A 113879-nucleotide genomic window follows, 5' to 3' on the forward strand; every position below is an offset into this window, starting at 1 on the left:
CTCGCCGTCGTGCCGCTCTTCGCCGGCTTCGACGTCGACCGCGAGAAGGGCCGCATCTTCTCGTACGACGTCACCGGCGGCCGTTCCGAGGAGCACGGCTACGCGGCCACCGGCTCCGGGTCGGTCTTCGCCCGCAGTTCGATGAAGAAGCTCTACCGCCAGGACCTGACGGAGCAGGAGGCCCTCACCCTGGTCGTCCAGGCGTTGTACGACGCCGCGGACGACGATTCGGCGACCGGCGGTCCCGATGTGGCCCGGCGGATCTACCCGATCGTCACCGTCATCACCGACGAGGGCTTCCGGAAGCTGGACGAGGCGGAATCCTCCGAGATCGCCCGCTCCATCCTGGAACACCGGCTGGAGCAGCCCGACGGCCCGCGTGCCGCGCTGCTCTGACCCCCGTTCCGCTGCTTCTTCGATGCTCTTGTCACTGACAGAAAGGGACGGATAACCGGTGTCGACGCCGTTCTATGTCTCACCTCAGCAGGCCATGGCCGACCGGGCGGAATACGCCCGGAAGGGCATTGCCCGTGGTCGCAGCCTGGTTGTGCTGCAGTATGCCGACGGCATTGTGTTCGTCGGCGAGAACCCGTCCCGTGCGCTGCACAAGTTCAGCGAGATCTACGACCGGATCGGTTTCGCCGCCGCCGGCAAGTACAACGAATACGAGAATCTCCGCATCGGCGGTGTGCGCTATGCCGATCTGCGCGGATACACCTACGACCGTGACGATGTGACGGCCCGTGGGCTGGCCAACGTCTACGCGCAGACGCTGGGCACCATCTTCTCCAGTGCGGCCGAGAAGCCGTACGAGGTGGAGCTGGTGGTCGCGGAGGTGGGCGCCGAGCCCGAGGGCGACCAGATCTACCGGCTGCCGCACGACGGGTCGATCGTCGACGAGCACGGCTCGGTCGCGGTCGGCGGCAACGCCGAGCAGATCAGCACCTTCCTGGACCAGCGGCACCGCGACGGGATGACGCTCGCCGAGGCGCTGAAGCTGGCGGTGCAGGCGCTGTCGCGCGATCCCAACGGCAGCGAGCGGGAGATCCCCGCGGAGCGGCTGGAGGTCGCGGTCCTGGACCGTACGCGGCCGCAGCAGCGGAAGTTCAAGCGGATCGTCGGCAGGCAGCTGGCGCGGCTGCTGGAGGCGGACGGCGGCTCCGCGCCGACGGACGCTCCCTCCGACACCGAAGAGGGCGAGGGCGGCGAGTCCGCCGCCGCGACGGACGCCCCCAAGTCCACCGACTCCGGCGGGGACGTGGAGTAGCCCTTCGCGGGGCGGTCCACCGCATGACCGTGCCCCGGTCCGCCGTTCCCGGCGGGCCGGGGCACGGTCATGCGGGCGGGGGCGCCGAGGAGCCGCGGGCCACCAGGTGCACGGGGAGGCTGCCGGGCTCGGCCGGCCGGTCGTCCAGGACCGCCAGCAGGGCGGCCATGCCGCGCTCCCCGACCTGCTCGGCGGGCAGCTGCACGGTGGTGAGCTCCGGCTCGACGGCCGTGGCCAGGGCCAGATCGTCGAACCCGGTGACGGACAGGTCGTCGGGCACCCGGAGGCCGAGCCTGCGGGCGGCCTTGCAGGCACCCGCGGCGAGGATGTCGTCGTCACAGACGAGGGCGGTGGGCCGGGGGCCCGGGGCGGCGAGCGTGCGCTCCGCCGCGATGCGGCCCGCGTGGACGTCGAGCGCCGCCGCGACGGTCCGTACGGAGGTGCCGGGCACCGCCCGCAGCGCGTCGTGGAGTGCCCGGCCGCGCACCGCGAAGGTCCAGGAGTCGACCGCCGACGCCAGATGGACGAAGCGGCGGTGGCCGAGGGCGAGCAGATGGTCCGCCACCTGCCGCATTCCGTCGGCGATGTCCAGGTTGACGCGGGCCGCGACACCGCTGTCCGCCGGGTCGCTGTCGAGCATGACCAGCGGCAGGCCCGCGCCGCGCAGCTCGTCGAGCGCGCCGGCGGCCATGGAGGAGGCGATCACGCCGTCCAGGGAGGCGCTCGCCGAGGCGAAGGGGTCCCGGGCCGGACCGGTGCCGTCGGGGGACGGGTAGAGGACGACGCCGAAGCCGTGCTCGGCGGCGACCCCGGCGGCGCCGGTGTAGACGCGCGCGAAGAACTCGTTGGTGAGCGCGGGGACGACCAGCAGCGCGGTCCTGGTGCGGCCCAGCCGCAGGTTGCGGGCGGCGAGATTGGGCCGGTAGCCGAGTTCGTGGGCGGTACGGCGTACGCGTTCGGCGGTGGCCTCGGAGACCCTGCCGCGCCATTTGCCGCCGAGCACGAGGGAGACGGTGGCCTGCGAGACGCCTGCGGCCCGCGCGACATCGCGGCTGGTGGGCCGGGTCGGGGCGGGCTGTGGTGCGCTGGTCACTCGGGCCTCCGGGCCGGTCGGGGCAGGCGCCGTGAGGTGGACCTGCGGACTGGGCACATGGTACGTATGAACCTCGACGTTATACGTAAAACCTCGGGGTCGTCGGACCGCTCGGGGGAGAGGGGCGACCGACATGGCCGCGGGATATCTGGACATCCTCCGGGCGCGGCATGCCGCCCGGCTGCTGGCGGGGACCCTGGTGGGACGACTGCCGAACGGCACCGCCCCGGTCGCGATCGTGCTGTTCACCCGCGCCGAGGGCGGCACCTACACCCTGGCAGGCGCGCTCGCGGCCGTGTACGGGCTGGCCACCGCGGTCGGGCAGCCGCTGCTGGGCCGCGCCGTGGACCTGTACGGCCAGCCGCGCGTCCAGCTCCCGGCCGCCGTGGCGTCGGCGCTGGGCATGTCCCTGCTGGCCCTGGTGGGCCTGGGATCGCTGCCGCTGGCCTACGGGGCGGTGGCGGTGGCCGGAGTCTTCACGCCGCCGCTGGAGGGCGGCCTGCGGGCCCTGTGGCCGAGCGTCCTGGGCCGTGAGGACCGGGTGCACCGGGCGTACGCCATGGACGCCGTCGCCCAGGAGGTGATGTTCACCGTGGGCCCGCTGCTGGTGACGGTGCTGGTCTCCCTCTGGTCACCCGCCGCAGCCCTGCTCGTCATCAACGCGATAGGGGTCCTGGGGGCGCTCTCCGTCGTCCTCTCCGAGCCCTCCCGGACCTGGCGCTCCGCACCCCGCGAGGCGCACTGGCTGGGCGCGCTGCGCTCACGGGGGCTGCTGGCGCTGCTGGGGTCGTTCTTCTTCGTCGGACTCGCGCTGGGCTCGATCACGGTGGCCGGCGTGGCCTACGCCGACGACCACGGCCGGGAGTCGGTGTACGGCTGGCTGATGGCCGCGCTGGGGCTGGGCGCGCTGATCGGCGGTGCCGTCTACGGGGCGCGGCAGTGGGCCGGGGCGCCGGAGCGCCGGCTGCGGGTCATCGTCGCGCTGCTGGCACTGGGCTATCTGCCGCTGATGCTGACCCCCGGAGTGGTCGCCATGACCGCACTGGCGGCAGTGGCCGGGGTCTTTCTGGCGCCCGCGATCGCGTGCTCCTTCATCGTGGTCGACCGGCATGCTCCGCGGGGCACCGTGACCGAGGCGTTCTCCTGGCTGGTGACGACGTTCGGGGTCGGCGCGGCGGCGGGAACGGCCGTGGCGGGCCCGGCCGTGGAGCTGGGCGGCACGTCGTGGAGTTTCGCCGTCGCGGGGGCCGGTGGGGTGGCGGCGCTGCTCGTCCTGCTGGCGACGGGAAGGGTACTGGCAGTTCCCGGGCGTACGGCCGTCGCCGTACAGGGATCGGAAAATGATCGAAACGGTGCTGTCGAACCCGGTTTCAGCTCAGGCCATCAGGCGTAATGTTCAGTCATGGACCGCCGCATTTTCGGGCTGGAGAACGAGTACGGCGTCACGTGCACGTTCAGGGGACAGCGCCGACTGTCCCCTGATGAAGTGGCGCGCTACCTCTTCCGCCGTGTTGTGTCATGGGGCCGCAGCAGCAATGTCTTTCTGCGGAACGGCGCCCGCCTCTACCTCGACGTGGGATCGCATCCGGAATATGCAACCCCCGAATGCGACAACCTGACCGAACTGGTCACCCACGACAAGGCCGGCGAGCGCATTCTCGAAGGCCTGCTCGTCGACGCCGAACGCCGCCTGCACGAGGAGGGAATCGCGGGCGACGTCTATCTCTTCAAGAACAACACCGACTCGGCGGGAAACTCCTACGGATGCCATGAGAACTACCTCGTGGCCCGGCACGGAGAATTCTCCCGGCTCGCGGACATCCTCATTCCCTTCCTCGTCACGAGGCAATTGATCTGCGGTGCGGGCAAGGTGCTGCAGACCCCCCGGGGCGCGGTCTACTGCGTCAGCCAGCGTGCCGAGCACATCTGGGAGGGCGTCAGTTCCGCGACCACGCGCTCCCGCCCGATCATCAATACACGTGACGAACCGCACGCGGACGCGGAGCGGTACCGCCGCCTCCACGTCATCGTCGGCGACTCCAACATGTCCGAGACGACCATGCTGCTCAAGGTCGGCGCGACCGATCTGGTGCTCCGCATGATCGAAGCGGGCACGGTGATGCGGGATCTGACGCTGGAGAACCCGATCCGGGCGATCCGGGAGGTCAGCCACGACACCACGGGGCAGCGCAAGGTGCGCCTGGCCAGTGGCCGTGAGGCGTCCGCCATCGAGGTGCAGCGCGAGTACTACGAGAAGGCCGTCGACTTCGTCGACCGCCGTGGCATCCGCACCGGAACCGTCGCACAGGTCCTGGAGCTCTGGGGCCGTACGCTCGACGCGATCGAGGCCGAGGACCTCGACCGGATCGAGACCGAGATCGACTGGGTGATGAAGTACAAGCTCATCGAGCGGTACCGGGCCAAGCACAACATGACCATGTCGCATCCGCGGGTCGCCCAGATAGACCTCGCGTACCACGACATCCACCGGCGTCGCGGCCTGTACTACCTGCTGGAGCGCAAGGGACAGGCCGCCCGCATCTGCAACGACCTGAAGATCTTCGAGGGCAAGTCCGTGCCCCCGCAGACGACCAGGGCGCGGCTGCGCGGCGACTTCATCCGCAGGGCGCAGGAGCAGCGGCGGGACTTCACCGTCGACTGGGTCCACCTCAAGCTCAACGACCAGGCGCAGCGCACCGTGTTGTGCAAGGACCCGTTCCGTTCGGTGGACGACCGTGTGGAGAAACTGATCGCGGGTATGTGAGCCGGCACAGGACGATCCCGGCCGAAGACGCGACGCGGGCCCCGTACGTTCCTCGTACGGGGCCCTGCGTACGCCCTAGAGTGTCGGGGACTCAACCAACTGTGCCGTCTGAGATCTGAGGAACAAGTGCGCCGACTTGCCGGCCTTCTCGTCGTCCCCCTGTTGCTGCTGACAGCGGCTTGCGGCGGCGAAAAGGGCTCCAATTCCGTTTCCGCTTCCGCCACGTCGAAGGACGGGTTCCCCGCGATCACCGCGGGCGCGAAATTCGGTGAGAAGCCGACCCTGGCCAAGGGCACCGGGAACCCGCCCAAGGAGCTGAAGACCCGAGTCGTCAGCCAGGGAGACGGCGCCACGCTCAAGAACGGCGACGCGATCCAGGTCAACTACCTCGGCCAGTCCTGGGACTCCGACAAGCCCTTCGACAACAGCTTCGACCGCAAGCAGCCGCTCGACCTGACCCTCGGCGCCGGCATGGTCATCCAGGGCTGGGACAAGGGCCTCGTCGGCCAGAAGGTCGGCAGCAGGGTCCAGCTGGTCGTTCCGCCGGACCTCGGTTACGGCGCCCAGGGCCAGGGCGACATCAAGCCCAACGCCACGCTCGTCTTCGTCGTCGACGTCCTGAAGGCGACGCAGATCCCGGCCTCCGCCAAGGGCACCGAGGTCGCCCAGGACAACATCGACCTGCCGAAGGTCGGCACCAACACGGACGGCAAGGCCCCCAAGGTCACCGTCCCGACCAAGACCGACCCGCCGACGAAGCTCGTCTCCAACTACATCCTGGAGTCCAAGGGCGAGGTCGTGAAGGACACCGACAGCGTCGTCGTGAACTACGTCGGACTGACGTGGAAGGACGGCAAGACCTTCGACAGCACCTACGCCGCGGGCAAGACGCAGACCTTCCCGCTCGCCCAGGTGACCCTGAAGGGGCTGAAGAACGGTCTGGTCGGCAAGAAGATCGGCAGCCGGGTGCTGCTCGTCATCCCGCCGGACCAGGGCTTCGGTGACAAGGCGCAGCAGACCATCCCCGCCAAGTCCACGCTGGTCTTCGCCGTGGACCTCCTGGCAAAGATGTAAGACTGTCCCGGTTGCCCAGTTCATCATCAAGAGGAGCAAGTCAGTGAGCATCGAGAAGCCCGAGATCGACTTCCCGGGTGGCGAGCCGCCGGCCGAGCTGGAGATCAAGGACATCTGGGAAGGCGATGGCGCGGTCGCCAAGGCGGGCGCCACCGTCTCCGTCCACTACGTGGGCGTGGCCTTCTCCAGCGGCGAGGAGTTCGACGCATCCTGGAACCGAGGCACCCCGCTGCAGTTCCAGCTCGGTGCCGGCCAGGTCATCGCCGGCTGGGACCAGGGTGTGCAGGGCATGAAGGTCGGCGGCCGTCGCCAGCTGACCATTCCCGCGCACCTCGGGTACGGCGACCGCGGCGCCGGTGGCGGCCGCATCGCGCCCGGCGAGACGCTGATCTTCGTCTGCGACCTGGTCGCCGTCTGATCCGCACCCGTGCGATACGAGGGCCCGTGCCGCGAGGCACGGGCCCTCGCTTTTGTCCCGACACCGCGTAGCGGTACGGTCGACGGTTGTAGAGCGAAACAGAAAGGGCGTCGATGGCGATTGCCAAGGCCGAGCGGCTGATGAACCTGGCGCTGTGTCTGCTGGGGACCCGCCGTCCGCTCAGCAAGCGCGAGCTGCGCGGTTCCATCGAGGCCTATCTGGAAGCGGGCTCCGACGACGCCTTCAACCGGATGTTCGAGCGCGACAAGGACGACTTGCGCGAGCTCGGCCTGATCATCGAGACCGTGGAGAACCTGGACGGCGACACGGGATATCTCGCCCGCCGCGACAGCAACCGGCTGCCCCCGATCACGCTGGACGCCGAGGAGGCCGCCGCACTCGGACTGGCCGCCAAGGTCTGGCAGCAGGCGCGGCTGGCGGGCGCGGCCAGCGGCGCGCTGCAGAAGCTGCGGGCCGCCGGCATGCCGGAGGCCGAGGACGCGTACGAGGTGCACAGCGCCCTCGAACCGCGCATCCCCGTCCATGAGGCGGCGTTCGAGCCGCTGATGCTGGCCTGCCGCGACCGCCGCCCGGTGACCTTCGACTACCGCAAGGGCAACGCCGCCAAGCCCGAACAGCGCCAGGTCGAGCCGTGGACCCTGGAGTGCTGGCGCGGACACTGGTATCTGGCCGGCTGGGACCGGGACCGCGGCGCCGAGCGGGTGTTCCGGCTCTCCCGGATCACCGGCCGGGTCCGCTCCCGGGCCGGGGCGTTCACCACCGAGGTGCCCGACGTCGTGACCGTGCGCGAGACCGTCGAGAGCTGGGCGGGGGAGACGGCCACCAGGACCGCGCTGATCAGGCTGCGCACCGGGGCCGGCTACCCGCTGCGCTCGCGCGCCGTGTCGGTCCGGGAACTCGGGAACGGGTGGGACGAGTTGGAGATTCCGTACGGACACGGCCTGGACGCCTGGCTCGTCGAATTCGGTCCGGACGTCGTCGTACAGGAACCCGCCGACCTGCGGGCCGATGTGGTGGACCGGCTGCGCGCCGTGGCCAAGGACTGAGGGGGAGTACCGTATTCATGGCGACGAACGCGATCGACCAGACCCGCCGGATGCTCTCCCTGGTGACGTATCTGCGTGAGCGCCCCGGCGCCCATGTCCAGGACGTCGCGCGCGCCTTCGGGATCACCGAGGACGAACTGATCTCGGACCTCGACGTGCTGCCCATGTGCGGTACGAGCTTCCGCGGCGGGGACCTGCTGGACATCGACACCGACGGCGACCGCATCTGGTGGCACAACCCGGACGATGTCGCCGAGCCGCTGCGGCTCGCGGCCGACGAGGCGACGGCCCTCCTGGTCGCCGCCCGTGCCGTGGCCACGCTGCCGGGACTGCGCGAGAGCGACCGGCAGGCGCTGCTGCGGGCCACCGCGAAGCTGGAGACCGCGGCCGGTGAGGTGGGGGCGGCGAGCTCGCGGCTCTCGGTCACCTTCGAGTCCGAGGGCGGTGTCTTCGCCGATGTCGACCGGGCGATCTCCGAGCGGCGCAGGCTCTGGCTGCGCTACTACTCGCCCGCGCGCGACGAGCTCACCGAGCGCGAGGTGGACCCGATCCGGCTGTTCGCCGTGGGGCACACCTACATGGAGGCCTGGTGCAGGTCGTCCGAGGACCGGCGTACGTTCCGGCTCGACCGGGTCGCCGAGATCCGGCTGCTGGACGAGCCCGCCGCGCCGCCCGAGCTGGAGCTGCGGGATCTGTCCGAGGGGCTCGTCCAGCCGGCCGCCGAGGACCCGGAAGTCGTCGTCGAGGTGGGTCCCGGCGGACGCTGGGTCGCCGAGTACTACCCGCACGACAGCGCGCAGGAGCTGCCCGACGGCGGGCTGCGGATCGCCCTGCGCACCCCCGACCCGGCCTCGCTGCGCAGGCTCGCGCTGCGACTGGGCGGCGAAGGCCGCATCGTCTCCCCGCCGGAGCTGGCGCAGAGCGCACAGCAGGCGGCCCGTGCGGCGCTCGCCGCGTACGACGAACCGGTCCGAGCGGAAACCTGAGGGAGATATGAGCAATATGTCTGTGGTGTCAGGTGTTCCGACCGTGGTGGTGCCCGAGTCCGTGCGGTTCAAGGCCGCTTGCCCGGACTGCCGCGAGCGGTTCGAGCTGGCCGCGGCCGCCATTCGCCTCGTGGTGGGGGCGAGCCGCCGGACGACGTTCTACTCCTTCACCTGCCCGCAGTGCCGTGCGGCCGTCCGCAAGCCCGCGGGGGAGCGGATAGTCGAGCTCCTCAGCCGGGGCGGGGTGCGGACGCTGCGCCTCCACACCACCAGCCTCTAGAAAACGCCCACGCAGTCGGACACCTAGACACATCGAGGCTCTGCGCATGTTCTGGCCCATGCTCGCCATCGCCCTGGGATTTCTAGGGATCGCCGTTCTCGGCGTGCTGGCCGTCAAGGTCTTCATCGAGGCCCAGCGGCTCGGGCATCAGGTGACGCGGACCACCCAGCGCATCAACCGGGCTGCGGAGGACCTCGAAAAGGCGGCGACGGACCTTGCCGCGACCGGCGAGGCACTGCGCTAGACGTTGACGCCCCATCTGCCCGTACACGGCTGTGAGCAGGGCAGATGGATCAGGGCGGGCGCGGCCTCCTGTTTCGCGGGTTCGGAGGGTACGCTGCTGAAGGCGGCCCTGAGAGCGAGGCATGGGCCGTAATCGCAAGGATGCCTGGGTATTGCCCTGCGTTTACTCCTGCGGGATACGATCGCTGACGGTAAGAAGATCGGACGTCTGTCCGAGGTTCCATCCGCCCCACCCCTGCTGCCTCGGTGAGAAGGTACACGCATATGTTCGGAAGGCTCGGCGCTCCCGAGATCATCCTGATCCTCGTCGTCATTGTTCTGCTGTTCGGCGCGAAGAAGCTTCCTGACATGGCTCGCTCGCTCGGCAAGTCGGCCCGCATCCTCAAGAGCGAGGCCAAGGCCATGAAGTCCGAGGGCAGCCCGTCGGCGACCCCGGCCGAGCCGGCCGCCAACGACGCCGCCCAGGACCAGGCCGCCCCGCGCACCATCAAGGCCGCCCCCGGCGACGTGAGCAGTTCGCGTCCGGTCGCGGAGCCGACCGACTCGACCAAGCGCTGACAAGAAACGGGCCGACGCAGGCGCCGCGATCGGTGACGGCCTGCTGCACGAGATGAGGACGTGGGTTGCTCAAGTCTGCCCGCAAGCAGGAGACGGACCCAGAGGGCCGCATGCCCCTGGTGGAGCACCTGCGTGAGCTGCGTAACCGGTTGGCCAAGGGGCTGCTCGGGATCGTCGTCGTCACGATCGTGGCTGCGTTCTACTACAAGGGGATCATCGATTTCTTCACCAACCCGGTGCTGAAGTCGGTCGGTTGCGCGTCGAGCTTCGCCGAGCTCGCCAAGCAGGAGGACGGTACCTGCGCGCGTATCGTCCTGAACGGTCTGCTCACCCCGTTCACCCTCGCCCTCAAGGTCTCCTTGATGGCCGGTGTCGTCTTTTCCTCGCCGATCTGGCTCTATCAGTTGTGGGCCTTCGTCGCCCCGGGCCTGCACAAGCACGAGAAGAAGTACTCGCTCGCCTTCGTCGGCGCGGGATTCCCGCTCTTCCTCGCCGGTGGCTTCTTCGCGTACAAGACGCTGCCCACGATGGCGCGGGTGCTTCTGGAGTTCTCGCCGGCCGACCTGGACAACCAGCTGCCGCTGGACGAGCTGCTCGATCTGATCACCCGCATGGTGGTCGTCTTCGGGCTCTCGTTCGAACTGCCGCTGCTGCTCGTCATGCTGAACTTCGGCGGGGTCATCACCGGCAAGCGGATGCTCGGCTGGTGGCGGGGCATGATCATGGGCATCACGGTCTTCGCGGCGGTGGCCACGCCCAGCACTGACCCGGTCAGCATGCTGGGGCTCGCCGGACCGATCTGGGTGCTCTACTTCGTGGCCACGGCGATCTCGCTCCTCAACGACCGCCGCAGGGCACAGATCACGGCAGCCGGGCCCGCCGACGACGAGGCCTCGGAGCTGGACCTCACTCCCGAGGACATCGGTGAGATCGAATCGGTCTCGTCCCGCCGGTCATTGCCCACCCAGGCGAGCTCGGACCATGACCGGGTCAACGGTTACGACGACATCACCTGACCTTGTAGGGTCCCGGGGTGACCAGCGAGATCACCCTCTTCGTCAATCCCACCGCAGGACGCGGCCGGGGCGCGCATGCCGCGCAGCCGGCCGCTTCCGCGTTGCGGGACGCAGGATTCTCCGTGCGTACGGTTCTCGGTGAGGATGCCGACGACGCCCTGCGGCGGGCCCGTGCGGCCGTCGCGGCCGGGACCGGTGCCCTGATAGCCGTCGGCGGGGACGGCATGATGTCCCTCGCCCTGCAGGCGGTCGCGGGAACGATGACTCCGCTCGGGGTCGTGGCCGTCGGCACCGGTAACGACTTCGCCCGCGCGCTCGGGCTGCCGATACGGGACCCCGCCGCCGCCGGACGGCTGGCCGCCGAGGCGCTCAAGGGCGGTGCCGTCCGCGAGATCGACCTGGGCCGGGTCGGTGAGCGGTGGTTCGGGTCGGTGCTCGCCTCCGGCTTCGACTCCCGGGTCAACGACCGCGGGAACCGGATGCGGTGGGTCGGCGGACGGTTCAAGTACGATCTCGCGATCCTCGCCGAACTCGCCGCGTTCAAGCCCATTCCGTACCGCGTCAGGCTGGACGGTGGACCGGTCCGGGAGATCGAGGCGACGCTCATCGCCGTCGGCAACGGATCGACGTACGGCGGCGGCATGCGGATCTGCGCCGACGCCGTCATGGACGACGGGCTCTTCGACGTGACCGTCGTCGGGGACTGCAGCCGCGCCACCCTGCTGAAGGTCTTCCCCCGCGTCTACAAGGGAACGCACCTCGGCCACCCCAAGGTCACCGTGCACCGGGTCTCCTCGATCGAGCTGGCCGCAGCCGGTGTCACGGCGTACGCGGACGGTGAACAACTCGGGTCGCTGCCACTGACCGCGGACTGTGTGCCGGGCGCGGTGAGAGTGCTCGCACCCGCTGCTCCCACCGGGATTTAAAGATCGAGCCTGCTGTCAGAGGTGGCGGGTAGGCTCGTAAGCAAGATGACAGAGGACCTCTCACCAGCTGAGCGATACCAGGCTTCTCGGATCCGCGCCGCCGAGCAGGCCACCGCACTCGCGCCCTTCCGCGAGCTGTACGAATTCGATCTGGACCCCTACCAGATCGAGGCCTGCGAGGCCCTGGAGGCCGGCAAGGGGGTGCTGGTCGCGGCTCCGACCGGCTCGGGCAAGACGATCGTCGGCGAATTCGCCGTGCACCTCGCCCTCGCACAGGGCCGCAAGTGCTTCTACACCACCCCCATCAAGGCCCTGTCCAACCAGAAGTTCGCCGATCTGGTCAAGCGCTACGGACCGGACAAGGTCGGCCTGCTGACCGGCGACAACAGCGTCAACGCCGATGCCCCGGTGGTCGTCATGACCACAGAGGTGCTGCGGAACATGCTGTACGCGGGCTCGCAGGCGCTGCGGGGCCTCGGCCACGTGGTGATGGACGAGGTGCATTACCTCTCCGACCGCTTCCGGGGTGCCGTGTGGGAGGAAGTGATCATTCACCTCCCTGACTCCGTGACCCTCGTGTCACTGTCGGCGACCGTGTCGAACGCCGAGGAGTTCGGCGACTGGCTGGACACCGTCCGCGGTGACACCCAGGTGATCGTCTCCGAGCACCGCCCCGTGCCGCTCTGGCAGCATGTGCTGGCCGGCCGCCGGATGTACGACCTCTTCGAGGAGGAGACCGACCACGGCGGCCGCGGTGCCGGACGCCGCGAGGTCAACCCCGACCTCGTCCGGCTCGCCCGGATGGAGAACCAGCGCGGGTACAACCCGCGTGAGCGCCGCCGGGGCAAGATGGTCCGCGAGGCGGATCGTGAGCGCGAGCGGCGTCAGCGCAGCCGGATCTGGACCCCGGCCAGGCCCGAGGTCATCGACCGGCTGGATGCCGAAGGGCTGCTTCCCGCCATCACGTTCATCTTCAGCCGGGCCGGCTGCGAGGCCGCCGTGCAGCAGTGCCTGCACGCCGGACTGCGGCTCAATGACGAGGACAAGCGACGCCTGGTCCGCGAGATCGTCGAGGAGCGGACCGCGGCCATTCCCGGCGAGGACCTCCATGTCCTGGGCTATTACGAATGGCTCGAAGGGCTGGAGCGGGGCATCGCCGCGCACCACGCGGGCATGCTCCCGACGTTCAAGGAAGTCGTCGAGGAGCTGTTCGTACGCGGGCTCGTCAAGGCCGTCTTCGCCACGGAGACCCTCGCCCTCGGTATCAACATGCCCGCGCGCTCGGTGGTGTTGGAGAAGCTCGTCAAGTGGAACGGCGAGCAGCACGCCGACATCACTCCCGGCGAGTACACCCAGCTGACCGGGCGGGCCGGGCGGCGCGGCATCGATGTCGAGGGCCACGCGGTGGTGCTGTGGCAGCGCGGCATGGATCCGGGGGCACTGGCCGGACTCGCGGGCACGCGTACGTACCCGCTGAGGTCCAGCTTCCGGCCCTCCTACAACATGGCCGTCAACCTGGTGCAGCAGTTCGGACGGCACCGTTCGCGCGAGCTGCTGGAGACCTCCTTCGCGCAGTTCCAGGCGGACCGGTCGGTGGTCGGTATCTCCCGGCAGGTCCAGAAGAACGAAGAGGGGCTGGAGGGCTACCGGGAGGGCATGACCTGCCACCTCGGTGACTTCGAGGAGTACGCGCGGCTGCGCCGCGACCTCAAGGACCGGGAGACCGAGCTCGCCAAGCAGGGCGCGACGCAGCGGCGGGCCGAGGCCGCGGCGTCCCTGGAGAAGCTCAAGCCCGGCGATGTCATCCATGTGCCCACCGGCAAGTTCGCCGGGCTGGCACTGGTCCTCGATCCCGGACTGCCCGCCGGGCGGACCAACGGGCACGGCCACCGCGGGCTCGAATACCACGACGGGCCGCGGCCGCTGGTGCTCACTGCCGAGCGGCAGGTCAAGCGGCTCGCCTCGATCGACTTCCCGGTTCCGGTGGAGGCGCTGGAGCGGATGCGGGTGCCGAAGTCGTTCAACCCGCGCTCCCCGCAGTCGCGCCGCGACCTGGCCTCCGCGCTGCGGACCAAGGCCGGGCACATAGTGCCCGAGCGGCACCGCAAGGGGCGGTCCGCCGCGGCCGACGACCGGGAGATCGCCCGCTACCGGGCGGAGTTGCGCGCGCACCCCTGCCACGGGTGCGCCGAGCGCGAGGACCACGCGCGTTGGGCCGAGCGGTATCACCGGTTGCAGCGCGACACGAGGCAGTTGGAGCGGCGGATCGAGGGGCGGACGAACACGATCGCCCGCACCTTCGACCGGATCGTCGCGCTGCTCACCGAGCTCGACTATCTGCGGGGCAATGAGGTCACCGAGCACGGGCGCCGCCTGGCGCGGCTCTACGGCGAGCTCGATCTGCTGGCGAGCGAATGCCTGCGGGCGGGTGTGTGGGAGGGGCTGAACCCTGCCGAACTCGCGGCGTGCGTCTCGGCGTTGGTGTACGAGGCGCGGCAGGCCGATGACGCGGTGGCGCCGAAGCTGCCATCGGGGCCCGCGAAGACCGCGATGGGCGAAATGGTCCGGATCTGGGGCCGGCTCGACGCCCTGGAAGAGGACTTCAAGATCAACCAGGCGGAGGGTGTCGGGCAGCGCGAACCCGATCTGGGCTTTGCCTGGGCGGTCTACATGTGGGCGTCGGGGCGGACGCTGGACGAGGTGCTGGGCGAGGCGGAGATGCCGGCCGGGGATTTCGTGCGGTGGTGCAAGCAGGTGATCGACGTGCTGGGGCAGATTGCGGCTGCGGCGCCGCGGGACGGGAGTTCTGTGGCGCGGAATGCGCACAAGGCGGTGGATGCGGTGTTGCGGGGGGTTGTGGCGTACAGCTCTGTGGGGTGAGGGTTCCGCGGGGTGCGGGTTCCGGGGCGGGGTGCGGGTGTGGAGTGCGGTGGGGTGGGGTGTTGCGGTGCGGGGTGCGCCTGCGGCGGGCCTGTTCCCCTACCCGCCCCTTCCCGTAACCGGGGGCTCCGCCCCCGGACCCCCGCTCCTCAAACGCCGGAGGGGCTGAAGGTGCCCGCCGGACGGGCTGAAGATGCGCGCCGGGCGGGCTGGTTGTAGTCGGCCCGTCCGGCGGCCTTCCGGTGTTACGCGGCCGGGTGGGCTGCTTCTCGTTTGGCTACTTCCTCGCGGACTATCGGGATGACGTGCCGGCCGAAGTCGATGGCGTCGTCCAGCAGGTCGTAGCCGCGGGCCGAGAGGATTTCCACGCCGAGGTCGTAATAGTCCAGCAACGCCTGTGCCACTGTCTCCGGCGTTCCGACCAGGGCCGTCGAATTGCCGGCGCCGCCTGTCTCCGCCGCGGTCGGTGTCCACAGGGCGCGGTCGTGGTGCTCGCTCTCGGCGGCCACCGCGAGGAGTCGTCGGGAGCCGGCGTTCTCCGGGTTGGTCAGCGGGTGACGGCGGCTCAGTGGCGCGCCGGCCTCGCGGGCCTTGATCCGGGCCAGGGTGCGGTGGGCCTTCTCCCAGGCCAGATCCTCGGTGGGCGCGATGATCGGGCGGAAGGCGACCTGGATCCTCGGCACGTCCGTGCGGCCCGCAGCCTTCGCGGCCTCCTTCACCGAGGCGATCTGCTCCGCGGTCTGTGCCAGCGGCTCGCCCCACAGGCAGTAGATGTCGGCCTCGGCGCCCCCTGCCGCGTACGCCGCAGGCGAGGAACCCCCGAACGAGACCTGCGGATGCGGTTGTTGCACGGGGAAGGTGTCGCTGACGAAGTCGTTGAAGCGGTAGTGCGTGCCCTCGTGGTCGAAGGGCTCGTGCGACGTCCAGGCCTTCTTGATGATCTGGATGGCCTCACGGGTGCGTGCGTACCGCTCGTCCTTGGTCAGGAAGTCGCCCTCGCGCTGCTGCTCGTGGTCATTGCCTCCGGTGATGAAGTGCACGGCGAGGCGGCCGTCGCTGATCCGGTCCAGGGTCGCGAAGGTCTTGGCCGCGAACGTCGGGTACGAGACGTTGGGGCGGTGCGCCACCAGGATCTGGAGCTTCTCGGTGCGGGCCGCCACGTAGGCGGCGGCCGGAGACGGATCGGGGGAGCCGGAGCCGTAGGCGAACAGGACCCGGTCCCAGCCGTGGTCCTCGTGCGCGCGGGCCAGCTTGAGCGTGTACTCCTTGTCGAAGGACGCCCCGGAGCGGGGTGTCACTTCGGAACCTTCGTTCGTTGCTGCGATGCCGAGAAACTCGACGGGCATGGCGAAGCCTCATCTCGTGCTGCGGAAAACCGGTGGTGTGAAGTGCTGACGCGGGAACGGTCAGCGGCAACACGAGGCGGACCACACTCGACCGAAGTCGATGTGGTCACGGGTGACCAGCCGCAGCTGAGGGCGCATCTGCCCAGTGGAACAGGTGTGTTGGTGACCAGTCAACCGTTTCCGGGGGCAATGGCCGGGACCCGACCCGGCGTCAGGACGCCGGGGCCAGCAGGGCCGCGATCCGGCCCAGGCGTTCGTCGGTGTCCGCCGGGCCGATCAGCATCACGCCGAACGGCCGGCCGTCCACCTCACCGGCGGGGGCCGCCACCGCGCACAGACCGAGCAGGTTGGTGGAGCTGGTGAAACGGCCGAGGCGGGCATTGGCGCCCACCGGGTCCGCGGCCACCTCGGCGAACGTGGGATGCCCCGGCGCGGTGGGCAGCAGGAGCGCGTCCGCGTCGCCGAGTGCGGCCGTCGCATCGGCACGGAGCCCGGCCAGCCGGGCCTGATCGGCGAAGAGCCGGTGCGCCGGGATGTCGCGGGCCGCGGTGATGATCCGGGCGACCGTGGGATCGAGGTCGGGCGCGGTGGGCGCGCCGTCGATGAACGCACCGACCGCCGTGTAGCGCTCGGCGACGAACGCGCCGCCGTACAGCAGCGCACCGGCCTCGATGAACGGTGTCGGATCGATCGGCCGGAGCAGCGCCCCCGCCGCACGGAGCCTGGCGGCCGTCGACTCGTACGCCGCCGCCCAGCCCGGGTCGAGCTCGCCGAGCTGCCCGGTGGGCGGGACCGCGATCCGCCAGGGGCCCGGAACACGGGAGCGGTCGGGCCGCAGGGCCCGGGTGGCCATCAGGGCCATCGCCTGTTCGGCCTCGGGGAGCGTACGGGCGAAGACGGTCACGCAGTCCAGGCTCGCGCAGGCAGGGACCACCCCGTCCGTCGGGACGAGACCGCGGGTCGGCTTCAGCCCGAAGACGCCGTTGAACGCGGCGGGAACACGGCCGGAGCCCGCCGTGTCCGTACCCAGCGCGAGATCCACGATGCCCAGGGCCACGGCGACCGCCGAACCGGAGCTGGAGCCGCCGCCGACCCGGTCCGGATCCCGCGCCGAGGCCACCGCGCCGTACGGGGAACGGGTGCCGGTCAGGCCGGTGGCGAACTGGTCCAGATTGGTCGTGCCGATCACCAGGGCTCCGGCGGCCCGCAGCCGGGCCACCGCCGGGGCGTCGGAGTCCGGCTCGTACGCGTACGAGGGACAGCCCGCGGTGGTGGGGAGGCCGGCCACGTCGATGTTGCCCTTGACGGCCAGCAGACGGCCTGCGAGGGGGAGGAACTCGCCTGCGGCCAGGCGTGTTTCGAGCTGCTCGGCCTCCGCCTCCATGTCTTCCCGGGGCCGCAGACCGATCCAGAGCTCGGGGCGCTCCACCGCTTCGGCAAGGGCGTGGGCGGCCCGGACGCGGGTGAGGGCGGGGGAGGTCGTCGGCGCCATGGTCGCTCCTCAGGTCCGGTGCGCCGGGGCCGGGGGCGTCCGTGGCGGGCCCGGCTCGTTCGGGGGAGCGGACAGGCCCGCGCGGCAGGCCAGTTGGAGGGCGAGGCGGACATCCGGCTCGTTCAGATCGGCTCCCGTCAGCTGGACGATCTTGCGGATGCGGGCCCCCACCGCGTTCCGGTGCAGATGGAGCGCGTCGGCGGCGCGGGCGGGCGAGTTGTTGTGGTCCAGGTATCCCTGCAGCGTGCGCAGCAGTGGCTCGGCGCGTTCCGGGCCCAACGCCAGTACCGGGGCGAGGAGTTCGCTGACCGCCTCGCGTGCCGTGTCGGAGGCGTACCACTCCAGCAGCATCCGGTCGAGGCCCACCGCGTCATGCGCCGCCACCACCGGCCCGGCACCGCGCGGCACCGCGGCACGGGCCTCGCGGGCGGAGGTGCGGATGCCCAGCGGGCCCCGGTGCGGCGAGCCCACGCCGCAGCGCAGACCGGCCTCCGGGCGCAGTCCGGCCAGCCGGTCCACCACCCGGCGGGCACGGGCCAGGGTGGCGCGCCGCCCGTCCGACCCCGGGTCGGCGGGCCAGGTGCTGAGCAGGACCAGGGCGTCGTCGACCAGCGCGGCGTTCCACTGGACGGTGTCGGCGACCTGCGGCGCGGGGGCGGACGGGGCGGCGGTGCCGGGGAGCGGCGCCGCCCCGTCCCAGGTGCGCAGCAGGGTCAGCGCCTGGGACATGACCGCGTCCAGGGCCTTCGGCCGGTTCGAGGCGTCGAGGCCGCCCGCCTCCACCCGCAGTGCGATGTGCCAGCCGTCCACGGGCAGCGCGAGCGCCCGGCCCCGGGCGGCCAGCCGGGCGGCCTGGTCCTGCGGGGCCACGAGCAGCTCGGCGAGCAGTCGGCCCCGGGAGCGCACGGGAACGTCGCCGTGCCCGCCGCCCGCCGCGGCGAGGGCCGCCAGCGCGAGGACGGAGCGCACCGCCGCCCCCGCGTGACCGGGGCGGGCGGGGGCGGCGAGCCGGATCTCACCGTCCGGGCCCGCGGCGGTCGCACCCTCCTCGCCCGGACCCGCGGCGCGCAGCTCCACCGGTACGCCCAGGGCGCGGCCCGCCGCCGCGGCCACCCGGTCCGGGTCACCCGCGACGGCCGTCACCTCCCGCGCCGCCGCCGCGACCCGGGCCAGCGCGTCCGCCGCGGACCCGGCCACCGCCCGCTCCACGGCCACCACCAGAGCCGCGAGGTCCCCGTCGGCGTACAGCACCGCGACCCGGCCCCGCTCGGCGAGCGCCCGCGCCGTGGCCGTCACCTCGGCGGGCAGCCCACGCGGTGCCTCGGTCACGCCCGTCAGGACCAGCGCGGCGGCCCCCGCCGCGGCCGCGTCCCGCACCGCCACATCCAGCAGATGCCCCGGCACCGCGGCCAGCAGCACGGCGACCGTCCCGGCGGGGATGGCCGCGAGCCGGTCCGGACGCGGCTCCAGACGCACCCCCGTGACCTCCACCGCGTCGAGCGGGCCCACCAGCGGGCGGACCGCGTCGAGTCCGGGGGAGGAGAGGAGTTCCAGGATGTTCGCCATCCCTCCAGTGTGCTGCAAGCCGGTGTGCTGCGCGCACACCCGGCCGCGGAATCACGGGCCGATGGCCCATGGGGAGCGCGATCCGTCTTCGTACGCTGGGATTCATGCACGTGGACGCCGAAGCACTCGCCGACTTCGCGCGGGGCTGTGCCGTCCTCGGATCGGGGGGCGGCGGACCCGCCGATGTGACCCTTCCCGTCGCCGGACAGGCGATCGAGGAGTGCGGTCCGGTGCCCGTCGTCGACCCGGCCGTACTCCCCGCCCAAGCGCTCGTCATGCCCGTGGGGCTCGTGGGGTCGCCCGCCGTCGCCGCCGAACGGATCGGCGGCCGGGACGAACCCGCCCGGCTGCGCACCCGTTTCGAGGCCTTGCACGGTGCCCCGGTCGCCGCGGTCATGAGCAGCGAGATCGGCGGCCTCAACGGCTGCGTCGCCGTCGCCTGGGCGGCCCGGCTGGGGCTGCCGCTGCTCGACGCCGACTCGATGGGCCGGGCCTTTCCCCGCATGGACCAGAACGTTCTCGAACTGGCCGGACTGCGCCCGGGACCGGCCGTGCTCGCCGACGAGCACGGGCACACCGTCGTGGTCGACGACGTCGACGGCGCACACCTCGAACAGTTCGCCCGCGCCGCCGTCGTCGCCTTCGGCGGGCGCGCCGCGTCCACCGACTACCCCCTCACCGCCGGGCAGGCGGCCCGGCACGCCGTCGCCGGATCGGTCACCCGCGCACTGGCCCTCGGCCGCGGCGAGGGTCCGGCGCCGCTGCTGACCGGCAAGGTCTCGTCCGTCCGGAGGTACGCCACCGAGGGCGCCGACGGCGACGACGCCACCGGTGTCCTGCTGGAGGGCGGCGGCCCCGACGCGGGCCGGCTGGTGCTCGTCGAGGCCCGCAGCGAGTTCGTCGCGGCCCTGGAGGACGGCACCCCGCTGGCCGTCGTACCGGACGTCATCGCCCTGGTCGATGTGAGGACCGGCTGGGCCGTCCCGGTCGAGGAGGTCCGCTACGGGCTGCGCGTCCACCTCGTCACGCTCCCCTCGGACCCCGCCTGGTACACGCCCGAGGGCCTGCGGCTGGCGGGCCCGTCCGCCTTCGGCCTCGCCGGTCTTCCGGACGCCGCGGGCGAACGCCGGTTCCCGGGAGGCACGCCATGATCCTCGGAGTGGACGTCGGGCCCACCAACACGGATGCCGTGCTCCTCGACGGCGACCGGGCGGTGCGGGCCGTCAAGGTGCCCTCGGTGACCGGTGACGCCGTCGGATCGCTCGCCGCCGCCGTCCGCGCGCTCCCCGCCGAGCTGCGCGGCCGGGCCACCCAGCTCGCCGTGGGCCTGCGGGTCGCCGCCCGCGCGGTCAGGGAGCGGGACGGGCTCGCCCGGGTCGGAGTGCTGCGGGTCGGGGGCGCCGCCGCCGACGCCGTGCGGCCGCTCTTCGGCTGGCCCGGGGCGCTGCGCGACGCCGTGTGCGCGGGCACCGCGAACGTCCGGGGCGGCGGTGGTCTGGCACCCCGTGACACCACCCCGCTCGACCGGGACGCCGTCGCCCGGTTCGGCGCCTCGCTGGCCGGGCGCGCCGAGGCCTTCGCCGTCACCGCCGTGTTCTCGCCCGTCGACGGCGGCCAGGAGCGGGAGGCCGCCGAGATCCTGCGCGCCGAGACGGGCCCCGAGACGACCGTCCTGCTCTCCAGCGACGTCGGCACCCTCGACCTGCTGGCCCGCGAGAACGCCACGGTGCTCGACGCCGCCCTGTCCGTGCTCGTGGCCCGGGTCGCCGACGAGCTGACCGCCACCCTGCCCCGCCTCGGCCTCGCCCCCGGCGCCGCCGTCCTCGTCACCCGCAGCGACGGCACGCTGATGAGCCTGGAGTACCTGCGCCGCCAGCCCGGCCTCAGCCTGGGCAGCGGACCCGCCTGCACCATTCGCGGCGCCGGACTCCTGGCCGGGCTCCGGGACGCCGTGGTCGCCGACATCGGTGAACGCCGCGCCCAGGTCGGAGCGCTGACCGGCGGCTACCCGCAGGAGGCCGGACCCGGCGAACGCATCGGCGGCGTCCCGGTCAGCCTGCGCTTCCCCGACCTGATCACCGTGCGCGCCGAAGCCCACCGCGAACTCGCCGAGGCCGCCGACCGGATGCGCCCCGCCGCCGGGCCCCTCCCGCTGATCCTGGTCGGCGGCGGTGCCGGCGGCGTACCCGCCGGAGCGCTGGCCGGGTTCGACGTCGTACGGCCCGAACACGGCGGCGTGGCCGGGGCGTTCGGCGCCGCGGCCAGCCCGGTCGGCGGCCACTGCGACCGCATCGTCCGCCGGGGCCCCGGCCGGCGGCTCGACGGCCGGGGCCCCGGCCGGCGGCTCGACGTCGTACGCGACGAAGTACGGGACCTGGCCCGAGCCGGTGCCGTACGGGCAGGGGCCGATCCCAGGCGCGTACGCACCCACGCGGAGCCGGACCTCCCGGTGCCGTATCTGCCCGGTGCGGTGCTCCTGCGGGCCCGCGCCGTCGGGCCTCCCCTTCCGCTCTGAACCCCGCTCGACGCCCCTTCCCCTCCCCTCCGGAGCAGCCCGGTGCCGTGCTGCTGCGCCCTCCTGCCCGCCCGCTCACCCGAGGACCCGTCCCCATGACCCAGCAGTTCGATGTGCATCAAGAGCCATCCGCACGGACGCAAGCGCAGAACCAGGCGCAGAACCAGGCACAGACTCGGCAGCAGGACGAGGACTACCCGCTGGAGCGGGTGCCGCGCGCGGCCCGCTACTCCTGGTTCAACGTCGCGGTGCAGCGCTTCGGCCAGCTCTCCGACCTGACGCAGTTCCTGCTGGGCGCCGCGCTCGGCGCCGGACTCTCCTTCTGGGGCGCCTTCTGGGCGTTCACGCTCGGCTCCGTGATCCTGGAGATCGTCTGCATATTCGTCGGCATCGCCGGCATGCGGGAGGGCCTGTCCACCTCGATGCTCGTCCGCTGGACCGGCTTCGGCCGTTACGGCTCCACCCTCATCGGACTCGTCATCGCGGTCAGCCTGTTCGGCTGGTTCGGTGTGCAGACGGCGGTGTTCGCGGCCGGGCTGCACTCCATCGTGCCCGCGCTGCCGGTCTGGGCCTGGTGCCTGATCTGCGGGCTCGGAGTCACCGCGCTCGTACTGCGCGGCTTCCGCGCCATGGGCTGGACCGCGTTCGTCACCGTGCCCGCCTTCCTCGGCCTCGCGGGCTGGGCGATGATGGTCGAGTTCTCCCGGCACAATGTCGGTGACCTGGTGGCCTCGGCGCCGTTCGGCGCCCACATGTCCATCGCCACCGGTGCGACCGTAGTCGCCGGCTCGTACATCGTCGGCGCGGTCACCACCCCCGACATGACCCGCTTCAACCGCAACACCGGCGATGTCGTCAAGCAAACGGTGGTGGGTATCAGCCTCGGCGAGTACGTCCTGGGTCTGGGCGGCGTGCTGCTCGCCTACGCGGTGAAGTCCTCCGACCTGATCGCCATCATCACGTCCTCCTCCGGTGTCATCGGCGTCGTCGTCCTGGTCTCCGCCACCGTGAAGATCAACAACTGGAACCTGTACTCCTCGTCGCTCGGCCTGATCGGCGCGTTCGAGGCGCTCTTCAAGGTCCGGCTCAACCGGGTCGGCACGACCGTCACGATCGGTGTGCTCGGCAGCCTCGCCGCGGCCGCCGGAATCCTGGACCGGTTCACCGACTTCCTCACCGTGCTCGGTGTCCTCACCCCGCCCGTCGCCGGAATCATGGTCGCCGAGTACTTCGTGGTGAAGAAGTGGCGGCCGCAGCTGGACGCCTCGCGCGCGGCCGGCCGGCTGCCCGAGACCGAACCCAGCTGGGTGCCCGCCACGATCGCCCTGTGGGCCGCCGCCTCCCTGTTCGGCTGGCTCGGCGACCGCTACCAGTGGTGGGGTATCCCGGCGCTCGACTCCCTGCTGCTGGCCGGTCTCGGCTATGTCGTCCTCGGCAAGCTCGGCCTGGTGCGCGGGGCCCGTGAGCTGCCGTTCGAACAGCCCGTACGTCCCGCGGCGGCGATCGAGGCGGAATCGGGCACGGCCCGGTCGTCGAAGGCCGCCGCCTGACATCCCCGTCCTTACGAAGCCCGCCATGAAACCCCCTACGAAAGACAGACACACCATGCGCATCGGAATCGACGTCGGAGGCACCAACACCGACGCCGCCCTTCTGGGGGACGACGACCGGATCGTCGCGACCGCGAAGACCCCCACCACCTCCGACATCACCTCCGGCGTGACCGCGGCGATCCGGGCACTCGATCCGCCGATGGAAGCCGTCACCGCCGTGATGATCGGCACGACCCACTTCCTCAACGCGCTGATCGAGGGCGCCCGGCTCGCACCCGTCGCTGCGGTACGCCTCGGCCTGCCCGCCACGGCGGCGCTGCCGCCGATGACCGACTGGCCGGAGCGCCAGCGGGCGGCCGTCGGCGGGCACGGCTATCTCTGCCACGGCGGCCGGGAGTTCGACGGACGGCCGCTGTCTCCGCTCGACCCCGAGGAACTGAAGCGCACCGCCGCCGACATCGCCGCGCGCGGACTGACCTCGGTGGCCGTCTCGTCGGTGTTCTCCCCGGTCGCCGAGGAGGACGAGCGCCGGGCCGCCGAGATCCTCGGCGCCGAACTGGGCCCCGGCGTGCACTTCTCGCTCTCGCACGAACTCGGCCGGGTCGGACTGCTGGCCCGCGAGAACGCCACGATCATCAACGCGGCCCTGCGGGACCTGGCGACCGCGATCGTGGAGTCGTTCGCCAAATCGCTCGCCGAGGTGTCGTTGACCGCCCCGTTCTTCCTGTCGCAGAACGACGGCACGCTGATGGACGTGGACTTCGCCCGCGCCTACCCGGTGGCCACCTTCGCGTCGGGGCCCACCAACTCGATGCGCGGAGCCGCCTTCCTGTCCGGACTCGGTGACTGCGCGGTCGTCGACGTCGGCGGCACCACCGCGGACGTCGGCATCCTGGCCGGTGGCTTCCCGCGCGAGGCCGCGGGGGAGAGCGAGGCCGCGGGCATCCGTACCAACTTCCGTATCCCCGACGTCCTCTCGCTCGGCATCGGCGGCGGCTCCCTGGTGTCGCCGGACGGCGAGACCGGCCCCCGCTCGGTCGGATTCCGGCTCACCGAGGAGGCGCTGGTCTTCGGTGGTACGACCCTGACGGCGACCGACCTCGCGGTGGCCGCGGGCCGCGCCGACATCGGCGACCGCTCGCGGGTCGCCCATCTGGACCCGGAGTTCACCACCCGCGCGCTCGACCGGATCGCCGAGCGGCTGGCGGAGACCGTCGACCGGATGCGTACCTCGGCGGGGCCGCTGCCGGTCGTCGCGGTGGGCGGCGGCAGCGTGCTGGTGCCCGCGGCCCTGCCCGGCTTCGACGATGTGCGCCGCCCCGGCCACTTCGACGTCGCCAACGCGGTGGGCGCCGCCATCGCCCAGGTCGGCGGAGAGGTGGACCGGGTCTTCCAGGTCCCGGAGGGGCGCCGGGACTCGGTGCTCGCCGAGGCCCGCGAGGAGGCCGTGGGCCGGGCCGAGAGCGCGGGCGCCCGGCCCGGCACGGTCCGCATCGTCGACGTGGAGGAGGTCCCGCTGGCCTATCTGCCGGGCGGTGCGACCCGGATCCGGGTCAAGGCGGTCGGCGATCTCGACCTGAACGGCATCGGCAGCACCCGCGCCCCGGCCGGGGCGCGCGACACCCATGGAGCAGCGTCACATGCGTGAGATCAACCTCGACAACCTGGACGACATCGCGCGCGGCGCGGGCATTCTCGGCACCGGCGGGGGCGGCGACCCGTACATAGGCAAGCTGCTGGCCCGCGAGGCCATCCGCAAGCACGGCCCGGTCCGGCTCGTCGCCTTCGACGAGGTGCCGGCCGACGCGACCGTGGTACCCGTCTCGGGGATGGGTGCGCCGACCGTGCTGCTGGAACGCGTCCCCGCCGGCGGCGAGGAAGTGGCCGCCCTGCGCGCCCTGGAGAAGCACATCGGCCGGGCCGCCACCCACATCGCACCGATCGAGGTCGGCGGCGTCAACTCCATGCTGCCCATCGCCTGCGCCGCCGAGGCGGGGCTGCCGCTGGTCGACGGCGACGCCATGGGCCGCGCCTTTCCCGAGGCGCAGATGGTGCTGCCCGGTCTGATCGGGGTGGCCAACACCCCGATGGCGCTCGCCGACGACAAGGGCAACAGCATCATCGTCGACGCCGTCTCCAACCACGCCGCCGAGCGCATCGCGCGGGCGGTCTGCGTGGAGCTCGGCTGTCAGATCTCCAGCGCCGACACCGTGATGCGGGGCGACCAGCTCGCCGACGGGCTCGTCCCCGCCACGCTGACGCTCGCCGAACGGCTCGGCTCCGCCGTGCGCGAGGCGCGCGCCGCGCACACCGACCCGGTGCGCGCGGCCCGCACCATGCTGTCCGGCAGGCATCTGCTGACCGGCAAGGTGATCGACGTGAGCCGCCGCACCCAGGGCGGCTTCGCCCGGGGCAGCGCCCGGATCGAGGGCATCGGCGACGACACGGGACGGGTGCTGGAACTCGGCTTCCAGAACGAGCATCTGCTGGCCACCCGCGACGGCGAGACGGTCGCCACCACGCCCGACCTCATCTGCGTGCTGGACACCGACACCGGCGACCCGGTGACCACGGAGGGCCTGCGCTACGGCCTGCGCGTCAGCGTCCTCGCGGCCCCCTGCGACCCGCGCTGGACCACCCCGGGCGGCCTGGCGCTCGCCGGTCCGCGGTACTTCGGGTACGACGTGGACTATCTGCCGTTCCGGCGGAGCTGACCCACGGGCCGGAACACACCGGCGCCCGGCCGGTCCGCTCCCGCGGGCCGACCGGGCAGTCCCTTTCGCCGAGTGGTCCCGGCCGAGCGATCCCTTTCGGGCGGTCCCTTCCTCAGACCGCGCGCTTGCCGCTCTTCATGGACACGGCGGCGCAGGCCAGTCCCAGCAGCACGGTCAGACCGCCGATGATGACGTTGTTGAGGACGATGCCGAGGTCGGGGCTGCTGCCGACGATCCACGTCGAGATGATCGTCCAGGCCCCCATGGCGCAGATGGCCCAGCTCAGGCCGTACATGCGCTCCGGCATGACGGTGAACCCGAGGCCCAGCGCGGCGATCGCGATACCCATGATCAGGTTGTGCGTCGCGAGGGTGGGCTGACTTGCCGTGAAGTGCAGCACCCACGGCGAGATGGCGCAGTAGAGACCGACGAGGAACACCGGTGCGTCCACCAGGGCCACATCGCGGCCACCGAGCATGCGGGCATAGCGATCACGCATTTCGGAAACATCGGGGTGACTGGCCATGTCACGGCCGGTGTGCGAGAGGTTTGACATGGGGTTCGTCTCCTTCGCTCCTGCAGGCCAACCCGCCACTTCTGTGCGATAAGCAGCCTGCTATGCCATTCTGCGCTTATACCGCCCTTATGTGTAGATTCAGGACTCGCGAAAATCCGAGGGAAGCGCACGAGGCGCCGCAGGGGCCACGTGAGACTCCGCGGGAACCGCGCACGGCGAGGCTCCGTCCAGCCGCCGCGCCAGGGACACCAGGCCGGGCGTCCGCAGCACCCGGTCCCCGTACCCCGGCAGCGGCACGTGCAGCGGCTCCGTCCAGCGCGCCGGGATCGCGCCGAAGCCGTACATCGCGCCCGCCAGACCGCCGGTCACGGCGGCGACCGTGTCGGTGTCCCCGCCCACGTCGACCGCCGCCGCCAGGGCGTTCTCGTACGTATCCGTGGTGCGCAGCGCCCACAGCGCGGTGCCCAGGCACGGCCAGACCGCACCGTTGAACTCCGTCGCCGCCTCCGGGTGCCAGTCCGGCGCGAGGACGGTGGCCCAGCGCTCCCGGTGGTCCTCGTGCACGCCGTCCAGCGCGCCCGGGACGGCGGAGAGCGGATCGTCGCCGTCCAGTGCCACCCGGATCAGCTCGTGGAGCACGGCGGTGCCTTCCCAGGCGGCCCGGTCGCCATGGGTCAGCGCGGCGATCCGGCGGGCGGCGTCCATGGTCGCCGTCCGGCCCTCCGCGGCGAAGTGCACGGCGGACGTGGCCGCCCGCATCAGCGAACCGTTGCCCGCCGCACGCCCGTCGACCTGGAAGTGCAGCGCCGCCGCGAGATCCCACGCGTCCCCGCTCGTCAGGACGGTCTCGGTCTGCAGCCCGATGTCCTTCGGATCGCCGGCCGCCCACCGGCAGAACCGGCCGAACATGTCGGGGAGGTCGAGGCCGCCCCGCTCCAGCAGGGATTCCGCGACCAGGACGGCCATCTGTGTGTCGTCCGTGGCCTCACCCGGATCCCAGCCGCCGCCCCCGCACATCGTGCCGACGCCGTCCGGGAAGCGGGCCGTGTACACCCCGGCGGGGCCGAACTCGAACGGCGCGCCCAGCGCGTCACCCACCGCCGAACCGACGACGGCGCCCGCCACCCGGTCCTGCCGTTCCACGTGGTCCGGAGGATTCATCCGGTCAGCGTACGGACGACGCCCGCCTCCCGTACACCGTGGGGGTGCGCCCCGGCTCAGGAGACGTCGACCACCACCGAGTGCCAGCCGGTCGCGCCGTCGGGCACGGTGCCGGTCCGCCGGCCGGTCTGGGTGGCGCCGGTGCCGTCCGTCGCCCGGACTTCGAGGGTGTGGCGGCCCGACGTGGCCGGCCACTTCCAGACCCACTGGCGCCAGGTGTCCTTGCTGTCCTGGGCCGCCAGCCGGGCCGGGTGCCACGGACCGCCGTCCACCCGGACCTCCACCCGCGAGATGCCGCGGTGCTGCGCCCAGGCGACCCCGGCCACCGGCACGGTGCCGGGTTTCGGGGACGCGAGGGCGCGGGGGGTGTCGATCCGGGACTGGGTCTTGACCGGTGCCTGCTGGGCCCAGCTCTGCCTGACCCAGTAGGCGTCGTACGCGTCGAACGTCGTCAGCTCGATGTCCTCGATCCATTTGCAGGCCGACACGTATCCGTACAGACCGGGGACGACCATCCGGACCGGGAAGCCGTGCGCGAAGGGCAGCGGCTCGCCGTTCATGCCGAAGGCCAGCATCGCGTCGCGCCCGTCCATGACCGTCTCGACCGGTGTGCCGATCGTCATGCCGTCGACGGATCGCGCCACGAGCTGGTCGGCGGGCCCGCCCGCCGACGGCGGCCGCACCCCGGCCTCGCGCAGCAGATCGGCCAGCCGTACCCCGATCCACCTGGCATTGCCCACGTACGGGCCGCCGACCTCGTTGGAGACGCAGGCCAGCGTGATGTCCCGCTCGATGGTCTTCCGGCGCAGCAGGTCGTGGAGGCCGACCGTGACGGGCCGGGCGACACCCTCGCCGTGGATGCTCAGCCGCCACCCGGCCGCGTCGAGACGGGGCACGACCAGGGCCGTGTCCACCCGGTAGAAGTCCTTGGCCGGGGTGATGAAGGGGCTCAGCCCCCGGATTCGCAGATCGGCGCCGGCCGGGACCGCCGGGGCGGCGGAATCGGGTACGGGCAGGACCAGGTCATGACGTGAGGCGGTGGCCCCGGCCTGGACGGAGGAGGTGAGCCGCCGCCCCAGGAGTCCCGCGGCGGCCGAGACCGCCGTCGCCACGGTCGCCGTGATGACGAAGCCGCGGCGGTCGTAGGCGCCGTACGCCTCCTCCGTCGCGCGCGGCGGACGGGGAGCCGTCGCCAGCCGTCCGGCCAGGAGGAAGAGCACCCAGGCGCCCACCGCGGCGCCCACCACCGAGGGCAGCGCGTCGGGCGCGCTGCCCTCCGGCCGCCCCACCGCTGCCACTGCCCCGACCACGCCGAAGACCAGGACGGCCGCCGATCCGGTACGGCGGTGGTGCAGCGCCAGTACTCCGACCGCCACGGCGAAGACCGCCAGCAGCACCACGATGCCCAGCTGCAGCACCAGCTTGTCGCCGGTACCGAAATGCCGTACGGCGAACTCCTTCAGGGCCGGGGGAGAGCGGTCGATGACCGCCCCGCCCACGGCCGTGACCGGCCCCGCCTCGGGACGCACGAGGGCCGAGACCAGCTGTGCGACGGCCAGGGCGCAGAACCCGGCGATCAGTCCGCCGAGCGCGGCGAGGGCGGTGCGGGCTCCGCGCGTCCCCTCGGCCCGTGAGGTTCCGTGGCGTTGCGCATCGGCTTCTTTCACGCGGGCTGCCTCCCAGGCGGCGCCTCGGCTCTCCGGCGGCGCTCCGGAGGCGGTAGCGGTACAAAACGGTCAGTGGGTGAGATCCTTCCACGCGGTCGGGAATTCGCGATACATCGTGGTTGACGCGTCTGGGTGAACGCGATATGTTCGCTCGCGAGTATTCGACGGCGAGGGATGGGTGGTGTGGACGGTGGCCAAGCGGCGCAAGCTCGGCAATCCGCTGGCGCTGACGGTCATGGTGCTGCTCGCCGAGCGCTCCATGCACCCGTACGAGATCGCCCAGACGCTTCGGCGACGCGGCAAGGAACACAGCGTCAAGATCAATTTCGGCTCGCTCTACACCGTCGTCCAGAACCTGGAGAAGCACGGGTACGTGGAGGTGGCCGGCGTCCAGCGACAGGGCAACCGCCCCGAGCGCACGCTCTACGGCATCACAGAGGCCGGGCGTGCGGAGATGCTGGACTGGCTCTCCGATCTGCTCGCCGTCCCCGCCGCCGAATACCCGGTCTTCGAGACGGCGCTGTCGCTGCTGCCGGTGCTGCCGCCGCAGGGCGTGGCGGAGCTGATGGAGACCCGGGGGGCGGCGCTGGCGATCCAGGCGGCGGCCCTGCGGGGTGTCCTCGGTCAGCTGGGGGAGAAACTGCCCCGCGTCTTCGTCATCGAGACCGAATACCAACTGCACATGGTCGACGCACAGTTGGAGTGGATCAGGAACTTCCGCACCGAACTCACCGACGAGACGATCAGCGGGATCGAGGAGTGGAAGTCCTTCCACGAGACCGGTGAAGTCCCGAGGGACTGGCAGGACCTGGACGAACAGGAGATCGTCCTGGACCCGGGGCGGAACGGCTAGGGCCTTTCGTTTGCATCAGGCCGGATCCGAACGAAAGGCCCTGGACGCAGGAACCAGACAGGGAAAGACCCCGGCGGGAGCTGTTGGAGCAGCGACCGCCGGGGTCTCGAACCCCGAACCGGTCACGCCGTGGAGGCGAGCCGGGCGATCGAGGTGCGGCACACCAAGGATAGCCCGGCGCTCTTCACGCGGATCGGCTCGGCATGCCCGAGTGCTCGGTACACCCGAGCACCCCGCCGACCACAGGAGAGCTCTGTCATGAGCACCCGCGCGCCCGCAGTAGCGGCGCGAAATCTGATCAAGACCTATCCAGGCGATGTCACCGCCCTGGGCGGCATGGACCTCACCATCGAGGCCGGCACGGTCTTCGGACTGCTCGGCCCCAACGGCGCCGGCAAGTCCACCACCGTCAAGATCCTGACCACCCTGGCCCGCCCCGACTCCGGCACCGCGACCGTCGCCGGACACGACGTGCTGCGCCACCCCGACCGGGTCCGCCGCGCCATCGGCGTCGTCGCCCAGAAGTCCGGCGCCGACCCGGTCGCCACCGGCCGGGAGAACCTCCTGCTCCAGGGCAGGCTGTACGGGATGCGGGGCGCGGCCGTCCGGCGTCGCGCCGATGGGCTGCTGGACCGCTTCGACCTCGCCGACGCGGGGAACCGCCAGGTCAAGGGGTACTCCGGGGGGATGCAGCGGCGCCTCGACGTGGCGCTCGGCCTGGTCCACCGTCCCGAGGTGCTCTTTCTCGACGAACCCACCACCGGACTCGACCCCGAGGCCCGTACGGCGATGTGGGACGAGATCGCCCGGCTGGCCGGCGACGAGGGGCTGACCATCGTCCTGACCACGCACTACCTGGAGGAGGCCGACCGGCTCGCCGAGCGGATCGCGATCGTCGACCGCGGCCGGATCGTCGTCGAGGGCACCCCCGACGAACTCAAGGGTGAACTCCGGGGCGACGCCGTCCACATGGAGCTGCGCACCGAGGGCGACACCGGGGTGACCACCGCCGCGCTGACCGGACTGCCCGGTGTGCACGAGGTGCTGGTCGACGGCCGCCGGGTGAGCGTACGCGCCGAGGACGGCGCCGCGGCCGTCCCCGTCCTGCTCGCCGCCCTGGAGCGGGCCGGCGCGGCGGTCGCCGCCGCCACCGTGGCCCGCCCCTCCCTCGACGACGTCTATCTCCGCTACGCGGGACGCCGCTTCGCCGAGGCCGAAGCCGCGGATGCCGGGAACACCCCCGCCCCGACCCCCGCCGGAGGCACCCGGTGAGCAGTCAAGCACTCGCCCAGACCTGGTACATGACTCAGCGTCAGCTCATGGCGATCATCCGGCAGCCGGTCTTTCTGGTGATCTCCCTGATCCAGCCGGTGATCTGGCTGTTCCTGTTCGGCAACCTCTTCAAGAAGGTCGTCGAGCTCGGCGGCTTCGGCACCACGTCGTATCTCGACTACCTGATCCCGGGCATCGTGGTGATGAGCGCGCTCGGATCGAGCATGTGGGCCGGGATGGGCACCCTGGAGGAGATCGAGCGGGGCACGCTCAACCGTTTCCTGACGACACCGGTCAGCCGCAACGCGCTGATGAACGCCAATGTCGTGCAGAACGGCATCAGCACCGCCGTACAGTCCGTCATCATCGTGCTGCTCGGCCGGGTCGCCGGGGCCACCTACCCGGGCGGCGTGGGCGGACTGCTGATCCTGGTCGTCGCCTCAGTGCTGCTCGGAACGGTCTTCGGCGCGCTCTCCAACGCCCTGGGCATGCTGGTCCGCCGCCGAGAGTCGATCATCGGCATCAACACCTTTCTGCTGCTGCCGCTGACTTTCCTCTCCTCCTCCTTCATGGCCCCGAGCCAGATGCCGTCCTGGATGCGGCACATCGCCGACTTCAACCCGGTCAACTGGGCGATGGTGGCGGGCCGTTCGGCGCTGAGTGGCGCCCCGGACCAGGGTGTGGTGCTCAGCCGCGGGGGAGCCCTTCTGGTCCTCGCGGTGGTGGCGGTCGGGCTGTCGACCCGTACGTTCCGCTCGTACCAGAAGTCCGTCTGACGGGCGCACCTACGACAGCGGCGTACCGCCGACCCGGTCCGGGGCCGAATCCCCGGGCCGGGTCCTCGACTTCAGTACCGCCCTCAGCGCGAGGAAGAGCAGCAGCCCGAACGGCGAGAGCAGGATCGTCAGCACCAGCAACGGCCCCATCACCAGCGGGGAGACGCCCAGTCGGCGCCCTTCCAGGAACATCCACTGGCCCAGCAGCAGATCCCAGGCGATCACCTGCGCCCAGATTGCCCCCGCCCCGTTCGCCAGCGCCATCAGATCGCGGAAGGTGTCGATGTCGGGGCTGCGCACCGCGTCCCAGAGCTCGGGGAAGACGGGTACGGCCATGATCAGGTAGAGCGCCAGCACGGGCAGAACGGTGAGCGGCGAGGCGGCGATGCGCGCCGTGGGGCGCCAGCCGGGCGCCAGGATCATCAGCAGCCAGAACGGGGCTGCCAGGAAGAACGAGATCTCGAAGAGGGCACCGGTCATGGCGCGAGCTCCTTCCGGGCGGAAGCGGAAGCGGAAGCGGAAACGGAACCGGAAGCGGTGCCGGAGTCCGCGTCGGAGCAGGAGCAGGAGCAGGAGCAGGAGCAGGAGCCGGAATCCGGGCCGGTCCGCCGTCGTACGGGAGCCGGCCTCAGCGCCCCGAAGGCGCCGGTGGCGCTCGCGACCGCGATCAGGGCGGCGGCACCGAGCGTCGCACCGTCCGGGTGGATCAGCGGCTGGCCGCGCAGCGCCTGCCAGGTGACCAGCGCGACGACCGCCGCGTATGCCGCCGAGGCCACCAGCACCAGCCGCAGCCGGACCCGCGGGTCGCGCAGCCGCGGGAAGCGCGGGGCCAGGGAGCCCAGTGCGAGCAGGAAGAGCGGCAGCAGTTGGAGCGCGTGCATCCCGATGAAGTGCGGGATGCGCAGATCGCCGCCGGTCGTGGACCAGCCGGTGAGGGGCATCGACGGGCCGCCGTCCGGTACGCCGACGGAGTGCGCGCCGATCACATCGGCGGTGTCCAGGTTCCCGGCCGCCCGCTGCTCGGGGGTGGGCCGGGTCATCAGGAAACCGAATCCGGCGCCCACCAGGGCGAGCAGCACGCCGGAGCGGATCGCCCAGGCGGAGGCGCGGTCGGCGATACGGGCGCGCAGCAGCAGGATCGCGATGACCAGCGTGCTGGTCCACAGGATGACGACGGTGACGGCCATCGCGCTGAACAGCGTCTCGTCGAACGGGGTGGCGTGGTTGAAGTGGCTCCGCTTCCCGCGGACCACCTGCCCGGTGATGATCGCCATCTCGACCAGGCTGGACAGCGCGACCACGGTCCCGGCCCACCAGCCGACCCGTCGGCCACGGGTGACCAGCGTCAGCATCCAGGCGAGGGCGAGTGCGTACACGGCGAACGAGGCTGCGAATTTGAACGGTTTGAACCATATCGCCGCGCCCACCAGGACCCGGTCGTCGACTATGAGGCCGATGGCCGAGACGATCGTCATGACGGCCATCGCCGCGGCGAAGAGGACTAACGGCCGAGCCAGGAACGCCAGGAAGACATGAGAGCCCCTCAGGGATTATGGATAGCAGCACTTTCCGCTATCCGATAGCGGAACTATCTATGATGGGTCGGGGGGTTGGCAAGGGCGGAAGGAAGAACACGCGGTGCGCATCGGCGAGTTGAGCAACAGGTCCGGAGTCCCGGTACCGACGATCAAGTTCTACGTACGTGAAGGGCTGCTGCCCGCAGGGCAGTTGACCAGCCCGAACCAGGCGAGTTACGACTCGGACCATGAGCGCAGGCTGCGGCTGATCCGCGCCCTGCTGGATGTCGGAGGGCTCTCGCTGGCCGCCATCGGCGATGTGCTGCGGGTGGTCGAGGATCCGGCGCAGCCGGTGCACAAGGTGCTGGGCGCCGCGGCGAAGCGCCTCGCTCCGGTGCACGGGGACGGGCCGGGGCCCGAGCTGGAGGACGCCCGCGAAGAGGTGGCGGAGCTGCTGGCGCGGCGCGGCTGGCGGGCCGAGGCGCACGGCCCGGCGGGCGAGTCCCTGGCCGAGGTGATCGTCGCGCTGCGGCGGGCCGGGCACGGGGGGTTCGTCGAGCTGCTCGACGACTACGCGGCCGCCGCCGAACCGGTCGCGCGGGCCGACCTCGACTACGTGGGACGGCGGGTGGCGCGCGAGGACCTGGTGGAGAGCGTGGTGGTGGGCACGGTGCTGGGGGAGGCGATGTTCGGCGCGCTGCGACGGCTCGCGCACGCGGACGCGTCCGCGCGTGCGTACGAGGGGGGCGACGGGGGCGGTGCGGGCGGCGACGACGCGGGCGGTCCGGATGGCGACGGGGCGCAGGTGCGGGGCGCCGGTGGGTGACCCGGTGCCCCGAACGCGGGTACGCCCCGGCCGGCGGCCGGGGCGTACGGGTGCGATCCGGTGTTACGCGGCGCTCTCCTGCTCGCGCTCCACCTGTGCGTTCCACTCGCGCTTGACCGAGCGCCAGGCGTCGTCGTTCTGGCCGAGCCGCCAGTAGCCGGAGATGGACAGCCGGGGGAGCGGGATCCCGCGGTCCAGGCGCAGATGGCGGCGGATCTCCTTCACGAAGCCCGCCTCGCCGTGGATGAACGCCTGGACCTCGCCCGCGGGGAACTCCAGCTCCTTCACGGCGGCGGTCAGCGCCTCGCCGACCGGGCGCTCCCCGCGGTGCAGCCAGGTCACCTCGACGCCGTCGGGCGTCACGATCTTCTGCTCCTCCGCCGCGTCCGCCACCTCGACGAACGCGTGCACCACCGCGCCCGCCGGCATCTGCTCCAGGGCCGCCGCGATGGCCGGCAACGCGCTCTCGTCGCCCGCCAGGAGGTGCCAGTCCGCCGAGGCGTCCGGGCCGTAACCGCCTCCCGGGCCCTGGAAGGTCACCTGCTCGCCCGGCACCGCCCGCATCGCCCAGGGCCCGGCGAGGCCCTCGTCGCCGTGGACCACGAAGTCGATCGCCAGCTCCCGGGCGACCGGGTCCCAGGAACGTACCGTGTACGTACGGGTCGTGGGCCACAGCTCCCGCGGCTGCTCCTCGCGGATCCGGGCCATGTCGAAGGGGTGCGCGTAGTCGGCGCCCTCGGGGGCGAAGCAGAGCTTGACGTAGTGGTCGGTGAACCCGGAGAGCCCGAAGCCGGCGAGGCCCTCGCCGCCGAGCACCACGCGCACCATGTGCGGGGTGATCTGCTCGGTACGCACCACCTGGGCCCCCTGCGCCTTGGGTGCCTGCCGTGCCGGTCGTTCTGCCACGAGGTTCTCCCTGCTCCGATGTGCTTAGGCTTACCTAAGCTAGCACCTCAGTCGCGCAGAGTGGAGAGCAGGCGCTGGAGCGCACCGCCCAGCCCCCACCGCTTCGCGAGGGCTTCGAGGGCGGCGGGATCGCGCGGCCCGGCGGGCAGCAGGGGGTCGAATTCCGGCAGGGGTACGTCACCGGCGACCCGGACCACCTTCGGCGCGACGGCCACGTAGTCCCGCGCCTCGTCGAGCCGCCTGCGCTGCGACGGTGTCAGCTTGGACTTCGGGTCGTCGACGGCGGCCATGATCCCGGCCAGGTCGCCGAAGGCGTCCAGCAGCTTCGCCGCGGTCTTCTCGCCGATGCCGGGGACGCCCGGCAGCCCGTCGCTCGGGTCGCCGCGCAGCAGGGCCAGATCGACGTATCCGGAGCCGTCCACCCCGTACTTCTCCCGCAGCCACGCCTCGTCCGTCAGCTGGAGCGAGCCGACGCCCTTCAGCGGGTAGAGCACCCGTACCCCGCGGGCGTCGTCGACCAGCTGGTAGAGGTCCCGGTCGCCGGTGACGATGTCCACGGGGCCGGCGGCCAGGCCGCTGAGCGTGCCGATCACATCGTCCGCCTCGTAGCCCGCGACGCCGACCCGGGCGATGCCGAGCGCGTCGAGCACGTCCTCGATGACCGGCACCTGAGGGGCCAGGGTGTCCGGGGTCTCCTCCTCGTCGGGCAGTCCCTCGGCGGTCTCCACCGCGACCCGGTGCGCCTTGTACGAGGGGATCAGCTCGACCCGCCAGTGGGGCCGCCAGTCCGCGTCCATGCAGGCGACCAGGTCGTCCGGCCGGTGGTCCTGCACCAGGCGTCCGATGAAGTCGAGCAGGCCGCGCACGGCGTTCACCGGTGTCCCGTCCGGCGCGCGCACCGAATCGGGGACCCCGAAGTAGGCGCGGTAGTAGAGGGAGGCGGTGTCGAGGAGCATCAGGCGTCGCGTCACACCCCGATGATGCCGCACACCGCTGACACCGGCCGTCGCGGACACCGTCCGTCAGGGGTGCGGAGGGCCGGGGGACGGGTGGCGGCAACCATCCGTTCATATGTGACCTGTATCACTCTTGTGTTTGGGTTGTGTAAGCGGGGGCAGGCGCGCAGCCGGAGCGGATCACGTACCGGTTTCAACCAGTGCACGTGCCATGCGGACCGAATCCGCGCCGCTCCACGGTCTGCCGGAGGGGGTGGCAGACCGTTTTTCGGTTCAACCCGCGAGGTGTATGTGTCAAGGCTGCAAGCTGAACGCTTGTACAAAGTGTTTGGCAGACGACCCGATCAAGCCGTGCAGAAGCTCGAAAGCGGTACCGACCGCGACGAGCTGCGCGCCGACGGAACGACCGCAGCGGTGATCGACGCCTCGTTCACCGTCGAACCGGGACAGATCTTCGTCGTGATGGGTCTGTCCGGGTCCGGAAAGTCGACGTTGCTGCGCATGCTCAACGGCCTTCTGGAGCCCACAGCCGGACGCGTGCTCTTCGACGGCCAGGACCTGACCGCCCTGAGCCCCGCCGAACTGCGCCATGTCCGCTCCTCCAAGATCAGCATGGTGTTCCAGCACTTCGCGCTCTTCCCCCACCGCAGTGTGCTGGAGAACGCCGGATACGGCCTGGAAGTCCAGGGTGTGCCGCGTGCCGAGCGCGAGAAGCGCGCCGCCGAGGCGCTGGAGCTGACCGGCCTCGCCGGCTGGGAGAAGTCCTGGCCCGACGAGCTGTCCGGCGGCATGCAGCAGCGTGTCGGCCTGGCCCGCGCCCTGGCCACCGACGCCGACCTGCTGCTGATGGACGAGTCCTTCAGCGCACTCGACCCGCTGATCCGCCGCGACATGCAGGACCAGCTGCTCGAACTGCAGAAGCGGCTGAAGAAGACCATCGTCTTCATCACCCACGACCTCAACGAGGCCATGCGCCTCGGCGACCGCATCGCCGTGATGCGCGACGGGAAGATCGTCCAGCTCGGCACCGCCGAGGACATCCTCGTCACCCCGGCCAACGACTACGTCGCCTCCTTCACCCAGGATGTCGACCGGACCCGGGTGCTGACCGCGGGCGCCATCATGGCCGAACCGCACACCGTCATGGGCACCAGCACGGACGACGGCAAGGAACTGCGCACCGCGGCCGATGTGCTCGCGGCCGCCCCGGCCACCGTCACCGAGTCCACGCCGATCATCGAACTCTTCACGCCCTGCTCGCAGAGCGGAGTGGCGGTCGCCGTGACCGACGCCGGGGGCAAGCTCGTCGGTGTCGTACCCCGCGCACGGCTGCTCGCCGTGCTCGGTGAGCCGATGACCCCCACCGAGGTCCCGCAGGACGTCGAGCCCGGCGCGGCCGGCACGAAGAAGGTGGCCAGTGTTTAGGCTCCCTCTCGGCGACTGGGTCGACTCCGCCGTCGACTGGCTGCAGACCCATCTGGCCTGGCTGTTCGACGCGATCAGCTCGATCGTCAGCAATATGTTCGACGGCATAGCCGCCGTACTCTCCGCCCCCGCCCCGCTGCTCTTCGCGGGCATCGTCGCGGTCATCGCCTGGTGGCTGCGCGGCCTGCTCGCCGGTGTGCTCGCCTTCGTCGGCTTCGCCGTCATCGACTCCGTCGAGCTGTGGGACGAGGCGATGGACACCCTCACCCTGGTGCTCGTCGCCACCATCATCGCGCTGGTGCTGGCCGTACCGCTGGGCATCTGGGCGTCCCGCTCCAAGACGGTCAGCGCGGTGACCCGGCCGGTCCTGGACTTCATGCAGACCATGCCCGCCATGGTCTATCTGATCCCCGGCGTCATCTTCTTCGGCGTCGGCGTGGTGCCCGGCATCATCGCCACCATCATCTTCTCGCTGCCCCCGGGCGTCCGGATGACCGAGCTCGGCATCCGCCAGGTCGACGGCGAGCTCGTCGAGGCGGCCGAGGCGTTCGGCACCACCAGGCGCAACACGCTGCTGCGGGTCCAGCTGCCGCTCGCGCTGCCCACGATCATGGCGGGCATCAACCAGGTCATCATGCTGGGTCTGTCCATGGTGGTCATCGCCGGCATGGTCGGCGGCGGCGGCCTCGGCGGCGCCGTCTACCGCGCCATCGGCAACGTGGACGTCGGTCTCGGCTTCGAGGCGGGCATCTCCATCGTCATCGTGGCGATGTACCTGGACCGGATGACCGGCGCGCTCGGCCGCGAGGTCTCCCCGCTCGCCCGCCGCGCGCTCGCCAGGGCGCAGGCCATGGCCGGCGGATTCAAGATCTGGAACCACCGCCCGCAGCCCGTCGTCGCGGTCTCCGGCGTCGTCGTCCTCGCGCTCGTCGCCGGTGCCCTCGGCATCTTCGGCTCCTCCGGGTCGGACAAGGCCAGGAGCACCGCCGACGGTTCGGACATCGGCGCGGGCAAGAAGATCAGCATGGGTTACATCCCGTGGGACGAGGGCATCGCCTCCACCTTCCTCTGGAAGGAGATGCTGGAGCGGCGCGGCTTCGAGGTCGACGTCAAGCAGTACGAGGCCGGCGCGCTCTACACCGGTATGGCCAACGGCCAGATCGACTTCGAGACCGACTCCTGGCTCCCGGTCACCCACGCCAGCTACTGGAAGACGTACAAGGACCGCCTGGAGGACATGGGCTCCTGGTACGGCCCCACCTCGCTGGAGCTGGCCGTCCCCTCGTACATGAAGGACGTCCAGTCGCTGGACGACCTCAAGGGCAAGGGCTCGCAGTTCAAGGGCCGGATCGTCGGCATCGAGCCGAGCGCCGGCGAGATGGGCCTGCTCAAGGACAAGATCCTGCCGGGCTACGGCCTGGACAAGGAGTACAAGGTCGTCGACGGCTCCACGCCGTCGATGCTGGCCGAGCTGAAGCGCTCGTACGCCAAGAAGGAACCGATCGTCGTTCCGCTCTGGTCGCCGCACTGGGCGTACAACCAGTTCGAGCTCACCAAGCTCAAGGACCCCAAGAACCTCTGGGGCAAGGGCGACGGCATCCACACCCTGGCCCGCAAGGGCTTCTCCGCCGACAACCCCGAGGTCGGCAGCTGGCTCAAGAACTTCAAGATGAGCGAGGAGCAGCTCACCAGCCTTGAGGCGCAGATCCAGAAGTCCGGCTCCGGCAAGGAGCAGGAGGCGGTCCGCACCTGGCTGAAGGCCAATCCGGGCGTCGCCGACAAGTGGACCCCGGTCGCCAAGGGCGGCACGGCCAAGGGCGCGAACGGCAAGGACGAGCGCGACCGCGCCGTCGAGATGGCCTGGTTCCCCTGGGAGGAGGACATCGCCGCCACGTATCTGTGGAAGGCCGTCCTGGAGGAGCGTGGCTACAAGATCAACCTCAAGCAGTTCGAGGTCGGTCCGATGTACACCGCGATGTCGCGCGGCCAGATCGATGTGCAGTTCGACGGCTGGCTGCCGTACACCCAGAAGAACTACTGGGAGAAGTACGGCTCGAAGCTGAGCGACCTCGGATCGTGGTACGGCCCGACATCGATCGAGGTCGCGGTGCCCTCCTACGTGAAGGACGTCAAGTCCCTCGCCGACCTCAAGGGCAAGGGCTCGCGGTTCAAGGGCCGGATCGTCGGCATCGAGCCCGGCACCGCCACGATGGAGAACCTCAAGAAGAACGTCCTGCCGGCCTACGGCCTGGACAAGGAGTACGAGGTCGTCGACTCCTCGACGCCCGGCATGCTCGCCGAGCTGAAGCGCGCGTACGCCAAGAAGGAGCCCATCGCGGTGCTGCTCTGGACCCCGCACTGGGCGTACAGCGAGTACGGCATGACCAAGCTGAAGGACCCCGAGAAGGCCTTCGGCGACGGCGACCGGCTGCACACCATCGCGGCCAAGGACTTCCCGAAGAACTACCCGCAGCTGACGAAGTGGTTCAAGAACTTCAAGCTGAGCGAGGACCAGCTCGCCGGACTGGAGAATCAGATCCAGAAGCACGGCGCGGGGCACGAGGAAGAGGCCGTGAAGGCCTGGATGGAGACGAATCCGGGCATCGTGGACAAGATGGCTCCGCAGTAGGGCCTTCCGCAGGCCCTGAGGCACCTGGAAGGGTGGGCACCGCCGACGGCGGGCCCGCCCTTTCCGGGTTCCCGGACGTTCACCATCCGGCCGACCTTGCGCAACCGTATGCGTAATGTGCTGGCAGCCGGAAGGATGACGAGTCGGGAGGGAGCCGGACATGGACGAGAAGGAAGCACTCCGCGTGGGCGCCGCGGTCCGCCGAAGGCGCAGAACCCTGGGGCTCACACTGGCCGCGGTCGCCGACCGCAGTGGTCTGTCCGTGCCGTTCCTCAGCCAGATCGAGAACGAGCGGGCCCGGCCCAGCGCCCGGTCCCTGGACCGGGTCGCCGAAGCCCTGGAGACCACCACGGCCCGGCTGCGCGCCGCCGCGGACTCGGCACGCGCCGTCGCCGTGGTGCGCGCGGGCGAGGGCGACGGGGTACGCCGGGTGGTGCGCGGACGCCATCAGCTCAGCGCCCTGGAGTTCACCGGGGAACTGGACCTCGGGCGCGAGTTCCAGCACCGCAACGACGAGGTGATGTACGTGGCGCAGGGCGCCGCCGAGGTGGAGGCCGAGGGACAGGCGTACCGGCTGGAGCAGGGCGACACCCTCTTCCTGTCCGGCGGGGTGCGGCACCGCTGGCGGGCCACGGTGCCCGGTACGCGGCTGCTGGTCGTCGCGGTCGCCGAGCACATCGACGCCACCTACGACCCGCGCCGCTGAGAGGGGCCCGTCGTGCGAGTCGTCTCCCTGGTCCCCTCGCTCACCGAGGCGGTCGCGGTCACCGCGCCCGGACTGCTGGTCGGGGTCACCGACTGGTGCACCCACCCGGCCGGCCTGGCCGCCGCCCGGATCGGCGGGACCAAGAATCCCGACGTGGCCGCGGTGCTCGCGCTCCGGCCCGATCTCGTCGTCGCCAACGAGGAGGAGAACCGCGAGGCCGACCTCGCGGCGCTCCGGGCCGCCGGGACCGAGGTGCTGGTCACCGGGATCCGCACCCTCGGCCAGGCCTTCGAGGAGCTCGAACGCGTCCTGGCCGCCTGCGGCCGGCCCAGGCCGCGCTGGCTGGACGAGGCCGAGGCCGCCTGGGCCGCGCTCCCGCCGCCCCGCGCCCCGCGCCGTGCGGTGGTGCCCGTCTGGCGCAGGCCCTGGATGGTGCTGGGCCGCGACACCTTCGCCGGGGACCTGCTGGCCAGGCTCGGCGTCGAGAACGTCTATGCGGACCACGCCGAGCGCTACCCCCGTATCCCGCTCGACGCGCTCAACGCGGCGGGCGCCGACCTGGTGGTGCTGCCCGACGAGCCGTACCGCTTCACCGCGGACGACGGGCCCGAGGCCTTCCCCGCCCTGCCCGCCGCGCTCGTCGACGGGCGGTTCCTCACGTGGTACGGGCCGTCACTGGTGCGGGCGCCTGAGGTGCTGCGAGCAGCGCTCCGCTGAACAGCCCGCGCAGCGTCCGGACCCCGGCCACCGCCCATGCCGCCACCAGCAGCACGTACAGCGCGACGGCCAGCCAGGTGTACGCCGTGAGACCGGTGTGCCGGGCCAGGCCCGCGGCACCCGTGACACACGTACCGACCGGGAAGGTGAAGCCCCACCACGTCATGCCGAAGGTCATGCCGTTCCGTGCGGCCCGCACCACCAGTGCCACGGCCAGCGCCAGCCACAGCAGCGCGAAACCCATCACCGGCACCCCGTACAGCACGGCGAACACCCCGAACCCCGAGGCGTACGGCGCCCCGATCGCACCCGGCGCCACATCGGCGAGCTGATTGACCGCGGTCGTCGACTGCCCCAGCGGGCCGAGGACCAGGAACAGCGTGGGCGTCAGCGCGAGCGGCAGCGGCCCCTGGTGGACGAGCCGGGCGAAGATCAACGGCAGCATCACCAGCGTGGCCAGCAGACTCAGACCGAACATCGCGTAGCAGGCCAGCAGCAGCGCCTCCCGCCACTGACCGGCCGGCAGCTCCGGCACCAGCAGCGGACCGAGGGCCGCGGAGACCATCGGGGCCACCAGCGGCAGCAGCCACACCGGCGACGCGGTGCCGGGTTCGATCCGGTGGCGTACGACCATCAGATACGGGATCGCGACCGCGGCGGCCAGCCCGATCAGCGTGCCCGCGGTGTACAGCACCACGTCCAGGGCGAGCGCGGCCCCGTGTCCGATGACATCCCGGCCGACCACCATCGACGAGCCGCCGACGGCCAGCAGAGCCATCGAGAGGCAGCCGTAGAACGGGGCCACGGCCGGGTCGAGCAGATGGCTGCGGGCCTGGTCGCGATGGGCGATCCAGTGCCCGGTGCGGGCCACGAGCACCGCGGCGAGCGCGACCGCCGCCAGCGCCCACACCACCGTGCAGGCGGCCCGCAACCCGGGGACGTGCACGGGCAGCGCGACACCCGCGCTCGCGACGATCGAGGTGCCCATGACGGCCGCGTACCAGTTGGGGCCGAGATACCGCAGGGAAGGCAGCCGCACGGCGGCCGGAATCGGGGCTGGGGGCTGCTGCGTCTGCGGAAAGATGGCCATGCCACGATTTTCTCGGCGAGGGACGGACCCCACCAGGGAGTCCGCGTCTATGAGGTCATAAGGTGGCTTTATGGCCGGTGAAGCGCATGTCCCTCTCTCCCACCGGGTTCCCGACCTCGGAGCGCTGGAACTCCTGCTCGCCGTCGCCCGGCACGGCAGCCTGGGGCGCGCCGCCCGGGACGTCGGCGTCACCCAGCCCGCCGCCAGCAGCCGCATCCGCTCCATGGAACGGCAGCTCGGCGTGGCCCTGCTGGACCGTTCACCGCGCGGCTCCCGGCTCACCGACGCGGGCGCGCTGGTCACCGACTGGGCACGCAGGATCGTCGAGGCGGCCGAGGCGTTCGACGCGGGCGCGCAGGCGCTGCGCGACCGGCGGGACTCCAGGCTGCGGGTCGCCGCCTCCATGACCATCGCCGAATACCTGCTGCCCGGCTGGCTGATAGCGCTCCGCGCCGAACGGCCGGACACGGCGGTCTCGCTGCTCGCCGGGAACTCGGCGGCGGTCGCGGGCCGGCTGCTGGTCGGCGACGCCGACCTCGGTTTCGTGGAGGGCCTGTCCGTACCGGAAGGGCTCGACGGCACGGTCATCGCCCACGACCGCCTCGTCGTCGTGGTCGCCCCTTCCCACGCCTGGGCCCGCCGCCTCACGCCCCTCACCCCGCAGGAACTCGCCGCCACCCCGCTGATCCTGCGCGAACACGGCTCCGGCACCCGCCAGGTCCTGGACGCGGCCCTCGCCGTGCACGGCGGCCTCGCCCAGCCGCTGCTCGAACTCTCCTCCACGACCGCGGTGAAGGGAGCGGCGGAGAGCGGCGCCGGACCGTGCGTCCTGAGCGAACTGGCGCTCGGCGAGGAGCTGTCCTCGCGGCGCCTGGTCAAGGTCCCGGTCGCCGGAGTGCGCCTGCGACGCCAGCTGCGCGCGGTCTGGCCCTCCGGCCACCGCCCGACCGGGCCGGCCCGCGACCTCCTGTCACTGACGGCGCGGGACGGCTGAGGGCTGTGCCGCCATCCGCTCCGGGCCTTCCAGCGCGCCCAGGGCGTGGCGGCGCTGCGCTGGCTGCGGGGGAGACTCGGGCACGGCGCTCCTTGAGGGAGTCCTGTCAGACACCGGGCACCAATGGTGATGAATCAGACCTTTGCGACCTCCGTGCGCTCCCGCTCAGGCCAGGAAGCCGCGCAACAGCGCGGCCGTACCGGCGCAGTGCTCGCGCATCACCGCACGCGCGGCCTCCCCGTCACCGTCGAGGACCGCCTCGACCAGGCTGGTGTGCTGGTGCTGCGAATGCTCCAGGTTCCGTACGAGCAGGGGTATGCAGTCCAGCAGGTCGTTCAGGGCGGCCCGGACGGCCGCGTACTGCGTGGTGAGCGACGCGGACCCGGAGAGCTCGGCCAGGGTCAGATGGAACAGGGTGTCGCGCCTGCGGTAGTCCTGCAGCGGGGCCTCATGGGTCGCCGTCAGGGCGGCGCGCAGCCGGTCCGCGCCCTCGCCGTCGAGTCCCTGCACGGCGCACAGCTCGGCCGCCCCGGCCTCCAGCACCTCGCGGAAGCGCAGCACGTCCTCGATGTCGACGGACGCGATCCTCCGGCGCAGCTCGTCCTCGCCGGGACTGCCGGTGCGCCGCAGCACGAACGTGCCGCCGTACCGGCCGCGCCTGCTCTCCACCAGGCCCTGGTCCTGCAGGACCTTCAGCACCTCGCGCAGGGTGACCCGGCTGATCCCCAGCAGCTCGGAGAGGTCGCGCTCGGCCGGCAGCCGCCCGCCGCCCGGCACCAGCCCGAGCCTGATCACCTGGAGGATCTGCTCCAGCGCCTCCTCGAAGCCGTTCCCCGCCCGGACCGGCCGCAGTACGGGCATCAGGCGGTCGATGAACTCGCTTTCCCCGGCCATGCCCCGCTCCCCTTCCCGGTCTTGGTCGACCATCAATGGTTGACCCTCACACCTTAAGTCTTCCGGCAATTGACGGGTCCGGGGCGGTGACCGAACCCTAAAGTGGGGGGATGAGCAACGCGACACCCCCCGGCTGGTACCCGGACGCCGCGTCACCGGGCACCGACCGCTGGTGGGACGGCACGGCGTGGACCGCGCACACCCGTCCGGCCGCCCAGGTGTCCCAGGGGTTCGGCCCGCCCGAGCCGGTCGCCGCCGCATCCGGCGACGGCACCGCCGGGGGCGGGGGCGGCACCCGGATCGTCGCGCTCGCCGTGGCCGGGCTGGTCGTCGTCGGCGCGGCCGTCACCGGAGCCGTACTGCTGGGCAGGGACGACAGCGGTACGCGGCCCGAGGCCGGAGCGAGCAGCTCCGCTCCGCCGGCCACCGCCGCGACGGACACCCCGTCGCCCGGTGACTCACCGGCCGAGGACGACCCGAAGGTCCTCGTCGACCAGCTCAACGGCATCACCCTGCCGATCCCCGACGGCTGGGAGAAACCCGACAGGACCGTCGAGCCGGTCGTCACCATGCGCACCGTCGACTCCTACGACTGCCCCGGCAACTCCTCCGACTTCTGCTACCACGCCACGGTGACCAGCCGCATCGCGAGCGCCACGGACATCACCTCCGCCGAGGAGCTCGCCAAGCAGGACATCGCCACCGCCGCCGACAGCGCCTACGAGAAGAACATCGTCGGCGCGCGGATCCACGGCGGCATCACGTCCCACAAGCAGCTCGACTCCACGTCCGTGAGCGTCGCCGGACGCGCCGGCTACCAGGTCCGCTGGCGCGTCGACACGGCCAAGGGGCCCGGCGGTTATGTGCAGTCGCTCGTCTTTCCGTCCACGATCGGCAGCGAATCGCTGATCATCGTCCGCTACGCCTTCGACGCGGGCCCCGACGGACCGCCGCTCTCGCTCATGGACACCATCACCAAGGGGATCCGGCGGATCGGCGACAGCGCGACGAGCGGTGGCGTGGGCAGCTCGATCGCACCCTGACACGGGCCGCCCGGTCGGAGGTCACCCGACAGGCTCTCAGAGGAACGTACGGCCCTCGCCCCGGTACGTCGGCACGGCCGCGGTCACCCGGTCGCCCTCGATCAGCTGCAACTCGTCGAAGCGCTCGCACAGTTCACCGGCCTTCGCGTGCCGGAACCACACCTTGTCGCCGATCAGCAGATCGTCGGCCGGGGCGCCGAGCAGCGGGGTCTGCACCTCGCCGGGTCCCTCCTGCGGGTCGTAGCGCAGTCCCTCCGGCAGATACGGGACGGGTAGCCGGTCCGGGCCCGCGGGGCCGGACGCCGGGTAGCCGCCACCGAGGACCGTCACCACGCCCACACCCGGCCGGCGCACCACGGGATGGGCGAACAGCGCCGCCGGACGGGCCGTGAACGACGTGTAGTTGTCGAACAGCCGGGGCACGTAGAGCCCCGACCCGGCCGCGATCTCGGTCACCGCGCGCTCGGCCGCGGTGTGCTGCACACTGCCCGTGCCGCCGCCGTTCACGAACTCCAGGTCCGGCGCCACCGCCCGTACCGCGCGCACCACCTCGGCCCGCCGGACGGCCAGTTCCCTGCGGCCCGCGGCCTGCATCAGCCGGACCGCCCGGGAGCGCAGCGGCCGGCCCGCGACCGAATCCCCGACCCCGGCGATATGGCCCTCGTACGCCATCAGACCCACCAGCCGGAAACCCGGCCGCCGGGCCACCGAGCGTGCCAGCTCCGCCAGTTGGGCGGGGGAGCGCAGCGGCGACCGCAGGGCGCCGACCCTGACCCGGCCGCCGAGCAGCCGGAGCGAGGTGTCCAGCTCCAGACAGACCCGGATCTCCTCGCGGCCCCCCGCCCGCGCCGCGTCGATCAGCTCCAACTGCGCGTGGTCGTCGACCATCACCGTCACCGCCGCGGCCAGCTTCGGATCGGCGGCCAGCTCCGCGAAGGCGGCCCGGTCGGCCGACGGATAGGCCAGCAGCACGTCCGCGAACCCGGCCCGCGCCAGCCACAGCGACTCCGCCAGCGTGAACGACATGATCCCGGCGAAACCGGGCCGCGCCAGCACCCGCTCCAGCAGGGCCCGGCAGCGCACCGATTTGCTCGCCACCCGGATCGGCTTCCCGGCCGCCCGGCGGACGAGATCGTCGGCATTGGCGTCGAACGCGTCGAGATCGACGATGGCGATCGGGGCGTCCAGGTGGGCGGTGGCCCGGTTGTACCGGGTCCGGTCAGCGGCACGGGCAGTCATGGCGGCAGCTTGCCAGACGTCCGTACCGCTGGGTAGGGGGATGATCCGCGCAGATCGTCCGGGGCCGGACGGCCCGCTCCCGCCAGGGGCGTTCCACCCCGTAGAGTGACGGCACGCGGCAACCAACGGGCCTGCCTGTGACGTCGATCCGCGCACGGTACGGAATGGGACCAGGGGGGCGGATGAGTACCGAGGCGCAGCACGCTCCTGTCCCGCCCCGCCCCACGCCACCGGCGCCCCCGGCGCAGGACCCCCCTCCGGCTTCCGTGGGCGCACCCGATCCGCCCCGCCCGAGCACACCGCCGCCCGCGGCGGCCGCCCCGCCCGTGGAGACCACGGCCCGGCTCCGGCCCGTGCCCCCGGCCCCCGCCGCGCCCGCCCCCACCCCCACCCCACCCGCCACCGCCCCGCCGCGCCCCGAACAGCCGCCCGCGGCGACCCGCCGCCGGCCCGTCGGCGCCGTGGACCTCACCCCGCGCCCGGGAGCGGCCCCGCCACCGGCCGGGCCGGCCCACGTCCCGCACCCGTACCGGCCGCCGCAGCCGTACCGGGGTCCCCACCCCGAGACGCCCGCCGAGACCACCACCCGGCTGCGCCCGATCCGTACCCGTCACCCCGCCAGGACCGCGACCGCCGCGGCCTGTGTCGTGCTCGGGCTCGGGCTGATCGGCGGCGCGGCCACCGGCGCCTGGCTCACCAGTGACTCCTCGGCCGACGCCGCCGCCCACAGCGCCTACACCGTGGGACGCTCCGCCTGGCACAGCGTCCCCGTGGACACCCTCTTCCCCCGCACGCTGACCGGTGACGGAGCGGGCCCCGGCGGCGCCGACCGGATCTGGACCCGGATCGCCGTCGCCCCGGACGGCGGCTGCCGGGCGGCCCTGGACCCGCTGCTGGCCAGGACCCTCGGCCCGGTCGGCTGCGAGCGCCTGCTCCGTGCCACCTACACCGACGCCACCACCAGCAGCGTCACCACGGTCGGGGTGATCTTCACCGAGGGCGACCCGGCGGCGATGAAGGCGCTGAGCACCCGCTTCACCGGCCAGCACCTCGGCCGGCGCACCGACCTGATGCCCCGCACCTATCCCGCCAAGGGCACGGTCGCCGCCGGGTTCGGCGACCGGCAGCGCGCCAGCTGGACCGTCCACGTACTGACCGAGGTGCCCGTCGTCGTCTTCGCCGTGTCCGGCTTCGCCGACGGACGGACCGTCACCGACCCGCAGCCCGTCGACCGGGCCATGGCCGCGGACGTTACGACGGCCGCCGCCCAGGCCGGGCTCGGCCACGAGGCCAAGGGCATTGCCGACCGGATCGAGCGCGGACTGCGCCGGACCGTCACCGACCTCACGGAGAAGCCGGAATGAGCCGCCGCAGCCGCCGTCACCGTGTCCTGGGCGCGGTCTGCGCCGCCACCGCGTTCACGCTCCTGCCCGCGGCACCGGCCGGGGCCGACGCCATCCGGGACCAGCAGTGGGGCCTCCAGACGCTCCACACCGACAAGGCGTGGCGGACCACCAAGGGCAGGGGAGTCACCGTCGCCGTCGTCGACACCGGGGTCGACGGCAGCCTTCCCGATCTGGCCGGCCAGGTACTGCCCGGCAAGGACATGATCGGCTTCGGAGCCCGCCGCGGTGACCGCTCCTGGGCCCGGCACGGCACCGCGATGGCGGGCATCATCGCTGGTCACGGCCATGGGGCGGGGCGCGGCGACGGCGTGCTCGGCATCGCGCCCGAGGTGAAGATCCTTCCGGTGCGGGTGATCCTCGAAGCCTCCGACCCGGCCCGCGCCAAGGCCCGGGAGTCACGCGGCACGGCCCTCGCCGACGGCATCCGCTGGGCCGCCGACCACGGCGCCGATGTCATCAACCTCTCGCTCGGCGACGACAGCAAGTCCGCGCACCCCGAGCCCGGCGAGGACGCCGCCATCCAGTACGCGCTGAAGAAGGGGGCCGTCGTCGTGGCCTCCGCGGGCAACGGCGGCGAGAAGGGCGACCACATCTCGTACCCCGCCGCCTACCCCGGCGTGATCGCGGTCGCCGCCGTCGACCGGTACGGCACCCACGCCGCGTTCTCCACCCGCCGCTGGTACGCCACCGTCAGTGCCCCCGGGGTCGACATCGTCGTCGCAGCGCCCGACCACCAGTACTACGTCGAGTGGGGCACCTCCGCCGCCTCCGCGTTCGTCTCGGGCGCGGTCGCGCTGGTCCGCGCCGCGCACCCCGGACTGACGCCCGCCCAGATCAAGAAGCTCCTCATGGACACGGCCCGCAGCGCCCCGGCGGCCGGCCGCGACGACGCCCGGGGGTACGGCATCGTCGACCCCGCCGCGGCGATCGAGGCCGGAGCCGCGCTCCGCCCCGCCGGTCTGCGCGCCGAATCCGCCGAGACCGGCTACCGGAAGCGGTACTTCGGCGCCGGCCCCACCCTCGAGCGCCACGAAAGCAGCCCGGCGGGCTGGCTCGCCGCAGGCGCGGGCGGCCTCGGAGCGGTGCTGCTCGCCCTGGCCGTGGTGCTCTGGCGCGGCAGGGGCCGCGGTCCGGCCGCCGTACGGGGCTGAACGCGGCCCCAGGGGCTCTTGTCAGGATCAGGCCGGATCAGGGAGCGGGGTCCGGTCCCTGATCCGGCCTGACCCGAGCGAAAGGCGCCGGCTCACCGCGCGGCGCCGAGCACAGCCACCGCGGCCCTCGCCACCGACTCGACCAGCGCGATCCCCGACTCCTTCGTCCCGTGCCCGTCCGAGAGCACCGCCAGCAGACAGGTGCGCGCGCCGGTCCGGACCCGCCCGATGCTGTTGATGTCCCACAGCCCGGTCGTCGTCCGTGGCATCCACCCGTTCTTCAGGGCGCAGTCGCTGCCCGCCGCCGACACCCCCCACCGCTGACCGGCCTCGACCCGCTCCATCAGCCCCCGCAGATACGCACGCGAGTCCTCGCCCAGCTCCGAATCCGTGCTGAACACCGCACGCAGCAGCGTCAGCCGGTCCGCCGCCGTGGTCCGGGTCAGCCCCCAGGCGTGCGCCGCCGTCGTCCCGGTCAGGCCCAGGCGCGCATTGGCCGCGTCGAGCGCCGCCGGACCGCCGATGGCCCGCAGCAGCGCGGTGGCGGAGGCGTTGTCGCTCCGCTCGATCACGGCGGTGGCACGGTCGCGCTCGACGGCGGTGAGCGCGCGCCGCTCGTCCTGGGCGAGGAGCAGCAGTGCCGCGACCATGTCGACCTTGACGACGCTGGCGGTGTCGAACGCACCGTCCCCGTAGACCGCCCGAGCCCCGTTCCCGGTGTCCAGCACGGCGACCGACACCCTCGCGCCACCCGCGCCGGCCGGCAGCGGCTCCACCGCCGCGGCCAGTGCCGTGTCGAGATCCACCGGCGGCTCCTCGCTCTTCGTCACCCGTCGTCGCCCGTCGTCGCCGGGACCGACGATACGGACCCGGCCGCGGAGACCGGCCGATGCCGACCTGTCGGCAGGGCGGGGAAGCCCAGGCACTAGGCTCGCCCTGTGGCGCAGAAGAACATTCCGGACCCCGGATACTCCGACGACGACGGCACGGCCGACCCGGCACTGACCGAGGCACTGGCCGCCTGGGCCGAGGACCGCAAGGCCGTCGGCCCGGTACTCGAAGCCCTCAAGGGCACCCGGCTCCTGGTCCCGGTCGTCGCGGTACTGGGGGAGGTGGAGGAGGACGAGAACGGGCTGCGTCGCGAGAAGACCAGCGACATGGCCGTCCCCACCCTCCAGGCGGGGGACCGCCGCGCCCTGCCCGCCTTCACCTCGACCGCCTCGCTGGCCCTCTGGGATCCGCAGGCACGCCCCGTCGCCGTCCCCCTGCACCAGGCGCTGCAGGCCGCCGCGCACGAGAAGGCGGACACGGTCGTCCTCGATCTCGCAGGCCCGGTCGCGTTCGAGCTGACCGGCTCCGCACTGCTCGCCCTCGCCGAGGGCCGCACCAGCGCCGATCCGCTGGACGACCCCGCCGTCAGCTCGGCGGTGCGGACCGCGGTCGCTGCCGAGCCCGCGGTGCTCCGGGCCCACCTCGGCCCCGGCCGGGCCGACGGCACCCTCGCCCTGGTCCTCGCACCCGGCGCGGACCCCGCCGAAGCGGCCCGCCGGGTCGCGGAGCTGCTGGCGGCCGACGAGGTCCTGCGCGCCCGCCTGGTAAGCGGCCTCGACCTGGCACTGCTGCCGGCCGACGCCGCCGCGCCCGGTGAGCCCCTGTTCACGCGCTGAACGCCGGGAGCCCCCTGCCCGGGACGGGGCGCTGTTGGTTAATTCGGGGGCTCGCGTGGCGTCGGCCTTCAAGGCCCGGTTGTGCTCTTGAAGGCCGACGTTGTTGTGTGGGGTGGATGTCGATGCAGCCGATGGAGCCGGGGGAGATTCCGGCGGAGACGGTGCGGGTGGCGCGGGCCGCGTTCCGAAGGGAAGTCTGGCGATCCGGGTGCGGGATGAGCTGGGTGCGCTGTTTCACGACGAGGAGTTCGTCGATCTGTTCCCGTCGCGGGGCAAGCCTGCCTGGTCACCGGGCCGGTTGGCGCTCGTGCTGGTGTTGCAGTTCGTGGAGGGGCTCACCGACCGGCAGGCGGCGGAGGCGGTGCGGGCGCGGATCGACTTCAAGTACGCGCTCGGGCTGGATCTCGATGATCCTGGGTTCGACTTCTCGGTGCTCTCGGAGTTCCGGGACCGCCTGGTCGAGGCGGAGGCCGCGCGGCGGGTGCTGGACGGCATCCTGGCCGCGGCTGGGGAAAGCGCGGGCGCCGCCATCAACCTCGCCCGCATCGATGCCCACCTCACCGGCACGCCCCGATCCCGCACCCGCATGAGCTACTTCGCAGCACTTCGCCCCGCCGAGCTCATGCTCGACGGGGCGAAGTAGGACCAGCCCCCGAATTAACCAACAGCGTCCGGGACGGGGCGGGGGGCTCTCACGCTCGTGGGAACGGAACAGGCGGGTGGGGCTCAGCCGAAGACCGGGCCGGTGTACTTCTCGCCGGGGCCCTGTCCGGGCTCGTCCGGTACCAGCGAGGCCTCGCGGAACGCGAGCTGCAGCGACTTCAGGCCGTCCCGCAGCGGGGCCGCGTGGAAGGAGCTGATCTCGGTGGCGCTGCCGTCCAGCAGACCGGCCAGTGCGTGCACCAGCTTGCGGGCCTCGTCGAGGTCCTTGTGCTCGTCGCCGTCCTCGGTCAGGCCGAGCTTCACGGCGGCGGCGCTCATCAGATTGACCGCGACCGTCACGATCACCTCGACCGCGGGCACCTCCGCGATGTCGCGGGCCATGTCGTCGAAGCCGGGGGAATCACTGGTGGGGGTCGCGTCACTCATGCGCCATACGATAGGCCCACGCCGATGCCGCCCCGCCCGCGGGAGCGGCGCGGAGACAGCCGGTTAGCGTACGCCCGGGGGAGCTGCTAACCTTGTGTAACGACCGGCTGGGCAGCTATGTGCCCGGCCCACAAGTGGAGGCTCCGATCTCCCACCTGGCTGTCCTTTCAGGACGGCGGGTCATCCGGTCAGGCGGTGGCCATCGTTCCGTACGGACGATGGGACCGCCCGATGCGCCCCGCGGTTGACCGCGGTGGTTCCGGTTGTTCCAGGAGCCCCGCCTGTGTCCCGTCCGGGGCATTTTTATTGCACTGGTGCGGTTGGTCTCACGAAACAGACGTTACGTGGCTGTCCGCCAGGCGGCCGCGTGGTGCTACCGAGGAGGATCCATCAGCGCCGAGCCCCGCATCAACGACCGGATTCGCGTTCCCGAGGTGCGACTTGTCGGTCCCAGCGGCGAGCAGGTCGGGATTGTTCCGCTTGCCAAGGCCCTGGAACTCGCACAGGAGTACGACCTCGACCTGGTCGAGGTGGCGGCGACCGCCCGTCCGCCCGTGTGCAAGCTCATGGACTACGGGAAGTTCAAGTACGAGTCGGCCATGAAGGCCCGTGAGGCGCGCAAGAACCAGGCGCACACGGTCATCAAGGAGATGAAGCTCCGGCCGAAGATCGACCCGCACGACTATGACACCAAGAAGGGTCACGTCGTCCGGTTCCTCAAGCAGGGCGACAAGGTCAAGATCACGATCATGTTCCGTGGTCGTGAGCAGTCCCGCCCGGAGCTGGGCTTCCGACTGCTCCAGCGTCTGGCTTCGGACGTGGAGGAACTCGGCTTCATCGAGTCCAACCCGAAGCAGGACGGCCGGAACATGATCATGGTTCTGGGCCCGCACAAGAAGAAGACCGAAGCCATGGCCGAGGCCCGCGAGGCCCAGGCCGCCCGCAAGGCGGAGCGTCAGGGTTCCACCCCCGACGCCGAGGCCGCGGACGAGGCTGCCGAAGCGCAGCCCGAGGCTCCGGCCGAGACACCTTCCGAGGCGTGACCTCAGGGGGCCGCCATCCAGGCGGCCCCGGGTCTCCCCGGAATTCCCACCAAGATCTGACGCCCCTGCTGCCCGGTGCCCGCACCGCGAGGGGCGCCACTGACGAGGAGAGAACGGCGCGATGCCGAAGAACAAGACGCACAGCGGTGCCAGCAAGCGCTTCAAGATCACCGGCTCCGGCAAGGTGCTCCGTGAGCGCGCAGGCAAGCGCCACCTTCTTGAGCACAAGTCGTCCAAGAAGACCCGCTCGCTGACCGGCACGGTCGTAGTGGCTCCGTCCGACGCCAAGAAGATCAAGAAGCTTCTCGGCAAGTGAGTCCGCGGCCCGCGGTGAACCCGTGGGCGGCGCACTCGACTCAGACCGGGACCAATTCGTTTCCGGGCCGTGTGAGTCCAACCACGGCCCCGCTACAAGGAGTTAAAAAGTGGCACGCGTCAAGCGGGCAGTAAACGCTCACAAGAAGCGCCGGGCAATCCTCGAGCAGGCCAGCGGTTACCGGGGCCAGCGCTCCCGCCTGTACCGCAAGGCGAAGGAGCAGGTCACCCACTCCCTCGTCTACAACTACAACGACCGCAAGAAGCGCAAGGGCGACTTCCGTCAGCTGTGGATCCAGCGCATCAACGCCGCTGCCCGCCAGAACGGCATGACGTACAACCGCCTCATCCAGGGTCTGAAGGCCGCCAACATCGAGGTGGACCGCAAGATCCTGGCCGAGCTCGCGGTCAACGACAGCAACGCGTTCGCCGCCCTCGTCGAGGTTGCCCAGAAGGCCCTCCCGAGCGACGTCAACGCCCCGAAGGCCGCCTGATCCAGGTCGCACTTCCTGTCTTCTGAGCCGGACCCGCAGGCGCTCGCCGTCTGCGGGTCCGGTGCGTTGCACGACATGTTCCGTACGTCCGTCACCTCCGTACGCAGAGAGGCTCGCCGCCGACCATGGGCACCCCCGAACTGATCTCCCCGCGATCGCCGCGCGTCACCGCCGCCCGACGGCTGGCCAAGCGCAACTTCCGCGGCAAGGAGCGCAGGTTCATCGCCGAGGGGCCGCAGGCCGTGCGCGAGGCCGCCGAGCACCGCGGCAGCGACGGCGAGCCGACACTGATCGAGCTGTTCGCCACTGTCGAGGCGGCCGAGCGGTACGCCGACATCGTCGCCGCCGCCCACGCGGCCGGCGCCCGGGTGCACCTCGCCGACGGCGAAGTGCTCGCCGACGTGTCGCAGACCGTCACCCCGCAGGGCCTGATCGGCGTCTGCCGCTTCCTCGACACCCCGTTCGACGCGATCCTCGCCGCGAAGCCGAAGCTCGTCGCCGTCCTCGCCCACGTACGCGACCCCGGCAACGCCGGTACGGTGCTGCGCTGTGCCGACGCGGCGGGCGCCGACGCCGTCGTGCTCACCGATGCCTCGGTGGACCTCTACAACCCCAAGTCGGTCCGGGCCTCGGTCGGTTCGCTCTTCCATCTCCCGGTCGCCGTCGGCGTCCCGGTCGAGCAGGCCGTGCGGGGGCTGCGGGCGGCGGGCGTACGGATCCTCGCCGCCGACGGCGCGGGCGACGACGACCTCGACGACGAGCTCGACGCGGGCACCATGGGCGGTCCGACCGCCTGGGTCTTCGGCAACGAGGCCTGGGGCCTGCCGGAGGAGACCCGGGCGCTGGCCGACGCCGTCGTACGCGTTCCCATCCACGGCAAGGCGGAGAGCCTCAACCTCGCGACGGCGGCGGCCGTCTGCCTGTACGCCTCCGCGAGGGCCCAGCGCCCGAGGTGACCGCGGCTCCGCGCCACCGCAGGGTGTCGCTCCGTCACCGACGACTAGTAGGGTGGCGAACTCGGGGGCCCACTGCACCGGTTCGAGAGGTGGGGTACGGGATATGGCTGTCGGCATGAGCAGGCCGCGCGAGACACATGCGGCCGTCGTGCGCGCCCGTGAACCCTCCGGCACGGCCGGTGGACCGGACGGGAGCGGGAAGCTCGTAGCCGTCGACATGAGTGTCGATCCCGACGACCTGCCCGACGGACTGGTCGTCGCCGACGAGACCGGCCGGGTCATCTGCTTCAACTCCGCCGCCGCCCGGATCACCGCGGTGCCCCGGGCCGCCGCCCTCGGCCGCTCCCTGGAGCACGCGCTGCCGCTGGAGGACCTCAAGGGCCGCCGCTGGTGGACCCTGACCGATCCCTACGGCGGCCTCGCCACCCGGGTCGGCCAGCCCGAGCGCAATCTGCTGCTGCCCGGCGGCCGGGAGGTCCTGGTCTCCGCCCGTTACGTGCGCGAGCACCCGACCGGCCCCGTGCGCCGCGTGGTGATCTCGCTGCGCGGCACCGAGGCCCGCCGCCGCAACGAGCGCAGCCACGCCGAGCTGATCGCGACGGTCGCCCATGAGCTGCGCTCCCCGCTGACCTCCGTCAAGGGCTTCACCGCGACCCTCCTCGCCAAATGGGAGCGGTTCACCGACGACCAGAAGCGCCTGATGCTGGAGACGGTCGACGCCGACGCGGGCCGCGTCACCAGGCTCATCGCCGAGCTGCTCGACATCTCCCGGATCGACTCAGGACGCCTGGAGCTGCGGCGCCAGCCCGTGGACCTCTCCGCCGCCGTCGAACGTCACATCCAGGCCCTCACCGCGAGCGGCCAGACCCCCGACCGCTTCCTCGTCCGCACCTGCCAGCCGCTGCCCGCGGTCTGGGCCGACCCGGACAAGGTCGACCAGGTGCTGGGCAACCTGCTGGAAAACGCGGTGCGCCACGGCGAGGGAACCGTCACCATTGAAGTCGCACCCGCACCCGCGAAGAGCGACGAGAAGGGAACGGCCGTCACCGTGAGCGACGAGGGCCCCGGCATCCCCGAGGAGTCGATGGGCCGTGTCTTCACCCGCTTCTGGCGGGGAAGCAAGCGCGGCGGTACGGGCCTGGGCCTCTACATCGTCAAGGGCATCGTCGAGGCGCACGGCGGCACGATCACGGTCGGCCGCGGTCCCGGCGGCGGCGCGGAGTTCCGATTTATTCTGCCCGTGAGCGCGCCGGCCTACCTGGTCTGAGCGGCCCACGGGCCTCCCACACATCCTGTGGCCCTTAGACTCGACCTTTGGCACCTTTGCGTCCTCCAGTCGTCGATCGGGGCCATGGGGGTCCGGGGCATTCCCCGGTAAGCGCAGTATCAGCCAATCGGAAGCACGGGAAGAGATGTCGGCACCGAACAAGTCGTACGACCCAGTCGAGGTCGAGGCACTGAAACCGGAAGAGATCGAGCGCATGCGGGACGAGGCGTTCGCCGCCTTCGCCGCCGCCGGTGACCTCGACGCGCTCGCCCAGGCGAAGACCGCGCACACCGGTGGTACCTCGCCGCTGTCGCTCGCCAACCGCGAGATCGGCGCACTGCCGCCGCAGGCCAAGGCCGAGGCCGGCAAGCGCGTGGGCCAGGCCCGCGGCGCCGTCTCCAAGGCCCTCGCCGCCCGTCAGGCGGAGCTGGAGGCCGAGCGGGACGCCCGCGTGCTGGTCGAGGAGGCGGTGGACGTCACGCTGCCCTACGACCGCACCCCGGCAGGTGCCCGCCACCCGCTGACGACCATCATGGAGCGCGTCGCGGACGTCTTCGTCGCCATGGGCTACGAGGTCGCCGAGGGCCCCGAGGTCGAGGCGGAGTGGTTCAACTTCGACGCCCTGAACTTCGTGCCCGACCACCCGGCCCGGCAGATGCAGGACACCTTCTTCGTCCAGGGCGCCGACGGTGCCAGGAACGACGAGTCCGGTGTCGTGCTGCGTACCCACACCTCGCCGGTCCAGGCCCGCTCCCTGCTCGACCGCGAGCCGCCGGTCTACGTCGTCTGCCCCGGCCGCGTCTACCGCACCGACGAGCTCGACGCCACGCACACCCCGGTCTTCCACCAGATCGAGCTGCTGGCCGTCGACGAGGGCCTCACCATGGCCGACCTCAAGGGCACCCTCGACCACATGGTCCAGGCGCTCTTCGGCCCGGACATGAAGACCCGGCTGCGGCCGAACTTCTTTCCGTTCACCGAGCCGTCCGCCGAGATGGACATGGTCTGCTACGTCTGCCGCGGCGCGTCCGTCGGCAACCCGGACCGCCCCTGCCGCACCTGCGGCAGCGAGGGCTGGATCGAGCTCGGCGGCTGCGGCATGGTCAACCCCAAGGTGCTCATCGCCTGCGGCGTCGACCCCCAGAAGTACAGCGGATTCGCCTTCGGGTTCGGCATCGAACGGATGCTGATGTTCCGCCACAACGTAGAAGACATGCGAGACATGGTCGAGGGTGACGTCCGGTTCACCCGGCCGTTCGGGATGGAGATCTGATGCGCGTCCCGCTTTCCTGGCTGCGGGAGTACGTCGACCTGCCGGCGACGGAGACCGGCCGTGACGTACAGGCCAAGCTCGTCGACGTGGGTCTGGAGGTCGAGACCGTCGAGCAGATCGGCGCCGGCCTCAAGGGTCCGCTGGTCGTCGGACAGGTACTGACCATCGAGGAGCTGGAGGGCTTCAAGAAGCCCATCCGCTTCTGCACGGTCGACGTCGGCGACGCCAACGGCACCGGCGAGCCGCAGGAGATCGTCTGCGGCGCCCGCAACTTCGCCGTCGGCGACAAGGTCGTCGTGGTCCTCCCGGGCGCCGTGCTGCCCGGTGACTTCGCGATCGCCGCACGCAAGACGTACGGCAGGACCTCGCACGGCATGATCTGCTCCACCGACGAGCTCGGCATGGGCGACGACGGCACGCACGGCATCATCGTGCTGCCGCCGGAGCACGAGGCCGGTACCGACGCGATCGAGCTGCTCCAGCTCGTCGACGAGGTCCTCGACATCGCCGTCACGCCCGACCGCGGCTACTGCCTCTCCATGCGCGGCGTCGCCCGCGAGACCGCCATCGCGTACGGCCTGCCGCTGCGCGACCCGGCGCTCCTGGACGTGCCCGCGCCGAACGCGTACGGCTACCCGGTCAAGGTCGCCGACCCGTTCGGCTGCGACCGCTTCACCGCGCGCACCGTCGTCGGTCTGCAGCCCGAGGCCCGGTCCCCGATCTGGATGCAGCGCCGGCTCCAGAAGGCCGGGATGCGGCCGATCTCGCTCGCCGTCGACGTCACCAACTACGTGATGCTCGAACTGGGCCAGCCGCTGCATGCCTACGACCGGACCCGGATCGACGGTCCGATCGGGGTGCGCCGCGCCGAGCAGGGCGAGAAGCTCACCACGCTCGACGGCACGGTCCGCGTCCTGGACGCCGCCGACCTCGTCATCACCGACAACCGCGGGCCGATCGGCCTGGCGGGCGTCATGGGTGGTGCCAACACGGAGATCGCGGACGCCGCCGAAGGCACGCACACCACCGAGGTCGTCATCGAGGCGGCGCACTTCGACGCGACCTCGATCGCCCGGACCGCGCGCCGCCACAAGCTGTCCTCCGAGGCCTCCAAGCGCTTCGAGCGCGGCGTCGACCCGCAGGCCGCGGCAGCCGCCGCGCAGCGCACCGTCGACCTGCTGGTGCTGCTCGCCGGCGGCACCGCCGAGGCCGGGGTCACCGAGGTCAGCGCACCGTCCGCGCCCCGCACCATCGTGATGCCCGCGAACCACCCCGACCGGGTGGCCGGTGTCGCGTACGGCCGCGAGACCGTCGTACGCCGCCTCCAGGAGGTCGGCTGCGACGTCTACGGGCAGGACGAGCTGATCGTCACCGTGCCGTCCTGGCGCCCCGACCTCGGCGAGCCGAACGACCTCGCCGAAGAGGTCATCCGGCTGGAGGGTTACGAGAACCTCCCGTCCACGCTCCCGACCCCGCCGTCCGGCCGCGGGCTCACCGACCACCAGCGGCTGTACCGCAGGGTCGGCCGGGCGCTCGCCGGAGCCGGCTACGTCGAGGCGCTGAACTACCCGTTCATCGGCGACGCCGTCCTCGACCAGCTCGGGCTCGACGCGGACGACGCCCGCCGCCGTACCGTCAAGCTCGTCAACCCGATCTCCGACGAGGAGCCGGCGCTGCGCACCACGCTGCTGCCGGGCCTGCTCGGCGCACTGCGGCGCAACGACGGCCGCGGCAGCCACGACCTCGCGCTCTTCGAGACCGGCCTGGTCTTCAGGCCGACCGGCACCGAGACCGAGCCCGTCCGGCTGCCCGTCGACCGCCGTCCCACCGACGAGGAGATCGCCGGGCTCGACGCCTCGCTGCCGCGTCAGCCGCGCCGCGCCGCGGTCGTCCTCGCGGGCGCCCGCGAGCAGGCCGGCTGGTGGGGCAAGGGCCGCCCGGCCGACTGGGCGGACTCCGTCGAGGCCGCCCGCACGATCGCCCGTGAGGCCGGCGTCGAGGTGACCGTCCGCAGCGACCGGCACGCGCCGTGGCACCCGGGCCGGTGCGCCGCGCTGTACGTCACGGTGAACGGCGAGGAGACCCTCTTCGGGCACGCCGGTGAGCTGCACCCGCGGGTCGTCAAGGACCTTCACCTGCCCGAGCGCACCTGTGCCATGGAGGTCGAGCTCGACGTCCTGGAGCAGGCCGTCGACGGTGCGCTCCAGGCGCCCCGGATCTCCACCTTCCCGGTGGCGACCCAGGACGTCGCGCTGATCGTCGCGGAGAACGTCCCGGCCGCCGATGTGGAGCGGGCGCTGCGCGAGGGCGCGGGCGAACTGCTCGAATCGGTGCGGCTGTTCGACGTCTTCACCGGTGAGCAGATCGGTGCGGGCCGCAAGTCCCTGGCGTACGCACTGCGCTTCCGCGCGGCGGACCGCACGCTGACCGTCGACGAGGCCTCGGCCGCGCGCGACGCGGCGGTGGCCCTCGCCGCGGAGCGGACGGGCGCGGTGCTGCGGGGCGCGTAGCGTTTCGCGGGAACACGGCGAGGAGGGGCGCATCCGGTGACCGGGTGCGCCCCTCCCGCATGCTCGCCGAGCGGCGAGGACCGCACCCGGGCCCCGGCACGGCCCGGGGGAACCCGGCTCCGAGCCGACCCCGCAGCCACCCTCCGATCCGTGGGCAGTGGGTCGTGCGATCCGGCGCCGTCCACGCTGCCACGGAGTGTCGGGCAGGTCGGCAGAGCGGACGGCGCAGGTGCGGGTCGTCGTGCTGTACGAGGGGGAGCAGACGACCCGTCCGCCTCTTGCGAGACGACTGATTCAACCGATCCGCGCGCCGACGCAACAGGGTGCGCAGCGGGACGGTTCGGGCATTGCGTTCACACCCCGTGTGAATCGTGCTCCACTGGTGCGACACGCCTCGGCGTGCCGAACCACCGGAGGGGCGCATGGGGGCAACGGAGCCCAACATTCTGCTGGCTGCCCTGATCGAGGAGGCGGGTGTCTCCCGGGCGGGCCTTGCCGCGCACATCAACCGGGCCGGCCGCTCCCGCGGGCTGCGCCTGCGGTACGAACACACCGCGGTGGCCCGCTGGTTGAAGGGGCAGCGTCCGCGCGGCCAGGTGCCCGACCTGATCTGTGAAGTGCTCGGCGACCGGCTGAGCAGGCCCCTCTCGCTGGACGACATCGGCATGGCCACCCCGGGCACCGGCTCGCCCGTGCCCGCCTCCTCGCTCACCGGCTTCGTCGAGCGGGCCACCGCGCTGTGGCGCTCCGACGAAGGGCAGCGTCCGCACACCCTCGTCCCGGCCGCCGTCACCGGCACCGCGGCGGTGATGCCCGTCTGGGAGTGGGAGAACCCGCCGGAGGACGCCGATGTCTCGCGCGGTGGACCGACCCGCGTCTGCATGGCCGACATAGTGACCCTGCGCGCGGCCCGTACCCACTACGAACTGATGTACCGCCGGGCAGGCGGGATCGCGACCCGATCCCGCATCGTCGGCTTCCTCAACGCCGAGACCGCCCCGTTGCTGCGCGGCGGCTACAGCGACGCGATGGGCCGCCGGCTGCACCGGGCGGCGGGCGGTCTGGTGGCGGTCGCGGGGATCTGCGCCTACGACTCCGACGCGCACGGGCTCGCCCAGCGCTACTTCCACCAGGCGCTGCGGCTGGCCAAGGCGAGCGGGGACAGGGGGTTCGGCGGCTATGTGATCGCCCTGCTGGTCAACCAGTCGCTCCTCCTCGCCGACTACCGGCAGTCCGTGGCTTTCGCCCAGGCGGCGCTGCGGGCCGCCGGAGGCCACATCAGCCCCGCGCTCGCCGCCGACCTGTACGCGATGCAGGCCAAGGCGTACGCCCGACTGGCCGACGCGGGCGGCGCCCGGGAGTGCATCCGGCGCGCCGAGTCGGAGGCCGAGCGCATCAGGCCGGGCCATGAACCGGACGAGACGGGGTACGTCCAGCCGGGCCTGGTCGATGTGCAGGTGGCCGAGGCCCTGCTCGGCATCGGCGATCTGCCGGCGGCCAGGGAACACGCGGTGAAGGCCGTACGGATCCCGGCGCACGACCGGGGCCGGGTGCACCGGCTGGCCATGCTGACCCATGTCGAGCTGCGCCAGGGCGAGGCGGACCGGGCGGCGGCCACGGCCGCGGAGATGGCGGAGCGGGCCAGGGGCATGGAGTCGCGGCGGCTGCGCGACCGGCTGCGTGCCGTGCGCGAGGACCTGGTCGCGAGCGGCTGCGCCGACGCGGGGCGGGCCGCCGAACTGATCGACGGAGCGTTGCGCGTACCGCTGTGAGTGCGTACCCGAGAGGACCGGTGCGTTCCGTTCCGCTCCCGCTCCTGCTGCGATGTTGCCACCTACTTGTCGGAAGGTGGCAGAAACGTGCAATGGGTGAATCTGAACGAACAAACTGTGTACGAGAACCGCTGGTTCCGGGTCAATCTGGCGGACGTGGTCATCCCCGACGGCCGTCATCTCGACCACTACCTCATCCGGCTCCGCCCCGTCGCGGCGGCCACCGCCGTCAACGAGGCCGATGAGGTGCTCCTGCTCTGGCGGCACCGTTTCATCACGGACAGCTGGGGCTGGGAGCTCGCCGCGGGTGTCGTCGAGGACGGCGAGGACATCGCGGCCGCCGCCGCCCGGGAGATGGAGGAGGAGACCGGCTGGCGCCCCGGGCCGCTGCACCCGCTGCTGACCGTGGAGCCGTCGAACGGCCTCACCGACGCCCGGCACCACCTCTACTGGTCCGAGGAGGCCGCCTGGACCGGCGCGCCCAGCGACGCCTTCGAGTCCTCACGCCGCGAGTGGATACCGCTCAAGCTGGTGCCCGAGATGATCGCCCGCGGCGAGGTCCCGGCCGCCGGCATGGCCGCCGGGCTGATGATGCTCCGCCACTTACGGCTGGGGTGAGGCACCGCGAACCGCGAACGGGGCCGGTCCTGGGATCGCCCGGACCGGCCCCGTACGGGCACGAAGGAAGGATCAGGAGTACGGGTAGAAGCCCGAGCCGGTCTTGCGGCCGAGCCGGCCCGCGTCCACCATGCGCTGGAGCAGCGGGGGAGCGGCGTACAGCGGCTCCTTGAACTCCGCGTACATCGAGTCGGCGACCGAGGCCACCGTGTCGAGACCGATCAGATCGGAGAGCTTGAGCGGGCCCATGGGGTGGGCGCAGCCGAGCTCCATGCCGTTGTCGATGTCCTCACGGCTGGCGATCCCCGACTCGAACATCCGGATCGCGGAGAGCAGATACGGAATCAGCAGCGCGTTGACGACGAAGCCGGAGCGGTCCTGGGCGCGGATCGGGTGCTTGCCGAGGACGTCCTGCACCAGGGCCTCGGCGCGCTTCACCGTCTCGTCGGACGTCGTCAGCGCGGGGATCAGCTCGACGAGCTTCTGCACCGGCGCCGGGTTGAAGAAGTGGATGCCGATGACCTGGTCCGGGCGGGAGGTCGCCACGGCCAGCTTCACCAGCGGGATGGAGGAGGTGTTCGAGGCGAGGATCGCGTCCTGCCGGGTCACCACCTGGTCGAGCACCTGGAAGATCTCGGTCTTGACCTGCTCGTTCTCCACGACGGCCTCGATGACGAGATCGCGGTCGGCGAATTCGCCCAGGTCCGTGGTGAAGCTCAGCCGGGCGAGTGTCTCGTCGCGCTCCTCGGGAGTGATCTTGCCGCGCTCGGCGGCCTTCGAGAGGGAGTTGTGCAGCCGGGTGCGGCCGATCTCCAACGCCTCGCCGGTGGTCTCGGCCACCATGACCTCGAGACCGCTGCGGGCGCACACCTCCGCGATGCCCGCGCCCATCTGGCCACAGCCCACCACTCCGACGCGTGCAATGTCGGCCATAGAGTCCGTCACCTCGTGCCTTTCGCTGTTCTGCGTGTCGCAGGTTCCCGTCTGATTCCGGTGCCCGCCCCGACCCCCCGACGTTACTCCGCGACCTACGGGTCATCGTGGGCCGGGGCGGGCATGCTCTGCGTTACGCCCGGATACCCGGGGTGACGATGTGGACAGAGAGACGGCAGGTGCAGCGAAATGCGGCAAATGGCCCGAAGAGGCTTTGTGGCGGGTGCGGCCGGGGTGGTTGCGGGGGTGGTGAGCACCGTCACCGCGGCCGGTGACGCGGCCGCGGTTCCGCCCCGGCGGACCGGTGCCGGGCGCCCCGGCGCACCGGCGCGCCCGGGTGCTCACCATGTGGCACGGCGCGAACTGCGCGGCATCTGGGTCGCCACCGTCGCCAACGTCGACTGGCCCTCGGCGCCCGGCCTGACGCCGGCCGCGCAGCGGGCCGAGCTGATCGCGTACCTCGACGAGGCCGTGGCCCGGCGGCTGAACACCGTGATCCTCCAGGTCCGGCCGACCGCCGACGCGCTGTGGCCCTCGCCCTACGAACCGTGGTCCCAGTACCTCACCGGCGTCCAGGGCAAGGACCCCGGCTGGGACCCGCTGGGCACCGCGGTGAGCGAGGCGCACCGTCGCGGTCTGGAGCTGCACGCCTGGTTCAACCCGTACCGGGTCGCCAACCACACCGACCCGTCCCGGCTGGCTGCCACCCACCCGGCCCGACTGCACCCCGACTGGGTCCTGCCGTACGGCGGGAAGCTCTACTACAACCCCGGGATCCCCGAGGTCCGCCGCTTCGTCCAGGACGCGATGCTGGACGCGGTCCGCCGCTACGACATCGACGCCGTGCACTGGGACGACTACTTCTACCCGTACCCGGTGGCCGGGCAGGTCTTCGACGACGACGCCACGTACGCCAAGTACGGCGCGGGTTTCCCGGACAAGGCCGCCTGGCGGCGCGACAACACCGACAAGCTGGTCCGCGAGACCGCCGAGCGGATCAAGAAGATCAAGAAGAACGTCCAGTTCGGGATCAGCCCGTTCGGGGTGTGGCGCAACGCCGCGACCGACCCGCTCGGCTCCGACACCAAGGCGGGGGTGCAGACCTACGACGATCTGTACGCCGACACCCGCGGCTGGGTCAGGAAGGGCTGGATCGACTACATCTGCCCGCAGGTCTACTGGAACATCGGCTTCGCCGCCGCCGACTACGCCGAGCTCGTGCCCTGGTGGAGCGAGGCCGTGCGCGGCACCGGCGTCAACCTGTTCGTGGGGGAGGCGCTCTACAAGGCCGGTGACCCCGCCCAGCCCGCCGCCTGGCAGGACCCGGCCGAACTCTCCCGGCACCTCGACTTCGCAGCCGGGTACGACCAGGTGCGCGGTCACGTCTACTTCTCCGGGAAGGACGTGGTCACGGACCGGATCGGGGCCATGGACCGGGTGGTGGGCGACCACTACCGCAACCGGGTGCGCCCACCCCGCTGACACGAAGTGCGCCCACCCCGCCGGGACAAGAATGCGGAGTGGGCGCGAGAGGTGTCGGGGGCGGGCTGCCGGGAACCGGCCGGCCCGCCCGCGGCCCGGAGGCGAAGAGCAGTGCCGTCCGCCGGAGGCCGCTACGGAGTCGGGGGCTGTTTCCGGATACAGGTGTGCTCTACGACGCTGTCGGGACCGGGTGCAATCAGGTGTTCGTGTCCGTCGTCGGAGCGCACGCGGTACGGGGGAGCGCCCCCGGCCCCGAGCACTTCGACGATCTCTGCGACCTTGTCGTGCTGGCCCACGGTCCTGCCGTGCGTCACCAGCCGGTCGCCCGTGTGTGCCTCCATCGGGACTGACCTCCTCACGGATGGCGGTCCATGTCGACAAGTCTATGACCGAAAGGCGACTTCGCCCGGTGGAGCGGGCGGGTCCTTCACCGCGGACGCCGGGCCCGCCCCGCCCGCTGGGTGGCCGCGATGCAGACGAGCACCGCGAGTGCCGCCACCGGCGCCGCGGCCGAGACCGTCTCGCCGAGCAGGAAGAACGACCAGACCAGGGTCAGCAACGGCTGCGCGAGCTGGAGCTGGCTGGCTCTCGGCACCCCTATCTCCGCCATCCCGCGGTACCAGACGTACAGGCCGAGGCAGGTCGAGCCGGCCGCCACCCAGACCAGACCGATCACCCCGTGCGCGGTCAGCCGCACCGGCTCGGCCGGCAACGCGACCGCCGCTCCCGCCACCGCGAGCGGCAGACAGAGCACCAGCGCCCAGCCGACCACCTGCCAGCCCGGCATGACCCGGGCCAGCCTGCCGCCCTCGGTGTACCCCGCCGCGCACACCAGCAGCGCGCCGAACAGATACAGATCGCCGCCGGACAGCTCACCCCCGCTCTGCTGCACGGTGAACACGATCACCACGGCGGCACCGGCCAGCGACGCGACCCAGAAGGCGCGGGGCGGTCGCGCTCCTGTACGCAGCGAGGAGAACACCGCGGTGGTCAGCGGCAGCAGCCCCACGACCACGGCCGCGTGCGAGGTCGTCGAGGTCTGCAGCGCCAGCGTGGTCAGCAGCGGGAAGCCGATCACCACACCCGCGGCGACGACGGCGAGCCCGGCCCGGTGTCGTCGGTCCGGCAGCGCGACGCGTCCCAGCAGCAGCGCACTGCCTGCGATCACCGCGGCGAGCAGGGTACGCAGCGCCACCAGGGACCAGGGGCCGAAGCTCTCCAGGCCCCAGGCCGTGGAAGGAAAGGTCAGCGAGAAGGCGAGGACACCGAGCCCGGCGAGAACGGCGCCGCCGCGGTTCCCCTCATGGCCTGTGACGCGGCCCGTCCCGCTCCCGGCCGCACTGTCGGCCCCGCGGTCGGGATCGATGCCGACGGAGGAACCAACCGCTATCGTGCCATTATTGGTAGCGCTATCCTTGGCTCTCATGCAAGAGCGTAGCAGTGTCGCCGACCTCGCCGGATCGCTCCGGAGTGAGGTGAACCGCTACTTGCCCGGTGGGAAGCTGCCGTCGAGTCGAGCCCTGGTGGAGCGCTTCCGGGTCAGCCCCGTCACCGTCTCCCGGGCCATCTCCCAGCTCGTCGCCGAGGGGCTGGTGGTCACCAGGCCCGGCTCCGGCGCCTTCCGGGCACAGCCCCGCACCGATGTGCCCCCGCCGGGCGACACCTCCTGGCAGGAGGTCTCCCTCAGCGGCGACGGCGGCCCCGAGGTGGTGCCGCGCACCGTCGACGCCTCCGGAGTCCTGGTCACGCTCGCCGCGCCGCCGCCCGGTGTCATCGAGCTGAACGGCGGCTACCTCCACCCCTCGCTCCAGCCGGAGCGGGCACTCGCCGCCGCCCTCGCGCGGGCCGGCCGCCGCCCCGGCGCCTGGGGCCGGCCACCCACCGACGGCCTGACCGAACTGCGCTCCTGGTTCGCCCGGGAGATCGGGCCCGCGTTCACCGCCGCCGACGTGCTGATCACCGCGGGCGGCCAGAGCGCCCTGGCCACCGCACTGCGCGCCCTCGCCCCGCCCGGCGCCCCGTTGCTGGTCGAGTCACCCACCTACCCCGGCATGCTGGCGGTCGCCCGCGCCGCCGGACTGCGGCCCGTGCCGGTGCCCATGGATGCCGACGGCGTACGGCCGGAGCTGCTCGACGCGGCGTTCCGCGCGACCGGTGCCCGCGTCTTCGTCTGCCAGCCGCTCTTCCAGAACCCGACCGGCGCGGTCCTCGCCCCGGAACGGCGCGCCGAGGTCGTCCGGATCGCCCGTGCGGCGGGCGCCTTCGTCATCGAGGACGACTTCGCGCGCCGGCTGGTCCACGACGACGCCGGGCCGCTGCCCGCACCCCTGGCCGCCGACGATCCGGACGGAGTGGTCGTCCACGTCTGCTCCCTCACCAAGATCGCCTCGCCGAGCCTGCGGGTGGGGGCGCTCGCCGCCCGCGGGCCGGTACTGGGCCGGCTGCGGGCCATCCAGGTCGTCGACAGCTTCTTCGTCCCCCGGCCGCTCCAGGAGGCCGCGCTCGAACTCGTGGGGTCCCCGGCCTGGGGCCGCCATCTGCGGTCGGTGTCGACCGGGCTGAGGAACCGCCGCATCGCCATGACGACGGCCCTGAGCCTGGAACTGCCCGCCCTCACGGTCCCGCACATCCCCGCCGGCGGCGGCAGTCTGTGGTTGCGCCTGCCCGAGGCGGAGGCCGGTACGGACGAGTCCGCGGTGGTCTCGGCGGCCCTGCGCGCGGGTGTCGCCGTCGCACCCGGCCGCCCGTACTTCTGCGCGGAACCCCCGGCCCCGCAGATCCGGTTGAGTTACTCCGCGGTCGCCGGGCCGGCCGAGATCGCCGAGGGGATCCGCCGGCTGCGCACCGCCTGCGACGAAGTCCTGACCGGTTCCGGGGGCGGCCTCCGGCCCTGACCCGGGCTGCCCGAGCGGTCCCTGAGAAGGCCACTTCAGGCCAATCGGGGGCAGGTGCCGCGGGATCCGCCCCGGGCCGGGACGGGACGGAAGGACTCGTGAAGGCCCTCTTGACCGGAAGGGTGTTCGGATCCACGATCACCGCCATGACTTCCAGAGTCTCGTTGGTCGCGGCGGCACGCAGCTCCGCCGTGCTCGCCGAGCGCTTCGACGACGACCGGCCGCTGGACCACACCGGTCTGTACGAGGTCCGGCTCGCCGCGCCCGCCCTCATGTCTCTGGGCGCCGCCGAGCTGCGCTACTGCTCGCCGACCCCGCGCAGCCGTGCGACCGGCGACGCACTCGGCTTCGCCCCGCTCGTCCAACCCGCCCTGCGCGACTGCGACATGGGCCGCTGGCGCGGCTGCACCCTCGCCGACGTCACCGCATGCGAACCCGCGGCGGTCGACGCCTGGCTCGCGGACCCGCGCTCCGCCCCGCACGGCGGTGAACCGCTGCTCGCGTTCATCTCGCGGATAGGGGGCTGGCTGGACACCCGCCCCGCATGCGAGGGCGCCATCGTCGCCGTCGCCGAACCGGCGGTCGTCCGGGCCGCGCTCGTCTACGCGCTCAAGGCCCCGCCGTCGACGTACTGGAGCGTGGACGTCGGGCCGCTCTCCACGGTCACGCTCACCGGTGTGCCGGGCCGCTGGAGTCTCCGGCTCGAAGCGGGAGTCCGCTGAAGTTTCTGGAGAACTTCCCGGCGAATTTCCGGGGGTACGGGGAACCGGGCGCGGCGGTCGCCGTACCTGTCGGCGGTTCCGTGGTCTGCCTGCGGGGCGGTCGGCCGGACGGCGTCCCCGTCCGGCCCCGGGAGCGGACGGCCCTGGTCAGCGTCCGGTGAGCGAACAACGACGACCGCTCGACGCAGCCCGGCCCCGTCGGCCGGGGGCCGTGCGGGCCTCGCCGCCCCGGTCGCCGCGTACTGGCCGGAATTCGCCGCGGCGGGCCCGGCACCGGCGTACGACGACCGGCACCGGGTCCGCCGGGGCGTCCGGCGGACCCGGCGGCTCGGTCAGCCGTCCTCCCGCGAGCCGGTGAGGAGGGTGAGGGCCTCGGCGATGCCCGTCTCGGCGGTCGCCTTGTCGATGCCGAGATCCGTCAGCACACCCGTACCGTCCTCCTGCTCCAGCAGCGCGAGCAGGATGTGCTCGGTTCCGATGTAGTTGTGGCCCATCCGAAGAGCCTCCCGGAACGTCAGCTCCAGCGCCTTGCGGGCCCCGGCGTCGTACGGGACGATCTCCGGCAGCTCGCCGGTCACGGCCGGTGGCAGTGCCTCGGTCGCGGCCCGGCGGACGTCCTCCAGCGTGATGCCCTGGGCCTTGACGAACGCCGCGGCCAGCCCTTCGGGCTCGCTGAGCAGCCCCAGCACCAGGTGCGCGGTGCCCACCTCGTCGTTGTGTGCCGTGCGGGCCTCGTTCTGCGCGGCCATCACGACGTTCCTGGCCCGCGGGGTGAAGCGGCTGAACCCCTGGCTGGGGTCGAGATCCGACACCTCGCCGGGGTCCTTGGCCACGAACCGCTTCTGGGCCGCCTGCCTGGTCACCCCCATGCTCTTGCCGATCTCGGTCCAGGAGGCGCCCGAGCGCCGGGCCTGGTCCACGAAGTGGCCGATCAGGTGGTCGGCGATGTCACCGAGGTGGTCCGCGGCGATCACCGCGTCGGAGAGCTGGTCGAGGGCGTCGGTGTGCACCTTTTTGATGGCCTCGATCAGATCGTCGAGGCGCACGGGATGGGTCGGGCGTACGGGATTCACCATGTGTCAACCGTAGGTTGACAGTCCCCGGGGTGTCAACCATCGGTTGACAGTGAGGTCAGTGGCGCGACGCATTGCAGAAGACGCATGCCTCCCAGTACGCCGGCGCGCACAGCACGCGGTGCCGTACGCACGAGGCCATGGCGGCCTCCTCCGGACCGGGGAAGGGGAAAATGCCGCTCCGCGGCTCGGTGCCGGCGGGGTCGAACGCCTCGACCATCTCCCGGTACTGCCGCAGATATCCCTCGGCGAACGGTGGTTCGTAGCCCAGCTCGTCCCACCGGTGCCTGCGCAGGGCCAGATCGAGCACCCGCAGCACGAAGCCCTTCGCCGCGGCCTGCTCGCCCGGGGAGCTGCCCCAGTCGACTTCCTCCAGGTCGAATCCGACCACCCCGCGCCCCACGGCGCCCTGGTCCTGCAGGGTCAGCAGGGTGGCGAAGCGGTACTCCCAGACGCTCTCGGCGAGATCGGACACGGCCAGCATGAGCACATCGACGAAGACGTCCGTGCCCCCGTTGGACATGGACAGACTGCGGCCCCCGCCGTGGAAGAAGTTTCCCATCCCGGCACCGTATCGGCGGAGCGGGGGCTGGTCGGCCGCCGGTACGACGGAGCGCGCCGCCCGGCGGGACTGCCGGGCGGCGCGCTCGTTCCAGAGGCTGTGTGTGCGGGTCAGACGGTGCCGCTGTCCGCGATGGTGATCTTCGCCTGCGGGCGGCCGCTCTGGGAGCCGAGGGACTCGATCTTCTTGACCAGCTTCATGCTGTCCTCGTCGTCGACCTCGCCGAAGACCACGTGCTTGCCGTCCAGCCACGACGTCACGATCGTCGTGATGAAGAACTGCGAGCCGTTGGAGTGGGGGCCGCTGTTGGCCATGGACAGCTGGCCCGGCTTGGTGTGCGCGAGCTTGAAGTTCTCGTCCGGGAACTTGGCGCCGTAGATGCTCTGGCCGCCCGTGCCGTCGCCCCGGGTGAAGTCGCCGCCCTGCAGCATGAAGTCGGGGATGATCCGGTGGAAGGACGACCCCTTGTAACCGAAGCCCTTCTCGCCCGTCGCCAGCTGGCGGAAGTTCTCCGCCGTCTTGGGAACGATGTCGTCGAACAGCTTGAACGTGATCCGCCCGGCGGGCTCGTCGTTGATGGTGATGTCGAAGTAAACCTTGCTCGTCATGGAACCATCCTGACATCGACTCGTTCGGCATCGACGGGCGGGCACGGGTGGCACGCGCGCTCGGGCGGCGTCCGCCCCCTCGCGTCCGCCCCCTCGCGTGCGCTCCCGCGCGCGTGCGACGACCCGTTCCCGTCCGGGCTTCCTGGTCAGGCGGAGCTCGGCTTCCGCCGCGATCACCGGGTTCCCGAACGGCGCGATCACCGGGTTCCGGAACAGTCGGCCCCTGCCGCGGCGCCGGGCCCGTGGCGCCGGGGTCAGCTCGTGCGCTGGAGGTGGGCGCCGATCTGCAGGAACGCCGGGACGAGCGGGGCCGCGGGGGCGACCGGAGACATCACCTGGGATCCGTAATGGACGATGACGGTCTCCAACTGGGGCGAGATGAAGAGGCGTTGGCCGTGAATGCCGCTGGCCATGAAGGAGCCGTAGGGGTCGTTCAGGATCCACCAGAAGTCGTGGTAGGAGAGGTTGGCGGGGGCGCTGGGCGGCGCGGCGGGAAAGCGGACGCGCTTGGGGTAGCCCTCCGGCGCTTCGGTGATGGCGGCGGTCACGGCGTTCGGAATGATCTGCCGGTCCGCGACGGCACCGCCGCAGCGGATCATCTCGCCGAGCCGGGCCACGTCGCGGGCGGTGGCGCTGAATCCGCCGCAGGCGGCTTCGGCGCCCTCGCTGTCCAGGACGTAGTATCCTCGTCGGCGCCGAGCCGGGACCAGATCATGTCGCTCAGCAGGGCCGAGGTGGTGGTGCCGGTGACGCGGCGGAGGATTTCGGCGAGCGCTTCGACGTTGCCGTTCTCGTAGCGGAACCCGGTCCCCGGTGCGGCGGTCGCGCGTGCGGTGGTGAGGTGTTCGCGGATGCTGGTGGGGCCGCTGTAGCCGTAGGGGCGCAGGGGTGGTGCGACGACCGCGAAGTAGCGCTGGGCCTCGACGGGCTTGTCGAAGGGGCGCCCCGCGTAGGAGACATGGGTTCCCATGTGCAGCAGGTGGTCGACGGTGCTGTCCCCGAAGGCGGTGCCGGCGAGTTCGGGGATGTACGAGGAGGCTGTCGCGTCACGGTCGAGGGTTCCCCGGTGGGCCAGGGTGGCCGCCAGGAGGCCTACGTACGACTTGGCCGCCGAGGCGTTGAAGTGGGCGTCGTGGGGCCGCAGCCCGTGCGGGTAGTTCTCGTAGACGACGGTGCCGCGGTGCATCACCAGGAGGGCGTCGGTCTCGGCGGCCGCGAAGAGGTCCTGGAGGGTCAGGGTGCGGCCGTCGGGCGCGGTGATCGTGAGCTGTTCGATGCCGGCGGTGCCGGTCGGCAGGCTGCGGGCGGGGTCCGGTCCGCGCCACACCCGCCGGCTGGGCAGCAGTTCCCGGCCCGACGTGGTGTAGCGGCGCACCCATGCCGGGTCGGTGTAGCCGCGGGACCAGTGGAGATGCGCCAGCGGTGCCTCGGTCATGCGCGCTCCTCGAAATTGAGTGACGTTCCGAATTGAGTGACGTTCCGATCGCTACCATACACACCGTCTGATTTCATGACTGTCGCGTTCTGATTCGTCACTTTCTCCAGCGATCGACTCGTGATGCATCGCCTCACTTGCCATAGAAGCATTGACCGGAAGTGGCCAGCGCGTTACGTTGCCGAATCAACAGCCCATTACTGGACGCTGTGTTCAACGCTTTGCCGTCGCACCCCGACTGGGCGTGCCCGGACGGGAGCGGCGCCGCCACCCGCGTCAGCTCGATGCCGCGCCTCCCGCCGCAGAGCATTCGCCCCCTGCTTCTCCCGAACCGCAGGAGTCTCCCTATGTCCTCGCAGCCATCACCGCCGCTGGCTCTCGACGCGCCCGGCGACCTCGCGGCGCCGGCGTTCGACCGGCGCCGCGCCTGGCTCGTCACCGCGCTGATCGTCACGTTCATGATCGTCAATTTCGCGGACAAGTCGGTGCTCGGACTGGCGGCCGACCCGATCATGGACGAGCTGGACATCAGCCACAGCACCTACGGCCTGATCTCCAGCTCCTACTCGATCCTGTTCAGCCTCTCCGGGCTGGTCGTCGGCTTCTTCGCCGCACGCATCTCCAGCCGGGTCCTGCTGTTCGTGATGTGCGTGGTGTGGGGCCTGGCCCAGCTGCCCGTCCTGATCGTCTCGGCCGTGCCGGCGCTGGTCGCCGGCCGGGTGCTGCTCGGTGCGGCGGAGGGGCCGGCCACGCCGATGTCGATGCACGCCCTGTACAAGTGGTTTCCGGTCGGCCGACGCGGCCTGCCCTCGGCCCTGCAGATCAGTGGTGCCGCGCTCGGCACCCTCATAGCGGCGCCCGTGGTGACCTGGCTGATCACCCGGTTCGGGTGGCGTTCGGCCTTCGCCGCGCTGGCCGTGACGAGCCTGGTGTGGAGCGCGGTGTGGTGGTTCGTCGGGCGCGACGGGCCCTATGACCGGCCTTCCGCGCGCGTACCGGCCGGGACCGGCGGGCCCGCGCGCGTCCCGTATCGCCGCCTACTGCTCTCCGGCACGGTGATCGGGAGCGTGGCCAGCGCCTTCGGGGCGTCGTGGGCGATGGCCCTCAGCCAGGCGTGGCTGCCGTCGTACCTCAGGAACGAGCTCACCATGAGCCCGGGGACGGCGGCGGCGGTGCTCAGTGCCGTGTCCGCCTTGAGTTTCGTACTGCTGCTGGCACTGTCCCCGATGGTCGACCGGCTGACCCGGCGCGGCGTGTCGCTGCGCCTTTCCAGCGGTGTGCCGCAGGGCCTGGCGGTGGCGTGTGCGGGGGCGGCGATGGCGGTGTTCCCCTTCGTCGGCCCGCTGCCGGTGCGGCTCGTCCTGATCGCGGTCGCCTTCGCGGTGCACTCCATCGCCTTCCCGCTGCACTACATGACGGCCGCGGCGGTCGTGCCCGCCTCCCAGCGCGGCGCGCTCTTCGGGATCGTGGCTGCGACGGGGACGCTTCCGGGGCTGCTGGCCCCCTCTCTGACCGGCCGCCTGCTGGACACGGCGCCCTCGGTGAGTGCGGGCTACGCGCAGTCGTTCGCGCTGGCCGCGGGCGTCATGATCACCTGCGGTGCGGTGGCCGTCTGCTGTATCCGCCCGGCCCGGGACGCCGCGCGGCTCAGTGCGTCCTCGGTCAGCCCCGGTCAGGTGCGGTGAAGCCGCTGGCCCAGTACCGGCCGTGCAGGGCCAGGTCCAGGAGCATGCGGACGGCCTCTTCGGCGGGCATCGGCGGGGTGTCCTGCTCGGCCCACCAGCGCAGTACGGCGATCTGTTCGCCCACCCAGACGCGGGCCAGCAGGTCGGCGTCGATGCGCGGCTGGACGCTGTTGCGTTCGGCGCGGGCCTTGAACTCCTGCGCCGTCGCGGCGGCGCAGGAGTCCATGAACATCTGCAGGGGCTTGCCGTCCCCCTCGCCGCGCAGGACGACCCGGTACACGTCCCGTTCGTCGCTCACGTGCCGCAACATCTCCAGCAGCGGTTTGCCGGTGAATCCGACGGCGCTGCCGGACACCGCCGGCTCCAGACGCTGCGTGAGCTGCTCCAGCAGGTCGGTGGTCACGCGCGCGAACAGGTCGTCCTTGCCCTTGAAGTGCGCGTAGAACGTGGCGCGCGCGACATCGGCCCGCTCGGTGATGTCTTCGACGGTGAGCGCGCTGAAGCCGCGCTCCAGCACCAGCTCCACCAGTGCGCCGCCCAGCGCCCTGCGGGTGCGCCTGGTGCGCCTGTCCTCGGCCATGCGGCCCCCTTCGCCCTGTCGTGGTTCGCGCACAGTCTAGATGGCTCTTGACAGCCCACAAGATACAAAACATTCTGTCCGTAAACGTTCTTGTTGTATTCAATCGATCAGACTGTAAGGCTGGAGATCGTTGATGAACCTCGGCACCTACCTCGCCCGCAGCGCCCGTTACTGGCCCGACGCGACCGCTCTGGTCTGCGGCGAGCGTTCCTGGACGTACGCGGAGCTGGACGGCGCGACCGACCGGCTCGCCTCGGCCCTGATCGCCCGCGGGCTGCGCCCCGGTGACGCGGTCGCCTCCCTGGCCTGGAACCGCGGGGAGCTGGTCGAGGTCGAATTCGCCCTCTACAAGGCCGGACTGGTACGCGCACCGGTCAACGCCCGTCTGGGGCGCGGCGAGATCGAGCACATCCTGCGCTACGCGCCGGTGCGCGCCCTCCTGTTCGACGCGGCGCACCGCGAGGACGCGCTGGCCGCCGTCGAGGCGTCGGGCACCGGCTGTCTTCCCGTGCTCCTCGATGACGAGCCGGCCGCCGCGTCGGGCGCGACACCGGATGCCGCCGCGGTCCTCGGCTACCGGGCCCTGCTCGGCGAGGCGGGAGCGGAGACGGGAGCCGGCCCGGTCGCCACCGACGTGGACGAGGACGCTCCGTGCGTCCTGAACTTCACCTCCGGATCCACCGGAGCGCTCAAGGCCGCCGTCCAGACCTTCGGCAACCGCCTCGCGAACATGCGCAAACTGCTGATGAGCGACGAGTCCCGGCCCCGGCCGGGCACCCGCTACCTCGCCTGCGGCCCCATCACCCACGCCACCGGCATGACCCTGCTGGCCAATGTGTTCGCCGGGGCGACCACCCATGTGCTGCCGGCCTGGAGCGCCGAGGCGTTCGTGGAGACGGTGGAGAGGGAACGCATCACCGCGACGTTCCTCGTCCCCGCCATGGTCAACATGGTGCTGGCCCACCCGGACGCGACCGGGCGGGATCTGTCCAGCCTGACCGGCGTGCGCGTGGGAGGCGCGCCCATCTCGCCCCAACGCCTGCGGGACGCCGTGCGGTTCTTCGGCCCGGTCGTGGCGCAGGGCTACGGCCTGGGCGAGACGACCAGCGTGGTGGCGGGCCTGAGCAGCCAGGAGATCGCCCACGCCGTCGCGGACGACCCCGAACTGCTCCAGTCCTGCGGACGGGCGATGTACGACACCGAGATCCTGATCGTCGACGAGGCCGGCCGACCGCTGCCGCCCCGCGAGGTCGGTGAACTCATCGTCCGCGGCCCCGACTGCGTACGCGAGTACTGGCAGGAGCCCGAACTGTCGGCGCAGACGTTCCGCGACGGCTGGGTCCACACCGGCGACCTCGCCTGGATGCGCGAGGACGGCTACCTGTTCCTCGTCGACCGCAAGAAAGACATGATCATCTCCGGTGGGTTCAACATCTACTCCACCGAGGTCGAGGCCGCCCTCTACGAACACCCCGGTGTCCAGGAGGTCTGCGTCATCGGCGTGCCCGACGAGACGTGGGGCGAAGCGGTCAAGGCCGTCATCGTGCCCCGCCCCGGCCACGCGCCGAGCGCCGACGAGATCACCGCGTTCTGCGCCGAGCGCCTCGACCGCTTCAAGAAGCCCAAGAGCATCGACTTCGTCGGAGAACTGCCCCACAACCGGAACGGAAAGCTCGACCGCAAGGCCGTGCGTGAACCGTTCTGGGCCGGCGCCGACCGCCGCGTGAACTGACCCCGCCCCCCGACCGCCGCGTGAACTGACCCCGCCCCCCGACCGCAAGGACCACCACGACATGACCTTCTCCCTGCGCCCCAGCTACGACGACCCCCAGGTCTCCGGCCTCGTCGACCGACTCCGCACCTACCTCGACGGCGAACTCGCCGACTACGAACGCGACCGCGGCATCACCCACGAGAGCCGCCTCGCCCGCTCCGACCTCGAACCCGTCTGGCAGCGCAGCCGCGAACTCGGCTTCTACGGCATCCATCTGCCCGAGCAGTACGGCGGTCAGAACCTCTCCTACACCGCCCTGGCCGCCCTGAAGGAGGAAGTGGGCGCCTGCGGACGCGTGCTGGGGCACAGCGTGCTCGGCGACATGGGCGGCCCGCTCCGTGCCGGTGACATCCTCGACCACGCCACCGAGTACCAACTGGAGACGTACCTGCTGCCCCTGGTGCGCGGCGAGCGCGCCTGCTGCTTCTCGCTGACCGAGACCGATGCCGGCTCCGACGTCCGGTCCATGCGCACCACCGCCGTCCGCGACGGCGACGGCTACCGCCTGAGCGGCCACAAGGTCTTCAGCTCCGCGGGCCCCTTCGCCGACTTCGCCATCGTCGTGGCCCGGATGGCGGGGACCGGCGAACAGGAGGGCGAGAAGCCGGCCTTCTCCGCCTTCCTCGTCGACCTCGACAGCCCCGGCTGCCGGGTGGCCGACGGCGCCACGCCCATGTCCGGCGAGCACATCGAGAGCGACATCGTGCTGGACGACTGCCACGTCCCCGCCCGGAACCTCCTCGGCGAGGAGGGAAAGGGCATGCGGATCGCGCTCGGCCGCGTCACCACCAACCGGCTCCTGCACTGCCCCACCGTCATCGGCGCCACCCGCCGCGCCCTCGGCCTCACCCTGGAGCGCACCCGCACCCGAAAGGTTGCCGGCGGACAGCCCCTGCTGGCCCTGCAGTCCATCCAGCACAAGGTCGCCGACATGGCCACCGATCTGTACGCGGCCCGCTCGATGACCTACGCCGCGCTCGCCGCCCTCGACCAGGGCAAGGACGTACGCACCGAGGCGTTCATGAGCAAGCTGTTCGTCGCCGAGTCCGCCTTCCGCATCCTCGACCAGGCCGTCCAGATCCACGGCAAGGAAGGTCTCACCCAGGGCAACGAGATCGAGTTCCTGTTCCGCAAGATCCGCATGTTCCGCATCCTGACCGGCACCTCCGAGATCCAGCGCAACGGCATCGCGCACGGCCTCGCCTTCATGGCCTGACCGGCCCTCCCGCCGCACGTCGCCCCTCGCCCCGCAAGACAGGTGCACCCGATGACACCCCCCGCCCACTCCGCAGCCCCCGCCTGGTCGTCGCTGACGGGCAAACGCATCCTCGACCTCTCCCGCCTCCTGCCCGGCCCGTACGCCACGTCCCTGCTCGCCGACCTCGGCGCCGACGTCATCAAGGTCGAATCCCCCCACGCCGGCGACCCCCTGCGGATCGCCCCCGACCTGTTCGACGCGCTCAACCGCAACAAGCGATCGATCGCCCTCGACCTGCGTGACGAGGACGACCGGAACACCTTCCTGGACCTGGTCCGCACCGCCGACGCCGTAGTGGAGAGCTTCCGTCCCGGCGTCCTCGACGGGATGGGCCTGGGCTACGCCACGCTCCACGAGGCCAATCCGCGCCTGGTGCTGTGCTCGCTCAGCGGCTACGGGCAGAGCGGACCGTACGCACAGAAACCCGGCCACGAGCTCAACTTCCTCGGCCTGTCCGGCTTCTTCGCCGTCCCCGGACGACTGGACGGCCACATCACACGCCCCGGCGTCCGGATCGGCGACATGGCCGGAGCCATGCACGCGGCCCTCGCCCTGACCGCCGCCCTCGGCGCCGAGACCGAGGGCCAGCACATCGACGTATCCCTCAGCGAGTCCATCACCGCCTGGTGCTCCCTCTTCGCGCTGCCGCTGCGCGATGTCCCCGACCCCCTCGAAGCGGGTCTGGTCCAGGGCGACAACGACACCTTCACCACCGCCGACGGACGCCGGCTCTCCCTCGCGGCTCGGGCATGGGTTTCGCGCCGCACCAGATCCCCGCGTTCCTGGAGCAGGGCTGGTACGAGCGCTTCATCCGGCCCACGAAGTTCCCCGCCGACGAACGGCGCGTCCGTCGTACCGCGGCCGCCCACCTCGTCTGCCGGTCCGCCCAGTGCACCCTCCGTGAAGCCACACTCGTACTGGGCATCCCGCCGGGCTCGGTCCGTGACGAGGTCAACGACGACGCCTTCTGGAAAGGGGCCAAGGACGCCCCGACCGACTTCCGCTTCGCCGTGGTCGGGCTGGGCACACATCTACGCGAGATCGCCGACTACCTTCCCGACTACCAGCGGCGCCGCGACATCCTGAGCAACTGGGCACTCCCCGAGGAGACTTGGAGGGAGCTGGCCGACCCGCCTCCCTGAAATCTCTGGGAAACGTCCCGTCCCCGACGACCGGAAACGCCAGATCGCCTCCATCTTCATCTGGCAGCGCGTCACCGCCGGGAGCACCTCTTCGCTCCCCGCCCTCTCGAACAGGCCCAGCCCGAGCTGATCCGCCGCGCATGGGCCGCACGGCGCCCCACTACCAGGGGCTGGCTCGGACATGGAGGTGAGCCCAGTCGGCGCCGGCCGCACTGGTTCTGACTGGCATGTCACGGCTCAGTGATCTCCGGGCCACCCCCGACGCTCACCCGGGCCAACTCAAGCGCTCACGGGCCAACCCGAAAACTCAGTCTCAGCCGATGTGACCGAGCGCTTCAGTTGGCGGATGAGCACGCTAGTTGGCGGAGCTGAGCGCTTGAGTTGGCGGACGGGGTTGTGCCGAGCCACGATAGTTGGCACCGCCCTCGCTCATCCATGCCAAGATTCGAGGGTGGATATGACCGACGTCACGCGTGCGATCGCGGCTGCGACTTCGGTCGCCGCATCGCTCGACCTGCCAGCCAACGATGCAATCGTTCTCCACAACTCGAACAAGCTGGCACTGCGGCTGACGCCATGCGACGTCTTTGCCCGGGTCGCCCCTGTGGGACAAGAGGTTGCACAGTTCGAAGTCGATCTCGCTCAGCGGCTCACCGAGGCCGGATGCCCGGTGTGTCCCTTGGAGCCTCGGGCGGACCCGCGTGTGTACACGCGCGATGGCTTCGCAGTGACGCTGTGGACCTACTACGAGCCCGTGACACCTCACACCTCACCGGTCGACTACGCCAAGGCGCTGGAGCAGCTGCACGCCGGCATGCGCAAGGTCGATGTGCCGAGCCCGAGGTTCACGGACCGGATCACGGAGGCGGAAGAAGTTGTCGCCGACCCGGATCGCTCGCCGGAGCTCACCGACGCGGACCGCGTGTTCCTCAGCGGCAGGCTGGCAAGCCTGCGACGAGCGATCGACGACCGCGGCGCCGTGGAGCAGCTGCTCCACGGCGAGCCGCATCCGGGCAATGTGCTCAGCACGAAGAACGGCCCGTTGTTCATCGACCTTGAGACGTGCTGCCGTGGACCCGTCGAGTTCGATCTCGCCCATGTTCCCGAGGCGGTCTGCGAGCACTACCCAGGCGTTGACCAAGGGCTGCTGGACGAGTGCCGGCAGCTCGTTATCGCGATGGTCGCCGCGTGGCGTTGGGAGCTTGGCGACCAGTTTCCGAATGGGAGGCGATTCGGAGAGGAATTCCTGCGCTTGCTGCGCGAGGGTCCTCCTTGGCCGACACTCGACACAGTGACCAGGCGACTGGATGGTCTGTAGAAATCGCCGAAGGTCACGTGAAAGCGGCAAGGAACCAAGCGACGAGACGGTCGCCGTTGCAACCCCATGCGTGCCGGCCTCGCTGCCGCGCTGAACCATGGCGCCGGTGCCAACAAACGTGGCAATGCATTACAGATGCCAAGAATCTTGGCCAGGCAGTGCCAACTGGCCTGGCCAGGCTGTTGGGAGCCCCAGGTCACACAGCCCGATCAGTGCCAACTGTCGTGGCCTGGCACAGGGGTGCGGCCTGCGACGCTTACCTGCAGGGGGTGTTCACGAGTGCCGATGGCCTGGGCAGTTGTCGGTCGGTGGGCGCCGACCCACCAGGCCGCGGGCGGACGCTAGGGTCGTGAACGTGTTGAGCTCATCGGTGAGCGGGGACTTGGTCGTCGTCGGCGCCGGCATTGTCGGCGCATCGGTGGCCTATCACGCCGCCCGCGCGGGCGCCGCGGTGACGTTGGTCGACGCCGGGCGGCCAGGTGCCGGCGTGACGGCGGACTCGTTCGCCTGGGTCGGAGCGTCTGGCGTGCGTAAAGGTCCGGCCGCCGGGCTGCGGGCCACCGCAACGGCGGCGTACCACCGACTCGGGGCCGAGTTGCCGGGACTCCCGGTTACCTGGTCCGGCTCGCTGAGCTGGACCAGGGAGGACAGTGCGCCGGACGCCGGGCTCGGGCAGACGATCGTGGACGCGGCCACCGTGGCGACGCTCGAGCCCACCCTTCGGCAGCCTCCGGAGTGGGCTGTCTGGGCGCCGGGTGACGGCGCTGTTGACTCGGTGGGCGTGACCGAGCGGCTGGTCGCGGCCGCTCGCACCCATGGGGCTCGGGTACATCTGGACACGCCGGTTACCGCGGTCCGCCGGGATACAGCGGGCCGGATTGCCGGGGTTGAGACGGCAGCAGGACCCCTCTCCGGTGCGACGGTGGTGCTGGCGGCCGGAGTTGCCACGGCCGCGCTGGGCGCATCGCTCGGCGTGCGCGTCCCGGTCGAACCGTCGCCGTCGCCGCTGTTCCGGCTCCGCGCCCCGGCCGGTCTGGTCCGCACCGTGGTCAACACCGAGGACTTCGATCTTCGGCAGGTCGCCCCGGACCGGCTGATCGCCGCCGCGGACTCGCCCGAACGGACCCTTGCAGCCGTCCGGTCCACTTTCCATGGCGCCGGGAGCGTCGAGCTGCTCAGCACCCGACTCGGAGCGCGCCCAATGCCGGCCGACGGTGAGCCGATCGTCGGCCCGGTCGCCGAGGTCCCCGGCCTCTACTTGGCAGTGATGCACTCGGCGGTCACGCTCGCCCCGGCCGTGGGCCGCCTGGTCGCACGGGAGTTGATCGACGGAACCGTTGAGTCGGCTCTGTCAGGTTGCCGCCCGGATCGCTTCTGATGGCACGGCCCCGTTGCAGCCTGCCCCGCTGCTGCTCTCGGAGCAGGACCGCCTGACGTCGAGGTCGTGGTCCCGCTCAAGGTCGATTCGGGCGGGGTATGTCGAGCGGGCGCGGATCGTGCTGGAGTGTGCGCAACCAGGCGCGGGAACGATCTCGGTGGCGGCCGCGGTGGGCTCGACGCGGCCGACGGTGATCAAGTGGCGGGAGCTGTTCCGGGCGCACGGGCCGGCAGGGCTGGCCGAACTGGGACCTGCGGGCCGGTCGGCGCTTGATCGTGTCCTGAAGGGCCTTTGACGTCGGCATCGATCGACCGGGCCTTCCTGGCACCGTCCACTCGCTGACAGGGTCGGAGCAGTCCCGGCCGTCGGAACCGTGCAGACCGAGAACTGCTCGGTCCCGGCTGTAACGCCGCACATGCCACGGCCTCACTTCGCTCCGCCAACTCGCGCGCACATCCCCCAACTGAAGCCCCGACCCACAGCCGACCGCCGAACCACCCGCCAAAGCTTTGCATAAAAGTGCATAGCTGCGTATAGTCATGCCATCGACGAGGAGGTTTCGATGGTGGTACGCGCAGCAGTGGCAGGGGCGAGTGGATACGCCGGCGGGGAGCTGCTCCGTCTCCTGCTGGTTCACCCCGAGGTCGAGATCGGGGCGCTCACGGCCAACTCCAACGCCGGGCAGAAGCTCGGCGCGCTGCAGCCGCACCTGCGCCCGCTCGCCGACCGGGTGCTCCAGCCGACCACCGCCGAGGTCCTCGCCGGGCACGACGTCGTCTTCCTCGCCCTCCCGCACGGACAGTCCGCCGCCGTGGCCGAGCAGCTCGGTGACGAGGTGCTGATCGTCGACATGGGCGCCGACTTCCGGCTCAAGGACGCCGCGGACTGGGAGAAGTTCTACGGTTCGCCGCACGCCGGCACCTGGCCCTACGGTCTGCCCGAACTGCCGGGCGGACGTTCGGCGCTGGCCGGCTCCAAGCGTATCGCGGTGCCCGGCTGCTACCCGACCGCCGTCTCCCTCGCGCTCTTCCCGGCGTACGCGGCCCAGCTGGCCGAGCCCGAGGCCGTGATCGTTGCCGCGTCCGGCACCTCCGGGGCGGGCAAGGCGGTCAAGCCGCATCTGCTCGGCTCCGAGGTGATGGGCAACATGTCCCCGTACGGCGTCGGCGGCGCCCACCGGCACACCCCCGAGATGATCCAGAACCTCAGCGCGGCGGCCGGTGAGCCGGTCACGGTGTCCTTCACGCCGACCCTGGCGCCGATGCCCCGCGGCATTCTCGCCACCTGCAGTGCGAAGGCGAAGCCCGGGGTGAGCGCCGCGTCCGTCCGTGACGTGTACGAGAAGGCGTTCGCCGACGAACCCTTCGTCGACCTGCTCCCCGAGGGGCAGTGGCCCGCCACGGCGGCCGTCTACGGTTCCAACGCCGTACAGATCCAGGTCGCCCACGACGAGGCGGCGGGCCGGATCATCGTGATCAGCGCCATCGACAACCTCGCCAAGGGCACCGCCGGCGGCGCCCTGCAGAGCATGAACATCGCCCTCGGACTTCCCGAGGACACAGGTCTTTCCACGATCGGAGTCGCACCGTGAGCGTCACGGCAGCACAGGGGTTCTCCGCGGCGGGCATCGCCGCGGGAATCAAGGAGAGCGGTAACCCGGACCTGGCCCTCGTGGTCAACCACGGTCCGCGTCGCGCCGCCGCGGGCGTCTTCACCTCCAACCGCGTCAAGGCCGCCCCCGTCCTCTGGTCGGAGCAGGTACTGAAGGGCGGCGAGGTCACCGCCGTCGTGCTGAACTCCGGCGGTGCCAACGCCTGCACCGGGCCGAAGGGCTTCCAGGACACCCACGCCACCGCCGAGAAGGCCGCCGAGGTGCTCACCGGCCACAACGCGGGTGAGATCGCGGTCGCGTCGACCGGGCTGATCGGCACGCTGCTCCCGATGGACAAGCTGCTGCCCGGCATCGAGCAGGCCGCCGCCGCCCTCAGCGAGCACGGCGGCGAGAAGGCCGCCATCGCGATCAAGACCACCGACACCGTCGACAAGACCGCCGTCGCGGGCGGCGAGGGCTGGACCGTCGGCGGCATGGCCAAGGGCGCGGGCATGCTCGCCCCGGGCCTCGCCACCATGCTGGTCGTCCTCACCACCGACGCCGACGTCGACGCCGCCGGACTCGACTCCGCGCTGCGCGCCGCCACCCGCACCACCTTCGACCGGGTCGACTCCGACGGCTGCATGTCGACCAACGACACCGTGCTGCTGCTGGCCTCCGGGGCGAGCGGAATCGCGCCGGAGCAGGCGGAGTTCGCCGAGGCCGTGCGGACCGTCTGCGCCGACCTCGCCCGGCAGCTCATCGGTGACGCCGAGGGTGCCTCCAAGGACATCCGGATCGAGGTCGTCAACGCGGCGACCGAGGACGACGCCGTAGAGGTGGGCCGCTCCATCGCCCGTAACAACCTCCTCAAGTGCGCCATCCACGGCGAGGACCCCAACTGGGGCCGGGTCCTCGCCGCGATCGGTACGACGAAGGCCGCCTTCGAGCCCGACCAGCTGAACGTGGCCATCAACGACGTCTGGGTCTGCAAGAACGGCGGCGTCGGCGAGGACCGCGACCTGGTCGACATGCGCTACCGGGAGGTCAAGATCACCGCCGACCTCGCCGCCGGCACCGAGTCCGCCGTCATCTGGGCCAACGACCTCACCGCGGACTACGTCCACGAGAACAGCGCGTACAGCTCGTGAGCGCGGCGCGGAAGCACACCGCACTCCCGAAGGCGCAGATCCTCATCGAGGCGCTGCCCTGGCTGACCCGGCACAACGGCAAGACCGTCGTCATCAAGTTCGGCGGCAACGCCATGATCGACGACGAGCTGAAGGCGGCCTTCGCCCAGGACGTGGTCTTCCTGCGCCAGGCCGGCCTCAAGCCCGTCGTCGTGCACGGCGGCGGCCCGCAGATCAGCGCCCAGCTCGACAAGCAGGGCCTGGTCAGCGAGTTCAAGGCAGGTCTGCGCGTCACCACGCCCGAGGCGATGGACGTCGTACGGATGGTGCTCGCCGGACAGGTCCAGCGGGATCTCGTCGGCCTGCTCAACCAGCACGGACCGCTCGCCGTCGGCATGACCGGCGAGGACGCCCACACGATCACCGCCACCCAGCACCGGCCGACCATCGACGGCGAACTCGTCGACATCGGCCGGGTCGGCGAGATCACCGCCATCGACACCGGGGCGGTCCAGGCCCTGCTGGACGACGGCCGGATCCCGGTCATCTCCTCCATCGCACGCTCCGCCGACGACAACCACGTCTACAACGTCAACGCCGACACCGCGGCCGCGGCGCTCGCCGCCGCGCTGAACGCCGAGACGCTGATGGTCCTCACCGACGTCGAGGGCCTCTACGAGGACTGGCCCAACAGCGACGACGTGATCAGCCGTCTCACCGCGGCCGAGCTGGAGAAGCTGCTGCCGGAACTCTCCAGCGGCATGGTGCCGAAGATGCAGGGCTGCCTGCACGCCGTGCGCAACGGGGTCGAGACCGCCCGCGTGATCGACGGCCGGGTCCAGCACTCGATCCTGCTGGAGATCTTCACCGACGAAGGAATCGGCACGATGGTCGTGCCCGACGCACAGCCCGACGCGCAGGGGGAGTCATGAGCAACCAGGAGCTCGCACAGCGCTGGAGCCACGCGCTGATGGACAACTACGGGACCCCGCAGCTGTCCCTGGTCCGCGGCGAGGGCGCCCATGTGTGGGACGCCGACGGCACCGAGTACCTCGACTTCGTCGGCGGGATCGCGGTGAACGCGCTGGGGCACGCCCACCCCGCCGTCGTCGAGGCCGTCTCCACCCAGATCGCCTCCCTCGGCCATGTCTCCAACCTCTTCATCGCCGAACCGCCTGTCGCCCTCGCCGAACGGCTGCTCCAGCTCTTCGGCCGGACCGGACGCGTCTACTTCGCCAACTCGGGCGCCGAGGCCAACGAGGCCGCCTTCAAGATCGGCCGGCTGACCGGGCGGACCCACATGGTCGCCACCGACGGCGGCTTCCACGGCCGGACCATGGGCGCGCTCGCACTCACCGGCCAGCCCAAGAAGCGCGAGCCGTTCCTTCCGCTGCCCGGCGACGTCACACACGTCCCGTACGGCGACGCGGACGCCCTGCGGGCCGCCGTCACCACCGACACCGCGCTGTTGATCATCGAGCCCGTCCAGGGCGAGAACGGTGTGGTCGTACCGCCCGCCGGATACCTGGAGGCCGCCCGGAAGATCACCCGGGCCACCGGCACCCTGCTCGTCCTCGACGAGGTGCAGACCGGCATCGGCCGCTGCGGCCAGTGGTTCGAGCACCAGGCCCACCAGGGCATCGAGCCCGACGTCGTCACCCTCGCCAAGGGCCTCGGCGGCGGACTGCCGATCGGCGCGACCGTGGCCTTCGGCCCGGCGGCCGAGCTGCTGCATCCGGGCCAGCACGGCACGACGTTCGGCGGCAACCCGATCGCCTGCGCCGCCGGTCTCGCTGTCCTGGACACCCTGGCCGCCGACGGCGTCCTGGACCGGGTCAAGCGGCTCGGCGAGAAGATCCGGGACGGCGTGGAGGGCCTCGGTCACCCGCTGGTCTCCCATGTCCGCGGCTCCGGACTGCTGCTGGGTATCGTGCTCACCGAGCCCCTCGCGCCTCAGGTGCAACAGGCGGCTCAGGGAGCCGGAATCCTGGTGAACGCACCCGCCCCCGATGTCCTGCGGCTCATGCCGCCGCTGATCATCGGCGACGCGGAAGTGGACGCGTTGCTCCGGGCACTGCCCGGCGCTCTCGACGCGGCACAAGGGGACGGACGATCCGGAGAATGAGGCGACGACGATGACCGAGGCGCAGGAAACCGAGTACGGCGGGCCGTCCGTGCCGCAGACCCGCACCGCACGCCACCGCCGGATCGTGGACATCCTGAACCGGCAGCCGGTGCGCTCGCAGAGCCAGTTGGCGAAGCTTCTCGCCGACGACGGGCTGAGCGTCACCCAGGCGACGCTCTCCCGCGATCTGGACGAGCTGGGCGCGGTGAAGATCCGCAACACCGGCGGCGAGCTGATCTACGCGGTGCCGAGCGAGGGCGGATTCCGCACCCCGCAGGCACCCTTGGGCGGGTCGGCGAAGGAGGAGCGGATGCGGCGGCTCTCCGCCGAACTGCTCATCTCCGCGGAGGCATCGGCCAACCTCGTGGTGCTGCGCACTCCTCCGGGCGCGGCCCAGTTCCTCGCCTCGGCCATCGACCAGGCCGAACTGCACGACATCCTCGGCACCATCGCGGGCGACGACACCCTGATGCTGATCAGCCGTGACCCGGCGGGCGGTCAGGCGCTCGCCGACCATCTGCTGCGACTGGCCCAGAACGAGCGCTGAGCGGACCGGTGTTGCCGGGTACCGTCAGTAGCGCGTGATCGCGGTCGGGCCCGACCGGGTCCCGATCGCGATGTGCGGACGGCGGGCCGGGTCCACCCAGTCGAGGATCCGGTCCATCGCGGCCGCCGGTACGGAGACACAACCGGCGGTCGCGCCACGCCCGTTGACGTGGAGGAAGATCCCGGCGCCACGACCCCGTACCGGCCGTGCGTAGTTGAACCCGATGACGAGCGCGCGGGCGTACTGGGTCGGATACGCGATCAGGTGCTCCGCCTCGCCCGCCCGGCAGTCCTTGGGCCGCGGTTCCACCCAGCGGTTGTAGGCCCGCGCCGCGGTGTCCTGACACCACCACGACCGGTTGCCGACCCGTCGGTACGGATGGACGGTGCCGGCCGGTGCGGGCTCGATCCCGAAGGCGTACGGCAGGTCGTACAGGCCGGTGGGCGTGGTGTTCGTGCCCTGCTTGCGCGTCGCCCCCTCGGCCAGCCCCTTCGCGCCGAAGCGGGCCGGTGCGGACCCGCCCTTCACCCAGGTGCCCCGGCGCAGATTCCACCAGGTGACGGTGCCCGTGGTGGAGCCCCTTGCCGGGGCCTCGGCCGTGATCAGCTGGTTGCCGCCGCCGGTGTCGGCCATCCGATGCGGCAGCGGCGGCGCGGCGGCGGGCCGGGCCGCGACCGAGCCCGCCAGTGCGAGCAGTACCGAAAGGGTCACCAGGGATCTGCGCATGTCCGGACGGTAGACCCGCCGGCCGGGTGCCACCCGCGGTTCTGCTCCGTACGGCTCAATGCCGGTCCGCCGGGTCGCCGTCCGGCCGGGGCATCGCCGGCAGCGGGAGCGGCAGCCCCGGAAGCCCGTCGATACTCGTCGCGATGTGCTCCTTCTTCTCGAAGTAGGCACTGAGCGAGGTGTCGTCCTCGCGGGCGAAGCGCCGGGCGTGCAGCGACCGGTCCTCGTCGTACGACATGAACGGCACCCCGTAGCCGCAGGTGTCCCGGATCAGCTCGGCCCGCACCACGACGACGGCGCGCAGCCCGTGGAGGTCGGGGTCCACGTCCGGGAAGTGGGCGAGCAGCGCGCCGAACCGCGGATCGTCACGGAAGACCGGCTCACCGCGGCCGTGCACCCGCACGATGTTCGGCGGCCCCTGGAAGGCGCACCACATCAGCGTGATCCGGCCGTTCTCGCGGAGGTGGGCGACGGTCTCGGCATTGCTGCCGGCGAAGTCCAGGTAGGCCACGGTCAGCTCGTCGATGACGGCGAACGAACCGCTGACGCCCTTGGGAGAGAGGTTGACCGTGCCCTCGCCGGCCAGGGGCGCCGTCGCCGTGAAGAAGATGTGCTGCTCTTCGATGAAGGTCCTGATCCGTCCTTCGATGCGTTCATATGTTTTCCCCATGGCGACCATTGTCGGCGCCGACTCCGGTGATGGCGAGGTGATTCCAGCTTGCGGGACGTCCATTCCGGGGTGCGGGGCGGCAGTCGCGCCTTTGACAAAACATGCAGAGGTCTGCATAGATATGCCTACCGGTGATCGTGCCGTGAGGAGAGACCCGTGACCGGGCGGAAGCCCGGGAAGCGTGACCTCGCCCGACCCCCAGTAGTTACGTCTCCGCCTCCCCGGCCCTCCACGCGGGGAGGCGGTCGCACACCCACCACCCTGTTCTTCCGAGGAGCACGCAGTGAGCAACGGCAACGGCAACAGCGATGTACGCCTCTGGGGCGCCCGCTTCGCCGACGGTCCGGCCGAGGCGCTGGCCAAGCTGTCCGCCTCCGTCCACTTCGACTGGCGGCTCGCGCCGTACGACATCGCCGGTTCCCGCGCCCACGCGCGCGTCCTGAACAAGGCGGGCCTGCTCACCGAGGACGAGCTGAGCCGCATGATCGCCGGTCTCGACCAGCTCGAAGCCGATGTCGCCGACGGCTCCTTCACCGGCACCATCGCCGACGAGGACGTCCACACCGCGCTGGAGCGCGGACTGCTGGAGCGCCTCGGCCCCGACCTCGGCGGCAAGCTCCGGGCCGGCCGGTCCCGCAACGACCAGATCGCCACGCTCTTCCGGATGTACCTGCGCGACCACGCCCGGATCATCGGCGGTCTGATCGCCGAACTGCAGGGCGCGCTGGTCGGCCTCGCCGAGGCGCACCCGGACGTCGCGATGCCCGGCCGTACGCATCTGCAGCACGCCCAGCCGGTGCTCTTCGCCCACCACGTCCTGGCCCATGTGCAGCCCCTGTCCAGGGACGCCGAGCGGCTGCGCCAGTGGGACGGGCGGACCGCCGTCTCGCCGTACGGCTCCGGCGCCCTGGCCGGGTCGTCCCTCGGACTCGACCCGGAGGCGGTCGCCGCGGACCTCGGCTTCGAGCACGGGTCCGTCGCCAACTCCATCGACGGAACGGCCTCCCGCGACTTCGTCGCCGAGTTCGCCTTCATCACCGCGATGATCGGCGTGAACCTCTCCCGGATCGCGGAGGAGGTCATCATCTGGAACACGAAGGAGTTCTCCTTCGTCACCCTGCACGACGCCTTCTCCACCGGCTCCTCGATCATGCCGCAGAAGAAGAACCCGGACATCGCCGAGCTGGCCCGCGGCAAGTCCGGCCGGCTGATCGGCAACCTGACCGGCCTGATGGCCACGCTGAAGGCCCTCCCCCTCGCGTACAACCGCGACCTCCAGGAGGACAAGGAGCCGGTCTTCGACTCCTGCGACCAGCTGGAGGTCCTGCTGCCCGCCTTCACCGGCATGATGGCCACCCTCACCGTCAACCGCGAGCGCATGGAGGAGCTGGCCCCGGCCGGCTTCTCGCTCGCCACCGACATCGCCGAGTGGCTGGTCAAGCAGGGCGTGCCCTTCCGCGTCGCCCACGAGGTCGCCGGTGAGTGCGTCAAGGAGTGCGAGCAGCACGGCATCGAGCTCGACGAGCTGACCGACGAGCAGTTCGCCAAGATCTCCGAGCACCTCACCCCCGAGGTCCGCACGGTCCTCGACGTCACCGGTGCGCTCGCCTCCCGCAGCGGCCGCGGCGGCACGGCCCCGTCGGCCGTGGCCGTCCAGCTCGCCGAGGTGAAGGCCGACCTCGCCGTCCAGCAGGCCTGGGCCACCGCGAAGAACTGACCGCGACGAGAGCGGTATCGGGGCGGGGAGCGGTCGTACGCTCCCCGCCTTCCGGTTTCCGTGAGCTGGGTTACGTTGACGGGGGAGCACACCCGATCGACGAGGAGCCCAACGATGCCTTTCGCCCGGCTGGCCACAGCGACGACGCCGACCGCCCACATCGGACTCGGCCTGGCGGCGGTCGGCAGGCCCGGCTACATCAATCTCCACCGCGACCGCGATCTGCCCGCCGACCGCGGCGTCGAGGCGATGCGCGAACGCACCCACGAGCTGCTCGACGCCGCCTACGCACAGGGCGTCCGCTACGTCGACGCGGCCCGCTCCTACGGCCGTTCGGAGGAGTTCCTGGCCGACTGGCTGACGGCACACCCCGAGGCGGACGATGTCGTCATCGGCAGCAAATGGGGCTACACCTACACCGCCGACTGGAGCATCGAAGCCGAGGCGCACGAGGTCAAGGACCACGGCCTCGCCACGTTCCTGCGCCAGCGGGCCGAGACCGACGCACTGCTCGGCGACCGCCTCGACCTCTACCAGATCCACTCGGTCACCGCCGACAGCCCGGCCCTCACGGACAAGGAGCTGCACGCACGGCTGGCCGCGCTCGCCGAGGAGGGCGTCAGCGTCGGCCTCTCGACCAGCGGACCCGCCCAGGCCGACGCGATCCGGGCCGCCCTCACCGTCACCGTGGACGGCGAGCCGCTCTTCCGTACGGTCCAGGCCACCTACAACGCCCTGGAGACCTCCGCCGGGGCGGCGCTCGCCGAGGCCAGTGCCGCCGGCCTCACCGTGATCGTCAAGGAAGCCATGGCCAACGGACGGCTCGCCGGAACGGAAGCCCCCGCCGTGGTCCAGGAGATCGCCGCCGATGCCGGTGTCGGCAGCGACGCGGTCGCCCTGGCACTCGTGCTGCACCAGCCCTGGGCCGGGGTGGTGCTCTCCGGCGCGGCGACCGTCGACCAGCTCGCCGGAAACCTGCACGCGGCCGTCGTCGACCTCGACGAGGAGGGGCGCGCCCGGCTCGACGCGCTGGTGGAGGAGCCCGAGGCGTACTGGCGCCACCGCGCCGGGCTGCGCTGGAGCTGACCGGACACCACCGGGAGCGGCGCGCGCCGTCCGTCACATCGTCGGGGTTCCGTCCGTCAGTGCTGTGACGGAACACGACGGAGGAATGTGACTGTGGACGGACACGATTTCCTGGCAGAGCGCTTCGAGGGGAACCGGAACCAGCTGAAGGCCGTGGCCTACCGGATGCTCGGCTCGACGAGCGAGGCGGAGGACGCCGTCCAGGAGGCCTGGATCCGGCTCAGCCGTTCCGACGACCGGGCGATCGAGAACCTGGGCGGCTGGCTGACGACGGTCGTCGGGCGGGTGTGCCTGGACATGCTCCGCTCCCGCCGCTCCCGCCGCGAGGAACCCCTCGACACCGGGGTGCCCGAGGGGCATGCCCCTGGCCCGGACCTCGGCGAACGGCCGGAGGCCGACCCCGAGCAGCGGGCGCTGATGGCCGACTCGGTGGGTCTCGCGATGCTCGTCGTGCTCGAAACGCTCGACCCCGCCGAGCGGCTCGCCTTCGTGCTGCACGACATGTTCGCCGTGCCCTTCGACGAGATCGCCGTCGTCGTGGACCGCACCCCGGCCGCGACCCGGCAGCTCGCCAGCCGGGCTCGGCGCCGGGTGCAGGGCGTGGAACCGGTCCCGGACCCCGGTCTCGCCCGCAAGCGCGAGGTCGTCGCCGCCTTCCTGGCCGCCGCCCGGGACGGCGACTTCGAGGCCCTGGTGGCCGTGCTCGATCCGGACGTGGTGGTGCGGTCCGACGTCGGCGCCGGGGGTGCCGGTGCCCCGGCCCTGGTGCGGGGCGCCGAGGCCGTGGCCCGTCGGGCGATGATGTTCGCGCCGTTCGCGCGGTCGTCGCAGCAGGCACTGGTCGCCGGGGAACCGGCCGTCATCGCGACGCGCGAGGGCCGGCAGTTCTCGGTCATGGTCTTCACGGTCGTCCGGGGGAAGGTCGCCGAGATGTTCGTGATCGACGACCCGGCCCGACTGCCCGGCCTCGATCTGACGGTCCTCAACGACTGACGGGCCCGTCCCGCGGGCCGCCGTCCGCCCACGCCGCGAGCGCCGCGAAATCGGACGGCAGCAGACCGATCCCGGGGTCGATCCACCGGAGCAGCGCCTCGCCGGCCCCCTGGCCGAGGACCCACTCCCGGTCCTGCCCGGTGATCTCGTCGTCGACCCAGGCGAACGGCCGGCCGGCCGCGTACTCCACGACGTACCGCGTCTTCCAGTACGTGCCGTCCGGCGCGTTGCCGTGCATCGACGGCCAGTCGATGTACGGCAACGGGGGCAGCCCCAGACGCGGCCCGATCCAGACGTTCGCCTCGTCCTTCCAGGTCGTCGCCCAGACCAGCTCGTACCGGTCGGCCAGGGCCCGCAGCGCCGTCCCGTGCTCCGGGTTGAGCAGGACGGGCAGGGGTGGCCCGTAGTCCCACCCCGTCGGCCGCGTCAGATGCTTCGCATAGCCATCCGGTGGCCGGAGGTGCGCGAGCGCCGTGTAGGGATTGAGCGGACCGTCGATGTCGATCAGCAGCAGCGGCTTCATGGCGCCATGGTCCTCCCTCCCGCCGGGGAGGACACAGCCTTCCGGTGAGACGCTGATGTCTCATATGGTCTATGGTTGTCTCATGAGTCTCGACCGTGAGCAGGTGCTGCGCAGCGCTGCCGCTCTGCTGACCCGTAAATCGACCGCCACCATGGACGAGGTCGCCAGAGCCGCAGGCATCGGGCGTGCCACCCTGCACCGGCACTTCGCCGGACGGGACGCCCTGGTCAGAGCGTTGGAGAACCTGGGCATCCAGGAGGTCGAAGCGGCTCTGGACGCCGCCGCGCTCGACGAGGGGGCCGCGCAGGACGCACTGCGCCGTTTCGTCGCGGCCGTCGAGCCGAGCGCCGGACTGCTCTCCTTCCTCGTCACCGAGAACCAGCTCTTCGAGGGCGAAGAGCTGAACGAGGGCTGGAGCCGCCTCGACGCCCGGGTCTCCGCCTTCTTCAGGCGCGGCCAGGAGCGCGGCGAATTCCGGATCGACCTCACCCCCGCCTGGCTGACCGAGGCCCTCTACGGCCTCATCTCCTCCGCCGCCTGGGCCGTCCAGGACGGCCGGGTCGCGAGCCAGGACTTCCAATACATGATCGTCGAGTTGCTGCTCGGCGGCGCACGCCGGAGCGTGGAGCAATGAGCCGTATCGAACAGCAGGTGGAGACCTCGGACGAACTGCACCGTCCGGGGCGGTGGATCGCCCTGGCCGTGCTCGTCCTCGCCGTGCTGCTCGTGGCGATCGACGCCACCGTCCTCGGCCTGGCGACCCCCTTCCTCACCGAGGACCTCGAACCGACCGGCACCCAGCTCCTGTGGATCGGCGACGTCTACTCCTTCGTCATCGCCGGACTCCTGGTCTCGATGGGCAGCCTCGGCGACCGCATCGGCCGCAAGAAACTGCTGCTGTGCGGTGCGACGGCGTTCGGCGCGGTCTCGGTGCTCAACGCCTACGCGCACACCCCCGAGATGATGATCCTGGCGCGGGCGCTGCTCGGTGTCGCGGGTGCCACCCTCATGCCGTCCACGCTCGCCCTGATCCGCAACCTCTTCCACGACCCGCGCGAGCGCAGCCTCGCCATCGGGATCTGGGGAGCGATGGCCTCCGCCGGAGCGGCCGTCGGCCCCGTGGTCGGCGGACTCCTGCTGGAGCACTTCTGGTGGGGCTCGGTCTTCCTGATCAACCTGCCCGTCATGGCGATCCTCGTGGTCGTCGGCGCCAGGATGATCCCCGAGTCCAGGAACCCGGCCCCGGGCCCCTGGGACCTGGTGAGCGTCGTGCTCTCCTTCATCGGCATGATCGGCGTCGTGTACGCCGTCAAGGAACTGGCGGCGCACGGCCCGAGCTGGGGGACCGTCCTCGCCGGCGGCGGTGGCGTGGCCGCGCTCTGCTGGTTCGTACGCAGGCAACTCACGCTCCCCGCACCCCTGCTGGACATGCGGCTCTTCCACCACCGGGGCTTCTCGGGCGCGGTCCTCGCCGACCTGCTGACCATCCTCGGCCTGTCCGGGCTGGTCTTCTTCCTCTCCCAGTTCCTTCAACTGGTGCAGGGCCGCGGGCCGCTGGAGGCCGGTCTCGCGGAACTGCCCGCGGCCGTCGGCGCCGTCGCCGCGGGTCTGCTCGCCGGCCGGGCGGCCCGTCGCTTCTCGGTGCGCTCGGTGGTGACCGGCGGTCTCGGGGCGATCGGCCTGGCGCTCGCAGCGGTCACCCTGATCCACAAGGAGACCGCCTACCCGCTGATCGGGGCGGTGCTGCTCATCGTGGGCGTGGGCGCGGGCTTCGCCTTCACCGTCACCTCCGACGTGATCCTCTCCAGCGTCCCGAAGGAGCAGGCGGGATCCGCCGGCGCGGTCTCCGAGACGGCGTACGAACTCGGCGCGGCCCTCGGCATCGCCCTGCTCGGCTCCATCGTGACCGGCGTGTACCAGAAGTTCGAATCGCCCGCGGGGACCCCGTCGGCCAATGCCGCCGCTGCGCACGAATCGCTGGGCGGCGCGGTCGAGGCCGCCCACGGTCTGCCGGCCCCGCAGGGACAGGCACTGGTCGCCGCGGCGCAGGACTCGTTCGTCGAAGGGCTGCGGCTCGCCGCGGGTGTCGGCGCGGCGGTCCTGCTGGCGACGGCCGTCGCCGCCTGGTTCCTGCTGCGCGGTCAGAAGCTGGAGGACGGCATCGTGCACCAGTAGCCGCCCGGGTCGTCCGGATATGCGGAAGGGCCCGTACCACCGGGAAACCGGGGTACGGGCCCTTCCGCATGTCCTGCCGTCGGCGCTTCGCGCCTCAGCTCACGCGGCCTTGGCCTTCGTGGCGTACATGTCGACGTACTCCTGACCGGACAGCCGCATCACCTCGGCCATCACGGAGTCGGTCACCGCCCGCAGCACATAGCGGTCGCGGTCCATGCCCTCGTAGCGGGAGAACTCCATCGGCTCACCGAAGCGGACCGTCACCTTGCCGGGACGGGGCAGGCCGGCCCCGCCGGGCTGCAGCTTGTCCGTGCCGATCATCGCGAACGGCACCACCGGCGCGCCCGTCATCAGCGTCAGCCGGGCGATGCCCGTGCGGCCCCGGTACAGACGGCCGTCGGGGGAGCGGGTGCCCTCGGGGTAGATGGCGAAGGCCTTGCCCTCCTCCAGCACCCGACGGCCCGTCATCAGCGCCGCGACACCGCCGCGTCCGCCGTCCCGGTCCACCGGGATCATGCCGCAGCCGGTGAAGAACCAGGCCATCGCCCGGCCCTTGAGCCCCTTGCCCGTCACGTACTCGTCCTTGCCGATGTAGAACACCGGCCGGTCGCAGCAGATCGGCATGATCATCGAGTCGATGAACGTCAGATGGTTGCCCGCGAGGATCACCGGACCGTCCCCGGGGATGTTCTCCACACCCTCCACCTGGGGGCGGAACATCAGGCGCAAGATCGGTCCGAGCACTGCCTTGATGAGTGCGTGTCGGGACAACGGTTCCTCCGGTGTAGTGGCCGGGCCGGCCGAGGTGCGGGGATCGTGACGGTCCATGCAGGTGAGGACGATACTCGCGGGTACTCGCTGATCGCACATCGGGTTCATGGAGCGGATACGCGGTGTTGACATGAGTTTGCGCCATGTTCGTCCAGGAGCTGCCCCCACGACGGTACCGCTGCCTACGCTCGGGCCTCGCCCGACAGGTGCCAGACATCACACGCGAGGAGCATTCATGACTGAGCGCGCGCAGGCCGGTCCCGGCCGCAGAACCATGCTGGGAGCGGGGGCCGCCGTACTGGGCACGGCCGCCCTCGGCCTGGCCGGCGGCCCGGCCGCCGCCGACAACGCGGCGAACACCGCCGGACGCCACGGTGGTCACGGCTTCCGCCTCGACCTGCCGGTGCCCACTGTCATCGGACACCGCGGCACCAGCGGCTACCGGCCCGAGCACACCCTCGGCTCCTACCAGCTGGCCCTCGACATGGGCGCGCACATCGTCGAGCAGGACCTGGTGCCGACCAAGGACGGCCACCTGGTATGCCGTCACGAGAACGACATCACCGCCACCACCGATGTCTCCGCCCACCCCGAGTTCGCGAGCCGCAGGACCACGAAGAAGGTCGACGGCGTCTCCCTCACCGGCTGGTTCACCGAGGACTTCACCCTCGCCGAACTGAAGACACTGCGGGCCAAGGAGCGCATCCCCGGCACCCGTCAGAAGAACACGCTCTACGACGGCCGCTGGGGGATCCCCACCTTCGAGGAGGTGCTGCGCTGGGCCGACCGGGAGGGCCGCAGGCGCGGAAAGCCCGTCTGGCTGTACGTGGAGACCAAGCACCCCACCTACTTCCGCGGCCTCGGCCTCGGACTCGAGGAGCCGCTCGCCAAGCTGCTGCGCCGCTACAACCGGCACCGTCAGCAGTCGCCGCTCATCCTCCAGTCCTTCGAGCCCGGCAGCATCCAGCGGCTGGCGCGGCTCGTCGCGACCCCGCGCGTCGTGCTGCTCTCCGGCGCGGGCGAGCGCCCCTGGGACTTCGTGACGTCCGGTGACCCGCGCACCGTGGCGGACCTGGTGAAGCCCGAGGGTCTGAAGTGGATGGCCTCCTTCGCGCAGGGCATCGGCCCCACCCTGGACCTGGTCATCCCCAAGGACGCCTCGGGGCGGCTCACCGCACCGACCACCCTGGTGAAGGACGCGCACGCCCAGGGCCTGGTCCTGCACCCCTACACCATGCGCAACGAGAACACCTTCCTTCCCGCCGACTTCCGGCGCGGCACGGACCCCAACGCCTACGGCGACGCGTTCGGCGCGTTCCGGACGTACTTCGCGACGGGCATCGACGGCGTCTTCTCCGACAACCCGGACACGGCCCTGCTCGCCGCGGCGGACTTCGCCGGGAAGTGACACCCGCGTCAGCACCCGGCCGGGGCGTGCCCCGGTCGGGTGGTGCTCGCCCGGTACGGCAACCGGCCGCGGGCGCGGGCGCGTCGGCCGGGGCATGACGCTTCTCGATCTTGCTCCCGCGGAACCCGCCCCGGCCCCCGCTTCCGTCGTCCGCGCCCTCTATCCGCTGGTGAGCGCCGAGGCCATGGCCGAGGCTGCCGCCTCGCTGACGGGCGCGGCGATCGAACCGGCCGATCTCGAACAGGCCGTCTGGCTGCGGCTGCTGGAGCGGCTCGCCGGGGAGGGGCCGCCGGTGGACCCGGCCCGCTGGGTGCGGGACGCCGTACGGGGAGAGGCCCGCAGGGCCCGTCGCACCGCCCGGCACGAACGCCCCTACCGCGACGACTCCGCCGCGGATCCGGCCGGCTGCCCCGAGCGGCTCGCCCTCTGCGCCGACGAACGCAGGGCGCTGCGCGCGGCGGTGGACCGGCTGCCCGGCAGGTGCGCCCGGCTGCTGGCGGCGATGCTCGCGCCCAGCGATCCCACCTACCGGGAAATCGCAGGGAAGTTGGGTATGTCACAGGGGAGTTTGGGCCCGATCCGTTCCCGTTGCCTTGGATGTCTGCGCAGAATGCTCGCGGCGGAGGTTGCGGCTCCTGAACTGCGGGGAAAGGAGCGTTAGACAACCGGTGGATCAGGTGGGCGGAGGCATGCGCACATGGGCATGAGCGTGATCATCTCGGCGGCGACGGCACAGGACGCCGAACAGATCTTGAAACTCCAGTACCTCTGCTTCCAGAGCGAGGCGGAGCTGTACGGGAACTACCGGATCGACCCGCTCGTCCAGACCCTCGACTCGTTGCACGCCGAGATCGCCACGAACCTGGTGTTCGTGGCGCGGCTGGGTGACGAGGTGGTGGGCTCGGTCCGGGGAACCATCGGTCAGGACGGCGCGGGGGAGATCGGCAGGCTCTGCGTCCACCCCCGGCTCCAGGGCCACGGTCTCGGTGCCCGGCTGCTGCGGGCGGCGGAGGCGGGACTCACCGACGAGCGGTCGGCCACCCGGTTCCGGCTGCACACCGGTCATCGCAGCGAGAGCAATCTCCGGCTCTACCGGCGGGCGGGATACGCCCCCGTGGGCAACGAGACCGGCCGGGACGGCGTCCTGATGATCCTGCTGGAGAAGGACGCCACCAAGCCCGCGTACGTGGCCAGCGCCTGAGAGGCTGTCGGGTGACCCGCTACGCCTTCCTCGCCCGGCGCAGCCACATCATCCCGGTGATCGGCAGGATCACTGGGATGAACAGGTACCCCATGCCGAAGTCGGACCAGACGGTGGCGTCCGCGAACGCCGAGGGCTCCGCCATCGTCCAGGTCCCGACGACCAGCACACCCAGCAGCTCGGCGGCGCAGCACACCAGCGCCGTCCTGCGCGCCTTCTCGCCCCCGCGCACCAGCGAGTACGTGATGAACCCGTACACGAGCGCGGCGACGGCCGACAGCACATAGGCGAGCGGGGCCTTGCCGAAGTCCAGGATCATCTGGACGATCGAGCGGGAGGCGGCCGCGACGGTGAACACCCCGTAGAACCAGACCAGGACCCGGCCGGGTCCCGTGCCGAGGTCGAAGGGCTGCTTCTCGCCGGTGGCCGCCGCGGGGGCGCGATCGGTGTCGGTCACGGTCAGTTTCCCCAGATGTCGTAGAGCCGTACTTCGAGGACGGCCAGCACGATCGCGCCCGCCGCCACCGTCACCGAACCCCACCGGGTCCGCTCGGTCAGCGACAGGAAACCGGCCGCGGGCACCGCGAGGAAGGCCCCGATCAGATACGCGATGAAGATCGTCATGCCCTGCTCGGGCCGTTCGCCCCGGGACAGCTGCACGATGCCCACCACCAGCTGGGCCAGTCCCAGCAGCGAGACCACGGCCATCCCGATGAAGTGCCAGTCCTTGGTCGGCTGGTCCCGGTACGCGGCGAATCCGCACCAGGCGGCGAGGGCGAGCGCGGCCACGGCGACCGCGACCGTCAGGGCGTCAAGCATGAGCCGAGGGTATTACGGACCGAACGACCCCCTGCGTGCGCCCCCGTCCCCGCCGGACCGCGGGCCCGACGGGCGGCACGGGCGGGAGTCGTGGCCTTGGCCACAACCCGCGACCGTTCCGAACCGGTCGCGGATGTGGCAACCGAAGCCCTGTCCGCCGTATCGACGCAGGTCACAGCCGGGGGAGCGGAAATACTGGCGACCGGCCGAACCGGCTCGCACCGCCATCCACGCCTGTCCGCTATTCGGACAGGCGGGTCGGGCGGAACGTTACGTCTGTTTTACTTGGGGCATGACCACGACGAGCAACCGCATCCTTGCGACCGAGGCGATCACGACGCCCGGTGCTCGTTGTATGTGTCGAATGCGCACCTTCTGAGGGCCCACGCCTGAGCCTCGCGCCCCGAAGCGAGACCGAGCCCGAGCCGTCCGCATCCAGCGGAACGAGCCTGCCCCAGCACCGCCGCCCGGCCACCCGCCGCCCCGAGCCGTGCCGAGACCCCCGCTTGGAACGTCCGATCGAAACGTCCAGACCGTCTCATCAGACGAATGCCCCGTGCCCGGCGGCCACCGCGCCGCGCACTCGACAGTGACGGAAACCCCTGTGATCACCACTTCGGGCCTCACGAAGGTCTACCAGTCGCGCGGCCGCGAGGTCACCGCCCTGGACGGCGTCGACCTGCACGTCCGCGAGGGCGAGGTGTACGGCGTCATCGGACAGAGCGGCGCCGGCAAATCCTCCCTGATCCGCTGCATCAACCTCCTGGAACGCCCCACCTCCGGCACCGTGACCGTGGGCGGCCAGGACCTCACCGCACTCGCCGGACGAGGCCGCCGGGCCGGCAGGGAACTGCGCGAGGCACGCAGCCGCATCGGCATGGTCTTCCAGCACTTCAACCTGCTGGCCTCCCGCACCGTCCAGGACAACGTCGAACTCCCGCTGGAGATCCTCGGCGTCTCCGGCCGGGACCGCTCCCGCAAGGCCCTCGAACTCCTCGGCCTGGTAGGCCTCGCCGACAAGGCCAAGGCCTACCCCGGCCAGCTCTCCGGCGGCCAGAAGCAGCGCGTCGGCATCGCCCGCGCCCTCGCCGGGGACCCCAAGGTCCTGCTCTCCGACGAGGCGACCTCGGCCCTCGACCCCGAGACCACCCGCTCCATCCTCCAGCTGCTGCGCGACCTCAACCAGCAGCTCGGCCTGACCGTCCTGCTCATCACGCACGAGATGGACGTCGTCAAGACGATCTGCGACTCCGCCGCGCTGATGCAGAAGGGACGTGTCGTCGAGTCCGGCACCGTCGGCGAACTGCTCGCCACCCCCGGCTCCGAACTGGCCCAGGAGCTGTTCCCCGTCGGTGGCACGGCCTCCGGCCCCGAGTGCACGGTCGTCGACGTCACCTTCCACGGCGACGCGGCCGGCCGGCCGGTGATCTCCCAGCTCTCGCGCACGTACAACATCGACATCTCGATCCTGGGCGCCGCGATGGACACCGTCGGCGGCAAGCAGATCGGCCGGATGCGCATCGAGCTGCCCGGCCGCTTCGAGGAGAACGTCGTCCCGATCGGCTTCCTGCGCGAGCAGGGCCTCCAGGCCGAGGTCGTCGAGAACGACGGCACCGCCATCCCCGTACAGACCCCCGCCCCGCTCACCAAGGAGGTGGCGAAGTGACCTGGTCCGAAATGCAGCCGCTGCTCACCCAGGGGACCATCGACACCCTCTACATGGTGCTCTGGTCCACGGTCGTCACCGTGCTCGTGGGACTGCCGCTCGGCGTCCTGCTGGTCCTCACCGACAAGGGCGGACTGCTCCGGAACACCCCGGTGAACAAGGTCATCGGCGTGATCGTGAACATCGGCCGCTCGCTGCCGTTCATCATCCTGCTCATCGCCCTGATCCCCTTCACCACCTGGGTCGTCGGCACCTTCATCGGCCCGTCCGCGATGATCGTTCCGCTCTCCGTCGGCGCCATCCCGTTCTTCGCCCGGCTCGTCGAGACCGCCGTCCGCGAGGTCGACCAGGGGCTCGTCGAGGCCGTCCAGTCGATGGGCGGATCCATCCCGACGATCGTCCGCAAGGTCCTGCTGCCGCAGGCGCTGCCCTCGCTCATCTCGGGCGTCACCACCACCGTCATCGTGCTCATCGGCTACTCCGCGATGGCCGGCGCGGTCGGCGGCGAAGGGCTCGGCTCCAAAGCCGTCACCTACGGATTCCAGCGCTTCGACAACCAGTTCATGCTCATCACCGTCGCGCTGCTGATCGTCATCGTGACCGTGATCCAGCTGATCGGCGACGGAGCCGTGCGCCTGCTGGCCCGCCGGGGCCGCACCACCTCCTGAGACCTCCTCTCCGCTCACAAGCCCGAACTCCTTGTCCGGGCGCACCACCCTCACCACCAGAAAGAGGCACTTTTCGTGCGTAAGAACATCAAGATCACCGCAGCTGCCGCTGCCACCGCCGCCATCGCCCTCGGCCTCACCGCCTGCGGTACGTCGTCCGACCCGGGCGCCAAGAGCGGGACCGGCGCCAAGGCCGACACCTCCAAGGCGCTCGTCGTCGCCGCGTCCCCGACGCCGCACGCCGACATCCTGGACTTCGTCAAGAAGAACCTGGCGGAGAAGGCGGGCCTCAAGCTCGAGGTCAAGGAGTTCACGGACTACGTCCTGCCGAACACCGCCACCGAGACCGGCCAGGTCGACGCCAACTTCTTCCAGCACCAGCCGTACCTCGACGACTTCAACAAGAAGAAGAACACCCACCTCGTCCCGGTCGGCACCGTCCACCTGGAGCCCCTCGGCCTGTACTCCAAGAAGGTCAAGGACCTGAAGGACATCAAGGCCGGCCAGACCGTCGCCGTCCCCAACGACACCACCAACGAGGGCCGCGCCCTCCAGCTCCTCGCCGAGAACGGCCTCATCACCCTCAAGGCCGGCGTCGGCACCAGCGCCAAGCTGAGCGACATCACCGACAAGAAGGGCCTGGAGTTCAAGGAGCTGGAGGCCGCGACCGTGCCCCGCGCCCTGAACGACGTCGACGCCGCTGTCATCAACGGCAACTACGCGATCGAGGCCGACCTCAAGCCCTCCAAGGACGCCCTGGTGCTCGAAAAGGCCGACGGCAACCCCTACGCCAACATCATCGCAGTGAAGAAGGGCAACGAGAAGGACCCCCGCGTCCAGAAGCTCGTGAAGCTCCTGCACTCCGACGAGGTCAAGAAGTTCATCGAGGACACCTACCAGGGCTCCGTCGTCCCGGCCTTCGGCACCGCCGCCAAGTCCTGACACCCGCACGGCATTTGTCCCAGGAGCCCCGCGCACCCCACCGAGGGGGCGCGGGGCTCCGTCGTACGGACCCGCCCATGCGCGACATCGGGCCGATGCTGCATGCTGTGCCTTTAACGGTCTTCGGCATGGAGCTGCGCATGACTTCCACCTTTCCGGACATCTCCATCAGCACGGATCGGTTGGTGCTGCGCCCCTTCGACATGGCGGACGTCCCCGCGTACATCGAGATGATGAACGACGAGCTGGTCGTCGCCTGGACCGAGGCCCCCCACCCCTACACCCAGGTCGACGCCGAACGCTGGGTCCGCCGGATCGCTCCCGCCCAGCGCACCACCGGCGACGGCATCGTCCTCGCCGTCACCGAATTCCTCACCCAGCGGCTCGTCGGCTCGGTCCGGCTCCGCAACACCGACTGGCGCACCCTCGCCACCGAGGCCGCCTACATCACCGCCCCCTGGGCCCGCGGCGAGGGATACGCCACCGAGTCCGTGCTGGCGGTGGCCCAGTGGCTCTTCCGGGACCAGGGCTTCGAGCGCATCGAACTGCGCACCGCCGCCGACAACACCGCCTCCCAGCAGGTCGCCCAGAAGCTCGGCTGCATCAGCGAGGGAGTCCTGCGCAACGCCCGCATAGCGCGCACCCGGACCGAGAACGGCACGGACGGCGGCTGGACCGACATCCGGACCGACCTGATCGTCTGGGGCCTGCTTCCCGAGGACCTCGAAGGCGTCGCCGAGCAGCTCGCCGACGCGGGCGGCTACGGCGCCTACAACGACTGGAACTGACCCCGCGAAGGGGCCCTGACCCCAGGTCGGCACGGACCGGGTACTCTCACCCTGCCCGCCCTCACCAACATCCCCACCTGCGACGACTCCAGGAGACTGACGACAGATGGCCGATCGGGTCACCGTGATCGGCTGGGACGGCTCGCCACTGACCGGAGCGGCCACGGCCGCCCTCTCGGCCGCCACGCTCGTCGCCGGAGCCGCCCACCACCTCGCACTCCCCGAAGTCCCGGCGAACGCCGAACGGATCCGCCTGGGCTCCATCGACCTGGCCGCCCGCCGGATCGCCGGCCACCGGGGCAGCGCCGTGGTCCTCGCCGACGGGGACCCCGGCTACTTCGGCGTCGTACGCAACCTCCGCGCACCCGAACACGGCCTGGAGGTCGAGGTCGTCCCGGCCGTGTCCTCCGTCGCCGCCGCGTTCGCCCGCGCGGGAATGCCGTGGGAGGACGCCCGGACGGTCGTCGCCCACCCCCGCACCCTGCGCCGCGCCGTCAATGTCTGCCGCGCCCACCACAAGGTCGCCGTCCTCACCTCGCCCGGCGCGGGCCCCGCCGAACTCGCCCTGCTCCTGGAAGGCGTCCACCGCACCTTCGTCATCTGCGAGGAACTCGGCACCGCCCGCGAACAGGTCACCGTCGTCACCTCCGACAAGGCCGCCGACCACGTCTGGCGCGATCCCAACGTGGTCATCGTCATCGGCGGCGGTCCCGAACCGCAGGCCACCGGCGCCTGGATCGCCGGCAGCCACCCCGCCCACCCCCACGGCGTACGCGGCTGGGCACTGCCCGCGGAGGCCTACCCGGGCAGTGCCACCGAGGGCGGCGGGGAGAACGGCGAAGGCGAGTCCCCGGGGCTTCGCGCCGCCCAACTGGCCCGCCTGGGCCCCCGGACCGGCGACCTCCTCTGGGACATCGGATCCGGCAGCGGGGCCCTGGCCGTGGAGGCCGCCCGCTTCGGCGCGGCGGTCCTGGCCGTCGACAGCGACCCGGCCGCCTGTGCCCGTACCGCCGCGGCGGCACGGGCGTTCGGGGTCCAGCTCCAGGTCGTCGAGGGCCGGGCCCCCCATGTGCTGGAACGGCTGCCGGAACCCGACGTCGTACGGATCGGGGGCGGCGGGGTCCCCGTCGTCACCGCCGTCACCGAACGTCGGCCGGAGCGCATCGTGACCCATGCCTCGACGCGGGACGAGGCCGAGGCGCTCGGAGCCGCCCTGGGCGGGAACGGATACACCGTCCGGTGCTCGCTCCTCCAGTCCGTCGAACTCGACACGGCCGCTTGGTCGGAGCGCGAACGCTCGGTCGTGTTTCTCCTCTCGGCGCTGCGCTCGGACCTCGCCCCGTGACCCGGTCGGCGTACAGCGGGAGGTAGGCTGGCCGATCGTTGCACCGCGCCTGGATGTTCGTCGCTTCGTTCGTCAATGTCCGGAAAAGGGGACCGTTTTGGCCCCCGCTGTGGTACGGCAGAACCGGGGGATGCGCGACGTGGCGCAGTCCACAGCGGGCCGTGGCGAAATGAGCTGCCGCGGCGGCGAACAGCCGCGAGAATGCAGTATGTCCGCGACCGATTCGTGCCGCGCGGCGAGCCCGCTCGTTCTTGTTGACGAGCACCGGCCTGCCGTGTTCGGGCGTCCCGGGCGAAGGGCCGAAGGAGCACTGACGATGGGCGAGGGGTACGCATGAGTGACACCGGCCAGATCCCGGGTGAGGGACTGCCGGAGAACGCAGGCATGGTGGAGCAGCCGGGCGTCGCCGCCCCGGATGCCTACGCCTACCTCGCTCCCTCCGAGCATGTCTCCGAGGACGACGACCTCCTCCTGATGCCGAGCTCCCAGGGCGCCTGGAGCGACCCGCAGGCCGTACCGGCCCCGGGCCAGTACCCCGAGGGCGTCGTCGCCCAGGCGCCCTTGCCCGGACCGGGCGCCTACCAGGCCCAGGCCGTGGCACAGCCCTATGCCCAGTCGGCCGGCGAGACCCCCGCGCAGCCCCAGGGACCCGTCCAGGTCCAGGTGCAGGAGCCCGTCCAGACACAGGCCCCGGACGCGTACACCGCTCAGCAGGTGGTGGCGGAGCCGCTGCCCGAGACCGGCCAGGGGACTCATGAGTCCGGCGGCCGCGACTCCGGTTCGGTCGACCTGAGGGGCGTACGCATTCCGTCGCCCACCCCGGCCCCTGCCCCGGCGGCCCAGGGCCAGGCACAGGCGCCGGTGCGCCGACCGCTGCACCGCGGCCCGGTCGCGGCCGACGGCTCGCCGTCCTACGGCGGGACGCCGACCGGCGGAGTGGTGCGCTCGCTCGCCGACCGCGGACCCGCGGGCGCGCCCCGGACGCAGACCCGGACCCCGGCCCCCGCGAGGCACGCCGGTCCGCCGACCACCGGCCCGGAGTACTTCGAGGCGCCGGGCGAGGACGCGTCCGCACTGCCGGGCCCGCAGCTCGGGGAGATCCTGCCGCAGGGCGGCAGCCCGTGGGCGGCCCAGCCGCCGCAGCCGGAGGCCGCACCGGTGGCCGCAGAGCCGGTCGTTCCGGAGCCGGTCGCCGAGTCGGTACCGGCGGCACAGCCGGTCGCCGAGCCGATGCCGGCGGCGCAGCCGGTTCAGGCCGCTCCGGCCGTGGTGCCGGAGGCCGAGGCCGCTCCGGTCGCGGTCACTCCCACCGCCGAGCCGGTACCGGCCGCGGTCGAGACGCCCGCCGAAGTGCCCGTCGACGCCGGGGCGCCCGCCGAAGCGGTCGTGCCGCAGGACGCCGCGGAAGCCGTTCCCATGGGCCGGTTCGTGCCCGTCGAGGGTTCGGTGCCGACGACTCCGCATCTGGCCCCGACGCCCGTGGCGGAGCAGACCGTAGAGGCGGAGCCCGCGGCCGAGCCCGAGCCCGAGGCCAAGCCCGTGGCTATCGCCGTGGAGCCCGTGCAGACCCCTCAGCCGGACGTCGCAGCGGCCGTGGAGGCCGCGGACGACGTGACGGCCGGAGGAGTCGTCGAGCCTTCCGAGGCCGCGAACACCGAGCCCGTCGCGACCCCTGAGGTCGTCCAGGCCGTCGAACCGGTCGTGAACGCCGAAGCCGTCGAGGCCATCGAGAACGCCGCGCCCGCCGAAGCCCCCGAGCCGATCCCCGCGCCCGCGCCCGTCCCCGCGCCCGAGGCCGAGGTGCTGACGGCGCCCGAGCCGGAGGCCGAACAGGGTCCGGAGGTCATCGAGACCCCGGACATCACGGCCCCCTCGGACGCCGCGGACATCGTGGACACCGCGGACACCGTGGAAGCCGCCCCTCTCGCGGAGCCCGCAGCGGTGGCGCCCGGTACGACGGAGACCACGGAGGCCCCGGAGACCGGGCACGTGGAATCCGTGCAGCCCGAAGCCTGGACCGAGGAGTCCGCCGAGGCGGGAACCCCTGAGCAGGAGGCCCCCGAGGCGTCCGAGTCCGACGAGGCCGCCGCTCCCGCCGGCCCGCCGGCCCCCGGCTACGACGACGCCGAGCGCGAGGCGGTGCTCCGCGTCATGCGTGAGCGCCGCGACATCCGCAACGGCTTCCGCAACGACCCCATCCCGCACGAGGTCCTGCTCCGCGTCCTCGAAGCCGCGCACACGGCGCCCAGCGTCGGCCACTCGCAGCCCTGGGACTTCGTCGTCATCCGCTCGGCGGAGACCCGCCGCTCCATGCACGAACTGGCACAGCGCCAGCGTGACGCCTACGCGAAGTCGCTGCCCAAGGGCCGGGCCAAGCAGTTCAAGGAACTGAAGATCGAGGCCATCCTCGACACCCCGGTGAACATCGTCGTCACCGCCGACCCCACCCGCGGCGGCCGCCACACCCTCGGCCGGCACACCCAGCCGCAGATGGCCCCGTACTCCTCCGCGCTCGCCGTCGAGAACCTCTGGCTCGCCGCGCGCGCCGAGGGACTCGGTGTCGGCTGGGTCAGCTTCTTCGACGAGCGCGAAATGGTCCGCGCCCTGGGCCTGCCCGAGCACCTCGAAGTCGTCGCCTACCTGTGTGTGGGCTACGTCGACGAGTTCCCCGAGGAGCCCGAGCTGATGCAGGCGGGCTGGTCCAAGCGCCGCCCGCTGTCCTGGGTCGTCCACGAGGAGACCTACGGCCGCCGCGCCCTGCCCGGCGAGGAGCCGCACGACCTGCTGCAGGAGACCATCTCCAACATCCGCCCGCTGGACGCCAAGGCGCTCGGCGAGGCGTGGGAACGCCAGAAGCGGATGACCAAGCCGGCCGGCGCGCTCGGCATGCTGGAGATCATCTCGGCGCAGCTGTCCGGGCTCTCCCGGATGTGCCCGCCGCCGATCCCGGAGCCCGCGGCCGTCGCGATCTTCGCGGGCGACCACGGGGTGCACGCCCAGGGCGTCACGGCCTGGCCGCAGGAGGTCACCGGCCAGATGGTCGCCAACTTCCTCGGCGGCGGCGCGGTCTGCAACGCCTTCGCGGCCCAGGTCGGCGCCGAGGTGTGCGTGGTCGACGTCGGCGTGGCCATGGAGCTGCCCGCGACGCCCGGTCTGCTGCCCCGCAAGGTGCGCGCCGGAACGGCCGACTTCACGACCGGCCCCGCGCTCACCCGCGAGGAGGTGCTCGCGGCGATCGAGGTCGGCATCGAGACCGCCCGCGATCTGGTCGCGGCAGGCAACAAGGGCCTGCTCACCGGCGAGATGGGGATCGCCAACACCACGGCGTCGGCCGCGCTGATCTGTGTGTACACGGGCATGGACCCGGCCGAGGTGACCGGTCGCGGTACCGGCATCAACGACGAGATGCACGCCCGCAAGGTGGACGTGGTCCGCCGCGCCCTCGAACTCCACCAGCCCGACCCGGCCGACCCGATCGGTGTCCTGGCAGCGGTCGGCGGCCTGGAGCACGCCGCGATGGCCGGCTTCCTGCTGGGCGGCGCCTCGCTCCGTACGCCCGTCATCCTCGACGGCGTGAGCGCGGGAGCCGCGGCCCTGGTCGCCCGTGCCATCGCCCCCGAGGCCCTGGCCGCCTGCATCGCGGGCCACCGCAGCGCCGAGCCCGGCCATGTCGCCGCGCTCAACAAGCTGGGCCTGCGCCCGCTGGTCGACCTCGACCTCCGCCTCGGCGAAGGAACGGGCGCGCTGCTGGCGCTCCCGATCGTGCAGAGCGCGGCGCGGGCGATGCACGAGGTGGCGACGTTCGACTCGGCGGGCGTCACCGAGAAGTAGTACGTCACCGAGAAGCAGTACACGGCCATGCTCGGCCCGGACCGGCGCCTCGGGCGCCCGGTCCGGGCCGAGCCACGGTTCAGGGCAGGGGCCGAGCTCCGCGCAGCGGCCCCCGCCCGCTCCACCGGCCCGCCCCGCGCCCCGAAACACCCCGTATCGTGGACGCACGCCCTGCAAAACCGCACGTCACAGCCGCTCCACCGTCGCAGCGGCCCGCACCCCGCATCGCACGAGGAGTCCGCACCGCCATGGCCGAGCACGCCGATCACCCCGCGTACCCCGTCGGACTGCGCCTGAGCGGGCGCCGCGTCGTCGTCGTCGGCGGCGGCCAGGTCGCGCAGCGCCGCCTCCCGGCGCTCATCGCGGCCGGCGCCGACATCACCCTCGTGTCGCCGTCCGCGACCCCCTCCGTCGAGGCGATGGCCGACGCCGGTGAGATCCGCTGGGAGCGCCGCCGGTACGCGGACGGGGACCTGACCGACACCTGGTACGCGCTCATCGCCTCCGACGACGACGCCGCGAACGACGCCGCGTCCGCCGAGGCCGAGCGCACCCGCACCTGGTGCGTGCGCAGTGACAACGCCGACGTGGCCACCGCCTGGACCCCGGCCACCGGCCGCAGCGAGGGCGTGACCGTCGCCGTCCTCTCCACCGACGCCCAGGGCCGCGACCCGCGCCACTCCGCCGCCGTCCGCGACGCCATCGTCGAGGGACTGCGCGACGGCACGCTCGCCGCCCCGCACCACCGCGCCCGGCCCACCCCCGGTGTCTCCCTGGTCGGCGGCGGTCCCGGCGACCCCGACCTGATCACCGTGCGCGGCCGTCGCCTCCTCGCCGAGGCCGACGTGGTCATCGCCGACCGGCTCGGCCCGCGCGACCTGCTCGACGAACTGCCGCCGCACGTCCAGGTGATCGACGCGGCGAAGATCCCGTACGGCCGCTTCATGGCGCAGGAGGCGATCAACCAGGCGCTCATCGAGCACGCCAGGGCGGGCAAGGCCGTCGTACGGCTCAAGGGCGGCGACCCGTTCGTCTTCGGCCGGGGTATGGAGGAGGCCCAGGCGCTCGCCGCCGAAGGCATCCCGTGCACCGTCGTCCCCGGCATCTCCAGCTCGATCTCGGTACCCGGCGCGGCCGGAATCCCCGTCACCCACCGAGGCGTCGCCCATGAGTTCACCGTCGTCAGCGGTCATGTCGCCCCCGACGACGAGCGCTCGCTGGTCGACTGGGCGGCGCTCGCGCAGCTGCGCGGCACCCTCGTGCTGCTGATGGCCGTCGACAAGATCGGCGCCATCGCGAAGGCCCTCGTCGCCCACGGCAAGTCCCCGGACACCCCGGTCGCCCTGGTCCAGGAGGGCACCACGGCATCCCAGCGCCGCGTCGACGCGACCCTGGCGACCGTCGCCGAACGGGCCGCCGCCGAAGAGGTACGTCCACCGGCCGTCATCGTCATCGGCGAGGTCGTCGCCGTCGGCACGGGCGCCACGCCGCACCCCGCCGAGTAGCCGGCCAGGACGCCTCCGCACCCCCACCGAGTAACCAGCGGTAACGGATCTTCTCCCGAGCCGTTGGCACCACACACCGGACAAGGCAGTATCGAACCCGTGGCTGATCTCATCACCGTCGACGACCCCGACGACCCCCGCCTGCGCGACTACACCGGACTCACCGACGTCGAACTCCGGCGCAGACGGGAGCCCGCCGAGGGCCTCTTCATCGCCGAGGGCGAGAAGGTGATCAGACGCGCCAGGCACGCCGGGTACGAGATGCGGTCGATGCTGCTCTCGGCGAAGTGGGTCGACCTGATGCGCGACGTCATCGACGAGGTCCCGGCCCCGGTGTACGCGGTCAGCCCCGAGCTCGCCGAGCGCGTCACCGGCTACCACGTCCACCGCGGCGCCCTCGCGTCGATGCAGCGCAAGCCGCTGCCGACGGCCGACGAACTGCTGACGACGACCCGCCGGGTGGTCGTCATGGAGGCCGTCAACGACCACACCAACATCGGGGCGATCTTCCGCAGCGCCGCCGCTCTCGGCATGGACGCCGTACTGCTCTCCCCGGACTGCGCCGACCCGCTCTACCGGCGCTCCGTCAAGGTCTCGATGGGAGCGGTCTTCTCCGTCCCCTACGCCCGTCTCGACACCTGGCCCAAGGACCTGGAGGCCGTACGCGAAGCGGGCTTCAGGCTCCTCGCGCTGACCCCGGACGAGAAGGCCGGAAGCATCGACGAGGCGGCACCGCACCGGATGGACAAGGTGGCGCTGATGCTGGGCGCCGAGGGCGACGGGCTGTCCACCCGGGCCCTGGTCGCCGCCGACGAATGGGTACGCATCCCGATGGCGCACGGCGTCGACTCGCTCAACGTGGGAGCGGCCGCGGCGGTCGCGTTCTACGCGGTGGCATCGGGCCGCCCGCAGAACTGACCGGCTACCGGAGCTGCCGGCTCTGGGGCGGGGTCTCGACCTGGGTCTGCGTCCGGGTCTCGTTCCGCCCCGGATCCGTGCCCAGCCCGCGCGAGGGCCCCTGGCAGCCCTGGGCCGCCGCGATGCCGAGCGCCACCAGCAGCGTCACCACGACGAAGACGACGAGCCGCTGCCGCAGCAGCCGCGGATTGGCGGGACGCAGCCCCGCCGAATTCGTACGGGTCCCGGGCCGCGTACCCGGCCGGCCGTTCGTCCCCTGCGGGCGCCTGCCGGGCCGGGTGGTGTCGCGCGGCGGCCGCTGCTGGTGAGGACGCGAACCACCGGTCCGGGGCGACCCCGTCCGCGACGACGAGGACGGCCTGCTGCTCTGCGGTTGCTTCTGCTTCTGCTGACGGGGCGCGGGAGGAGCCGAACGCCGCGTCTGCTGCTCGGTGTACGGGCCGTCGAGACGGCCGGTCGGCCGGTCCAGCTCCTGTGCCGAACGCTGCACGGGCGGCCGGCTCTCGTGCAGCCCCTGCGCCTCCCGCGCCGCGATCTCCTTGAGCCGCATGGAGAGTTGGAGCGTGCTCGGCCGCTCCTCGGGGTCCTTGGCCAGGCAGGCGCTCACCAGCGGGGCGAGCGCGTCGTGCACGTCGTGCAACTGAGGCTCCTCGTGCACCACGCGGTACAGCATCACCTCGGAACTGCCGTGCCCGAAAGGCGAGTCGGCCATGGCCGCGTACGCAAGCGTGGCACCGAGCGAGAACACATCGGTGGCGGGTGTCACGGCCGCGCCGCGCACCTGCTCGGGTGCGAGGAATCCCGGCGAACCCACCGCCGTACCGACATGGGTGAGGGTGGAGGCCCCGGTCGCCCAGGCGATGCCGAAGTCGATGATCCGGGGGCCTTTGGGGGAGAGGAGGATGTTCGACGGCTTCAGGTCACGGTGGACGACACCGGCCTCGTGCACCGCCACCAGGCCCTCGGACAGCGCGGCCCCGATCGAGGCCACCTCGGCCGCCGACAGCGGCCCCTCCTCGGCCACCTTGTCGTGCAGCGAGGGCCCCGGGACGTATTGCGTGGCGAACCACGGACGGTCCGCCTCCAGGTCCGCGGCCACCAGACGCGCGGTGCAGCCGCCACGGATCCGCCGGGCGGCGGACACCTCGCGCGCGAAACGGGAACGGAACTCCTGGTCCTCCGCCAGATCCGGGCGGATCACCTTCAGCGCCACCCGCTGGCCCCGCCGGTCCGAACCCAGGTAGACGACGCCCATGCCGCCTGCCCCGAGCCGCCGGTGCAGCCTGAACGAGCCGACGACACGCGGGTCCTCGCGCCGGAGCCGCATCATCGCCATGTCTGCCCATCCCCGCTGCCTGGTCCGCCTGACGAGGCACAGCTTACGTACCTGGCGCCCGGGGTGCTCAGAGGCCGCGCCCTCGCCGGTCGATCGATTGTCGGTGCGCGGCACGGCCGATGACAGGGCGTCCGGCCGGAGCGGATTCCCTGCCGGACGGGCCCGGACCCCAAGGCGGTTGCGGCGACGGGTGGTTGGAGGTGCACGGGCCGGCCGGCCGGTCGTCGCGCGCCCCGGCCCGGACGGCCGCGCGCGGCCCCCGCCGGCGCCCCGGGGCCGACAGCCGGGAACCCGGTGAATGAAGGGTGAGTGAAGTCACGGTGACCGTGGCCGTGCGCACCCGCGGGCCGCGCCGTGCAACGACTCCGACGCCGCGAGAAGTTCGCCGCGCCCCCTCCGGGATGTCCCCGGGGTCAGGCGCCCGGTCTCCACCCAGGGGAGTACGCCGAAGGACCGGGGCTCATCCTCCGGGAGGCCCGGCAATCGGTACGCGGGCATGACGCCCTCCGCCCCGCGCGTCCCTAATGTTGAGGTCAAGCGGCGGGTGCAGCACTCGTCCCCCGAGGTCACACGCCCGCCGCCCCACATCGAGTCAGGAGAGGAACCATGGCGGACACGGCAACGCGGACCATGATCCGCACGGAACGCAGGGGCCATGCCTCGTTCGGCAGCCGCCCGTCGTCCGGTACGCGCCACCCACTCGTGGCGACGGCAATGGTTCTTCCTCTGGCGGCCCTGCTCGTGGTCGTCTTCGGCGGCTGGGACGCAGTGGTCACACAGGCGTCGTCCGTGGGCGTGATGCTGGGGCGCTGAGCGGCGCCCCGGGTCCGGAAGAGCGGTCCGGACCGGGACATCCGGCCAACAACCCCGTGGGGACGGGGGTGCGGCGGACGGCAGCGTTTGTCCGGTCAGCTGGGGAGCTGACCGGACATCGCGCTGTCCGGGGCCGTTCGCAACGCGGCGGTGATCGCACCGGACGGCCTAGGGCCTGTCCGGCGGATCATGGCCGGGGTCGCGGCGGCTGACACGGCACCTCGCAGCGTTGCCGAAACGTCCGAATAGCTCCGCTATTAGGACGCTCCGGCGCCTTGCGATGCACCGCACCAGCCGCCGCACCCTGTCCGACCCTGATCCGCCGGACAGGCCCTAGGCGCCGCCGTGACGCTCTGCCCGTCCGCGACCCCGCACGGCGCGCGTACGCTCATCGGCGGGCCCGCGCCGATCGGGCCACCCGCATCTGTCCGCCACCGGGGGAGACCGTGACCACCGCAGTCGTACGCGCGCTGGGCGCCCTCGCCCACCGGGCCGCCCACGCACACCCCGAGGACCCCTGCGCCTGTCCGCCCCCTACGGTGCTCGCGGACCGTGCGGACGGCACGGTGGTCCGCAGCGGGGGCGTCGTCGCCAAGGCCCACGCCCCCGGCACGGACACCCCCGGCCTGCTCACCCGCCTGACCCTCGCCAACGATCCGCACCTCACCGGCATCCTGCTCGCCCCGCTGGCACCCCACCCCGCCGCACCGTCCGCCCCCCTCCACGACCGCCCCGTCACGCTGTGGCCGCACGGCCGACCCGTCGACCCCGGCGACCCGGACGGAGCCCCCTGGGAAGAAGCCGCCGCTCTGCTGGCCGGGCTGCACCGGGCCCCGGCCCCGCCCTCCCCCGCACTCCCGCCCATGCGGGGCCCCGCGAAGGCCGCGCTCGCCGTCGCCCGGATGCGCGCCGCCCGGCCGGCCGACCCGGCCACCGCCCCCGTACTCGAAGCCTGGCACCGCCTGCCGGCCTGGGCCCGCGACGAAGCCGCTGCACCCCCGCACCGTTCGCGCTTCCTCTGCCACGGAGATCTGCACCTCGGCCAGCTCGTCCGCCACCCGGCCCCGCACGGACCCTGGCTGCTCATCGACGTCGACGATGCCGGTCTCGGGGACCCCGCCTGGGACCTCGCCCGCCCCGCCGCCTGGTACGCGGCCGGGATCCTGCCCCCCGAGGTCTGGCTCCGCTTCCTGGACGCCTACCGGGCGGCGGGCGGCCCCGCCGTACGGGCCGA

At 71.7% G+C, this 113879-nt stretch carries 105 protein-coding genes and 2 pseudogenes (2 of these 107 cut by a window edge); 75 read left to right on the plus strand and 32 right to left on the minus strand.

The annotated features are described in order from the left end of the window. Together prcB and prcA are read left to right on the plus strand one after the other, a co-directional pair. On the plus strand, positions 1-396 hold the end of the coding sequence (gene prcB, locus OG520_RS32245) for a proteasome subunit beta (RefSeq protein WP_266421634.1). It extends 450 nt beyond the left edge of the window; 396 of the gene's 846 nt are visible here — the last part of the coding sequence; its start codon lies beyond the left edge, outside the window; it ends in the stop codon at positions 394-396. A gap of 58 nt (positions 397-454) precedes the next feature. Continuing rightward, positions 455-1267 (plus strand): proteasome subunit alpha, encoded by an 813-nt coding sequence (prcA, locus tag OG520_RS32250; RefSeq protein WP_072484405.1) that lies wholly within the window; start codon positions 455-457, stop codon positions 1265-1267. Between the two features lie 67 nt (positions 1268-1334). Here the strand turns inward: prcA and OG520_RS32255 are convergent, their stop codons facing one another. Continuing rightward, positions 1335-2360, minus strand: coding sequence for a LacI family DNA-binding transcriptional regulator (locus OG520_RS32255; RefSeq protein WP_266421637.1), 1026 nt, complete (start codon positions 2358-2360; stop codon positions 1335-1337). Between the two features lie 133 nt (positions 2361-2493). Here OG520_RS32255 and OG520_RS32260 point away from each other — a divergent pair, with 133 nt between their 5' ends. The 12 genes from OG520_RS32260 to OG520_RS32315 all read left to right on the plus strand — a co-directional run bounded on the left by OG520_RS32260 (position 2494) and on the right by OG520_RS32315 (position 14572). Continuing rightward, entirely contained in the window at positions 2494-3753 is a 1260-nt protein-coding gene (locus tag OG520_RS32260; RefSeq protein ID WP_406015465.1) for an MFS transporter, read from the plus strand. A 9-nt stretch (positions 3754-3762) separates the two neighbouring features. Then, positions 3763-5124, plus strand: a complete 1362-nt coding sequence (gene pafA / locus OG520_RS32265) for a Pup--protein ligase (protein WP_266421641.1) — start codon at positions 3763-3765, stop codon at positions 5122-5124. Positions 5125-5250: 126 nt separating this feature from the next. Next, on the plus strand, positions 5251-6198 hold the full coding sequence (locus OG520_RS32270) for an FKBP-type peptidyl-prolyl cis-trans isomerase (protein WP_399330098.1): 948 nt from the start codon (positions 5251-5253) through the stop codon (positions 6196-6198). A 43-nt stretch (positions 6199-6241) separates the two neighbouring features. Continuing rightward, the gene (locus OG520_RS32275) at positions 6242-6616 is read left to right on the plus strand and encodes an FKBP-type peptidyl-prolyl cis-trans isomerase (RefSeq protein WP_406015466.1); all 375 of its coding nucleotides are present in this window, start codon (positions 6242-6244) and stop codon (positions 6614-6616) included. 113 nt (positions 6617-6729) lie between these two features. Beyond that, a complete protein-coding gene (locus tag OG520_RS32280) occupies positions 6730-7683 on the plus strand; it encodes a WYL domain-containing protein (RefSeq protein WP_326764656.1) in 954 nt (317 codons plus the stop codon). A gap of 17 nt (positions 7684-7700) precedes the next feature. Further along, a complete protein-coding gene (locus OG520_RS32285) occupies positions 7701-8669 on the plus strand; it encodes a helix-turn-helix transcriptional regulator (RefSeq protein ID WP_399330096.1) in 969 nt (322 codons plus the stop codon). Between the two features lie 7 nt (positions 8670-8676). Then, a complete protein-coding gene (locus tag OG520_RS32290) occupies positions 8677-8949 on the plus strand; it encodes a hypothetical protein (RefSeq protein ID WP_385545854.1) in 273 nt (90 codons plus the stop codon). A gap of 46 nt (positions 8950-8995) precedes the next feature. Then, positions 8996-9193, plus strand: coding sequence for a hypothetical protein (locus tag OG520_RS32295; RefSeq protein ID WP_399330095.1), 198 nt, complete (start codon positions 8996-8998; stop codon positions 9191-9193). A gap of 263 nt (positions 9194-9456) precedes the next feature. Then, the gene (tatA, locus tag OG520_RS32300) at positions 9457-9750 is read left to right on the plus strand and encodes a Sec-independent protein translocase subunit TatA (protein WP_266421656.1); all 294 of its coding nucleotides are present in this window, start codon (positions 9457-9459) and stop codon (positions 9748-9750) included. Between the two features lie 65 nt (positions 9751-9815). Next, positions 9816-10766 (plus strand): twin-arginine translocase subunit TatC, encoded by a 951-nt coding sequence (tatC, locus tag OG520_RS32305; protein WP_406015467.1) that lies wholly within the window; start codon positions 9816-9818, stop codon positions 10764-10766. A 17-nt stretch (positions 10767-10783) separates the two neighbouring features. Beyond that, positions 10784-11692, plus strand: a complete 909-nt coding sequence (locus OG520_RS32310; RefSeq protein WP_406015468.1) for a diacylglycerol kinase — start codon at positions 10784-10786, stop codon at positions 11690-11692. A gap of 45 nt (positions 11693-11737) precedes the next feature. Next, entirely contained in the window at positions 11738-14572 is a 2835-nt protein-coding gene (locus OG520_RS32315) for a DEAD/DEAH box helicase (protein WP_399330092.1), read from the plus strand. A 245-nt stretch (positions 14573-14817) separates the two neighbouring features. Here OG520_RS32315 and OG520_RS32320 read toward each other — a convergent pair whose 3' ends face one another. The 3 genes and pseudogenes from OG520_RS32320 to OG520_RS32330 form a co-directional block, all read right to left on the minus strand. Further along, positions 14818-15918, minus strand: a complete 1101-nt coding sequence (locus OG520_RS32320; RefSeq protein ID WP_406015469.1) for an LLM class flavin-dependent oxidoreductase — start codon at positions 15916-15918, stop codon at positions 14818-14820. A 220-nt stretch (positions 15919-16138) separates the two neighbouring features. Further along, positions 16139-17410 (minus strand): annotated as a pseudogene (locus OG520_RS32325) (allophanate hydrolase); the annotation flags it as partial. Between the two features lie 9 nt (positions 17411-17419). Then, a complete protein-coding gene (locus tag OG520_RS32330) occupies positions 17420-18976 on the minus strand; it encodes a PucR family transcriptional regulator (RefSeq protein ID WP_406015470.1) in 1557 nt (518 codons plus the stop codon). 104 nt (positions 18977-19080) lie between these two features. On the opposite strand from OG520_RS32330, the gene OG520_RS32335 reads away from it, so the two are divergent. The 5 genes from OG520_RS32335 to OG520_RS32355 all read left to right on the plus strand — a co-directional run bounded on the left by OG520_RS32335 (position 19081) and on the right by OG520_RS32355 (position 25758). Beyond that, entirely contained in the window at positions 19081-20127 is a 1047-nt protein-coding gene (locus OG520_RS32335; protein ID WP_406015471.1) for a DUF917 domain-containing protein, read from the plus strand. Next, positions 20124-21491, plus strand: coding sequence for a hydantoinase/oxoprolinase N-terminal domain-containing protein (locus tag OG520_RS32340; protein WP_406015472.1), 1368 nt, complete (start codon positions 20124-20126; stop codon positions 21489-21491). Before OG520_RS32335 ends, OG520_RS32340 begins: the two co-directional genes overlap by 4 nt. Before the next feature lie 95 nt (positions 21492-21586). Beyond that, positions 21587-23041, plus strand: coding sequence for a purine-cytosine permease family protein (locus OG520_RS32345; RefSeq protein WP_406015473.1), 1455 nt, complete (start codon positions 21587-21589; stop codon positions 23039-23041). 55 nt (positions 23042-23096) lie between these two features. Beyond that, complete coding sequence (locus tag OG520_RS32350; RefSeq protein WP_406015474.1) at positions 23097-24692, plus strand: hydantoinase/oxoprolinase N-terminal domain-containing protein; 1596 nt, start codon at positions 23097-23099, stop codon at positions 24690-24692. Beyond that, complete coding sequence (locus tag OG520_RS32355; RefSeq protein ID WP_406015475.1) at positions 24685-25758, plus strand: DUF917 domain-containing protein; 1074 nt, start codon at positions 24685-24687, stop codon at positions 25756-25758. The genes OG520_RS32350 and OG520_RS32355 overlap by 8 nt, the downstream gene beginning before the upstream one ends. A gap of 112 nt (positions 25759-25870) precedes the next feature. Here OG520_RS32355 and OG520_RS32360 read toward each other — a convergent pair whose 3' ends face one another. The 3 genes from OG520_RS32360 to OG520_RS32370 form a co-directional block, all read right to left on the minus strand. Then, entirely contained in the window at positions 25871-26314 is a 444-nt protein-coding gene (locus OG520_RS32360) for an SPW repeat protein (RefSeq protein WP_266421673.1), read from the minus strand. A gap of 99 nt (positions 26315-26413) precedes the next feature. Further along, complete coding sequence (locus OG520_RS32365; protein ID WP_406015476.1) at positions 26414-27436, minus strand: ADP-ribosylglycohydrolase family protein; 1023 nt, start codon at positions 27434-27436, stop codon at positions 26414-26416. A gap of 56 nt (positions 27437-27492) precedes the next feature. Continuing rightward, complete coding sequence (locus OG520_RS32370; RefSeq protein ID WP_406015477.1) at positions 27493-29103, minus strand: molybdopterin-dependent oxidoreductase; 1611 nt, start codon at positions 29101-29103, stop codon at positions 27493-27495. 190 nt (positions 29104-29293) lie between these two features. On the opposite strand from OG520_RS32370, the gene OG520_RS32375 reads away from it, so the two are divergent. From OG520_RS32375 to OG520_RS32385, 3 genes are all read left to right on the plus strand, one after another. Continuing rightward, the gene (locus OG520_RS32375) at positions 29294-29956 is read left to right on the plus strand and encodes a PadR family transcriptional regulator (RefSeq protein WP_406016622.1); all 663 of its coding nucleotides are present in this window, start codon (positions 29294-29296) and stop codon (positions 29954-29956) included. Positions 29957-30214: 258 nt separating this feature from the next. Next, positions 30215-31228, plus strand: coding sequence for an ATP-binding cassette domain-containing protein (locus tag OG520_RS32380; RefSeq protein WP_406015478.1), 1014 nt, complete (start codon positions 30215-30217; stop codon positions 31226-31228). Positions 31229-31257: 29 nt separating this feature from the next. Then, entirely contained in the window at positions 31258-32004 is a 747-nt protein-coding gene (locus OG520_RS32385) for an ABC transporter permease (RefSeq protein WP_406016623.1), read from the plus strand. Between the two features lie 9 nt (positions 32005-32013). On the opposite strand, the gene OG520_RS32390 is transcribed toward OG520_RS32385, so the two are convergent. Together OG520_RS32390 and OG520_RS32395 are read right to left on the minus strand one after the other, a co-directional pair. Next, the gene (locus tag OG520_RS32390; RefSeq protein WP_399330080.1) at positions 32014-32484 is read right to left on the minus strand and encodes an ABA4-like family protein; all 471 of its coding nucleotides are present in this window, start codon (positions 32482-32484) and stop codon (positions 32014-32016) included. Next, entirely contained in the window at positions 32481-33488 is a 1008-nt protein-coding gene (locus OG520_RS32395; protein WP_406015479.1) for a hypothetical protein, read from the minus strand. Before OG520_RS32395 ends, OG520_RS32390 begins: the two co-directional genes overlap by 4 nt. Positions 33489-33642: 154 nt before the next feature. On the opposite strand from OG520_RS32395, the gene OG520_RS32400 reads away from it, so the two are divergent. After that, complete coding sequence (locus OG520_RS32400; RefSeq protein ID WP_406015480.1) at positions 33643-34347, plus strand: MerR family transcriptional regulator; 705 nt, start codon at positions 33643-33645, stop codon at positions 34345-34347. A gap of 63 nt (positions 34348-34410) precedes the next feature. Here the strand turns inward: OG520_RS32400 and OG520_RS32405 are convergent, their stop codons facing one another. Together OG520_RS32405 and OG520_RS32410 are read right to left on the minus strand one after the other, a co-directional pair. Further along, on the minus strand, positions 34411-35253 hold the full coding sequence (locus OG520_RS32405) for a siderophore-interacting protein (RefSeq protein ID WP_406015481.1): 843 nt from the start codon (positions 35251-35253) through the stop codon (positions 34411-34413). Positions 35254-35300: 47 nt separating this feature from the next. Then, complete coding sequence (locus OG520_RS32410) at positions 35301-36209, minus strand: 5'-3' exonuclease H3TH domain-containing protein (RefSeq protein ID WP_406016624.1); 909 nt, start codon at positions 36207-36209, stop codon at positions 35301-35303. Between the two features lie 351 nt (positions 36210-36560). Between OG520_RS32410 and OG520_RS32415 the strand changes: the two genes are divergently transcribed. From OG520_RS32415 to OG520_RS32430, 4 genes are all read left to right on the plus strand, one after another. Beyond that, the gene (locus OG520_RS32415) at positions 36561-37634 is read left to right on the plus strand and encodes a glycine betaine/L-proline ABC transporter ATP-binding protein (RefSeq protein ID WP_406015482.1); all 1074 of its coding nucleotides are present in this window, start codon (positions 36561-36563) and stop codon (positions 37632-37634) included. Further along, positions 37627-40263, plus strand: coding sequence for an ABC transporter permease/substrate binding protein (locus OG520_RS32420; protein WP_406015483.1), 2637 nt, complete (start codon positions 37627-37629; stop codon positions 40261-40263). Before OG520_RS32415 ends, OG520_RS32420 begins: the two co-directional genes overlap by 8 nt. A 160-nt stretch (positions 40264-40423) precedes the next feature. Further along, entirely contained in the window at positions 40424-40969 is a 546-nt protein-coding gene (locus tag OG520_RS32425; protein WP_266421699.1) for a helix-turn-helix domain-containing protein, read from the plus strand. A 12-nt stretch (positions 40970-40981) separates the two neighbouring features. Further along, entirely contained in the window at positions 40982-41686 is a 705-nt protein-coding gene (locus OG520_RS32430) for a helical backbone metal receptor (protein ID WP_406015484.1), read from the plus strand. Here OG520_RS32430 and OG520_RS32435 read toward each other — a convergent pair. Beyond that, complete coding sequence (locus OG520_RS32435) at positions 41625-42776, minus strand: TDT family transporter (protein ID WP_406015485.1); 1152 nt, start codon at positions 42774-42776, stop codon at positions 41625-41627. The genes OG520_RS32430 and OG520_RS32435 overlap by 62 nt on opposite strands. Positions 42777-42846: 70 nt before the next feature. Here OG520_RS32435 and OG520_RS32440 point away from each other — a divergent pair, with 70 nt between their 5' ends. Beyond that, positions 42847-43770, plus strand: coding sequence for a LysR family transcriptional regulator (locus OG520_RS32440; protein ID WP_266421705.1), 924 nt, complete (start codon positions 42847-42849; stop codon positions 43768-43770). A gap of 165 nt (positions 43771-43935) precedes the next feature. Here OG520_RS32440 and OG520_RS32445 read toward each other — a convergent pair whose 3' ends face one another. Then, entirely contained in the window at positions 43936-44664 is a 729-nt protein-coding gene (locus tag OG520_RS32445) for a FadR/GntR family transcriptional regulator (RefSeq protein ID WP_399330072.1), read from the minus strand. Between the two features lie 110 nt (positions 44665-44774). Between OG520_RS32445 and OG520_RS32450 the strand changes: the two genes are divergently transcribed. Beyond that, positions 44775-45707: a DUF2510 domain-containing protein gene (locus tag OG520_RS32450; protein WP_406015486.1), complete on the plus strand. Its 933-nt coding sequence runs from the start codon at positions 44775-44777 to the stop codon at positions 45705-45707. A gap of 36 nt (positions 45708-45743) precedes the next feature. Here the strand turns inward: OG520_RS32450 and OG520_RS32455 are convergent, their stop codons facing one another. Next, entirely contained in the window at positions 45744-46946 is a 1203-nt protein-coding gene (locus OG520_RS32455) for an amino acid deaminase/aldolase (RefSeq protein WP_399330070.1), read from the minus strand. 461 nt (positions 46947-47407) lie between these two features. On the opposite strand from OG520_RS32455, the gene OG520_RS32460 reads away from it, so the two are divergent. Together OG520_RS32460 and mycP are read left to right on the plus strand one after the other, a co-directional pair. Beyond that, entirely contained in the window at positions 47408-48310 is a 903-nt protein-coding gene (locus tag OG520_RS32460) for a hypothetical protein (protein ID WP_406016625.1), read from the plus strand. Then, entirely contained in the window at positions 48307-49503 is a 1197-nt protein-coding gene (gene mycP / locus OG520_RS32465; RefSeq protein WP_406015487.1) for a type VII secretion-associated serine protease mycosin, read from the plus strand. Before OG520_RS32460 ends, mycP begins: the two co-directional genes overlap by 4 nt. 92 nt (positions 49504-49595) lie before the next feature. On the opposite strand, the gene OG520_RS32470 is transcribed toward mycP, so the two are convergent. Next, the gene (locus tag OG520_RS32470; protein WP_406015488.1) at positions 49596-50309 is read right to left on the minus strand and encodes a serine hydrolase; all 714 of its coding nucleotides are present in this window, start codon (positions 50307-50309) and stop codon (positions 49596-49598) included. Positions 50310-50441: 132 nt separating this feature from the next. Between OG520_RS32470 and OG520_RS32475 the strand changes: the two genes are divergently transcribed. Next, positions 50442-51170: an SseB family protein gene (locus OG520_RS32475; RefSeq protein ID WP_406015489.1), complete on the plus strand. Its 729-nt coding sequence runs from the start codon at positions 50442-50444 to the stop codon at positions 51168-51170. Between the two features lie 116 nt (positions 51171-51286). Next, positions 51287-51699 (plus strand): annotated as a pseudogene (locus OG520_RS32480) (transposase); the annotation flags it as partial. A gap of 197 nt (positions 51700-51896) precedes the next feature. Here the strand turns inward: OG520_RS32480 and OG520_RS32485 are convergent. Then, positions 51897-52259, minus strand: a complete 363-nt coding sequence (locus tag OG520_RS32485) for a DUF1844 domain-containing protein (protein ID WP_266421723.1) — start codon at positions 52257-52259, stop codon at positions 51897-51899. A 344-nt stretch (positions 52260-52603) separates the two neighbouring features. On the opposite strand from OG520_RS32485, the gene infC reads away from it, so the two are divergent. The 9 genes from infC to OG520_RS32530 all read left to right on the plus strand — a co-directional run bounded on the left by infC (position 52604) and on the right by OG520_RS32530 (position 62507). Further along, a complete protein-coding gene (gene infC, locus OG520_RS32490) occupies positions 52604-53302 on the plus strand; it encodes a translation initiation factor IF-3 (protein ID WP_329200305.1) in 699 nt (232 codons plus the stop codon). Positions 53303-53423: 121 nt separating this feature from the next. Further along, positions 53424-53618, plus strand: coding sequence for a 50S ribosomal protein L35 (gene rpmI / locus OG520_RS32495; RefSeq protein ID WP_072484441.1), 195 nt, complete (start codon positions 53424-53426; stop codon positions 53616-53618). 109 nt (positions 53619-53727) lie between these two features. Continuing rightward, positions 53728-54111: a 50S ribosomal protein L20 gene (gene rplT / locus OG520_RS32500; protein ID WP_072484442.1), complete on the plus strand. Its 384-nt coding sequence runs from the start codon at positions 53728-53730 to the stop codon at positions 54109-54111. Between the two features lie 125 nt (positions 54112-54236). Continuing rightward, on the plus strand, positions 54237-55067 hold the full coding sequence (locus OG520_RS32505) for a TrmH family RNA methyltransferase (RefSeq protein WP_389974432.1): 831 nt from the start codon (positions 54237-54239) through the stop codon (positions 55065-55067). A gap of 103 nt (positions 55068-55170) precedes the next feature. Then, positions 55171-56334 carry an ATP-binding protein gene (locus OG520_RS32510; RefSeq protein ID WP_399330066.1) on the plus strand — a complete coding sequence of 388 codons (1164 nt, stop codon included), beginning with the start codon at positions 55171-55173 and terminating at the stop codon, positions 56332-56334. A gap of 145 nt (positions 56335-56479) precedes the next feature. Further along, complete coding sequence (gene pheS / locus OG520_RS32515; protein WP_329817834.1) at positions 56480-57607, plus strand: phenylalanine--tRNA ligase subunit alpha; 1128 nt, start codon at positions 56480-56482, stop codon at positions 57605-57607. Beyond that, a complete protein-coding gene (gene pheT / locus OG520_RS32520) occupies positions 57607-60117 on the plus strand; it encodes a phenylalanine--tRNA ligase subunit beta (protein WP_406015490.1) in 2511 nt (836 codons plus the stop codon). The genes pheS and pheT overlap by 1 nt, the downstream gene beginning before the upstream one ends. Positions 60118-60539: 422 nt before the next feature. Next, positions 60540-61889 carry a transcriptional regulator gene (locus tag OG520_RS32525; protein WP_406015491.1) on the plus strand — a complete coding sequence of 450 codons (1350 nt, stop codon included), beginning with the start codon at positions 60540-60542 and terminating at the stop codon, positions 61887-61889. A gap of 87 nt (positions 61890-61976) precedes the next feature. Next, a complete protein-coding gene (locus OG520_RS32530) occupies positions 61977-62507 on the plus strand; it encodes an NUDIX domain-containing protein (protein WP_399330063.1) in 531 nt (176 codons plus the stop codon). Between the two features lie 72 nt (positions 62508-62579). Here OG520_RS32530 and OG520_RS32535 read toward each other — a convergent pair whose 3' ends face one another. Continuing rightward, positions 62580-63440: a 3-hydroxybutyryl-CoA dehydrogenase gene (locus tag OG520_RS32535; RefSeq protein WP_114243580.1), complete on the minus strand. Its 861-nt coding sequence runs from the start codon at positions 63438-63440 to the stop codon at positions 62580-62582. Between the two features lie 216 nt (positions 63441-63656). Here OG520_RS32535 and OG520_RS32540 point away from each other — a divergent pair, with 216 nt between their 5' ends. After that, a complete protein-coding gene (locus OG520_RS32540; protein ID WP_399330275.1) occupies positions 63657-64922 on the plus strand; it encodes a glycoside hydrolase family 10 protein in 1266 nt (421 codons plus the stop codon). Positions 64923-65053: 131 nt separating this feature from the next. On the opposite strand, the gene OG520_RS32545 is transcribed toward OG520_RS32540, so the two are convergent. Together OG520_RS32545 and OG520_RS32550 are read right to left on the minus strand one after the other, a co-directional pair. Further along, the gene (locus tag OG520_RS32545; protein WP_266421746.1) at positions 65054-65263 is read right to left on the minus strand and encodes a DUF1918 domain-containing protein; all 210 of its coding nucleotides are present in this window, start codon (positions 65261-65263) and stop codon (positions 65054-65056) included. Between the two features lie 86 nt (positions 65264-65349). After that, on the minus strand, positions 65350-66348 hold the full coding sequence (locus OG520_RS32550; RefSeq protein ID WP_406015492.1) for a DMT family transporter: 999 nt from the start codon (positions 66346-66348) through the stop codon (positions 65350-65352). On the opposite strand from OG520_RS32550, the gene OG520_RS32555 reads away from it, so the two are divergent. Both OG520_RS32555 and OG520_RS32560 read left to right on the plus strand, forming a co-directional pair. Beyond that, positions 66347-67816 carry a PLP-dependent aminotransferase family protein gene (locus tag OG520_RS32555; protein WP_406015493.1) on the plus strand — a complete coding sequence of 490 codons (1470 nt, stop codon included), beginning with the start codon at positions 66347-66349 and terminating at the stop codon, positions 67814-67816. The two genes, OG520_RS32550 and OG520_RS32555, sit on opposite strands and share 2 nt — an antisense overlap. Before the next feature lie 146 nt (positions 67817-67962). Beyond that, on the plus strand, positions 67963-68538 hold the full coding sequence (locus OG520_RS32560) for a histidine phosphatase family protein (RefSeq protein ID WP_406015494.1): 576 nt from the start codon (positions 67963-67965) through the stop codon (positions 68536-68538). A gap of 332 nt (positions 68539-68870) precedes the next feature. Here the strand turns inward: OG520_RS32560 and OG520_RS32565 are convergent, their stop codons facing one another. The 5 genes from OG520_RS32565 to OG520_RS32585 form a co-directional block, all read right to left on the minus strand. Further along, positions 68871-69614, minus strand: a complete 744-nt coding sequence (locus OG520_RS32565; RefSeq protein ID WP_406015495.1) for a Clp protease N-terminal domain-containing protein — start codon at positions 69612-69614, stop codon at positions 68871-68873. A gap of 55 nt (positions 69615-69669) precedes the next feature. Continuing rightward, positions 69670-70173 carry a hypothetical protein gene (locus OG520_RS32570; protein WP_406015496.1) on the minus strand — a complete coding sequence of 168 codons (504 nt, stop codon included), beginning with the start codon at positions 70171-70173 and terminating at the stop codon, positions 69670-69672. A gap of 110 nt (positions 70174-70283) precedes the next feature. Then, positions 70284-70781 carry a peptidylprolyl isomerase gene (locus OG520_RS32575; protein ID WP_266421761.1) on the minus strand — a complete coding sequence of 166 codons (498 nt, stop codon included), beginning with the start codon at positions 70779-70781 and terminating at the stop codon, positions 70284-70286. Positions 70782-71035: 254 nt separating this feature from the next. After that, positions 71036-71398 carry a hypothetical protein gene (locus tag OG520_RS32580; protein ID WP_406015497.1) on the minus strand — a complete coding sequence of 121 codons (363 nt, stop codon included), beginning with the start codon at positions 71396-71398 and terminating at the stop codon, positions 71036-71038. Further along, positions 71377-72216, minus strand: a complete 840-nt coding sequence (locus OG520_RS32585) for a serine hydrolase domain-containing protein (RefSeq protein ID WP_406015498.1) — start codon at positions 72214-72216, stop codon at positions 71377-71379. Before OG520_RS32585 ends, OG520_RS32580 begins: the two co-directional genes overlap by 22 nt. A 347-nt stretch (positions 72217-72563) precedes the next feature. Here OG520_RS32585 and OG520_RS32590 point away from each other — a divergent pair, with 347 nt between their 5' ends. Beyond that, positions 72564-73901 carry an MFS transporter gene (locus OG520_RS32590; protein WP_406015499.1) on the plus strand — a complete coding sequence of 446 codons (1338 nt, stop codon included), beginning with the start codon at positions 72564-72566 and terminating at the stop codon, positions 73899-73901. Here the strand turns inward: OG520_RS32590 and OG520_RS32595 are convergent. Next, the gene (locus OG520_RS32595) at positions 73879-74481 is read right to left on the minus strand and encodes a TetR/AcrR family transcriptional regulator (protein ID WP_406015500.1); all 603 of its coding nucleotides are present in this window, start codon (positions 74479-74481) and stop codon (positions 73879-73881) included. The genes OG520_RS32590 and OG520_RS32595 overlap by 23 nt on opposite strands. Before the next feature lie 133 nt (positions 74482-74614). On the opposite strand from OG520_RS32595, the gene OG520_RS32600 reads away from it, so the two are divergent. The 11 genes from OG520_RS32600 (at position 74615) to OG520_RS32650 (ending at position 86744) form a co-directional block, all read left to right on the plus strand. Next, positions 74615-76213, plus strand: a complete 1599-nt coding sequence (locus OG520_RS32600) for a class I adenylate-forming enzyme family protein (RefSeq protein WP_406015501.1) — start codon at positions 74615-74617, stop codon at positions 76211-76213. A 61-nt stretch (positions 76214-76274) separates the two neighbouring features. Continuing rightward, positions 76275-77471: an acyl-CoA dehydrogenase family protein gene (locus OG520_RS32605; RefSeq protein ID WP_406015502.1), complete on the plus strand. Its 1197-nt coding sequence runs from the start codon at positions 76275-76277 to the stop codon at positions 77469-77471. A 51-nt stretch (positions 77472-77522) separates the two neighbouring features. Then, positions 77523-78599 (plus strand): CoA transferase, encoded by a 1077-nt coding sequence (locus OG520_RS32610; RefSeq protein ID WP_406015503.1) that lies wholly within the window; start codon positions 77523-77525, stop codon positions 78597-78599. Positions 78600-79112: 513 nt separating this feature from the next. Beyond that, positions 79113-79973: a phosphotransferase gene (locus OG520_RS32615; RefSeq protein ID WP_406016626.1), complete on the plus strand. Its 861-nt coding sequence runs from the start codon at positions 79113-79115 to the stop codon at positions 79971-79973. 349 nt (positions 79974-80322) lie between these two features. After that, a complete protein-coding gene (locus OG520_RS32620; protein WP_406015504.1) occupies positions 80323-81351 on the plus strand; it encodes an NAD(P)/FAD-dependent oxidoreductase in 1029 nt (342 codons plus the stop codon). Positions 81352-81364: 13 nt separating this feature from the next. Further along, the gene (locus tag OG520_RS32625; protein WP_406015505.1) at positions 81365-81646 is read left to right on the plus strand and encodes a helix-turn-helix domain-containing protein; all 282 of its coding nucleotides are present in this window, start codon (positions 81365-81367) and stop codon (positions 81644-81646) included. Positions 81647-81913: 267 nt separating this feature from the next. Further along, entirely contained in the window at positions 81914-82942 is a 1029-nt protein-coding gene (gene argC, locus OG520_RS32630) for an N-acetyl-gamma-glutamyl-phosphate reductase (protein WP_406015506.1), read from the plus strand. Further along, on the plus strand, positions 82939-84093 hold the full coding sequence (gene argJ / locus OG520_RS32635) for a bifunctional glutamate N-acetyltransferase/amino-acid acetyltransferase ArgJ (protein WP_406015507.1): 1155 nt from the start codon (positions 82939-82941) through the stop codon (positions 84091-84093). Before argC ends, argJ begins: the two co-directional genes overlap by 4 nt. Next, complete coding sequence (gene argB / locus OG520_RS32640; RefSeq protein WP_406015508.1) at positions 84090-85004, plus strand: acetylglutamate kinase; 915 nt, start codon at positions 84090-84092, stop codon at positions 85002-85004. Before argJ ends, argB begins: the two co-directional genes overlap by 4 nt. Further along, positions 85001-86197: an acetylornithine transaminase gene (locus OG520_RS32645; protein WP_406015509.1), complete on the plus strand. Its 1197-nt coding sequence runs from the start codon at positions 85001-85003 to the stop codon at positions 86195-86197. The genes argB and OG520_RS32645 overlap by 4 nt, the downstream gene beginning before the upstream one ends. A gap of 10 nt (positions 86198-86207) precedes the next feature. Next, positions 86208-86744 carry an arginine repressor gene (locus OG520_RS32650; RefSeq protein ID WP_072484461.1) on the plus strand — a complete coding sequence of 179 codons (537 nt, stop codon included), beginning with the start codon at positions 86208-86210 and terminating at the stop codon, positions 86742-86744. A 24-nt stretch (positions 86745-86768) separates the two neighbouring features. Here OG520_RS32650 and OG520_RS32655 read toward each other — a convergent pair whose 3' ends face one another. Both OG520_RS32655 and OG520_RS32660 read right to left on the minus strand, forming a co-directional pair. Next, entirely contained in the window at positions 86769-87470 is a 702-nt protein-coding gene (locus OG520_RS32655) for a L,D-transpeptidase (protein WP_399332471.1), read from the minus strand. Positions 87471-87525: 55 nt separating this feature from the next. Next, positions 87526-88140, minus strand: a complete 615-nt coding sequence (locus OG520_RS32660; protein WP_399332469.1) for a pyridoxamine 5'-phosphate oxidase family protein — start codon at positions 88138-88140, stop codon at positions 87526-87528. Between the two features lie 283 nt (positions 88141-88423). Between OG520_RS32660 and argH the strand changes: the two genes are divergently transcribed. The 3 genes from argH to OG520_RS32675 all read left to right on the plus strand — a co-directional run bounded on the left by argH (position 88424) and on the right by OG520_RS32675 (position 91936). Continuing rightward, complete coding sequence (gene argH / locus OG520_RS32665; protein ID WP_406015510.1) at positions 88424-89857, plus strand: argininosuccinate lyase; 1434 nt, start codon at positions 88424-88426, stop codon at positions 89855-89857. 114 nt (positions 89858-89971) lie between these two features. Continuing rightward, a complete protein-coding gene (locus OG520_RS32670) occupies positions 89972-90943 on the plus strand; it encodes an aldo/keto reductase (RefSeq protein ID WP_406015511.1) in 972 nt (323 codons plus the stop codon). A 93-nt stretch (positions 90944-91036) separates the two neighbouring features. Next, the gene (locus OG520_RS32675) at positions 91037-91936 is read left to right on the plus strand and encodes a sigma-70 family RNA polymerase sigma factor (RefSeq protein ID WP_406015512.1); all 900 of its coding nucleotides are present in this window, start codon (positions 91037-91039) and stop codon (positions 91934-91936) included. On the opposite strand, the gene OG520_RS32680 is transcribed toward OG520_RS32675, so the two are convergent. Then, positions 91926-92459, minus strand: coding sequence for a hypothetical protein (locus tag OG520_RS32680; RefSeq protein ID WP_406015513.1), 534 nt, complete (start codon positions 92457-92459; stop codon positions 91926-91928). The genes OG520_RS32675 and OG520_RS32680 overlap by 11 nt on opposite strands. Positions 92460-92541: 82 nt before the next feature. Between OG520_RS32680 and OG520_RS32685 the strand changes: the two genes are divergently transcribed. Next, positions 92542-93093 (plus strand): TetR/AcrR family transcriptional regulator, encoded by a 552-nt coding sequence (locus OG520_RS32685; RefSeq protein ID WP_399332460.1) that lies wholly within the window; start codon positions 92542-92544, stop codon positions 93091-93093. Then, positions 93090-94634 (plus strand): MFS transporter, encoded by a 1545-nt coding sequence (locus OG520_RS32690; protein ID WP_406015514.1) that lies wholly within the window; start codon positions 93090-93092, stop codon positions 94632-94634. Before OG520_RS32685 ends, OG520_RS32690 begins: the two co-directional genes overlap by 4 nt. Positions 94635-94733: 99 nt before the next feature. On the opposite strand, the gene OG520_RS32695 is transcribed toward OG520_RS32690, so the two are convergent. Then, complete coding sequence (locus tag OG520_RS32695) at positions 94734-95405, minus strand: 1-acyl-sn-glycerol-3-phosphate acyltransferase (protein ID WP_124718788.1); 672 nt, start codon at positions 95403-95405, stop codon at positions 94734-94736. A 235-nt stretch (positions 95406-95640) separates the two neighbouring features. Here OG520_RS32695 and OG520_RS32700 point away from each other — a divergent pair, with 235 nt between their 5' ends. The 3 genes from OG520_RS32700 (at position 95641) to OG520_RS32710 (ending at position 98014) form a co-directional block, all read left to right on the plus strand. Next, entirely contained in the window at positions 95641-96813 is a 1173-nt protein-coding gene (locus OG520_RS32700) for a glycerophosphodiester phosphodiesterase (protein ID WP_406015515.1), read from the plus strand. Between the two features lie 94 nt (positions 96814-96907). Continuing rightward, the gene (locus tag OG520_RS32705; protein WP_406015516.1) at positions 96908-97474 is read left to right on the plus strand and encodes a sigma-70 family RNA polymerase sigma factor; all 567 of its coding nucleotides are present in this window, start codon (positions 96908-96910) and stop codon (positions 97472-97474) included. Positions 97475-97510: 36 nt separating this feature from the next. Further along, positions 97511-98014, plus strand: coding sequence for a GNAT family N-acetyltransferase (locus OG520_RS32710; protein WP_389974344.1), 504 nt, complete (start codon positions 97511-97513; stop codon positions 98012-98014). 19 nt (positions 98015-98033) lie between these two features. On the opposite strand, the gene OG520_RS32715 is transcribed toward OG520_RS32710, so the two are convergent. Then, positions 98034-98471, minus strand: a complete 438-nt coding sequence (locus OG520_RS32715) for a hypothetical protein (protein WP_389974341.1) — start codon at positions 98469-98471, stop codon at positions 98034-98036. A 2-nt stretch (positions 98472-98473) separates the two neighbouring features. Continuing rightward, positions 98474-98833: a hypothetical protein gene (locus OG520_RS32720; protein WP_266421820.1), complete on the minus strand. Its 360-nt coding sequence runs from the start codon at positions 98831-98833 to the stop codon at positions 98474-98476. Between the two features lie 604 nt (positions 98834-99437). On the opposite strand from OG520_RS32720, the gene OG520_RS32725 reads away from it, so the two are divergent. The 8 genes from OG520_RS32725 to OG520_RS32760 all read left to right on the plus strand — a co-directional run bounded on the left by OG520_RS32725 (position 99438) and on the right by OG520_RS32760 (position 110496). Beyond that, complete coding sequence (locus OG520_RS32725) at positions 99438-100499, plus strand: methionine ABC transporter ATP-binding protein (RefSeq protein WP_406015517.1); 1062 nt, start codon at positions 99438-99440, stop codon at positions 100497-100499. After that, positions 100496-101167 carry a methionine ABC transporter permease gene (locus tag OG520_RS32730; protein ID WP_399332449.1) on the plus strand — a complete coding sequence of 224 codons (672 nt, stop codon included), beginning with the start codon at positions 100496-100498 and terminating at the stop codon, positions 101165-101167. The genes OG520_RS32725 and OG520_RS32730 overlap by 4 nt, the downstream gene beginning before the upstream one ends. A gap of 75 nt (positions 101168-101242) precedes the next feature. Next, a complete protein-coding gene (locus tag OG520_RS32735; protein WP_406015518.1) occupies positions 101243-102109 on the plus strand; it encodes a MetQ/NlpA family ABC transporter substrate-binding protein in 867 nt (288 codons plus the stop codon). A gap of 140 nt (positions 102110-102249) precedes the next feature. Further along, on the plus strand, positions 102250-102897 hold the full coding sequence (locus OG520_RS32740; protein WP_266421830.1) for a GNAT family N-acetyltransferase: 648 nt from the start codon (positions 102250-102252) through the stop codon (positions 102895-102897). Between the two features lie 106 nt (positions 102898-103003). Next, entirely contained in the window at positions 103004-104242 is a 1239-nt protein-coding gene (gene cbiE, locus OG520_RS32745; RefSeq protein ID WP_406015519.1) for a precorrin-6y C5,15-methyltransferase (decarboxylating) subunit CbiE, read from the plus strand. A 333-nt stretch (positions 104243-104575) separates the two neighbouring features. After that, positions 104576-108073 carry a nicotinate-nucleotide--dimethylbenzimidazole phosphoribosyltransferase gene (cobT, locus tag OG520_RS32750; protein ID WP_406015520.1) on the plus strand — a complete coding sequence of 1166 codons (3498 nt, stop codon included), beginning with the start codon at positions 104576-104578 and terminating at the stop codon, positions 108071-108073. Positions 108074-108321: 248 nt separating this feature from the next. Further along, positions 108322-109578 (plus strand): uroporphyrinogen-III C-methyltransferase, encoded by a 1257-nt coding sequence (cobA, locus tag OG520_RS32755; RefSeq protein WP_406015521.1) that lies wholly within the window; start codon positions 108322-108324, stop codon positions 109576-109578. A 99-nt stretch (positions 109579-109677) separates the two neighbouring features. Then, positions 109678-110496, plus strand: a complete 819-nt coding sequence (locus OG520_RS32760) for an RNA methyltransferase (protein WP_266421840.1) — start codon at positions 109678-109680, stop codon at positions 110494-110496. Between the two features lie 4 nt (positions 110497-110500). Here the strand turns inward: OG520_RS32760 and OG520_RS32765 are convergent, their stop codons facing one another. Then, a complete protein-coding gene (locus OG520_RS32765) occupies positions 110501-111832 on the minus strand; it encodes a serine/threonine-protein kinase (protein WP_406015522.1) in 1332 nt (443 codons plus the stop codon). Positions 111833-112438: 606 nt separating this feature from the next. Between OG520_RS32765 and OG520_RS32770 the strand changes: the two genes are divergently transcribed. Then, a complete protein-coding gene (locus OG520_RS32770; RefSeq protein ID WP_266421846.1) occupies positions 112439-112645 on the plus strand; it encodes a hypothetical protein in 207 nt (68 codons plus the stop codon). A 446-nt stretch (positions 112646-113091) separates the two neighbouring features. Continuing rightward, positions 113092-113879: the 5' portion of a phosphotransferase family protein gene (locus OG520_RS32775; RefSeq protein ID WP_399332436.1), read on the plus strand. 184 nt of this gene lie beyond the right edge of the window; only the first 788 of its 972 coding nucleotides appear in the window; its start codon is at positions 113092-113094; the stop codon falls past the right edge of the window.

This window comes from Streptomyces sp. NBC_00984 (genome assembly GCF_045162475.1).
GTDB lineage: Bacteria > Actinomycetota > Actinomycetes > Streptomycetales > Streptomycetaceae > Streptomyces.

Bases quoted from the DNA above. Each gene is read 5' to 3' on its own strand.
- OG520_RS32260 (WP_406015465.1), top strand. From the start codon at position 2,494: ATGGCCGCGGGATATCTGGACATCCTCCGGGCGCGGCATGCCGCCCGG.
- pafA (WP_266421641.1), top strand. From the start codon at position 3,763: ATGGACCGCCGCATTTTCGGGCTGGAGAACGAGTACGGCGTCACGTGC.
- OG520_RS32280 (WP_326764656.1), top strand. From the start codon at position 6,730: ATGGCGATTGCCAAGGCCGAGCGGCTGATGAACCTGGCGCTGTGTCTG.
- OG520_RS32285 (WP_399330096.1), top strand. From the start codon at position 7,701: ATGGCGACGAACGCGATCGACCAGACCCGCCGGATGCTCTCCCTGGTG.
- OG520_RS32290 (WP_385545854.1), top strand. From the start codon at position 8,677: ATGAGCAATATGTCTGTGGTGTCAGGTGTTCCGACCGTGGTGGTGCCC.
- OG520_RS32295 (WP_399330095.1), top strand. From the start codon at position 8,996: ATGTTCTGGCCCATGCTCGCCATCGCCCTGGGATTTCTAGGGATCGCC.
- tatA (WP_266421656.1), top strand. From the start codon at position 9,457: ATGTTCGGAAGGCTCGGCGCTCCCGAGATCATCCTGATCCTCGTCGTC.
- OG520_RS32315 (WP_399330092.1), top strand. From the start codon at position 11,738: ATGACAGAGGACCTCTCACCAGCTGAGCGATACCAGGCTTCTCGGATC.
- OG520_RS32320 (WP_406015469.1), bottom strand. From the start codon at position 15,918: ATGCCCGTCGAGTTTCTCGGCATCGCAGCAACGAACGAAGGTTCCGAA.
- OG520_RS32330 (WP_406015470.1), bottom strand. From the start codon at position 18,976: ATGGCGAACATCCTGGAACTCCTCTCCTCCCCCGGACTCGACGCGGTC.
- OG520_RS32335 (WP_406015471.1), top strand. From the start codon at position 19,081: ATGCACGTGGACGCCGAAGCACTCGCCGACTTCGCGCGGGGCTGTGCC.
- OG520_RS32340 (WP_406015472.1), top strand. From the start codon at position 20,124: ATGATCCTCGGAGTGGACGTCGGGCCCACCAACACGGATGCCGTGCTC.
- OG520_RS32345 (WP_406015473.1), top strand. From the start codon at position 21,587: ATGACCCAGCAGTTCGATGTGCATCAAGAGCCATCCGCACGGACGCAA.
- OG520_RS32350 (WP_406015474.1), top strand. From the start codon at position 23,097: ATGCGCATCGGAATCGACGTCGGAGGCACCAACACCGACGCCGCCCTT.
- OG520_RS32355 (WP_406015475.1), top strand. From the start codon at position 24,685: ATGCGTGAGATCAACCTCGACAACCTGGACGACATCGCGCGCGGCGCG.
- OG520_RS32360 (WP_266421673.1), bottom strand. From the start codon at position 26,314: ATGTCAAACCTCTCGCACACCGGCCGTGACATGGCCAGTCACCCCGAT.
- OG520_RS32365 (WP_406015476.1), bottom strand. From the start codon at position 27,436: ATGAATCCTCCGGACCACGTGGAACGGCAGGACCGGGTGGCGGGCGCC.
- OG520_RS32380 (WP_406015478.1), top strand. From the start codon at position 30,215: ATGAGCACCCGCGCGCCCGCAGTAGCGGCGCGAAATCTGATCAAGACC.
- OG520_RS32385 (WP_406016623.1), top strand. From the start codon at position 31,258: ATGACTCAGCGTCAGCTCATGGCGATCATCCGGCAGCCGGTCTTTCTG.
- OG520_RS32390 (WP_399330080.1), bottom strand. From the start codon at position 32,484: ATGACCGGTGCCCTCTTCGAGATCTCGTTCTTCCTGGCAGCCCCGTTC.
- OG520_RS32395 (WP_406015479.1), bottom strand. From the start codon at position 33,488: ATGGCCGTCATGACGATCGTCTCGGCCATCGGCCTCATAGTCGACGAC.
- OG520_RS32410 (WP_406016624.1), bottom strand. From the start codon at position 36,209: ATGCTCCTCGACACCGCCTCCCTCTACTACCGCGCCTACTTCGGGGTC.
- OG520_RS32425 (WP_266421699.1), top strand. From the start codon at position 40,424: ATGGACGAGAAGGAAGCACTCCGCGTGGGCGCCGCGGTCCGCCGAAGG.
- OG520_RS32435 (WP_406015485.1), bottom strand. From the start codon at position 42,776: ATGGCCATCTTTCCGCAGACGCAGCAGCCCCCAGCCCCGATTCCGGCC.
- OG520_RS32440 (WP_266421705.1), top strand. From the start codon at position 42,847: ATGGCCGGTGAAGCGCATGTCCCTCTCTCCCACCGGGTTCCCGACCTC.
- OG520_RS32445 (WP_399330072.1), bottom strand. From the start codon at position 44,664: ATGGCCGGGGAAAGCGAGTTCATCGACCGCCTGATGCCCGTACTGCGG.
- OG520_RS32450 (WP_406015486.1), top strand. From the start codon at position 44,775: ATGAGCAACGCGACACCCCCCGGCTGGTACCCGGACGCCGCGTCACCG.
- OG520_RS32455 (WP_399330070.1), bottom strand. From the start codon at position 46,946: ATGACTGCCCGTGCCGCTGACCGGACCCGGTACAACCGGGCCACCGCC.
- mycP (WP_406015487.1), top strand. From the start codon at position 48,307: ATGAGCCGCCGCAGCCGCCGTCACCGTGTCCTGGGCGCGGTCTGCGCC.
- OG520_RS32485 (WP_266421723.1), bottom strand. From the start codon at position 52,259: ATGAGTGACGCGACCCCCACCAGTGATTCCCCCGGCTTCGACGACATG.
- rpmI (WP_072484441.1), top strand. From the start codon at position 53,424: ATGCCGAAGAACAAGACGCACAGCGGTGCCAGCAAGCGCTTCAAGATC.
- OG520_RS32505 (WP_389974432.1), top strand. From the start codon at position 54,237: ATGGGCACCCCCGAACTGATCTCCCCGCGATCGCCGCGCGTCACCGCC.
- OG520_RS32510 (WP_399330066.1), top strand. From the start codon at position 55,171: ATGGCTGTCGGCATGAGCAGGCCGCGCGAGACACATGCGGCCGTCGTG.
- pheS (WP_329817834.1), top strand. From the start codon at position 56,480: ATGTCGGCACCGAACAAGTCGTACGACCCAGTCGAGGTCGAGGCACTG.
- pheT (WP_406015490.1), top strand. From the start codon at position 57,607: ATGCGCGTCCCGCTTTCCTGGCTGCGGGAGTACGTCGACCTGCCGGCG.
- OG520_RS32525 (WP_406015491.1), top strand. From the start codon at position 60,540: ATGGGGGCAACGGAGCCCAACATTCTGCTGGCTGCCCTGATCGAGGAG.
- OG520_RS32535 (WP_114243580.1), bottom strand. From the start codon at position 63,440: ATGGCCGACATTGCACGCGTCGGAGTGGTGGGCTGTGGCCAGATGGGC.
- OG520_RS32545 (WP_266421746.1), bottom strand. From the start codon at position 65,263: ATGGAGGCACACACGGGCGACCGGCTGGTGACGCACGGCAGGACCGTG.
- OG520_RS32555 (WP_406015493.1), top strand. From the start codon at position 66,347: ATGCAAGAGCGTAGCAGTGTCGCCGACCTCGCCGGATCGCTCCGGAGT.
- OG520_RS32550 (WP_406015492.1), bottom strand. From the start codon at position 66,348: ATGAGAGCCAAGGATAGCGCTACCAATAATGGCACGATAGCGGTTGGT.
- OG520_RS32560 (WP_406015494.1), top strand. From the start codon at position 67,963: ATGACTTCCAGAGTCTCGTTGGTCGCGGCGGCACGCAGCTCCGCCGTG.
- OG520_RS32565 (WP_406015495.1), bottom strand. From the start codon at position 69,614: ATGGTGAATCCCGTACGCCCGACCCATCCCGTGCGCCTCGACGATCTG.
- OG520_RS32570 (WP_406015496.1), bottom strand. From the start codon at position 70,173: ATGGGAAACTTCTTCCACGGCGGGGGCCGCAGTCTGTCCATGTCCAAC.
- OG520_RS32575 (WP_266421761.1), bottom strand. From the start codon at position 70,781: ATGACGAGCAAGGTTTACTTCGACATCACCATCAACGACGAGCCCGCC.
- OG520_RS32585 (WP_406015498.1), bottom strand. From the start codon at position 72,216: ATGACCGAGGCACCGCTGGCGCATCTCCACTGGTCCCGCGGCTACACC.
- OG520_RS32590 (WP_406015499.1), top strand. From the start codon at position 72,564: ATGTCCTCGCAGCCATCACCGCCGCTGGCTCTCGACGCGCCCGGCGAC.
- OG520_RS32595 (WP_406015500.1), bottom strand. From the start codon at position 74,481: ATGGCCGAGGACAGGCGCACCAGGCGCACCCGCAGGGCGCTGGGCGGC.
- OG520_RS32600 (WP_406015501.1), top strand. From the start codon at position 74,615: ATGAACCTCGGCACCTACCTCGCCCGCAGCGCCCGTTACTGGCCCGAC.
- OG520_RS32605 (WP_406015502.1), top strand. From the start codon at position 76,275: ATGACCTTCTCCCTGCGCCCCAGCTACGACGACCCCCAGGTCTCCGGC.
- OG520_RS32610 (WP_406015503.1), top strand. From the start codon at position 77,523: ATGACACCCCCCGCCCACTCCGCAGCCCCCGCCTGGTCGTCGCTGACG.
- OG520_RS32615 (WP_406016626.1), top strand. From the start codon at position 79,113: ATGACCGACGTCACGCGTGCGATCGCGGCTGCGACTTCGGTCGCCGCA.
- argC (WP_406015506.1), top strand. From the start codon at position 81,914: ATGGTGGTACGCGCAGCAGTGGCAGGGGCGAGTGGATACGCCGGCGGG.
- OG520_RS32645 (WP_406015509.1), top strand. From the start codon at position 85,001: ATGAGCAACCAGGAGCTCGCACAGCGCTGGAGCCACGCGCTGATGGAC.
- OG520_RS32650 (WP_072484461.1), top strand. From the start codon at position 86,208: ATGACCGAGGCGCAGGAAACCGAGTACGGCGGGCCGTCCGTGCCGCAG.
- OG520_RS32655 (WP_399332471.1), bottom strand. From the start codon at position 87,470: ATGCGCAGATCCCTGGTGACCCTTTCGGTACTGCTCGCACTGGCGGGC.
- OG520_RS32660 (WP_399332469.1), bottom strand. From the start codon at position 88,140: ATGGGGAAAACATATGAACGCATCGAAGGACGGATCAGGACCTTCATC.
- OG520_RS32670 (WP_406015511.1), top strand. From the start codon at position 89,972: ATGCCTTTCGCCCGGCTGGCCACAGCGACGACGCCGACCGCCCACATC.
- OG520_RS32680 (WP_406015513.1), bottom strand. From the start codon at position 92,459: ATGAAGCCGCTGCTGCTGATCGACATCGACGGTCCGCTCAATCCCTAC.
- OG520_RS32685 (WP_399332460.1), top strand. From the start codon at position 92,542: ATGAGTCTCGACCGTGAGCAGGTGCTGCGCAGCGCTGCCGCTCTGCTG.
- OG520_RS32690 (WP_406015514.1), top strand. From the start codon at position 93,090: ATGAGCCGTATCGAACAGCAGGTGGAGACCTCGGACGAACTGCACCGT.
- OG520_RS32700 (WP_406015515.1), top strand. From the start codon at position 95,641: ATGACTGAGCGCGCGCAGGCCGGTCCCGGCCGCAGAACCATGCTGGGA.
- OG520_RS32705 (WP_406015516.1), top strand. From the start codon at position 96,908: ATGACGCTTCTCGATCTTGCTCCCGCGGAACCCGCCCCGGCCCCCGCT.
- OG520_RS32710 (WP_389974344.1), top strand. From the start codon at position 97,511: ATGGGCATGAGCGTGATCATCTCGGCGGCGACGGCACAGGACGCCGAA.
- OG520_RS32720 (WP_266421820.1), bottom strand. From the start codon at position 98,833: ATGCTTGACGCCCTGACGGTCGCGGTCGCCGTGGCCGCGCTCGCCCTC.
- OG520_RS32740 (WP_266421830.1), top strand. From the start codon at position 102,250: ATGACTTCCACCTTTCCGGACATCTCCATCAGCACGGATCGGTTGGTG.
- cbiE (WP_406015519.1), top strand. From the start codon at position 103,004: ATGGCCGATCGGGTCACCGTGATCGGCTGGGACGGCTCGCCACTGACC.
- cobT (WP_406015520.1), top strand. From the start codon at position 104,576: ATGAGTGACACCGGCCAGATCCCGGGTGAGGGACTGCCGGAGAACGCA.
- cobA (WP_406015521.1), top strand. From the start codon at position 108,322: ATGGCCGAGCACGCCGATCACCCCGCGTACCCCGTCGGACTGCGCCTG.
- OG520_RS32765 (WP_406015522.1), bottom strand. From the start codon at position 111,832: ATGGCGATGATGCGGCTCCGGCGCGAGGACCCGCGTGTCGTCGGCTCG.
- OG520_RS32770 (WP_266421846.1), top strand. From the start codon at position 112,439: ATGGCGGACACGGCAACGCGGACCATGATCCGCACGGAACGCAGGGGC.